Origin of the sequence: Arcicella aurantiaca (assembly GCF_003148625.1) — a bacterium.
In the GTDB taxonomy this organism is placed as follows: domain Bacteria; phylum Bacteroidota; class Bacteroidia; order Cytophagales; family Spirosomataceae; genus Arcicella; species Arcicella aurantiaca.
Window position 1 is genome coordinate 156,042 of record NZ_QGGO01000007.1, and the last position, 80,867, is coordinate 236,908.

The following is an 80,867-nucleotide window of genomic DNA, read 5'->3' on the forward strand; positions in this document are numbered from 1 at the left end:
ACTGTTTACTGTTTACTGTTTACTGTTTACTGTTTACTGTTTACTGTTTACTGTTTACTGTTTACTGTTTACTGTTTACTGTTTACTGTTTACTGATAAGTTGTTTTGACAGAGTTTCAGCCATCATTTTGTGAGCCATAACGTTGGGGTGGTTATCATAAATCGAAGAATCTGTTTTACTGATTTTACCCCAATGAACGTATTTTGAATAATTCTCTTTAGGAAGAATATTAGCTCTTAATACAGAATCACCGTCAATAAAAGTGATATTTCTAACTAAACCGCTATCAACTGTTTCTTTGAATCGCTTTCGGTCATAATGGTTCGACATTCTCTGTTCGTCAGAATAACCAAAACCGCCTACATTAAAAACCACCATTTTTACGCCATATTGTTCACAAAGTTTATAAAGCCGTTCGTAAACATACTTTTCTATTTTTTGATTATCATTTTCAGAAACAGGTACTAAGCCCAGCATCATTTTCCATTGAACGATTTGCTGTTTCCATTTGTCAACAATAGCAACAGGAATCCCAACATTATAGATAAAAGAAAGTTTGTCTAAAAATGAAGTATGAGAGGTTTTATAAACTCGATAAGCAGGATTATATAAAGCAGAGCGAAAATAAGGTTCATGAACATATAAATCTCCACGTTCATTTTTTGTGATAAAAGGAAATGGCATCACACCATGAGCAGAAGGGAAAAACATAAATCTTGCTCTATCCGCTAACCAAGGAGAATATTGTACAGATAAAACTTTTGGGCGGTATTTAGGAATATTTCGTTCTGCCAAAATGAGCATTTGTGCCAAACCATACGCATCTACTCCGCAATTGAGGACTTCGTAATTTAGAGATTGACTTGCAATTGTTGGATAATTTTGTTCAGCTAATACATAATCCCCCCAAGTAAATGAACAACCCAAAAACATCATCAAACTATCAGATTTCGAGGAGATACTTTTCTCTGTAATTCTAAATCCATCCGAATTGAGTTTGATTGGAACACTTATTCCTGAATGTCCTAATGAATAAATAGTATTGCCAGAGCCATTGGGTACTCCACAATGTCCGAGCGTATCATCTACCATAAAAACGTTGCCAGCAATACCAATGTTTTTCTTGTAGTAAGCATACAATTTATCTACTGCACGGAAGTTATTATACATTCCTTTAATGATGAGAAATGCAAACACAAAGACAATTCCAAAACCAATAAGAGAAAGTTTTTTTTTGAAGGTATTAGCTTCCCATATTTTGTTGTAAGTAATAGCTAACAAGAATATTAAGGTTGTCAGAATACCAAGAGCATCAAAGAAAACTTCAACTAAATTAAGATTGATGTGGATATGTCTGAAACGAGAATGTCCAAGAACCCAATCAATAAAATTAGGAGTTTGGTAAAATAAGAAGATAAGTGCAAGAAAGGTAAAGGTAAACTTTAGGCTTTTCATAGGTTGGCGGTTTAAGTAGATTTTTCTTTCAAAAATTTCTGAAACTTGACAAGGGTTTTCAATTTTTTCTTTTAATTTTGAATAGCTGTTTAAAAATTAAGTATTGGTTATCAGTTATTTGCTATTATAAAGAATATATTATTGCTTGATATAGATAACCGTTTTATTGGTTAAAATTATAGAAAATCCTTTAATGATTATAATCTATTCCCCCCCGAATTAATTATAATTTAATATCCTTATTCAAAGTATCCTTTCCTGAATATATACACTATGGCTTTTTACGATCACAATATCGAAATCCCCTCTGAAAAGAAAGATAATATTATTAAAGTTATTGGCGTTGGTGGCGGCGGTAGTAATGCCGTTGAACACATGTACGAGATGGAAATCAAAGATGTGGACTTTGTTGTCTGTAATACTGATTTACAAGCTCTTAACGACAATAAAGTTCCTACCAAGTTACAATTAGGAGCAATCCTAACTGAAGGACTCGGAGCAGGAACAGAACCCGAACAAGGGCGTTTGGCTGCTCTTGAAAGTGAAGCTCAAATAAAAGCACTCTTGCAAGGTGATACCAAGATGGTATTTATTACCGCTGGTATGGGTGGTGGTACAGGTACTGGTGCTGCCCCAGAGATTGCTCGTATCGCCAAAGAATTAGAAATCCTAACAGTTGCTATTGTTACTGCTCCATATTCATGGGAAGGGACGGATAAAATTGATGCTGCCAATGCGGGTATCAGAATGTTGCAACAAACTTGTGACACCGTTTTAGTTGTCTTGAATGATAAATTACTTGAAATCTTCGAAGACCTTAATATCTTAGAAGCTTTTGAACATGCAGATGATGTATTGGCAAATGCTGCCAAATCAGTGGCAGAGGTAATTACAAAATCAGGTAAGGTAAATGCCGACTTTAGAGATGTTAAAAAAGTTTTGAGTAACGCTGGACAGGCAGTAATGAGTAAAGCAACCGCACAAGGACCAAACCGTGCAAAAGAAGTTATTGAAAAAGCACTTGATTCTCCGCTTTTAAATAACCGTGATATTAAAGGTGCTGAGCGTATCCTTGTTACCGTAGCTACCAGTATGCAAAAAGTGATGGGTGTAAAAGAACAACAAGCCATTACCTCACACATTATGGAGGCAATTGGCGGACAAGCACCCAAAGGTTTCAAGTTAGGTTTTATCATAGATGAAACACTTGGCGAACAAATGAGTATCACGGTAATTGCAGCAGGATTTGATAAAAAAGAAATCGTTGTTGATACTAATGGAAAACCCAATGATGATGAACCTGTGGACGAAGTTGACGTCGATTTAGAAAATGAAGATGAAACAGAAGAGCCAGAGACAGTAGAGGAGGAGGAAATCAAGATTGAAGAACCTGTGCCAGTAGAACCAATTGTGTTTACTTATCGTGAAGATGATACAATCAGGTTGAGAAAAATGATTGATAGTTTCTGTCAAACAATGCCAACAGAAATGGAACTTGAAGCACCAGCATTTCAACGTTATGGAATTAAATTATTAGACGTTTCGGAAATAAAAGGAGTTGAATTCCAGAGACATACATTATAAAAGTATTTCCACGTATTGTACATGTTGAATCCCGCAAGAAACACAAATTTTGCGGGATTTTACTTTAAATATTCCCTAACTATGAAAAACACACTAATCATTCTGCTCTTTCTCATTTCTTCAAATATTGTCTTAGCTCAAGAAGAAATTAATAAACTAACCCTTGAAAGAGAAACCCTTTATCGAAAATATAAAGAAACAGAAAGCCTTTCAACAGGATTATTTGGCAATCGCTCAAAAGACGATTTACAAACAACTATCGATGCCCTAAATGAAATTATTAAAAAAGATAATGAGATTTTAGACGAACTCAAACATATCCAAGAAGACTCAAAAATAGAATTTACCAATAAATACAATGACTTGATTCGTCAAAATAATGAATTGAGTGATAAAAATCGGGAGTTGATAGAATTAACAGAAAGACACAAAGGCTATTCAAAAGAAAACCACCAAATGCTTGAGCAAACCGAAGAAAAACAAATTTTGCACATTTCCTTATTAGCAATATTCGTCTTAATATCAGTTGTTTACATAATTAAATACTTTTCTCTAAAGAGTGACTTTAAGAAAATTAAAGCCACCAACCAAATGAAGTAAATCTTGTTGAATTAAATAAAAATAACATCATCAATGATGTCTTCACCAACTTGTTTGTTCAACAATGTAACAATTTTAGTTTTAGCTAATAACAACTCATTACGCAAAGGAGCAGAATCCAATTGAACAAAAAGCTTACGCTCTTTAATATAAAGTTCGGTTGTTCGAGAAGAAATAGGTAATCCCATAATTTGTTCCCAATAAGCCACAATGTAAGTTTCATTAAACTTAGAACGAAGCTTATATAATTCCAACATATCCTCAATAGCTTCCTTTAAAGGTAAAGCTTTCGTTTTACGACGTGCATTCTCACGATTATATTGATATACTTGTGCCAAAGTCTTGATGTTAAGTTTTAAAGAATCAAAGATAACAAAATTAACATCAAGCCCATTAGCATTATAGTCCATTCTTAATGAGTCCCAATCATTTTATTTCATTGTCAAAGCCATGAACCTTTTTCTTTATCTTCAAATTACTGATTCTCCAGAAGAAATCAAGTTTTCAAATCCAATTATCGCTTCTTTAAAAGAACATCAAAAAGAATTAATGATACATGATTTCGATAACCATTCAGATATACTAAACCTGAGCTATATAAATAAACTTCTCAACGATTCGGACAGTACCTTAATATTCATCGACACCAACTTCAACTCGAATTTTTCAAAACTGATGCCTTTTTTTACCAATCTCCTCGATAATCCAGAAAACATTAAAATTATTCTGCGAGGAAATAACCCAAGTTTAGAAAAAATGATAAGTATTTTACCCCACTCAAAAATTCCAGAAAATACTTATGGGTTAGAGCAAATTGTCCAATTTTTTGCCAAAATATTCTAAAAAAACATCATATATGAAAAATTATATGTTTTATATGAAAAATTATATTCTTGAAATAGTACATCAAAAAAGTTTCAAAACCGATGAATTTATTGAGATAGTACAATGCGAAGGAATAGTTGAATATTTTTTTACTAAAACTTGATACAAAGCATATTCAAATTAAAATTTTTTTATGTTAGATTTGTCAGACTGTGGAAGCAAGATAATTCAGTAGAATCTTTTGTGAACAGGTCATTTTTCATTTTTTTATTTTAAAATTCACCTAAAACTGTTTTTTAACTTAAACCCAAAATTACCAAACTAATGAGTACACAAGCAAAAACTCCAGCTGCAAAACCAGCAGCACCAGCTCAAAAAAAATCAGGCGGCATTCCAGCAGGCGTGGTTATGATTATTCTTTTTGTTATTGCACAATTGTTTTTCCATTTTGTGATGGGAGACGGTTCACGTTTTGAAGGCGGTACTAACGAAGGACACGCACATTCAGGAGACTTTTTAGCACTTGCTTACAAAGGTGGTGTTATTGTACCTGTACTTTTAACGTGTTTTTTAACAGCTCTAACTTTCTCAATTGAGCGTCTTATCACAATCAGTAAAGCTAAAGGTAGTGGCGATGTTAACGCATTCGTTCGTAAAATCCAGTCTTTATTAGACAAAGATGATACAGAAGGAGCATTGAAAGAATGTGACAAACAAAAAGGTTCAGTAGGAAACGTTACATTAGCTGCAGTAAAAAAATACAAGCAGTTAACAACAGACGGTTCATTGGACAAAGAACAAAAATTAGCTGCTCTTAGCAAAGAAGTTGAAGAAGCTACTTCATTGGAATTACCAATGTTGGAGAAAAACTTAACTATCATCGCTACGTTAGCATCAGTTTCTACGCTAATCGGTCTTTTAGGAACGGTAGTAGGTATGATTAAAGCGTTCTCGGCACTTGGTAACTCAGGAGGTTCGACAGACTCAACTGCATTAGCAAACGGTATCTCTGAAGCCCTAATCAACACGGCATTAGGTATTGGTACTTCAGCGGTTTGTATCATTGCGTATAACTTCTTTACGTCTAAAATTGACGAATTGACTTATAGCGTTGACGAAATTGGCTTGAGCATCAACCAAAACTATGCAACACACCATAATTAATAGTTATTCGTTTCTGTTAAACAGTTATTCGTTATTCTGATTTTTTAAAGTAACGTAACTCATAACTAAATAACTAAAAACTCATAACTAAACAATATTATGCCAAAAGTTAAAGCAAAACGACAAAGCGTTTCCCTCGATATGACAGCGATGTGTGACGTGGCGTTCTTGCTACTGACTTTCTTCATGTTAACAGCAAAGTTTAAACCAGAAGAAGCGGTAACAATCACACCACCATCATCAATTTCAGAGAAAGCGTTGCCTGCAAATGCTGGTTTTCTTACAGTATCAGTAGGCCCAGAAGGCGGTATTTTCTTAGGAACTGACGATAAATTAGCTAAAGATGCAATGTTGGAAAGAATGGCAAACCGTATGGGTATTGCAATCACTCCAGAAATGCAAAAAAACTATAACGCTTCTGAATTAGTGGGTTATCCAGCAGGTGCGATGCGTCAAGTATTAGGAATGAAACCTTCAGATGTAAAAGCACAAGGTTTGATGAAAGGTATTCCTTGTGACTCTGCAAATAATGAACTTTTCCTTTGGGTTAGCTACGCAAAAATTGCGAATCCAGCCCTACAAGTTGCTATCAAAGGTGATGCAAATTCAAACTACAAAGTATTTAACCAAATTGTTGGTACTTTGCAAGAACAGAATATCAACAAATTTCAGTTGGTTACATCACCAGAAGGTAAGCCTCAATAATTTTATTTTAGTTGTACTCAGTAGTTTTAACCCTGCCTCTCTCTTGAAAGGCAGGGTCTTATAGAACTTAATTAATAGTTGATAGAGAATAGTCAATACATTTTATCATCTGTAGAATATATTAAGGTTTAACTATTAGAAATACAACTAAGTAGTTTGAAGGTTAGTAAAATTAGTATTTGTTAATTTCAACTATTAATTATTAATCATCAACTATTAACTACTTAACAAACCCCAGAAAAAATGGCAGAAATAAGTCAAGACGGTGGGGGCAAAAAAGGTGGTAAAAAACGTAGTAAGAAAGCGTCAACCAAAATTGACATGACACCAATGGTGGACTTAGGTTTCTTACTAATTACCTTTTTCATGTTAACCACGACGTTAGCAAAGCCCGTAGTAATGGAGTTGAATATGCCTGACAAAACGGAAACGGAAGAAAAATCACCAGTGAAAATGTCTGAAACATTGACAGTTATTCCTGACGCTGAGAAAGTATATTACTATCAAGGTCTTCCTACCGACGCTACAACTCAAATACAAAAAACTGATTATTCAAACAAAGGTATCCGTACTATTTTGTTTGATTTAAAGAAAAGAATTGGTGATAACTTTACCATTGTAATTAAAGCCACAAAAGGTGCTAAGTACAAAAATATGGTTGATTTATTGGATGAATGTGTTATCACAGGAAACAAGCGTTACGCCATCTTAGAAATTGACCCAGATTCAGAAGCCTTGATTAAAAAATCAGGACTTTAATTCAAAAAGGGTCTGAGGTTTGAAATGAACCAATTCAAGAAAACCTCTATGCTATAATCATTCAATGTTTTAAAACTAAAACTAAAAAAATAGTTGAAAATGTTTTGAAAACTAATTAAATAGTTTTAATTTTAATTCAAGAAAGATTAGCGAAGAAATTAGTATAATTACAATGTAACAATTGATAATGGTTTGTCCACTCAATTGCAATTTGTTAATTGTTCAACAGTATTAACATCAAGAATTATGTCAAACGTAATAAGTCCAAATGCAACATTGGATGATATTATTTTCAGAGACAAAAACAAAAGTTATGGTGCTTTTGTCTTGAGAAAAGAATATCCTAAAGTGGTTACAAGGTCTTTACTGGTAGGCATAGCTTCTGTAACAACACTTTTTGCTTTATCTTTTGCTTACAATAAATTAGCAGAGACAATCGAAAAGAATAAAACAGAGGTAACAGCTGAGGTAATGAAAATTGACCAGCCACCACCAGAGAATAAAGTACCACCACCACCACCACCACCACCGCCACCACCACCACCGAAAGAAATTCCGAAGGTGACGACAACAAAATTCTTACCTCCTGAAATCAAAAAAGATGAAGAGGTAACAAAACCAGAACCACCACCAGAAGTTGTAGTAGGTAACACTGCTGCGGAAACTGTAAAAGGTGAAACTGAAGTAGAAGCACCACCAACTGACCCAGATGCTAAACCAGCGAAGGAAGAAGCACCAGTTGAACCACCAAAACCAAAAGAAGAAGAAATCTTTACGGCGGTAGAACAACAAGCTGAATTCCCAGGTGGTATGGGAGCTTTTGCAAAATTCTTGCAGAAAAACCTTAAATACCCAGCGGCAGCACAACGTGCAAACGTTTCAGGTAAAGTTTATATCCAATTCGTAGTAAATACGGATGGTTCTATTCAAAACGTTGAAACATTGAAATCAGTAGGGTTTGGTTGTGATGAGGAAGCAACAAGAGTAATTAAATCTGTACCGAAATGGACTCCAGGTAAACAATCTGGACGTGCAGTACGTTCAAGATTTACTATTCCGATTAACTTCCAATTATCAGAATAGTATTTGTTCGAGTAATCGAAAATCATAGCTTAAAAAATGAAAACCTGTCAGGAAACTGGCAGGTTTCATTTTTCTTAACAGTTTATAATACGAATTGGGAGATTCGTGTTACGGAAAATATGCCAAATAGAATTTTTGCAATAGTCAATGCCTTAATGGCGTTATCATATTCCATTATCGGAGTAATGTTGGTTTTATATCCAGAATCCGCTTTTGCTCAAATGATGTTGCCTTCTTATAAGTGGGCGTATGCTTTAGGAGCAGTGTTGATTGTATATGGGTTATTTAGAGCGTGGAGGGTTTATCAAAAAAATAGAGATGAGGATGAAGAAGACGATGAGGAGTATTCGTATTATGATGGGAGCAACGGGAGTAAGTAAAACATTAGATGACAGCATTACAATCTTAATTACCAATCATTCGGTACAACAATTAAAATTATGAAAAAGTTATTGAATTTGACACTAATAGGACTTGGAATGAGTGCTTTAGTTTCTTGTGGGGGAGGTAAAGACAAAGAAGGAAAAGAATTGGATACACCTGCAAAAGGAACTATTACAGTCGCTGTTGACGAATCTTTTCGACAAATAATTGAAGCTGAAAAGTCAGCATTTGAAAAGACATTTCCATATACAAAGATAAATTTGGTTTTCAAACCAGAAGGAGAAGCCGTTGCGATGATGTTGAATGACAAAGCTCGCATGGCAGTGGTGGCAAGAGAATTGGATGAGAAAGAAAAAGCGATTTTTAAGCAAGACGATATTAGATATAAGAGTTTTAAATTTGCGGGTGATGGTATTGCTCTAATTACCAATAAAGCAAATCATGATACATTAATTACTACTCAGGAGTTGGAAGGAGTAATGAAGGGTACAAAAAAGAGATGGTCGGAAGTAGGTAAAGGTGGTTCTGGGCAAGATATTGTTTTAGTTTTTGATGGAACAAGTTCAAGTAATCTGACATTTTTATTAGACACATTCAAAATTGATAGAAAACAAAAAGTGTCTTTTTTTGCGGCAAAATCTAATAAAGATGTAATTGAATATGTAAAAACTCATGCCAATGCAATGGGAGTTATTGGAGTAAATTGGATAAGTGATGGCGATGACCCTACATCATTGAAGTTTATCAGAAGTGTAAATGTACTTTCGGTAGCGAATAAACCCAATGCTAAAACTGAAGATTATTATCAACCATTTGGATATAATTTAGCTTTGAAAAAGTATCCATTGACTCGTAAAATTAGATTAATTCTGAAGGAAGCTCACATGGGTCTTGGAACAGGTTTTGTTAATTATATGACACTTGAACAAGGACAGTTAATTGTTTACAAAAACGGATTGATTCCGTTAACGCAACCTTTACAGATTAGACAAGTCAAATCTCAATAGTTGTTAATGTTTTGTTAAGCAATGTTATAAGTTGTTACTTCAGAATTTTGATGGCGTCAGATAAATATCTTTCGGAATTTGCAAATTATTATAAAAATAATCCATTTATGTAAAATCTGAAAAAAGAATAGATAAAGAATAAATGTTGGGTTTTTATTACAATTTTTTTATTTTAATTTTGTAAATAGTCTTAAAAAAGAAATAACATAAAAGTTTTGTCATTTAAGCTTTTGATTCAGAATTTAAGAAAATAGAACTAAACAGAAAAACGATTTAAATTAATGTGCGTAAGCACTTAACAACTACTTACAACTAAAAAACTCAAGACGACGATGAACGTAAAAATGAAATCTCTATTGGTGGCTGCAGGTTTGTTATTTACTACTATGGTAAACGGACAAACAGTTCAGCAAGGATTAGCGCAGTTGGATGGAGACCAGCCAACGAAAGCAAAGGCAACTATGACAGCAGTAGTGACTGCTTCGCCAACTGCTGAAAATATGTATTACTTAGGGTATGCTCAAGTTCGTACTGGTGATTTGGCAGGTGCAAAAGCAACTTTTGAAAAAGGATTAGCCGCTGAACCAAAACAACCTTTAAACTCAGTAGGTTTGGCAACATTGATGTTGGCTGACAAAAACGCTCAGGGTGCAAAAGCTGCATTTGATAAAATTTTGTTAGATACAAAAATGAAAAATGCGGAAGTAATGTTTCGTATTGCAGAAGCGTACACTTTGTATGAGCATACAAATGACCCAGGTGAAGCTGTTCGTTTAATTGATTTAATTACTGAAAAAACGAAAAAGCCTTTAACTGCAGACATGAATATTGTTAAAGGAGATGCTTATTTATTGAAAAATGATGGTGGACCTGCTGCAACAGCTTATGAACAGTCTATTTTAGTAAATAAAACTGCTAAAGCTTATATCAGATTAGGCGTTGTTTATTTGAGAGGTAAAAACTACCAATTTACAGTAAATAACTACCAAAGTGCTTACGAAACGGATTCTTCTTTTGCTCCTTATTACAAACGTATGGGTGAATATTATATCATCTTTAACCGTTATAAGCAAGCATCTGCATTATTCAGAAAGTATGTTGATAGAGCAGAAGCAACACCTCCTGTATTATTAGAAACTGCAAAATTGATTTTCTTAGCTAAAGATTATGAATCAGCTTTAGAATTTACTCAAAAAGCAGAAGCAGGTGGAGCAACTGATAATGACGTATTTAGAATGAAAGGTTATTCAAATATTGAATTAGGAAAATGTCAAGACGGTATTGATAACTTAGAGAAAATGGTAAAAGCAGGTGTTAAGCCTTATTTCTTAGATAACGTGTACTTTGCAAAAGGTTATCAGTGCTTAAAACAAGATTCTTTAGCGATTACATATTACGAGAAAGCAGCTCCATTAGATACTAACAATAACCATAATGCTACAATGTACAATATTGCTTATGGACAGAAAAAGTATGCTAAAGCTGTTGATTATGCAACAAAATCAATGGATTGGAAAGGCAAAAAGAAACAAGCTTTGACAAGTACAGACTGGTATAACGCTGCAATGGCTCAATATTTTGTAACAGCTTATACGCCACGTGAAGATACTTTAGGAAGATACAATCAAGGTTTGAAAGCAGATTCTATGTATGCAAAAGCAATTGGAATCAACGAAAAATTCGCTCCTTTCCACTTGTATCGTGCAAGAACAAATAGTTACGTTGATTATACTGGAACGAAATGGTTGGCTGTACCTCACTATGAGAAATTCTTGACAGTTGTTGACATGGCAAAAGCTAATAAAGACCAACTGTATGAGTCTTACAAATATTTAGCAGGTTACCATATCAACGTTACTAAAGATTTAGTAAAAGCTCAAGAATATGTTGATAAAGCAGTAGCAATCAAAACTGATGACCCAGATGGATTAAAAGTGATGTTGAATCCAGCTTCGGCTACTCCAGCAACACCTGCTCCAGCGGTGAAAACGCCAGCTCCGAAAACTCCGAAAAAATAATTTTTAGATTTTTCAATACACAAAGCCCTGCCTTATGGTGGGGCTTTTTTCGTGATTGGTGATTGGTGATTGGTAATTGGTGATTAGATTTGTAGCAAGAAATTATAAATTTAAAAGATATGTACGCATTAATCACAGGAGCAAGTAAGGGGATAGGGAAAGAAATAACTATTGAATTAGCCAAGAAGAAATTTAATCTTATACTAATTGCACGTTCGGCGAGCCAATTAGAAGATGTAGCTAAGGAAATACAAGAAAAATATGCTGTGAAAGTTCAATTCTTGGCAGCAGATTTGTCAGCACCAGACGCCGCTAGAACGGTTTATAAGTGGGTTGAACAAAATGGATATAAAGTTTCTGTTTTAGTAAATAATGCAGGATATGGAGCTGCGGGTAATTTTGATAGATTCACGATTGAACAAAATCGTGATATGATGAACCTAAACATGATTACTTTAACAGAAATGTGTCAGGTGTTTTTACCGATGTTAAAGAATCATTCTCAGTCATATATTCTAAATATTGCCAGCTCAACAGCGTATCAGGCGTTACCACAAATGGCAGTTTATGCGGCAACGAAGATTTTTGTGCTTAATTTTTCAAGAGCATTGAAATATGAATTGAAAGATTCCCCCGTTTCTGTAACGTGTATTTGCCCGGGAGCAACGGATACAAACTTTAACGACCGTGCGGATATTCCACCAAAAGCCAGAGAAGCCGCAGAAAAAGTAGTAATGACTCCGCAAGAAGTAGCTAAAATTTCAGTAGATGCTATGTTTGCGAGTAAAACAGAAGTGATTCCGGGATTTATTAATAAGTTAGGAGCATTCTTGGCTTGGCTTGCTCCAAAAGCTATTACCGAGAAAGTTGCGGCTGGCATTTATCAGTAAACTTTATTGTCGTAACCAATTAGGACACAGATAACACTGATGCTTGCATTCGTATTATCTGTGTACCATTTTTTGTTTGGATACTATTTATATCAAATTCCCTTCTTCGTCGTATTTGATTTCTTCATTAGCAATCATTTCACGAATAATCGTTTGGAATTTAGATTGATTATTTGGTTGCATTATTTGGGTAATCAATTGCAAACTCATAGCTCCGTTTTGTAATAATTGCTTTATTTTTTGACGGATAAATTCTTCAACCTCTTGGTCTTGATTTTCGACTTTACTTTCCCTTTTTTTCTTTAAGCAATTATCGCAAATACCACATTCTTCGTCTGTGATTTCGTTGAAATATTCTAATAATAATTGCGTTCTGCAACGATTATGATGCTCCATGTAATGCTTAACGGCTTTTGCTTTTTGTAAGTCTCTTTCTTTTCGATTTTTGATTTCCATTTCTTGCAAAGGCAATTCTCGAAGGTCGAATCTGGGAGTGAGAAAAGTCAGTTGTGGTTTATCTTTTTGTTTGTCGTAAATCAAAATATCAAACTTTTCCAAGATTTGTAGCCAAGCAGTTACTTCATTGACAGGAATTGAAAATGCTTTGGCAATATTAGCTTCTGAAATACTCAAATATGTTCCAAAAAGCTCTCCTCCGTACATTCTGAGCAATAATTTAATGAAAGAATCGTACTTCGGATTTCTCAATTGAAAATCATACAATTGCCGATTATCAACAATTAGCATAATTTTAGAACTACTTTTAAGGGCTTCTGATAATTGTAAAAAACCTTGAATTTCAAGAATTTTTAGAGCAAAATAAGTATTGGTAGGAGGGAGGTCGAAACGACGTTGAAATTCTATCAAATCAAAATCATAACTGGCAAATTCTCCTGCTCCAACTGCCAACTGAAAAAGATTTCCCAAACACTGATAAACTCGTCGGATGAGTTCAATGGGTGGATAAGCTTGTTGCACATTTTTCTCTAATCCATCAATGTCAGATTGATTAAACAATGCGACTCCATAAGCCTTTTCGCCGTCCCGTCCAGCACGTCCTGCTTCTTGATAATAGGCTTCTAAAGTATCTGGTAAATCCAAATGTATAACCGTTCTGACATCGGGTTTATCAATTCCCATTCCGAAAGCATTGGTGGCAACAATCACACGCACTTGATTTTTTATCCAAGATTCTTGTCTTTTCGTGCGTTCGGTAGCGTTCAATCCTGCATGATAAAAAGTAGATTGAACATTATATTTATTCAATAAATCCGAAACCTCTTGTGTACGTCTGCGATTACGCACATATACCACCGCTGAGCCTTGTACATTTTGTAAAATTTTCATCAAACGTCTTTCTTTATCGTCTTCTTTAAAGGCTGAATACGATAAATTGGCTCTTGCAAAACTCTGTTGAAAGGTTTGCGGATTATTCATTTCCAAACGCCCGATGATGTCAGATTTGACTTCTTCGGTTGCGGTAGCCGTTAAAGCAATCATGGGAACAGGAGCAATGAGTTTACGAAACTCCGCAATTTTCATATATGGCGGACGGAAGTCGTAACCCCATTGCGAAATACAGTGAGCTTCATCAATTGCCAACAAATTGATTTTCATTTGCTTGGCTCGTTCAATAAAAATCTTGGTTTGTAGTCTTTCAGGAGAAACATACAGAAATTTTATATCGCCATAAATACAATTGTCGAGGGCAATATCAATTTGGTTTTTGTGCATTCCCGAAAAAATACCCACGGCTGAAATACCACGATTTTTGAGTTGTAAAACTTGGTCTTGCATCAAAGCAATTAAAGGAGATACCACAATGCAAATACCTTCTGACATGAGAGCAGGCACTTGAAAACACAAGGATTTGCCACCGCCCGTAGGCATAAGAGCAAGCGTATCACACCCATCAATGACCGACTGAATAATGTCAGCTTGCAACGGACGAAAAGTATCATAACCCCAATATTGTTTTAGTATTTCTTGTGCTTGCATAAAATTGATAAGTGTGTCTTATTTTGTTAATCGGATACTATTCTGGTTTATTTTCAACAATTCAGCGTAAATTTGTTACAAAGAATTGCCCATAATGTGTTTCGCAAAATAAAATAAATATGAGTGTAATCCCCAATAATCGTAACCAAGCCATAGATTTTTTAAGAGCCATTGCTGTATCGTTAACCCTTTTTAGACATTATGGTATTAATTTATTTATGTACAAAATTGGCTGGGTTGGGGTAGATTTATTCTTTGTATTGAGTGGTTTTTTGGTTTCGGGTTTGTTGTTTGGAGAATTTAAAAAAACAGGGAAAATTGATTTTCTACGCTTTTTTGTTCGTCGTGGCTTAAAAATCTACCCTTTATTTTACCTGTTAATTATTATTTATGTTATTCAAACGAAAATTGACCCCATTGCTAAAATAGATTATCATGCCATTCAAGTAGAAGCTCTTTTCTACAAAAACTATGTAGGTGGCAATGCTTTTTGGATTCATACTTGGTCGATTGACGTAGAAGAACATTTTTATTTATTACTTCCGCTTTTATTCTTAACCTTGATATTTTTCAATAAATCAAGTCAAAAGCCTTTCAAGGTTATTCCTTATTTGTTTGCTGTAATTGCCCTAATATGTTTGGCTCTCAGAACTTACGTAACCCTTACTCAGCCATTTTCGCATACTACTAATGTTTCTCCTACACATTTAAGAATAGACTCGTTACTTTTCGGAACATTATTGTCCTATTTTTATCATTTTCACCGTGACCAATTAACAGATTTTGTGATAAACAATAGACAAAAACTTAGGATAGGAAGCCTAATTTTACTGTTGCCATGTGCCATTTTTTGGGATGAAAACCCACAAATGACCACTTGGGGTTTTACGTCTTTATATTTAGGTTTTGGCGGAATATTATTGTTGAGTATTTATTCTGAAATAAAACTATCTCCATTTCTTGAAAAAATATACAATGGCATGGCAAAAATGGGTTTGTATTCATACTCAATGTATATCATTCATTGGCCTTTGATTTGGTGGTTTATTCTACCCAATGGAGGATATTTAGATGCTCACTATCCTGTTAAACTTTTGGTGTTTTTTGTGTATTTCGGAGTTGTTTATTTATTGGGATGGTTACTGTCTAAAACAATTGAAATTCCATTTTTGGCATTACGGGATAAACTTTTTCCTGCCAACTCCAAATCAATTTAAGAAGTAATAAAAGTACCTTCTGCTAACTCCTTTTTAATGGTTTTGATACGGTCATTTAAAGTAATATGCTCAAAATCAATGCCCTCAACGCATATAGCATTTAAGAAATTTTCCACTTCTGGTTGATGATTGGTTTTCTTTCCTGTGCGTACATCAATGTATTTTGAGGTCGTCCAAAGTACCGCACGAACGGTTTTACAGTCGTGGTCAGTCATGACAAATTCTGTCACTAAAGTATTTTCGTTATGATAAATGGCCGATGAAATTATCTTGACCCATTCACTCACTTTTGCAGAAGAAACATACGCAATTTGATGGTTATAAACGACCCAAGATGTTTGATTATGAATAAAATAATCATTGTAGTCAAATTGATAAACCTCTGCTACTTGGTCTTCACGAGCATTGAAAAAATAGTCGAAATATTTGGCATTATTCAAATGTTGAAGTGGGTCACAATCTTGAAAACGAATAACTGCTTTTGAATATAATTTCTTGGGATAAGTTTTATTGGAATCTAATTGGAACATGTCTTTATCTTGATGAATGATTAGTTTTAAAATATCAACACAAAGTTAGTTTATAAGCGTGGTTGAAGGAGGGCAAAATAGAATGAATTGTAAATATTCTTCAAAACCCCTAAATTAGCAAGTAAATGTAGTTCGATTCACTGAAATCGAAAACATATTCAAATAAAAACCGAATGACAAAGATATTATTAGTTGAAGACGACGATAGTTTAGGTTTTGTGGTAAAAGACAATCTCGAACAAGAAGGCTACGAAATAGACCTACAAACAACAGGAAAAGCAGGACAAAGAGCCTTTCAACAGAATCAATACGACATTTATATTCTTGATGTGATGCTTCCAGAAATGGACGGTTTTACGCTTGCAGAGTACATTCGGAGTACAGGAAGTGATGTGCCAATTATTTTCCTGACGGCAAAATCGTTGAAAGAAGACCGCATCAAAGGCTTAAAATTGGGTGCGGATGATTATTTGACAAAACCGTTCAGTATTGAAGAATTGGTTTTGAGAATCGAAGCCATTTTAAAACGTACAGGAAAAAAGACCAATCAACAACCTGTGACGGTACATACACTTGGTAAATATACTTTTGATACCAAGAATCTTAAACTAATCTTTGAGGATAAAATTCAAGACCTAACTCACCGAGAATCAGACCTTTTGGAGTTTTTGGTTCAACATAAAAACGAAACTTTGTCGAGAGATAAAATCCTGATAGCCATTTGGGGCGACGACGACTATTTCAAAGGTAGAAGTTTAGACGTTTTCATTACTCGACTTCGTAAATATATTAGCCAAGACCCAAGCGTTAAATTAACCAATGTTCACGGCGTTGGGTTTAGATTAGAGGTGTAAAATGTAGCATGGGAATCCTTCCCATGTGAATTATAAGTATTCGTTCAAAACACGCCTCACGGGAAAAAATCCCGTGATACCATAATATTTTTCAAATTTCCCACTACCTTTGCATCAGTTTATGGTGCTTTCTATTCGTTATCGAACGAATTTAACGCTTAATAGGGAAATCGGTAAAAGCCGATACTGTCCCCGCAACTGTAAGTTTTACAAAGTCATTACCATTCTTCAATAACCACTGGGAACAGTTGGCAGTAAGCAGTAAACAGTAAACAGAGTTAATTTCTGATAGCTGATAACTGATAACTGATAACTGAAATCGGGAAGGTTCAGTAATGATAAAACGAGTCAGGAGACCTGCCATTAAATCATTCTTGATTTTTGTTTACGGAGGATGAACAAAATTGAGCGTTAGAATTTCTCTTTTTTTAATCAAACATTACATCATTTTAGCGTCAGAAGAGCAAAATCTTCTCTGATTGGTTTTGTTATTTTCGTATTTCTATGCAAAAATAATCAAGTCAATTACTAATTTCTATGTATTGTTAACCCTTCAAATGTTGAAAACTTTACAAAAAATCTTTTTATTCGTGGGCTTATGTTTTGCCCAATTTACTTTCGCTCAAAACAACGTATCAACCGTTGCTAATAAGAACTTAGATGAAGTAATTATTACTGGAAACAAAACAGAACAAAAACAATCACAAACAGGAAAAGTGGTTACGATTCTTTCTGATTCTATTCTACAAAAGTATCAATCTCAGACGATTACAGAATTATTGACTCGTCAAGCAGGATTTATGATTGTGGGTTCACAAAATACATCTGGTACTAATCAAGACGTGTATTTGCGTGGAGCAAGTACAGGAAATACTCTTATTTTAATTGACGGAATGCCCGTTTATGACCCTTCTGGAATCTCATCAAATTTTGACCTCAATATGATTACCGTTGCAGAATGTGAGCGTATTGAAATCTTGAAAGGGGCTCAATCAACGCTTTATGGTTCTGATGCTGTGGCTGGTGTGATTAATATTTTCACGAAAAAAGGAAAATCAAATCAACCAATCAGTGGTAGTGCTTCGGTAAATGCAGGTTCTTATGGAACTTACAGAGCAACCGTTGGGATTAATGGAGCTTTTAATAAAGGTTATTACAATGTTCAATACACTCGTTTGCAATCAGATGGTTTTTCGGCAGCCTTCGATAAAGATGGTAATAAAGGATTCGATAATGACGGAATTCGTCAAAATAATATCTTAGCCAATGTTGGATATAATCTTACTAAAAACCTTCAAGTAAAATTTCGTACTTTAATCAATGGCTACAAAAACGATATTGATGCAGGTGCTTTTGCTGATGAAAAAGACTATACCATCGACCAAAAATTCAAGATGTTTGCTTTGGGTTTAGTTCATAGTTATGCAAAAGGTAAATTGACGTTTAATTACGGATATAGCAAAAGCGAGAGAAACTTTGTGGATGATTCTACCTCAGTAGAAAAAGGAGCTTTCAATAAGTATGTTAAACAGTTTTACGGAGGCGATACTCACTACGCAGAAATTTATAACTCTTTGAAAATCAATGATGATTTTGAATTGGTAGCAGGTGCAGATTATCGTTTTGCTAATACAGACCAAACTTACGTGTCATACAGTCAATATGGGAAATATGCTTCGCCAGCTCTTGGTGCAGATACTGCTAAAACCAATATTTTCAGTGTGTATGCTTCGGGATTATTGAAAACAAATGCTGGGTTTTTCTTAGAATTGGGTGGACGTTATAACAATCATTCTTTGTATGGTAGCAATTTTACCTATTCATTTAATCCATCTTATTTGATTGACGACCAATTGAAAGTTTTTGTCAATCTATCTTCTGGTTTCAAAGCTCCTTCGTTATACCAATTATATTCTCCTTACGGAAATAAAGGATTGAAGCCAGAAAAATCAGTTTCTACTGAAGCAGGTATTCAAGCCTTCTCGAAAGATAAAAATTCAAATATCAGAGTGTTGTATTTTGATAGAAACATAAAAGATGTTATTTATTTTGAGTCTCTTTCAAAAGCCCCTTATGGACGTTATATCAATTTTGATAAACAACATGATTATGGTTGGGAAGTTGAAGGGAAAACGCAAATCGGGAAGTTTAATTTATGGGCAAATGTAACGCTATTGCAAGGAGCAATTACTACGCAAATTGCCAAAAAAGATACTACTTACAACAACCTTTTCCGTCGTCCAGAAAGCATTATTAACTTCGGTATTGGTTATTCTGTTTCTCCTAAATTGTATGTTAGCACCAATTTAAGAAGCATCGGAAAACGTACTGACCGTTTTTATAATAGTGCAACTTTCAAGACAGAAAGCGTAACGCTAAATGCCTACACAACGCTTGATTTTTATGCAGAATATAAATTTACAAAAAACATTAAGGCTTATGTGGATTTGAAAAATATTACTGACGAACAATATTTTGATGTTTACGGCTATAATAGTCGAAGATTTAACTTTATGACAGGTCTTAGTATAACGTTTTAATAATCCAGATTTAAACGCAAGCTGGGTTTGAACCCAGCTTGCGTTAGTCCAAATAATCAATACCCCCAACTACCATGAAACAGACATTAAAACCTCGTTTTTTAACGCTTTTATTTTTTATTTTGGTAATGGCTATTATCAGAATTCTGAATGTCGAAAAATTGACTTCTTTCAATGAATACACACCTTTGGGTGCTATGTGTATGTTTGGAGGAGCGTATTTTTCCAATAAATGGAAAGCCATTTTGTTTCCGTTGGGGATGCTTTTGGTGAGTGATTTGGTGATAAATAAAGTAGTTTATCAAGGCAAATATGGCGTAATGTATAGCGGTTGGTATTGGATTTATGCCATATTTGGGCTGATTACACTTTACAGCAAACAAATTTTGCAAAAGATAAATGTAAAAAATATTTTCATAGCCGCTATTTGTGCGGCAGTTGGACATTGGGTTTTGGCAGATACTATTGTGTTTATCGGTGGCGGAACAGATTTAAGAACGATGCTTCCATTGAGCCGTGATTGGGCTGGTTTACAACAATGTCTCATTCAAGGATTTCCATTTATGAAAAACTTTTTGGTGGGTACGTTAGCATATAGTGGATTAATGTTCGGGGCATTTGAATTATTGCAAGTACGTTTTCCAAAATTAGCGATAGCGTAGCTTCATGGTTCTATTTTTTGGAAAATCAGAAACAATCACTGCATGATTAATGTAAAAGTTGTGATATGATTTACACACAAAACGCTAATTGAACTAACGCAGGCGGGGTTCAAACCCCGCCTGCGTTCTATAAATCATAAAAAATGAAAGCCGTTTCCTTCCTTCCTGCCGCAACCCAGATGATTTACGACATGGGTTTGCAAGACCTTTTGTATGGCGTAACGTTTGAATGCCCCCAAAAATCTCGAACAGAAAAAGAGATTTTAGTTCGTTGTGTTTTGGAAGGTAAAGACTATTCGAGTGAAGAAATTGACCGTATTTTTTCTGCTTCAAAAGCACAAGGAAAAAGTCTTTATTATGTAGAAGAAGATAAACTACAAGCCATTGCACCCGACATTGTTATTACGCAAGACGTTTGTGAAGTTTGCCAAATTGATACCAAATGCACCCAAGCGGTCATTGATAATCTTGAAAAAACACCTCTCATCATCACATTAACCCCCCAAAGCTTGACTGATGTATTTCAGTCTGCCATCACAATTGCTTCGGCATTGGGTCGAGAAGAAGCTGCTTTTCATTATTTGGCGAATCTTCAGAACCGAATAGATACCGCCATTGACATTCTCCGAGAACATCGGGCTTTGCCGAAGCGAGTGATGGTCATGGAATGGATTGAACCAATTTATAACTGTGGACACTGGATTCCGCATCAAATTGCGTATGCAGGTGGTGTGGATATGTTAAGTAATCCTTCGGGAGATAGCATTGTGACTTCTTGGGAAAAAGTATTGAAATACGACCCCGAAGTTTTAGTCATAGCTCCTTGCGGTTTTGAAACCAAGCGGAGTTTAGAAGAATTACACCTGTTAAGTTCCCAAAAAGGTTGGGAAAATCTGCAAGCAGTACAAAATAAATCGGTTTATATCCTTGATTATGATTTATTTACCCAACCAAGTGCCTCGACCTTAGTAAATGGTATCGAAATTTTGGCAGCATTATTTCACCCTACACTTTTTAATATTCCTGAATCATTGAAACACAAAGTTTATGCAGTTTTCAATGAAATTTTAGTTTAACAATAACACATTAAATAGCCTCTAACTTGTTCATTGGTCTGGTGCGAAAGTGTCAGACCAAATTTATATTAAAATGAATTGTGCTGATAATGATTCAAAAGTTAGTATTCTTGGAAAATAGTAAAGCCTGTCTCTGTCACCTAAAAACTCAACCCCAATTACTATTCAAATGCAAAAAAGAGCCTTAATGAATTGGTCTGGAGGGAAAGACTCAGCCCTTTCTCTTTATCATATTCTTCAAAATAAAGAATACGAAGTTGAATATCTTTTAACGTCCTTGAATGATTCTTTCAAAAGAGTTTCGATGCACGGCGTTCGGGAAGAGTTGCTCGACCAACAAGCTGAAAATATTGGTATTGATTTGGTAAAATTGCGTTTGGCAGAAACTGTTTCGATGGAAGAATATCAAGCAAAAATGGCTGAAACTATGCAACCATTAATTGAATCGGGGATTGAATATTCTATTTTTGGCGATATTTTCTTGGAAGATTTACGCCTACATCGAGAACAACGTTTGGCAGAAGTAGGCATGAAAGGTGTTTTCCCAATCTGGAAACGCCCTTCTTTGGAATTATTAGATGAATTTTGGGATTTAGGTTTTAAAACAATTGTCGTTGCCATCAATGGAAATCAATTAGATAAATCATTTTGTGGTAGAATTCTCGACCGTGATTTTGTCAAAGATTTACCACCAACGGTTGACCCTTGTGGTGAAAATGGCGAATTCCATACCTTCGTTTTTGAAACGCCTTATTTTAAAAAGCCCATTAAATTTGATATTGGAGAAACCGTTGATAAAACCTATCATTTCAAAAATTCAGACGGCGATGATTTAACTTCGACTTACTTTTTTACAGATTTGATTCCTAAATAAATGAACTTAATTTGCTCATGGTCAGGTGGTAAAGATTCTTGTTTTGCTTTGATGCAAATGAATCAGCAACCAGCAGTTTTATTAAATGCTTTGAATGAAAACGGAGAAATTAGTCGCTCGCACGGCTTGCATACGAGCATTTTGCAAGCTCAAGCCAAGGCAATGAATGTTCCGATTGATTTTATTTCAGCAACTTGGAGTGATTATACAGGAAATTTTATCCAAAAACTCCAAGAACTTAGCCAGCAATATGAATTAACTGATGCTGTTTTTGGTGATATAGATATTGACGTTCACCGAGAATGGGAAGAGAGCGTTTGTCAATCTGCCAATCTAAATTGTCATTTGCCTTTATGGCAAAAAGACCGTAAGGGTCTGGTTTTCAGTATGATTGAATCAGGAGTAGTAGCCATGATAGTTTCTTGCAATGACCATTTAGGGCAAGGGTTTTTAGGTAAAATAATAAACCCAGAAACCATTGTGGCGTTGGAAAGGAAAGGAGTAGATGTATGTGGCGAAAATGGCGAATTTCACACAGTAGTATTAGATTGTCCACTTTTTGCCAGTCCAATAGACGTTATTTTAGGTGAAAAAAAGAGTAATGGAACGGGTTATAATTTCTTGGAGTTAAGGATAAAGTAGAAGTTGAATTATCATATTAGACTTTCCCAAAGTTCTTTTTTACTTTCGGGAAGTTCAGAACATACGATAAGTTATAAATATGGAAAAACACGTAGCAGATAGTTGTCCAAGATGCGGAGAAATTTTCACTTGTAAAGTAAATAATGTCTTGCAATGTGACTGTATGAAATTGGTTTTGACCAAAGCCGAAACCGAATACATTGCCGATATTACCGAATGGGAATATGATGGTAATTGTCTGTGTAATAAGTGTTTAATAGAATTGAAAGGCGAAGTGAAATCATAATTTGATGTTCAATGTTTGTTAATTTTTAATACAAACATCGAACATCGAATAACAAAAATTATACTCTTACCTGTACAGGTTGCGTTTTTGCTTTATTGGCATTTCTAATGGCTACTTGCTGAGCCAATAAATTAGCTGATTCACGGAAAGCCGTAGCGATAACGCCTTCGTCCATCACCGCAGGGCGACCAGCATCTCCAGCCTCACGAATGCCTTGAACAATTGGAATTTCGCCTAAAAGTTCAGTCTCAAATTTAGTAGCTAAATTCTTTCCCCCATCTTTCCCGAAAATGTAATATTTATTATCAGGCAATTCTTCTGGTGTAAAATACGCCATGTTTTCAATTACACCCAAAACAGGAACATTAATTTGTGATTGACGGAAGAACATCAATCCTTTGGTAGCATCTGCCAAAGCCACTTTTTGAGGTGTTGTGACGATAACTGCACCCGTTACAGGAACTAATTGTACCAAAGAAAGGTGAATATCTGAAGTTCCCGGAGGAAGGTCAATCAATAAATAATCTAATTCTCCCCAATGTGTATCGCTAAAAAATTGACGTAAAGCCTGCGTTGCCATTGGTCCTCTCCAAGGCACAGGATTATCTTGTGGTGCAAGAAAACCCATTGAAATCATTTTGATTCCGTACTGCATGATAGGCTGAATCATGTTTTTGCCATCAACTTGGTGAACCATTGGTTGCATATCTTCAGCCCCAAACATGACAGGAATAGAAGGACCTGAAATATCGGCATCAATAATACCAACCTTTGCTCCAGATTGTTTAAGAGCCATTGCTAAATTGGCAGTCACCGTAGATTTTCCAACCCCCCCTTTACCAGAAGAAATAGCAATGATATTTTTTACATCAGGCAAAAGCGTTCCGCCCATACGAGAAGAAGTAACATCAGCCGTCATGTTTACCACCACGCTCAAATCAGGTTCAACGTGTGTATGAATTGCATCAACACAATCTTTACGGATTTTTTCCTTCAAAGGACACGCAGGAGTAGTTAGAACAACCGTAAAACGGACTTCACCCACACCCAATTCAATGTCTTTAATCATATTGAGCGTTATTAAATCCTTTTTCAAGTCAGGTTCTTGAACGGTTGATAACGCTCGAATAATATCTTCTTTTTTTATTTTTAAATCACCCATGATTTTAATGAAATAATTAGTGAATTAGGGATTGATGTTTGACATCATATCAATCTCCAATTTTAATGTACAAAGATACGGCTGAAAATTGGAAGGAGAGTTAGAAAAAGAAAAAAGGCTTCGTAACTACTAAGGGCTTCTTTAAGTGTTGATACAGGATATAAGGCTGTTCACCCCGATTAAAGGCTATTTAACGTAATAAAATGATTTTTGAAGTATTGAAAGTTTGATAATTGATAATTTTGTTTAAAAGTTGTAATAGGTAAAATGGATAAAAGGAGAAATCATATCATTTTTTGGGTAGGGTATTTTTTATTGATTAATGGGATAAGTATTTGTGCAAGAATTGGGACTGGCTCTTTAACGATTCCATTTTTTTTAAGAATTTTTGTTGGAGATGTCACAACTCTATCTCTCACATATTTATATTTGAATATTTTATTTCCACGTTTTTTAACTACTAAAAAATATTTATGGTTGCTTTTGGTGAGTTTGGGTTCTTATTTTTTAATAGTTTCAGGTATTTATGGATTGTTTCGGAGTTTACAGCAATTATATCCTCAGATATTTTCTTCGGTTGAATTTTTACAAGAATTTATAAATGTAATATATTCTTTTTTTAGAGTCCTTAATATAACATTTTCATTTTGGATTTTTAAAAAATTATTAGCTGAACTTGAGCAGAAGAAAGAAAAAGAAAAGAAATATTTTACCTTGAATAAACATATATCGAATGCTGAACTGATGAGCCTTAAAAACCAAATAAATCCTCACTTTTTTTATAATAGCCTTAATTTTTTATACGCACAGTCGATTCCTTATTCAGTCAAACTTTCAAAGAGTATTCTTTCCCTTGCTGATATGATGAGATATTCTATCAGAGATAATGATGAAACTAATACTATACCCTTAGAACAAGAAATAGCTTATCTTGAGAGATACATCTATTTAGAAAATATTGAAAGTCAGAGTAGCTATCAAAGTCAATTGATTGTTATGGGTAACGTCAAATATAGACGGATTGTACCATTGGTATTACAGCCTATTTTGAGTAGTAGTTATCATTTTGGGAAAGAGGTGAACATTGGAATATCAATAGAAGAAAATCAAATACAATTTGTATGTACCTATACCAAAAAACAAGAAATAGAGATAAGTGATATTGATGAGTTTCATAATGTTTTAAGACGTAAAATGGTCAATAAATATTATCAGAGTTTAAGTGTAAACTATACCCATAATACAGAGTTATATAGCATTTTTATTGTCATTTTATCATGAAAAACTTAAAATATCATATAATTTATTGGGCTATATTTTATGTGTTGTATTGTATATTACATTTTGGTATATATGAAACAGAAGTTTATTGGTATCCCTTTTTTATAATACTATTGAATTTATGTATGTATATAATACCCTATTATATTTCTCTTTTATTTATAATTCCAAGGTATTGGGAAAAAGGGAAATATAGTTTGACAACCATTCTCTTTTTTATGTCAATATGTTTTACACATTTTTTTATCCATTTTTTTTACACTTTTTTTAAGATACCTATTCCAAGGGGAGATAACTCTAATGAGTTATCAATGTTGCAAGATTTTTTATTTATGATGAATATATTTATTCTTACACTCCCCTTTGCTTTTACGTTATTTTACATAGGGAAAATAGAAAAAGAAATAAAAGCTCAACAAATAATAGAACTGGAAAATTTTCGACTCGAACAATCCATTACACAAACAGAATTAAACAATCTCAAAAATCAAATTAATCCAGATTTCTTATTTCGTAAACTAAACCATTTTTATCAAGAATCTATCATTTATTCTCCAAACCTCTCAAAAGGAATTGCCTTGTTAACAGATATGATGCACTATGCAATTGATGAAGAAGATGCTAATGGAAAAGTGTTACTAATAAAAGAAATTAAACATATTCATAATTTTATTGAAATAAATCAACTAAGATTTGATGGACGCTTATACGTTGATTTTGAAGTAACTGAGATTGATAATAAGCATCAAATTATGCCTTTAGTTTTGATAACATTTGTTGAAAATGCCTTTAAATATGGAGAATTATTTGATAGTGAAAACCCGCTTAAAATACAAATAAGGGTTGTGGATAACGAGTTGCTGTTTTCTACTTTTAACCTTAAACGTAGAGGACCAACTGAATTATCGGAAGGGATAGGGATTGTAAATACACAAAGACGATTAGCTCTGGGGTATCCATTTAAATATCAGTTAAATATTGTAGAAGACTCGAAATTGTATAAAGTAGATTTAAGTTTGATTCTTTAATAAATTAAAAAGGCTTGTAACGAATTACAAGCCTTCTCTTTTATAAAATGTGCAGAGACTGATTTATATATTGAGGACAATGCTGCCTGTGTAGAATACCCTTGTAGAACCCTTAATTTTCCTAAAGTTGGTTTTATGTTTTCAAAAAAAAAAATATATTACACGAACCCCTCAATAAAAATGACTAATTGGGCAAAAACAAGGGTAAACCGATTTTAGGAGATTTTTGGTTTGAAAAGGTATTGGTACATTATGGAAAGGAGTTAATCAATGATTTTGACTGTTTCATGTAAAAAACACTATTTATTCTCAATGACTATTTTAGAATTGGTAATTTTGAGTTAATCACATGAACATACTAAATGGATAAAAAGAGAAATCATATAATTTTTTGGGTTGGGTATTTTATGTACTATTATTTTATGTACTATTATCTTGTAAAAGATTTGATTGATGAAGGTACTTTTACAATAAAGGGTATTTTCGTAAGTGTATTTAAAATAAGTTTTGGCACTGTGGTATCATTTTATATTCTAAACTTAAATATTTTTCCATCCACTTTACCCTTAAAAAAATATTTTAAATTATGTTTTTTTGTAGCAATACTTGTTTTTTTAATTTTTGAGATTAATTATCAAGTTGGACAATTGTTTCATTACCTCTCTCCTCAAGATATTCCTTCTCCTAATATTGGAAAAAGTATTAACCTTACAATTCTTTCGATACAACATTCTTTTGCTTTTGCTCTTATTTTTTGGTTTAGTAAAATTTTTATTGCGAATGCAAAATATCAACGTTTTCTTCAAGATAAACAAAATGTATTGCGTAATAATATTTTAAGTGCAGAACTATTGGCACTAAAGAATCAGATAAATCCTCATTTTTTTTATAATATGTTAAACTTTTTCTATGCCCAATTTTTGCCTTATTCTAAAAGTACATCAACTGCCATTCTTAAACTATCAGATATGATGAGATATACAATTAGGGATAATCATTATGAAGGCAAAGCATTATTGGAAAATGAAATAAATTATTTGAAAAACTATATTGATTTGGAAAATGTAAATAGATATTCTGATGTAATTGTTGTTTCTATCAATGGCAATCCTACCTTCAAAAAGGTTAGACCATTAATATTTCTACCTATTTTGGAACATTGTTGCTTGTTTGGTATGCAGATAAAACTAAAAATGGATATTGACGATAATTACGTAATGTTTTCAGGTTATTATATTAAAAAAAATAATGTAACCATCCCACATATTCTTGAAAGTGTAGAAAGTATTAAGCAAAAAATATCCTATTTTAAAGAATGTAATATCATGTTTAGTCATACAGAAATGGAGAATAACTTTCAAATGTCGATAGTGCCATGAAAAGTTTGAAATTTCATATTATTTTATGGACAATAAATTATTTGTTTCATTGTGTAGGGCATTTTACTGGTTCTCCTACAAAAATTTATATAGTATCTCTTCTTATTATTTTATATAATGTACTTGTAAAAACGATAGTTTTTTACATAACTCTATATTGTATTATACCCTTATATTTGGAAAAAAAGCAAATCTCGAAATTTATTCTATTAATGATTTTTAATATTGGAGGAGTTGCTTTTGTGAGTGTTTTAATGAATAATTTTCTTCCTGTTGCTGAAGGGGATAAATCAGTTGACCTTACATTTATTGAAAATTATGTGGCTAATTTAATTGATATATTGGGTGTCTTCCCTTTTGTTTTTGTATTCTGGTATGTTAATAGAATTGTAACACAAGAACGCATTAAAATACAAATTGAGCAAGAAAATCACTATCTCGAACAATCTATTATAGAGACTCAGTTATATAACTTGAAAAATCAAATTAACCCTGATTTTCTCTTCCGAAAATTGAATTATTTTTACCATGAATCGTTGCCATATTCTCCCAATCTATCAAAGGGAATTTCTTTACTAACGGACATGATGCACTATGCAATTGACGATGATGACGATAACTTGAAAGTCTCTTTACAAAAAGAAATAAAACATATACAGAACTTTGTTGAAATCAATCAATTGCGTTTTAATGGACGTTTACAAGTAGAATTCGATATAGTAGGAGTCGAAAAGAGGCATGAAATTATGCCCTTGATTTTGATAACTTTTGTTGAAAATGCCCTTAAATATGGAGAATTATTTGATAAGAATAATCCGCTGAAAATAAGATTAAAAGTTGAAGATAATAATTTATTCTTTACTACTTTTAATCTTACCCGACGAGGCCCCAAGGAGGATTCTGAAGGTATTGGAATTGATAACACACAAAAGCGACTTTCTCTGGGATATGTTGATAATTATAGCTTAGATATCAAGCATGAACCAGAATTTTATGAAGTGGCTTTGTATATTAAATTAGAATAACACTATGATAAATTGTTTAGTAATTGATGATGAACAGGCAGCGATTGATGTCATAAAATTTCATGTCAAGAGTATCCCTTTTTTAAATATAGTAGCTGTAAGTCTTGGACCTGTGGAGGCTTTGGAGATAATTTATACTCAAAAAATAGATTTGATTTTTATTGATATTCAAATGCCTGAACTTTCGGGATTGGATTTCATAAAACTAACTAAAGGTAGATGTAAATTTATCCTCACAACCGCTTATAAACAATATGCACTTGATGGATATGAACATAATGTGATTGATTATCTATTAAAACCAATTTCTTTTGAACGACTTTTACAGGCTGTACAGAAGGCTCAGGATATTTTATTTCCACCTACAATTCCTATTGAAGTTCCTTCAAACAGTGGCATAAAAACGAAGGATTTTATCTTTGTGAAAACCGATAACCGAATGCAAAAAATATTCTTTTCGGAAATCCTTTTTATTGAAGGGTTAGGAAATTATGTAACTTTTAATACAACCAAAGGTAAATTTGTGTCACTTTTGAATATGAAAGATTTGGAAGGAAATGAAACGTTGCCACACGATAATTTTTTACGTGTTCATCGTTCATTTATTATTTCTTTGGATAAAATTGAATATGTAGAAGGCGGAAATATTTACTTGGACAAAGATACTCCAATACCGCTTGGGGATACCTATAAAAACTTGCTTTGGACGGCTCTGGATAGTAGAATCGTTCCTGCTAAAAAGAGTTATTGACATTTTTATTTACCTGTACCGCTATGCAATAGAAAGCCCCAATCTGAAAAGAAAGGGGCTTTATCATTTTCTAACTATATGTGAAATCAGTACGTGTTTGATTATGTTGTAATAGCTTGATTAATAGCGAGTTTCAATGCAAATGCCCAACAACTAAATCCCAATGCCTATTTAATACAATAATCTAAACTTAATTGTATTATCAATTCCTTTCAATTCTGCTACAATTTCGTCGGCATATTCTTTTGAAATATCAGTGATAACATAACCGATTTCGTTGGTAGTTTTCAAATATTGACCTTTGATATTTACATTATATTTGGCAAAAATATTGTTGATTTTTGCTAAAATACCTGGTACATTTTGGTGAATATGCAACAAACGGTGAGCATCTTCCAACGGAGGTAACTGCAATTCAGGGAAGTTCACAGAACCATACGTGCTACCATTGTTCATGAATTGTAACAATTTACTTGGTACAAATTCGCCAATATTCGCTTGGGCTTCTTCAGTTGAACCTCCTACGTGTGGTGTTAAAATTACTCTTGGCAAACCACGCAATTCATTGATAAATTCTTCGTCGTTTGTTTTTGGTTCGTAAGGGAAAACGTCAACTGCCGCACCCCAAACTTTTCCTGATTTCAAGGCATTTACCAAAGCAGGAATTTCAACTACGTGTCCACGAGAAAGATTTATGAAAATTACATTGTCTTTCATTTGAGCAAATTCACGTTCACCAATGATGTTTGCATTTGATTTGCGTCCATCTACGTGCAGCGAAATAAAATCAGAAATGTTTAATAATTCTTCTAAAGTTTTACATTTCTTGGCATTTCCTAAAGCTAATTTATCAACGGCATCGTAGAAATAAACTTGCATACCCATAGCTTCTGCAATGACAGAAATTTGTGTTCCGATGCTTCCGTAACCAACCAAACCTAATTTCTTCCCTCTGATTTCGTAAGAATTTTTGGCAGATTTATCCCAAACACCTTCGTGCATTTTGTTCGATTTCGTCATGATGTCACGGGTCAAAATAATCATTTCACCGATTGCCATTTCTACTACCGAACGAGTATTTGAGTAGGGAGCATTGAAAACTGCAATACCTCTACGCTCGCATTCGTCCAAATTGATTTGGTTTGTTCCGATACAAAATGCACCAACAGCCATCAAACGACTTGCGTTTGGATGTTCCAAAACTCGTTTCGTCAGGTTTGTTTTTGAACGTAAACCTAAGATTGATACGCCTTTAATTTTCTCAATTAATTCGTCCTCATCCAAAGCTCCTTTCAATAATTCTACTTGAAAACCTTCAATTTTAAATGCTTCAACAGCTTTTGGGTGAACGTTTTCTAATAATAAAACCTTAATTTTTGATTTCGGATACGACTGTGAACGACTTAACCCATTGATATACAAAAACTCATCAAATGAATGTACGATTTCGTCTGCTTTGTCGGTAACTTTCTGGCGTTCAACGTTTTCTGTAAAAGCAAAAAACTTGTTTGCCAAACCCGCTTCACGCATTTCGTAATCTGTGTAGCCGTCACCAATTGCGTAAATATCTCCCTCAAAATCAAGCGATTGCAATAATTTCACCTTGCCTTTATCTTGTGATAACAGATTGCTTTCGTCGTAACCTGTAATGTTTCCTTCTTCGTCGTAAGTGAAAGTATTAGCGAAAACATTTTTCTCTAAAACACCCATTGAAGCAGCCACAGGCACAATAAAATCCTTGAATCCAGACGATACAATATAGATATTTTTAGTATTTTCACGAATGAAGGCTTCGTTGCGAGCAAATGAATCAGAGATTTTTCCCATCAAAAACTCAATCAACTCCGTTACGTGCGAGCTATTAGCAGGCAAAAGAGCTACTCTTTCTTTCAAGGATTCCGCAAATCCGATTTCGCCAGCCATACCTCTATCAGTAATAGCTTTAATCTGACCTACAATTTTGTCTTGGTCTTTATGACCTTTCAAGGCAATGGCTGCCAATTCGTCAAGTCCTTCAACTTTAGTAAAAGTTGAGTCAAAATCAATGACGAAGTTAATTTCTTGTGCTGTGTTGGTTAACATTTATTTTTTAATCTTTTATATTTCAATACTCCTCAACAATGGTCTGTAAAACTCCCAATAATTCGGGTAAATTTCTGATGGAATAATATTCTGTATCCTGATAAGCAATCATATTTTCTAATTTCAAAAACTGCCATTCTGTCCCGATAGAAACTGCTCCATAAACTGATTTTTGCTCCTTCCCTTTTCTTTCATTAAAGATTTGAGCGGCATACATAGTGGCAATACATTGCGGAATTCCCAACTCGAAATTATCATTTTTTGCTTCAATAATGCTGATAATTGGGGCTTCAATCATGGGTGAATCATAGATGGCTGAAATCAAATAATCACAAAAACCTTTTAAGCCGTTTTTTTCATCTACATCAAAGTTATAGCCTGAAAAGTAGGTTAATTTCTTTAAATTTTTCCTTACAACTTCATTTAATATTGGCGAAATAATCAGTTCACATTTAGCTTTTTCGGTTGCCATTGGGAGCTGAGAATTAAACGATAAAGTTTCTAATAAGTAATCACTGGGCTTTGAATCAACTATTTTTCCAAATATTTCAGTTCTCTTTACCTGAATACCAAGATTGATTAAATCTTCATATTTGTATTTTGAATATGATTTTGGATTCATACTTTTATTATTTAATTAGTTTTAAATTTAACCCATCACCCACTCCAAAGCTCGCTTCTCCGACCATAAAATGCCTTGATAATCAGCTTGATAAAAGCCACAATGTCCGCCCATTTCGGGGGCTTGAAAGTGAACTTTGTCTAAATGCTTTACTTTTTCAAAAGGAAAACAGTCTTTTGAGAGAAAAGGGTCATTTTGGGCATTAACGATTAGCGTCTGGACAGTAATTTTATCCAAAAAGTACAGCGAACTATTACGCTCGTAGTAATCTTCGGCGTCTTTAAATCCATGTAGTTGTGAAGTGTAACAATCATCGAAATCTTTTAATGTTTTGATTTTCGGGATGTTTGAAGTATTTATTTGAAACTCAGGATAGCGTTGAGATTTCTCCTGTATTTTCTTTATCAAGGATTTGTTGAATCGTTTGGTATAAAGCCAACCGATTGTCTGACTGCTACTTGACAGGTGCAAAGGTACTGAAAAAACGACCGCTTTTTGGACTTCTGGGTAAAGATTTTGCCCTTTTTCGCCCAAAAATTTGAGGGTCAAATTACCTCCAAGACTGAATCCGACTAAATATATTTTTTGATAACCCTTTGAAATAGCGTGTTTTATCACCGTGTCTAAGTCGTCGGTTGCTCCGCTGTGATAAAAGCGTTTGGTTTGATTGAGTTCGCCAGAACAACTTCTGAAATTCCAAGCCAGACAATCAAAACCATTGGTATTGAATTGTTTAACCATGCCCGTGATGTACTGCCGATTTGAATCGCCCTCAAGACCATGTGAGAGAATTACGATTTCGGATTTACGATTTACGATTTCGGATTTTATGGAATAGCCCTCTTTATCTTCAATCAATGTTTTCTCGTTGAATAATCCGTAATCCGCAATTGAAACTCCGTAATCCGAAAAATCTAAATCCAAAAAATCACCATCGTGTGTACTAATTCTTTCACGCAAGTAGTTCACCCCCTCAACTTTACGAAATACAGATGGGTAAATCGTTTGTAAGTGACCTTCGGGCAACCAAAAAGGTGCTTGATAATCAGCGTGTTGGATAACTGGCATTTGTTTCAGAATTAGACAATGAAGTTACAGCCAATCTATTAAATGTTCAATATTTATTGAGAAAATCAATGTTTTTTCATGGAATAGTTAAAATAAAAAGAGCAAAGACTATCTCCTTTACACTCTTTATGAATCTTTATATTTTATTCAATTGTTTATTCTGAAACTGTTTAGCCACAAATGTGCTTCAATTATTATGCACATTTGTTCTTCAACTAAAGTTTTAGTATTTTCACCTAAGAAATTAGTTTATACTTAAAGTCTATTCAATTATGAAAAATCTTCACATTATTCTGCTAATTATTTGTTGTTTATTTTCTGTTAGATTATTCGCTCAAAATGAAAATAATTCTATCAATGATTTAATACAGAAAGGTCAATATGCACAGGCACTTTCGTACTTAGAAAAACTCAATATTGGGGATAGTACACAAAGTGAAATTTTACAAAAACAAGCTCTTTGTAACTTCAAATTAGGTCGTTTGTCGCAAGCTAAAAAATTGTATTATTCTGCTTTGAGTAAATCGCCATTTTCTGCTGAAATTTTACTGCAAATTGCGGTTGTAGCTGAGAAAGACTATAGTTTGGTAGAAACACTTAAAACGTTCCAACGTTTAAACCAACTTGACTCAACAAATACCTATTATTTAAAAGAATTGGCTCGGATTAATGCTCGAATGGAGCGGGCAAAATTGGGTATTTCTTACCTTCAAAAAGCCATCGAAATTGATAATAAAGATATTGAAAGTGTGGTTAGTTTAGCCAATTTGTACTTAAATGATTCTAAAGATGATTTAGCCGAACCTCTTATCATTAAAGGATTCGAACTGGATAGTTCTTCTATTAAAGTGAGACACCTAAGAAGTAGGTTATTTTACAGAAAATCAGACTTTTATGGAGTGAAAAATGATTTGCTGTTTACTATGTCTTTAGGTGACTCTACCAGTTTTTATCAGAGATTGTTAGGTACTGCATTTTACCAAATGGATAGTATTCCACAGGCAATAGCTGTTTTTAATCGACTTTTAAAGATTGGAGAAGATACCGAAAATGTAAGGGCTGGTTTAGCATTTGCTCAGTTGAAGTCCACTGAAAATAATGTGGATATTTTACGAGAATCTACTGATAATTTCTATTTAGCAATCGACTTAGGGAAGTCTGACCGATTGACCGATTACGAATTGGGTCTTGCAGATATTTCCGATAAATTAGGGCAGACAGAAACTGCTATTCATCGTTTTCATAATTTGGTCAACTCACGTCCAAAAGCTACTTTTAGATTAGCTGAAATATATGAAAAAAAGAAGAATGATAAAGAAATGTCTTTAATCTTTTATCAGGAGTATCTTAGAGTTTGTAGAACAATGAAAAAACCTAACGCCGATTGTAATTTTGTGGATTTGGCAAACCGTAGAATTGCAAATTTGAAAACCAATAAACCGACGGAAATCCCTAAAGTTATAGTTGCAAAAGATTCAGTTGAAATGGTTGTTGATACAGTCCGTAATGATGAATGAAATTAAAACGGAATTATCAACTATTCGTCGTACAACCGCTGACAGTGGCTTTTTTGCCCATTTTCTTGATTTTGCCAAATAGTAGATAGTTCCAAATAAAAAAATGCTTGGCAATTTCATATCGCCAAGCATTTTTTTATTATCACGGGAAGGATTCCCGTGTTACATTCCAACTTTTGGTAAAACGGGTAAACTTTCGTTCCCGTCTTCGCTAACTGCTTGAACTGCAAAGAAATAATGGTCTTTTGAGTAGGGGAGGACGATTCCGTTTTTGGTCGTGAAAATCTTTTTTTGCCAAAATGGTTGATAAGTTTCACGCATTAAAACGTAATAACCTTTTACTTTTCCTGTTTTGGGTGCTTGCCAAAATAATGTTGTTGAATTTGTTAAATTTTTGGTATCAATTGTTAAGTTCTGAACCGTTGCGGGTGCTTTTGCCAAGTTTGAAAGCGTTGCTAAGTTCATGGCTGTATTTTTACGGAGATATTCAAAGTCCATTGCCTCTGGAACATCACCGAATTTGATACCTTTTTCAGTACGTAAATCTTGGTGTTGATGTTCGTAATTTTCGTTCATTTCCGTGATTCTAACCGCTGGGAAGCCTTTTTGCACAAACGGCGTATGGTCGCCACCACGCAAGAAGCGGTCATTTCTGTAAACCATCACTACTTCTAAATTATCCACATAACGCTCACCAACTTCTTTCGCATAACGTGCTAATGTACGAGCTTTTCCATCATTTTCTTGTCCAAAATTACGAATACTGATTGCTTTTTTATCTAATTCAAAAAATGGCAAACCTTCACTAAAAATACGAATTCTGGTATTGTCGATGATATTTGTTTCGTTAGAATTATTTGAACCCATGATGTCATTATTCAAAATGCCTTCAATGTTCCATTTTTCTTCAAATGCTTGATTGGCAAGGTGTTCTGCTCCTAAAAGTCCTTGTTCTTCGCCACTCACAACCAAGAAAATTACTGTTGCAGGAAATTTTGCTTTAGCCATAACTCTTGCCAATTCAATCACGGCTGCCGTTCCCGAACCATCATCATTTGCTCCTGGGGCATCAGCGGTGCGGTTCATTACGTTTGAAACTCGACTATCAATATGTCCCGAAACCAAGAAAATGCGGTCGTCATTGGGGTCTGTTCCCTTCAAAGTTGCCATCACGTTACCCATTTCTATCTCGGCATCTACTCTTTTTCCGTCGGGTTTGAGTGTCCACGAGTCAATTTTTGCCGTCATTCTGCCTTCCGACTGTTTGGCAAATTCTTGAAAGCGACTTAAAACCCAATTACGGGCTGCTCCGATTCCTCTTTTTGGGTCAGTTGTGGTGCTTAATGTGCTACGAGTGCCGAAACTGACTAATTTCAAAATATGAGATTTCAGACTATCGCTATTCACTTCTGCAACCATATTTTCGATGATTGGGTCACGTTGGATAACCTTTTGGGAAAATGCCGAAGTAAAAATTGTGGTTGAAAGTAGGAGTGTTGTAAGCTGTTTTTTCATGGAATTATTGGTTGTTTTTTGGTTTGATGATGAATTGATAAAAATACGATTTGTTTCTAATAAATGCGTGATTAGTACAAATAATCGACTGTTTTAATTTTGAAATTGAGTCCTAAAAAACTTATAAACAAAAAAGTCAGACAATGCCTGACTTTTTGTAAACTTTCTTCTGTTAACCAAAAAACTAATCAATTAAATTATATTAAAATGCCTGATTTTAGTACCATCAGTAAAATTGATAACAGTTTTATGGAGTTTGTTGATGAAATATAACTCCTTGTTAATCAACTAATTTGAGTAAGCATACATATATAATCTATCCTTTAATTCTTTTCTTGCAATGTGAATTCTATTTTTTACTGTCCCAATTGGAATATCTAATTTTTCAGCAATTTCATGGTATTTGAATCCTCTGAAATACATCATAAAAGGTGTTTTATAGGCATCATCAAGTAGTCCAACTGCTTTGTTAATATCATTCATGGCAAAAGTGCTAATTGCCATATTATCTGTGCTACTTTCTACGGAATTGATAAAATGTAAGTTATCAGAAGTATCAATGAAAGTATTTTTTCTCACCATTCTTTGATAATTGGTGATGAAAGTATTTTTCATGATTGTATATAACCATGCTTTCAAATTAGTTCCTTCTGTGTATTTATCTCGGTTAGTAAAGGCTTTGAGTAAGGTATCTTGCAACAAATCATTTGCTTCTTCATAATCTCTTGTGAGCTTCATGGCAAACGGTTTTAATGATTTAGAAACCTTACCTATGTGATATGTGAATTCTAAGGCTGTCATTGTATTAGCTTTGTTGGTGATTTGTTTAACAAATATATGATATTGTTAAACGAAAATGCAACTTTTAATTGTCATTTTTTTTAATTTATTTTTCCTTGATAATTTAAATTTATTGTTTTTGATAAATTTATTGCTTTTTTGACCTCTGTGGATACTTTTTTTGCTTGTTGTTACTTTGTTTATATTTTTATAACTTTTGTTAAACATTATTGAAATTGCTTTTTGTTTAACTAATTCTTCTTTTGAGGTAAACATTGTGTTGGTTGATTATTATCTGCAATAATGTTGCATAAATTAAGATTTCTTGTGAAAATCTGCGTAAATTGCGGTCTAAAACTTCGTCGGAATTCGTGAAAAAAATTAGTATCATAATTACGTTATTTTTGGGTGCTTGGTTGCCAATATTGGCACAAAAGACTTCTTGTATTTGTTCGTTGAAAGGCGTTGTGCATGAAAAAGATATTCATCAAGCCGTTGCGGGAGCGGTTATCTATATTAAAGGGACAAATATTTCCACTTTTGCCGATGGCAATGGAAGATATAATTTCAAAAACTTATGTCAAGGACAATACACTTTGATTTGCCAAGCAGTTGGTTTTCAGAAAGTTGAGATTGTTGTTAATTTAACACAAGAACATAACGAAGATTTTTCTTTGGAAGACAAAGACGAACACTTGCAAGAAGTGGTTGTGGCAGGGAAAAAGATTGAAACGCTAACCCAAACCAGAACTACGCTCGACGGACAAGCTCTTGAACAAACTCGTGGACAAAGTTTAGGGGAATCTCTCAAAGCCATTACAGGTGTAACTTCCTTGCAAACAGGAAGCTCTATTTCAAAACCAATTATTCATGGAATGCACTCCAATCGAGTTTTGATTTTGAATAATGGAATCAGACAGGAAGGACAACAATGGGGGAGTGAACACGCTCCCGAAATAGACCCATTTGTTGCCAAAAAACTAACCGTTGTGAAAGGTGCGGCAGGTGTTAGATACGGCTCAGATGCTATTGCAGGCGTTATTATGGTTGAGCCAGACCCATTGCCAGATTCTGCGAAAATTCATGGAGAAATAAATGCAGTAGGTTTGAGTAATGGAAAAATGAGCGTTTTTTCGGGAATTCTTGAAGGTGGATTTCCTAAAATTCAAGGTTTGTCTTGGCGTTTGCAGGGTACGTACAAGCGTGGGGGAGACATCAAAACGGCTGATTATTATATGCTGAATACAGGCGTGCAAGAACGGAATATTTCGGCAGCGGTAGGGTATAAAAAACAACATTTCGGAACGGAATTATTCTTTAGTTATTTCGATACGCAATTGGGAATTTTCACGGGTTCGCACATTGGGAATTTGACTGATTTGCAAAATGCCATTCAGAATACAAGACCTAATGAAATTTATACGCCTGTTGAATCGAGTTATGACATTAACCGCCCGAATCAAGATTTAGCTCATAATTTATTCAAAATCAAAAGTTTTATCATTGCTGAAAATCTTGGAAAATGGTCGCTAACGCTGAGTCGGCAGTACGATTGGCGTTTAGAATATGATGCTCCACGTGGTAATAAAGCCCTCAATACACTCAATTTTAAACTCACGACTTACACAGGAGAATTATTGTTAGACCATAAACCGATTTTCAAAAATATCAGCGGTTCGGTGGGAGTGAGTGGTTTGTATCAAGAAAATCTTTCTTCTGCTTATGAACTACGTAAACCTCTGATAAATACCGTTTTGATTCCTAATTATCAGGTAATTAGCGGTGGTGTTTTCGTGATAGAACGTTATCTTAAACAGAAATGGGAATTTGAAACGGGACTACGTTATGATTTCAGAAATGCACAGGCTTTTGGCTTGAGTCCTTCGGGTGTGTATTTTGATAATACTTTCAATTTTGGCAATTTTTCTGCAACCTTGGGGGCAAATTATTCTCTTAATGATGCTCTGAGTTTTAAACTTAATGTAGCCAATGCGTGGCGTTCTCCGAATATGAATGAATTGTTTTCAGATGGTGTGCATCACGGAGCAGCGGCTTATGAAAAAGGAAATATTAACCTAAAGCCAGAAGTTGCTCATAATTTTTCGTTAACTACTAATTTTGAAAAAGAGAAAATTGCCATTGAATTAACGGCTTATTTGAACTATATCAATGATTTTATTTATCTAAGACCACGCATTGAAAACGGTATTCCACAAACAGTTTTGACGGTACGTGGGGCTTTCCCAGCCTTTGATTATACCCAAGTTGATGCCCGTTTTGCAGGAGTAGATTTGTCGATTAATTATCTGATAACGAATCGTTTATCTATCAATGAAAAATATTCAATTATTCGAGCAAAAGATATTTTAAATGATGTTTTTATGGTTAATATTCCTGCTGACCGTTTAGAAAGTACTTTGAAATATTCGTTCAAGAAATATGATTCCTTTGTAAGTATTGGCAATCAATTAGTTGCTCAACAAACCCGTGTGGAAGACAAAAGCGATTTTGCACCGCCACCGCCCGCATATAGTATTTGGAGAATAGATGCGGGCATGAAAATTCAGAAAATCAGTTTAGGTTTAACAGTTAGTAATGCTTTTAATTTATCATATCGAGAATATTTGAATCGCTTTAGATATTTTACCGATGAAATGGGTAGAAACGTGACGCTGAGATTGAAATATGTATTTTAAAAAGTCTTTCAGTAAAATTTACTAATTTAGCTTTTCGTTAAACAGGTTCATAAATCAATATCCAAAAATATGTCTTTGAGATTCTATACAGTTTTAATATCAATCATTTTATTAAACGTTTCACGAGTGTTTTCTCAACAGACAACCGTCGGTCATTTTACTTTAGGACTCCAAACTGGGGTTTTGATGCCTTTGGGAGCTAATAAAGGAATTGCTTCAGAGCAAATGGGAATTAGCAATGCGTTGACCTTTAAGTATTTTCCGAGCGACTATTTTGCGATGGGAATGACCATTGGTATGATGAATAATCATTTTATGGCACAGACAAAAGCCAATAATGTATCAATAACGCAAGTTCCGTTAACTTTTGATTTTGAATGGTACCCGACGGATTGGGTTGTGAAGCCTTATGTGGGAATGGGAGCTGGATTGACTTTTTTTTCGGTAAAACCTGTTGGCGGACTCATCAATACTTTAAAAGAAATACCTGATACTTACACAACACCGGGATATTTATTAACAGGAAAAGCAGGATTGTCGTATCAATTAAGCGACCGTTTTAGTCTTACTGGTGAAGGAAAATATTTTATGATTGCCGAACCTGGCGAAGCATTTCTTTGGCAACAAAATGACGGAACGGTATATCGTCAATTCTCCAATAAAGCCACTTTCACTTTAGGAATCCATTATCATTTTGATGAATAGGGTTTTTATTTTTAGGTATGAATTATGAGTTATGAGTTATGAGGTCGTAGGTATGAATTATGAATTATGAATTATGAATTATGAGTTATGAATTATGAGTTATGAATTATGAGTTATGAATTATGAATTATGAGTTATGAATTATGAATTATGAGTTATGAGTTATGAATTATGAGTTATGAATTATGAGTTATAAGGCAGACATTACTACATACCCCATAACTACTTACGACCCCATACCTCATACCTCATAATTCATACCTACGACCTCATACCTAAAAAATACCCCATACCTACGACCTCATACCTCATAATTCATACCTCATAATTCATACCTACTACCTCATACCTAAAAAAAACTCCAAACTCCTCTTCTTAACATTACGGTAACATAAGCATAATCTAAGCATAATGAACCCGTAACATTGGGGTTAAATAGCCACTCTAATTTTGTAGCATCAAAAAACCAATATGATGATGCAAAAGTTACTGAGTACAATTTTAGTTTTAATCGCTTCTATTTCATTCGCTTTCGCCCAAGAGGGTACAATCAGAGGAACAATCAAAGACGCTAAATCAAAAGAAGATTTAGTAGGAGCAACAGTCTTTCTTGAAGGACATAATAAAGGCGGTGCTGCCGATATTAACGGATTCTTCTCTTTAAGTCGCTTACCAGTAGGTACTTACAAATTAAAAATCTCATTCGTAGGATATAAATCTAAATTTATTGAAAATGTAAAGGTTCTTGCAGACCAAGTTACAGAAATCAATACATCACTTGACGAAGAAGGTTCGACACTTAATGAAGTTAAAGTTGTTGGTCAGAAATTAACAAATACAGAGGTTTCGGTAATTTCAGAAATTAAAGCAGCTCAACAAATTGTAAGTGGTATTTCTGCGGCTCAAATCGGTAAAACACTTGACCGTAACGCTGCTGAGGTAGTAAAACGTGTTCCGGGAGTTACTATTTTTGGAGAACGTTTTATTAACATTCGTGGTCTTAATGAGCGTTATAATACCGTTTTATTAAACAACGCTTTTGCTCCAAGTATGGAAGCAGACGTTCGTTCATTCTCATTTGACGTTATTCCGTCAGCACAAATCGACCGTATTTTAGTATTCAAATCTCCTGCAGCCGAATTGCCAGGTGAATTTGCAGGTGGTGTTGTAAAAATCTTCACAAAAAGTATTCCTGACAATAATTATTTCACCATTGACATTAGCGGAGGTTCTCGTGAAGGAACAACAGGTAAAGAAATGTTGCAACCACAAAGAGGTAAAAACTACTTATTAGGTTTTAACAACGGATTTGCAGACTTACCTAAATATTTCCCTACAACGGCGGGTTTAAAACAAATTGCTACGTCAAATCCAGTTGCCTTGACTCAGGCAGGACAATTATTACGTAATACTTGGACGCCAACATCAACTACTGCACTTCCAGATTTACGTATGACGCTTACAGGTGCATACAAATTCATTGATAACGACGGGATTAAATTAGCCAACGTAACGGCGGTAAATTATAGCAACACGAACTCAATCTTTGAAATGTTGAGAAGTGATTTCGGATATACAGCGGGTTCAAGTAGTGAAATTTCAATTAATGAAGATACAAAGTTTAGAGACTTGCAATATAACAATGCCATTCGTTTGGGTATTCTTCATAACTGGGCATTGAAAATCAACGATAAACATACATTTGAGTTCAAAAACCTTTTCAACCAAATGAGCAATGCTCAGTATGTAAACAGAAATGGATTTGAAAACGGTGGAACTTGGAATATTCGTTCTTTAGACCAAATTTTTAGAGGAATTTATACAGGTCAGGTTTTGGGTCGTCATAAATTAAACGATGATAAAACTTTAGTTGACTGGGTGGTAGCTTATAACAAAACTTACCGTGACCAACCTGATTACAAACGTTTCAGATATTCAACCGATAATGGTTCAGAGCCAAGTTTGTTAGTACCATTTGGGGCAGCACAAACAGTAAACTTAGGTAGAACAAATATCTTACTTGATGAAAAAGCATTGATGGGAGGTTTCAATGTGGTTCAGAAATTGACCCTTGTGAAAGGTGCAACGAAAGAAAATAATAAAGAATTAGAATTGAAATTTGGGGGCTTCTACGAAAACAAAGACCGTTCTTTCAATGCTCGTAACTTAGGTTTTGTTCGTGCAAACGGTTCATTATTTGATGTTGGAAATTTGCCAATCGACCAAATTTTTGCTCAACAAAATATCAATTTAACTAACGGTGTCAAAATTGATGAGCAAACAAACGCTTCAGATTCATACTCGGCAAGTAATAACCAAATTGCTTTTTACGCATCAGGAAACTATTCTTTCACGAAAAAATTGAATTTGATTGCAGGATTACGTATAGAGAAAAACGTTCAGAAATTGAATAGTTATGACATCAGTAAAAATGCTCCTGTAAACTATAATCGTGACATTACGAATATTTTACCTTCAGCAAACTTGACCTACAATTTCTCTGAAAAATCATTGTTACGTTTTGCTTATGGAAAAACAGTAAACCGTCCTGAATTCCGTGAAATTGCTCCATTCTCTTTCTATGATTTTGTGAATAACCGTGTAATTACAGGTAATTCAAATCTTGAAAATGCTCAGATTGATAATGCTGATTTCCGTTATGAGTTCTATCCAACACCTTCTGAAATTATATCGGTTGCGGCTTTCTATAAGTACTTTAAAACACCAATTGAAGTTGTTTTTGACGGTGTGAATAACAACAACATCAGTTTTAGTAATGCAGAAAGTGCTTTCAGTACAGGTATCGAATTAGAGGTTAGAAAATCATTGGATAAATTGACCGATTCTAAATTCTTGAATAAAATCAATTTGGTATTCAACGGTGCATTTATTTATAGCCGTGTGAAATTTAATGCAAGCACGATTAACCAATCTGATAATCGCCCATTACAAGGACAATCTCCATACATTATCAATGCAGGGATTAACTACAACGATACGAAGAAAAACACACAAGTTAGTTTATTATTCAACGTAATCGGAAAACGTATTTATGCAGTAGGTAACTCATTTGCAGCAGGTTATCCAGACTGGTACGAAATGCCACGTAATGTATTAGACTTAACTTTCTCGAAAGAAGTTTATAAAAACTTAATCGTGAAAGGTGGTATCACAGATATTCTGAATAACAGAAACTTGATTCTTCAAGACGGAAATAGAGACGGTAATTTCAGTAGCGACTCAGACCAAACAATCCAGTCTTATTCTCCGGGTAGAGTTTATTCTTTGGGTGTAGTTTATACAATCCGTTAATAGAAAGACTTAAAATTTGATAAGAATTTAGAGAGAATCAAGAAAGAATACGCTGTTCAGTAAATCGGTTAAAACATTTGTACAAATAAAATAAACATTATTTCACTTTAATATATTATAAACTATTCATTTCGAAACTCATGAAATCTATCAAAATTATTGCTCTGTTACTTTCGGTAATAACAATGTTTCAGGCTTGTAAAGACGATACTCCAGCAATTGTGCCAATTCCAACAATCACAACAAGCGGAACTTTATCGGGAATTCCAGGAGCAACCGTTCAAATCAAAGCATCAATTAATGCTCCAGGTGGCGTAAAAGCAATTACAGTTTTGAAAAATGGTTCTGCTTTTGATTCTCAAACTGGAACTGGACAAACAACACTTGACTATACTAAAGATTACGTTATTGAGTCACTTGCAGCTAACTCGGTAGTTAATTTTACCATTCAAGTAACTGATAACAATAACCAAGTTTCTTCTTTAACTACTATTCCAGTAACAGTTTCTGCAATTCCTGCTCCAACAGTAGTTACAGTTTCGGGTAATTTAGAAGGAAACATTACTTGGACGGCTGACAAAATCTATAAATTGAGTGGTTTTGTTCGTTTAGGTACAGAAGCAGTATTTGGAACGGTTACCAAAACAGCTACTTTGACAATCCAACCGGGTACAGTTATTATCGGTGAACGTGCTACAAAAGGTACTTTAGTGGTTCAAAGAGGAAGTAAATTAATTGCAGAAGGTACAGCAGCGAAACCAATCGTGTTTACCTCTGAGCGTGCAGCAGGTGAGCGTGAACCGGGTGACTGGGGTGGCATTGTAATCTGTGGTAAAGCAATCAACAACTTACCAGATGCTCAAGCAAACCGTGAATTAGAAGGTGCTTATGGTGCATTCCACGGAGGTACAGATAACGCTGATAACTCTGGTTCTTTAAAGTATGTTCGTGTTGAATTTGCAGGTATTCCAATCAACCCTAACCAAGAAGTAAACTCATTCACTTTTGGTTCAGTAGGAGCAGGTACAACGTTAGAATATTTACAAGCTACTTTTGGATTAGATGATTCATTTGAATGGTTTGGTGGAAATGTAAACGCTAAATATTTGGTAGCTTACAAAGGTTTAGATGATGATTTTGATGTTGATAATGGTTTCTCTGGAAATATTCAATACGGAATTGGTATTCGTGGAGCTACTCAAGCAGATATTTCTGGTTCAAACGGATTTGAGGTTGATAATGATGCTGCTGGTTCTTCAAACACACCATTTACTTCGGCTACATTTGCCAATATGTCTATCATCGGACCAAAAGGAAGTTTGATTACAATTAGTTCTCAATTCCAAAATGGAGCTCAATTACGTCGTAACAGTAAATTGAAAATCTATAACACGGTAATTACGGGTTATCCAAACGGTGTTTATATTGATAGCCAAAGAGGTGATGCAAAAGGTAATGCTGCCAAAGGAGATATTACGCTTCAAAACGTTATCGTAGCTGGTTTAGACAAATGGGGTACAAATGGTTTCGGACAAGGAGATGCTAACTTACCACGTGGTTTCGGTATCGTTGATAACGAACAATCTACGGCTGCTCCAGCCATCTTGATTGGTACTCAAAAGCCTTCAGAATGGTTCGTTGCTCAAACTGGAAACAAATTATTGGATAATACTTCAACGCTTGGTTTAAGTTCTTCTTTATGGTCAACGGGTCGTCCTACATTTATTTTAGGTGCAACTTCTACACTAAAAGGAGTGAACTTACCAACAACTTTACCTGCCTTCTTTACAAAAACAACTTTCGCAGGTGCATTTAATGATACAGACTGGACACTTGGTTGGACGGAATTTAATCCACAAACAACTGTTTACGTGAAATAGATTAGGGTTTAGGAGTTAGGTTTTAGGTAATCGAATTGGATAATTTCAACTGAAGCCTAAAACCCAACTCCTGCCACCTCAAATAACTACCAATATGAAAACGATACTTTTAGGCTTACTCATTACATTAACGCTCATTTCCTGTCAATCTAATAATAACGACTTTGACAATTATTTTTCTAAAAGTCAACAAGATAGCCTCTTAACCAATATTGTTACTTACCTCTATTTACCTGCTCCAGAAGCAACCAATACAACAAAATTTCAACCTCAGTTTAGAGGTTTTTACGCCAAAAATACTCCCAATTTTAAACTACAAAAGTATTACCAAGCAGAAAATGGCTGGAATTACTTTTTCCTGATTCGCCCAGTTGGTTCAAGCTCAGCTTTTAAAAGAGGGGTTTTAGGAAAATTCAAATTAGCCCCCAATTCATTCATGCCAACAGCATTTGAGGAGGTTGCCAATACACCACATTTAGCAGAGGAAGTTGTGAAAGAACGTGGTAATTATTTATTTCAAGAATTGATAAAAAACGGGAATTTAGACAAACAAACTCCTATGAAACAATATATAGAATGGCCAGATGAACATTTGGCTTATGATAGAAAAACAAATCAGTGGATTACTATAAAACCGTACTAAAGATTTCCTCCTTGCCTCGGCAGGGAGAAAGTCCAAACGGATTTTCATATTGGTGTAATAAAGCAAAAGCCGAGATTTATAGTCTCGGCTTTTCTGTTTCTTTAACTTTTCAGAGCAATAAATAATATTTTGAGTGTGTAGTCTTGTTAGAAACTAAACTTTTAAGTTTTCGGAATACTTTGATAGCATACTCCATAAATGCCACTTAAATTTGTAATAGGTAAACAGCACTTTATATGACTATCAAAAAAGAAAATATAACCCGTTGCCAATGGGCTGGGAATGATGAACTTTATATAAAATATCATGATGAAGAATGGGGCGTTCCACTTTATGATGATGATAAATTATTTGAGTTTTTGATTCTCGAAGGCTTTCAAGCAGGATTGAGTTGGATAACCATTTTGAGAAAAAGAGAGAGCTTTAGGAAAGCATTTGACAATTTCGAAGCCTTAAAAATTGTTAAATATGACGCCCAAAAGGTAGAAGAACTCATGCAAGACGCAGGCATCATCAGAAATCGTTTGAAGATAGAAGGAACAATTACCAACGCTCGGATATTTCTCGAAATTCAACAAGAATATGGAAGCTTTAGAGAATATATTTGGCAATTTGTGGGAGGGCAACCCATTGTAAATCAAAGGAGTAGTTTAGGAAGTGTACCTGCAAGAACTGATATTTCAGATGCTATGAGTAAAACCCTTAAAAAAAGAGGATTCAAGTTTATAGGTACTACAATTTGCTACGCATTTATGCAGGCAACAGGTATGGTAAATGACCACATAGTAAATTGTATCTGTTATAACCGATAAGCAATCCTATAAAATTGGCTTTGCTTTTGTAACTTTGTATAAAAGAAAGATGGTAAGTATTCATCTTCTCAAAAAAACTAAAATTAAATGAATTCACGTATCGTCATCATTCCTACTTATAACGAAATAGAAAATATAGAAGCCATTATACGTAAAGTGATGAGCCTTGAACCTTCTTTTGATTTATTGATTGTGGATGATGGTTCTCCTGATGGAACAGGAAAAAAAGTTAAAGAATTACAAACAGAATTTGGTACAAATCGTTTACACCTACAAGAACGTAAAGGCAAATTAGGCTTAGGAACTGCCTATATTCATGGATTTAAATATGCTTTAGGATTAAACTACGAGTATATTTTTGAAATGGATGCAGATTTTTCACATAATCCAGATGATTTAGTGAAACTTTATAATGCCTGTGCAAACGACGGTGCTGATATGGCAATTGGCTCAAGATATATTCACGGTGTTAATGTAGTGAACTGGCCAATGAGTCGTGTTTTAATGTCATATTTTGCAGGATATTATGTGCGTTTCATTACGGGTATTCCTGTAAAAGATGTAACGGCAGGTTTTAAATGCTACACGGCAAAAGTATTGAGAACTATCAATTTAGATACCATTAAGTTTGTTGGTTATGCCTTCCAAGTAGAGATGAAATTTACCACTTGGAAATACGGCTTCAAGATTGTAGAAGTGCCAATTATCTTTACAGACCGTACCAAAGGACAATCAAAAATGTCTGCCAATATCTTCCGTGAAGCTATTTTAGGTGTCATTCAGATGAAATTGAATAGCTTTTTCAAAAAATATAAGTGAAGTTTATGAGTTTAGCGTTTATGAGTAAAAAAGGAATATTCTTTATTCAGTTATAGAGTACGACATAACGTATCAGAATATATTTTGGAATTATGTTGTTTAGATTAGACAACTATCAAAAAGTTGTCTAATCTAATTCCAATACGTCATGTCGTTGTCTATAACACTCATAAACTCATCAACACATAAACTTATAAACTCAAAATGACTTACGAACACATCAAAGCCATTCATATTATCTTCGTAACCAGTTGGTTTGCAGGACTTTTCTATTTGCCACGCCTATTTGTATATCATACAGAAGCCAACGAGAAGCCCGATTTAGAGCGTACTATCATTCAAGAGCAATTCAAGAAAATGGAGAAAATCCTTTTCAATGCGATTATGGTTCCTGCTATGTGGCTGACGATAATTTCGGGAGTGACAATGGTTTATTGGACTTGGTGGGATTCTTTCGCAGCTCACGGTTGGCTACACATCAAATTGAGTTTTGTGGTTGGACTAATTATCTATCATTTTTATTGTAGAAAATTAATCTTAGAATTACGTCAAGATAAATTTAGATTTACAGGTTTTCAGCTAAGACTATTCAACGAAATTGCTACGGTTTTCCTTTTTGCTATCGTGTTTTTAGTAGTGTTAAAAAATGCAGTAGATTGGATTTGGGGTATTTTAGGACTAATTCTTTTTGCTGTAATCATTATGTCAGCGGTGAGAATTGTGAAGAAAATTCGGGAGAAGAAGTAAGCTGAAATCGTAAACTAAAATTAGACCACAGATTGTACTGATTCAACGGATTTACACGGAAAATTAAAGAAAAATGATAACTCCGTTATGGGGAAAAATGTAGTAGTTTCGAAATCATTAACCGAACAATAAAGGGTTTGTCTCAACACAAACGAAAGACCACTGATTGAACGGATTATACTGATTTTCGCTGATTTTTCTTTATCTGCTGTGTAAATCAGTATAATCCGTTTCATCAGTGGTCTAAATTTGTCTGTGACAAATAGTTTATAGTTCTGATTATTAATTCAACACCAACTTCACATCTTCTGTTTTTTGCTGAATTTTCTTTGTTCCTAAAATCGCTCTAACAGCTTCTGCAATTCCTTCTGGGTCGAAACCACATTCACGATGAAGTTCAATTTGTTCGCCATGTTCAACAATTCTATCAGGAATGCCCAAACGTTTTATTTGTGCCGAATAATTATGGTCTAACATAAATTCTGCAACTGCCGAACCAAATCCGCCTTGAATACAACCATCTTCAACGGTAATTACTTTATCATAATTTTGGAAGATTTCATGTAACATCACTTCGTCCAAAGGCTTCACAAAACGCATATCATAATGAGCTGGATTGATGCCTTCTTTTTCGAGGATTTTACAAGTTTCAACGGCATAATTTCCAATGTGTCCGAGTGTTAAAATAGCTACATTTTCACCGTCTTTTATCTTTCTACCTTTTCCAATTTCCATTTTCTCAAATGGAGTTCTCCACTCAGGCATAACGCCTTCTCCACGTGGGTATCTGATAGAAATACACTGTTTTAAATCTTTAAAATCATCTTGCGAAACTGTAAACATAATATCACGCAACTCCTTTTCATTCATCGGAGAAAATACAATCATATTCGGAATACAACGCATATACGCAAGGTCATAAGCCCCATGATGCGTTGGTCCATCCGCACCTGCAAAACCCGCACGGTCGAGACAGAAAATTACGGGTAATTCTTGAATCGCTACGTCGTGTACTACTTGGTCGTAAGCACGTTGCATAAAAGAAGAATAAATATTACAGAAAACTGTCAAGCCTTGCGTTGCCATTCCTGCCGAAAAAGTCACGGCGTGTTGTTCAGCAATACCTACGTCAAAAGCACGGTCAGGCATGGTTTTCATCATGATATTCAAGGAACTTCCCGAAGGCATAGCAGGAGTAACACCCATAATTTTGGAGTTTTTTTCTGCTAATTCTACAATAGTATTTCCAAAAACATCTTGGTACTTTGGAGGCTGTGGAGTGGTGAAAACCTTTTTCTTGATTTCCCCTGTGATTTTGTCAAATTTTCCGGGAGCGTGCCAAAGTGTTTGGTCTTTTTCGGCAAGTGCGTAACCTTTCCCTTTGGTGGTAATACAATGAAGAATTTTTGGACCGGGAATGTCTTTCAAATCATTCAAAACCGTTACCATATATTCTACGTCATGCCCGTCGATAGGACCAAAATAACGAAGATTTAATGACTCAAATAAGTTACTTTGATTTAATAAAGTTGCTTTCAGTCCATTTTCAATTTTGGAAACAATATCTTGGGCTGATTTTCCGAATTTAGACATCTTCCCCAACAAATTCCAAACTTCGTCTTTCACACGATTGTACGTATGAGAAGTGGTAATATCGGTCAAATATTCTTTTAAAGCCCCTACATTAGGGTCAATTGCCATGCAGTTATCATTCAAGATAATAATCATGTTGTTGGGAATATCTCCCGCATGATTCATGGCTTCAAATGCCATACCTGCTGTCATTGAACCATCGCCAATTACGGCAACGTGTTGACGATTTTTTTCACCTTTATATTGAGATGCTACTGACATACCCAAAGCTGCCGAAATCGAAGTCGATGAGTGTCCAACGCCAAAAGCATCGTATTTACTTTCTTTGCGTTTTGGGAAACCCGAAATACCTCCGTAAAGACGATTTGTATGGAATACATCACGTCGTCCTGTTAATATTTTATGTCCATAAGCCTGATGTCCAACGTCCCAAACCAAATTATCGGTAGGCGTATTGAAAACATAATGTAGAGCCACTGATAACTCAACCACACCCAAAGAAGCCCCAAAATGTCCTCCAAAAACAGAAACATCATCAATAATATATTGACGAAGTTCATCACAAATTTGGATTAATTCCGAGCGGTCTCTGTTTCTTAAATCCTCAGGGGAGTTAATTTGAGCCAATATTTTGCCAGGAGTGATTTTCATGAGTTTCAATTGTCGAAAAGTGTAAAGATATAACTACAAAGTTTTCAAAATGTTTGTAATGAACCTGTTTAAACTTTCTGTTTTGAGAAGAAATTTGAATCATTTTGAACCTGTTATTTCAATATTTGAAGCCCCAGTGGAACTGCATAGCAGAGCTACGTTGAGAAAATATTGGATTAGCAGATTAAAAATGAACAGGTTTATACCGAAACAGAAAGTTTAAACAGGTTCAATAAATATCTATCGGTAAAGATGCTAAGAATCTTTCGACAAATTTACATAAATTTTTTGAGGTTCTTACAAAGCAAAACGGTCAAGCGTTTTGAGCTTAACCGTTTTGCTTTTGTAAGTATCAATTTTACCGTTATTTCTGTGACGCTTTAAATAATTTCTGTTTTTCTTCTTTGGTTAAACTTTCGTAACCTGAGCGAGATATTTTATCTAAAATCTCATCTACTTCATCATCGTCTGGATAGCCTCCACCAACGCCCGCAGGAGAACTACTATAAGTTGATTCTTTCTGACGATAAGCAACTTTGATGGTTGGTTTTTCGGTACGTTTAAAAATATTTTGGAAGAAATCAAAAATGGCATCAAGTGGTGTTCCCCAGTCTCTACCTGCTTGCAATTGTTTTACGTATAAATATCCTAAAAAAGCACCGCCTAAGTGAACAATTCCTCCGCCTGCATTTGTACCAATAGCTCCTGCCAATGAAATCAAGAAGAAGAAAAAGGCGATGTATTTAATCCGAACTGGTCCAATCAAAAACAAAAAGAAAGTGTAATCAGGCATTAAGGTAGCGGCTGCAAAAACAATAGCCATGACACTTCCAGATGCACCAATAATAGTTGTATTGATTGCTCCTTGATAATACGGAATGAAATTAAAAGAAAGTAATGCTAAAATTCCACCAAATAACGCACCAAGAATGTATAAATTTATTAATCTACGACTACCTAAAAACTCTTGAATAATTGCCCCAAACCAATATAACATTAACATATTGGGCAGAAGGTGAGCAATTGGATTTACCGAATGAAAGAATGCGTAAGTAAGTATTGTCCAAGGGCGAAAAAGAAACGTTCCCATCGCTGGTGTGAGGCTGAAATATGAAAGTGCATTTTCAAAAACATCGGGTTTTTTGAAAAACACCGTTAATGTTATCAAACACAATAACATGACCACATACACCGCCACATTCAGCCAAATTAACTGAATTAAACCGTTGTTACGCTTGGCGAAAGCGTCTTTGAAGTCATCTAAAATCCCACTCATATTTTTAGTTGTGATTTGTGAATTACGATTGGTGATTTTTAAACCAATTTATAAATATAAATTATCATCAGTTATTCTGATAACGTTTTGATTAATAAAAAGTTACCATATTTGTAAATATAATTTTAATAAAAATTATTCCTTTGATTTCCCCAGAATTTTATTAAAATGAAAGCAAAAATCATGCCTCCAATATGGGCAAAATGTGCTACATTATCACCGGGCATTTTGTGTATGCCCGCATAAATTTCATAAAGTGCATAGAAAGTTACAAAATATTTGGCTTTAATCGGAACAGGTATTGGGAAAAGCATTAATTCTGTGTTTGGAAATAAAATAGCAAAGCCTGCCATGACGCCAAAAACAGCTCCTGATGCACCAATCATCGGTGTATTTAAAACACTTTTCAAACTTTCTTCAATCACAAATACTGATTCTTTCAATGAAACGTTGCCTGTATTTTCTAATAAACCATACACATTTGATGGAATTCCTTCAGAATAAAACTTTTGAATAAGGCTTTCAAATTGCTTAAAATCTGGATTTTGAATGTATGCTTCTGACGCCGCCTGCAAAGCACTGATGTCGTAATATTTTAACCCCATATACAACAAGCCAGCTCCAATACCCGTACCAAGATAAAAAGCTAAAAAGCGTTTTTCTCCCCAAAACATTTCTAAAATTGGTCCTAAGAAAAACAGACCTAACATATTTCCAAAAATATGCCCAATCCCTGAATGCACAAACATATACGTTACTAACTGAATGGGATTGAATTGTTCCGAAGAAAAATAGTGCAAACCAAACAGCGAGACAATCATTCTATCATATTGTGGATTAATAGATTGAACGATGAATACAATAACGTTTATAGCAATTATTGCCCGAATAATGGGCGTGATACTGGGTGTTCTCATTTTTTAGGGGTTGGGGGTTGGGGTTTAGGATTTAGGGAGGTACATTGTAACTAACCCCTAAAACCCAAAACCTAACACCTTTTATCTATTCTTCATAAGCCCAATCAATACGGGTTTTCATGTCTTTGATTACTAAACCATTGGCTTTGAAATATCCTCTGATTTCATCGACTTTATCGTATTGCTTAGCTTCTTTATATTCTTTGTATAATGATAACATTCCTTTGGCAAAAGCCTCAACGGAAGTGCTTTGCTCTTCAACGATTCCTAAAACGCCTTCGATAATTAAGACAAATTTCTCTTTTAAAAGGTTGAAAGTAGCTTCACCAATTTGAGCTGTTTGTACTTGCCCCATATACAATTGATTGATTTTTTTCACGAGATTGAACAAACCTGCAATGGTTACTGCGGTGTTCATATCATCGTTTAAGCCATCATAACATCCTTGAATACCTTTCTCAATTTCGGCAACTTGTTTCTCATCAATAACGATAGAATCATCAGCAACGTATTCCAAATTTTTAATAATTCTCAATCCGTTGATTAAACGTTTGTAGCCTTTTTGAGCTGCTTTCAAGGCATCATTTGAGAAATCAAGCGTACTTCTGTATTGCGACTGCAACATGAAGAAACGAACTGTCATTGGGCTATATGGTTGCTCTAATAGCGGATGAGAACCAGCAAAAAGCTCGGCAGGTAAGAACGAATTACCTAAGGATTTTGACATTTTTTGTCCGTTCACTGTAAGCATATTTGAGTGCATCCAATAACGTACAGGTTCACGGTCGTTTGCTCCTTTTGCTTGGGCAATTTCACATTCATGGTGAGGGAATTTTAAGTCCATCCCTCCTCCGTGAATATCAAAGCTATCTCCTAAGTATTTGGTACTCATGCAAGTACATTCTAAATGCCAGCCTGGGAAACCTTCGCCCCAAGGAGAATTCCAACGCATGATGTGTTCGGGAGCGGCTTTTTTCCAAAGAGCAAAATCAAGTGGACTGCGTTTTTCGCCAACACCGTCTAAATCACGAGTTTCGGTTAATAAATCGTCCAAAATTCTACCCGAAAGTTTACCATATTCACCGCCTTGTTCGTTGTATTTGGCAATGTCAAAATAAACAGAACCGTTTGATTCATAAGCTAAACCTTTATTGATAAGGGTTTGAGTCGTTTCGATTTGCTCAACGATGTGTCCCGTTGCAGAAGGTTCAATGCTTGGAGGCAAGAAATTAAATTGCTCTAAAACTTTATGAAAATCGTTGGTATAACGTTGTACAATTTCCATTGGTTCGAGTTGCTCTAACTTCGCCATTTTCCCGATTTTGTCTTCGCCTTCATCGCCATCACCCACCAAGTGACCCACGTCGGTAATATTTCGTACATAACGCACTTTATAGCCGAGGTGCATCAAATAACGATACAACACATCGAAAGTCATGAAAGTACGGACGTTTCCTAAATGAACATAATTATAAACAGTTGGCCCACAAACGTAAATACCCACGTGAGGGGCGTTTAGAGGGGTAAACAATTCTTTTTCTCGGCTGAGGGTATTGTATATTTTTAAAGGTTGCATTTATTCGTTTATTTGATATTTTTCTTTTATATAATTGATAAATTCTTCTACCATTAGTAAGGCTTTTATGTTTGACTGCTGTCATTGCGAGGCACGAAGCAATCCGTATGATTGATGAAATGGTATTGGAAAATCTTATCTCGTGAGTGGGCAGATTGCTTCGTGCCTCGCAATGACAGTAATCATAACATTTTAAGACATTCATCAAAGGTATCTAATGCTAAGTTTAAAGTATCTTTAATATTCTCATTCATGGTTTCCGTAAAATCTTTAATGACAAGTGCTTTATCAACCATCGTGATAAGATTTGGTTTCTTCTACAAAACTAATAAAAGTATAACGGAATGAGATATTTTTCGTTCCAAAATACGTGTTTATGAAAAAAGGCTTAACGACAACCACATTAATTGTACTTAGTTACTTTTTCCTCAATTCTCTCAAAATCCCCTATCTTTACTAAAAAATTAAACAAGAAACCACAATGACCATTTTAGAAGTCGCTGACGATAAAAAATTACAACAAGAATTCCTTTTATTACCCGTAAAACTGTACGAACAAGACACTAATTGGATTCGTCCGCTTGACCAAGATGTTGAGAATACGTTTAATCCGAATAAGAATAAATACTTCAAACATGGTGAAGCTATCCGTTGGATTTTACAAAACGAATCTGGCGAAACTATCGGTCGTGTAGCGGCTTTTATCAATCATGAAACTGCCACAAAAGAGGAACAACCAACAGGCGGAATGGGCTTTTTTGAATGTATTGAAGATGAAAAAGCCGCTTTTTTATTATTTGATACTTGTAAAAATTGGTTGACATCTAAAGGCATGGAAGCAATGGATGGGCCAATTAACTTTGGCGAACGTGATGCTTTTTGGGGCTTAATGACCAAAGGTTGGCAATACGAGCCAACTTATAAAATGGCTTGGACGAAACAATATTACATTCCATTTTTCGAGAATTATGGTTTCAAAGATTATTTCCAACAATACGTTTATGTTTCGCCAATCAGAGCGGCAACCGTAGCAGACACCGTTGAAGAAAAGGCAAAAAAGGTTTATGCCAATCCAGATTATGATTTCAGACATATTGAAAAGCGTAAGTTAGAAAAATACGGAGAAGATTTCAGAACGGTTTTTAATGAAGGTTGGGCGAAATTTCCGGGGGTAAAAGCCATGAGTTCGGAGCAGGCACAAAGTTTAGTAAAAACCATGAAGCCAATCATTGACGAACAACTCACATGGTTTGCCTACGCAGGCGAGCGTCCGATTGCTTTCTTTATTGTTATTCCAGACATCAACCAAATTGTAAAACATCTTGATGGAAAATTTGGACTTTGGCAAAAACTAAAATTTTGGCTTTTGTTACAACGTGGCGTAGTTACTCGTACTTGCGGAATGATTTTCGGGGTTGTGCCAGATTTTCAAGGAAAAGGGATTGAATCTGCCATTGCTTTGCGTTTCCGTCAGGCTGGACGAGACAATCCACATTATCAATACGAAACAATTGACATGAATTGGGTGGGCGATTTTAACCCCAAAATGAACCGTTTTGTGTCGCAATTAGGAACAACACGTGACAAAGAATATATCACTTACCGTTTCCTTTTTGATAGAACCAAAGAATTTAAACGTTGTCCAAGAGTGGGATAGTATTTCTTAAAAATCCTTAATAATATAAAATCTACCCAAATTCGCCGTAAATTTGAATTATGAGATTTAGAATACTTTTACTTTTATTAGGGCTAACCGCTTGTGAATCTGACGATAAACCCAATGATTTAATAGCAGAAGATAAAATGGCAGTCATTTTATCGGATATTCACGTACTGGAGTCGCAGGTGAATGATATGCACATTAGCAATACTGATTCAGCCCTTTTTATTTATCAAAAATTAAAAGTGAAAGCGTTGAAAAAATACAATATTGATACGGCAAATTTTAATATGAGTTTGAGGTATTATATTACCAATCCAGCATCGTTGAAGAATGTGTATGTTGATGTAAAAAGACTTTTAGAAGAAAAAAAGAAGAAAATACCAACAATTAAAGCAAAGCAGTATAGTAAAAAACAGCCTGTTGATAGTATAAAAAGGATTTCTGCAAGATATAAATTGCCGTAACACAGACTTTAGTCTGTATGTTAATCATCGACATACAGACTAAAGTCTGTGTTACGCTCTCACTTTTTCAATAATCTTGATTTGCTCTAAAACCTCTTCAGGCTTAATAATCAATTCTTTACCATCGACAATTACATCGTGTAAATTTTGGAATAATAATGACCAATTCCCCGTCAAAGTTTCAACAGTTCCTCTAATTCCCAAGCCATTCATATCAGCATTCAAAATGCCAACTTGAGAACTTGGTTCAACGCCAAAACCTGCGTCATTTGGCTGTAAACCTGCTTTTAGGTGGTCTTCTTGCACATCAATTCCGTATTTTACGAACGAGCCTTTTGTACCATGAATAATATATCTTGGAGAATCTTCACGAACCAATAAACTCGACCTCAACGTAACTTTCAATTTGCCATAGTCCAAACGAATATCAAAAGCATCTTCAATTTCAGAACCTTCTCTTTGCGTGAAAGATTGTCCCCAAACGCTTTGCGGAGAACCAAAAAGGACAATAGCTTGGTCGATAATGTGAGCTCCTAAATCGTATAAAATTCCGTTGGCAGGACTAACCGTTTCTTTCCATTTTTTAGGATTCAAAACGGGTTTGAAGCGATTGAAATGTGCTTCAAAGTTTAAAATTTCGCCCAATAAACCATCATCAATAATTTTTTTGACCGTCATAAAATCACTATCAAAACGGCGATTTTGGAAGATTGTTAATAATTTCCCTGTTTCTTTTCCTAACGCAATGAGTTCTTCGGCTTCTTCGATAGTTGCGGTAAATGGTTTTTCTACCAAAACATTTTTACCTGCCAATAACGTTTTTTTTGCATACTCAAAATGCGTTGAATTGGGCGAACAAATACTTACCAAGTCGATAGAATCATCTGCCAAAACTTCGTCTAAACTTTTGGCAACATTGACATTCGGAAAATATTCCTTTGGATTTTGACTATTAGAAACAATAGTTTTAAGATTGAAATTTGGATTAGTTTCAAAAAAGGGAGCTTGTAAATATCTTCCCGATAAACCAAAACCAATAAGAGCGACGTTGAGCATGATTTTTTTATTTTGTAATCCGATGTTGGACGGCACTCCGTCTCTGCATCGGAATGTTATTAACTATATAAGTAGGCTGGCTGCCTGTTAATGTAGTAACTCGCAAGATGCGAGCTACTGAGCGGGAATAAGACTAAAATTGAAAATTTCTACTCTTACTATTTTTGTAACTCGATGCTTCTGCATCGGAATATATTTACGTTCGATGCGGAAGCATCGGGTTACATTTCTTGCCCTTGTGTTAGCAGTTCATAGTTATTTCTGATTGTTCAATTCTTCTTTTATTTTTTGTACACTAACACCTCCAACAGCAATATCTTCGTCTGGTTTTTCATTTATCGTTATAAAAAACAAATGTTTGGGTATTCCTGTAATTTCTACTGAAATGTCTGTCAGTTGTGTTATGAGTTTTTCTTTTACTTCTTTTGTTAATTTTCCTGCTGTAAATTCAATTATTGGCATATTTCAGAAAGTTGTTTTGCGTAAGCATACACACCAAACGGCTTTATAATAATCATGCTCAGTGCGTTGCTTTCGTTAATGTTGTTAATTTTTTGTAGCCTGATGCTTCCGCATCGGAATATAATTGCGTCCGATGCGGAAGCATCGGCTTACACCAATACCGAAAACAAATCGGGTTGTTCGTTAAGTTCTTGGTAAACAATGTTTTCTGCTTTCATTCTGTCAATGAGGGCAGCGTAATCTTCTCTGGTCTTTAGTTCTATTCCTAATAAAACGGGTCCTGATTCTCGACTGGTTTTCTTCTGATATTCAAAGAAAGTAATGTCGTCGTCTGGTCCTAAAACGTTATTCAAAAAGTTGCGTAATGCTCCTGCACGTTGTGGAAAACGCACCATAAAATAGTGTTTTAACCCTTCGTAAAGCAAAGAACGTTCTTTGATTTCTTCGGTGCGAGTGATGTCGTTATTCCCCCCAGAAACTAAACAAACTACATTTTTACCTTTAATTTGGTCTTTCATAAAATCCAAAGCCGCAATGGTCAAAGCTCCTGCGGGTTCGGCTACGATGGCAGATTCGTTGTATAGTTCCAAAATGGTAGTACAAACTTTCCCTTCGGGAACAATGATGATGTCGTCCAAATTTTTCTGACAAATGGCAAACGGAATTTCGCCTACTTTTCCCACAGCCGCACCATCTACAAATTTGTCGATTTTCTCTAAACCCACTACATGACCCGCATCAATACTCGCCTTCATAGACGCCGCACCAGCAGGCTCAACGCCAATAATTTTGGTATGTGGCGATAACTGTTTGAAAACCGTAGAAATCCCCGCAGAAACGCCTCCGCCACCAATGGCAAGGAATAAATAATCAATTTTTATATCAGCATCTCTAAAAATCTCCAGTCCGACGGTAGCCTGTCCCGTAATAACATCAATATCATCAAATGCCGACACAAAAGTAGCGTGATGTTCTTCACAATATTGTTTGGCAGCTTTGGCGGCATCATCGTAAGTATCACCCACCATCATAATTTCGATGTCGTCTTTACCAAACATTTTTACCTGCTTTATTTTCTGATTTGGCGTGGTTGTAGGCATAAAAATCGCTCCTTTTACGCCCATTTTATGGCAAGCATACGCCAATCCTTGTGCATGGTTTCCCGCAGAAGCACACACAACCCCTTTGTCGAGTTCAGCTTTTGAAAGCCTAACCATTTTATTATACGCACCTCTTATTTTGTAAGAACGGACAATTTGTAGGTCTTCTCTTTTCAAGAAAATATTTGCCTCATAACGCTCCGAAAGGATTAAATTTTCCATCAAAGGCGTGTGTACGGCTATGCCTCTCAACTTTTCGGCAGCTTCGTAGATGCTTTCTAAAGTTGGGGCAACGATTGTTTTTGTTTTATTGCTCATGAAGTGTTTGTGTTTTGAAGTTCGAGGTTTCAAGGTCGATGTTTGATATTTTGTAGGGGCGTATCGCATACGCCCATTTCCTGACAATGTGGACATATCGCATACGCCCATTTCCTGACAATGTGAACGTATCGCATACATCCCTACATATCTTTTAATACATAATACTGAATCGAAAAATTATTCCAAAATTATCTTCCCGTCACGGTCGATGTTTGTTCTTTTATCGAAATGGAAATCATAAAAACCTGCATCTCCCGACCGTGCATCAATTTTTACGGTACTTCTGCCCATTTCTAAACCTTGATTGTCGTAAGCTTTTGCTAATACTTTACCTTTAAATTTTTTAGAGAAAATCAAATAAACGCTTAGAAGATTGTCTGTGCCACCGTCTTTGTCGCTTTTGAGAGAGACTTTTCCGTTGGTAATTCCTTTATTGATAAGGGCATCGGTATAAGTTAAATTGATGGCACGTGCTTTTTTTACACCTGTTTCAATCCCTTTTACCATCGAACCTGCGGTTTCGCCAATTTTTTCGGTAGAGTTACTTAATTTGTCACAAGATGAAACAATAATTGATAAAGCTAAAGAGCTGATAGTTAATGCCTTTTTCATTGATATTGATTTATGAATTGTTAGTTCAAATTTAGTGAAAATTACTCGAACAATTCATCTACTCATGATGTTTCAACCTTTTGTGTTTGATGGCACACCATCTTTTTTTGAGATGATAAAATCAGCTTAAATATTATCTAAACAACCATTTAATCAATTGTCACCGATATTGTTTGAATTTCCCAATAATGTTTATACTTTTATTAAATTCTTCTAAGTAGCACTTCGATAATATCCTCAGTCTGAGGGAGCATTTTGCTTACCACACTTTGTATTTGAAATATATGATTTTGTTAAACATTGGGCTATTCTCTTCCTGATTTGTATGGGAGTTAGCATTTATATTTTCACAACTTTAAACAATTTCAATCATGAAAAAATCAAACTTCTTACGTTTGCTAATAGGAGCAAGCGTTGCCGCCATGACAGTTTGGGCTTGCCAGACCAATGATTTAACTACTCCAAGTACTCCCAATTCCGACTCAAAAGTATCAAGTGCCAAAGTGTTAGTTTGTCCTTCTGTATATGCTTTAGTTTTGTTAGGAAGTGCAGGTTCACCTGTTCCTGCGGGTTTTCCATCATACATTTATAAAGTTGACCCTTGTGCATCTCCTGTTGGTTTTGCTCCTGTTTCGCAAATTAAAATTGCAGGTACTCCTGTATATTCTGTAACAGGTATTTGTGATATGCCAGGCGTGGCAGATATGGCTTGGGCGGTTACTGGGGTGAACTCTAATTTTCCTCAAAAACTGCTTAAAGTTCAAATTTCAACGGGTATTGCTTCAGTGGTAAATACCACTACTGCCCCATTGCAAGATATTGAAAATTATGGAACAACGGGACTTTTCGTTGCCATCAAAGAAGGAACTTCTCAATTATTGAAAGTGGCAGTTCCGAGTGGTGCAACAACGGTTTTTGCTCCTGCTGGTCCAACGGCACAATACAATGGTTTAACGGTAGTTGGTACAAAATTTCAAGCAATTTCGGGTTTGACAAATCTCATTTGTAGTCCTAATTCTGGAGATATTTTTGAATATCCAAATACAGGAGGAGCATATACAGGGAAATATTCGTATAAAAATTTGCCTGCTAATAGTATCTGGACGATGAAAGAATTGGGTTTCTATTTTGATAATTGTTGTGGTAAACGATGGATGGTGGGTAGCTCTTCGAATATCCTTTCTCATAATTTGAATATTACGGCTTGTCTTCCGTCAAGTCCTGTAATGTTGCTACAAACTCGTCCTATTTACGATTTCATGGCAAAACCGTAAGGATAGAACTTAATGTTTTAGATTGGGGTTTAGTTTATATATGCTTTAGGTGATAAGTCGTATGTAATAAATTATTTTAGTTTATTATATACGGCTTAATGCTTATGACATAAACGAACCATTTACGAATAAAATCCCCGATGAAAATACTATTACGTTATTTGAAAAAACACCAAGCAACCGTGCTTGGAGCATTATTTTTAGCTGCAATCAATCAAATTTTCTCTCTTCTTGACCCTTATATTTTTCGTAAAATTATTGACGATGTAGCCAATGTCTATCGTGCTGATACGCATACAGTTGAAGACTTTTTACGTGCCATTATTCCATTGACTTTAGCGTCAATTGGTGTGGCTTTTGTGAGTCGGGTAGCCAAAAATTTTCAAGATTATTTTATCAATACCGTTACCCAAAAAGTAGGAGCTCAAATCTACGCAGACGGTATCAGTCATTCTTTGGAATTACCTTACGAATCTTTTGAAGACCAACGTTCTGGCGAGACTTTAGGAAAATTACAAAAAGTACGTACCGACGTTGAGAAAATTATCACCGTAGGAATTAACATTCTTTTCCAATCAGTAATTGCTTTGATTTTCATTTCGGTGTATGCGTATTCTGTTCACTGGATGATTGTGCCTTTGTTTTTGATAACGGGACCACTCATTGCGTGGATTAGTTCGGTTTTGAGTAAGAAAATCAAAACCATTCAGATTCAAATTGTGAAGGAATCAACAGGTTTGGCGGGTTCTACTACGGAATCTTTACGCAATATTGAATTGGTAAAATCGTTGGGTTTGGCAAAACAAGAAATCGCTCAGTTGAACGCCACGACTCAGAAAATCTTGAAATTAGAATTGAAAAAAGTGCGTTACGTGCGTTCCATGTCGTTTGTACAAGGAACAGTCGTAAACTTCTTACGTGCCATGATGGTCTTGGTTTTGATTTATTTGATTTACGAAAACAAAATTACACTCGGACAATTCTATTCACTTAATATTTATTCGTTCTTCTTGTTTGGCCCACTTCAAGAAATTGGTAATGTGGTAAATACTTACCGTGAAGCGGAGGTTTCATTACAAAATTTTGAGGATATTTTCAAGATTCCTGTGGAAGTAAAACCCGCTAATCCATATCCTGTCATTAGTATTGATTCGCTTGAATTTCAAGACGTTAAATTCAAACATCAATCGGCGAATAAAGATGCTTTGCGTAAAATTACCTTCAAGGCAACGCAGGGAGAAACGATTGCTTTTGTTGGGCCATCGGGTTCTGGGAAATCTACTTTGGTGAAATTATTGGTCGGATTGTATCGCCCGAAAGAAGGAAAAATTTTGTACAATGGTCATAATTATGATGAAATTGATTTCGACCAACTTCGTGAACGCATCGGTTTTGTAACGCAAGACACGCAGTTATTTTCGGGAACAATTCGTGAAAATTTATTATTCGTAAATCCTTTGGCGACTGACGAACAGTGTTTGGACGTATTAAGAAAAGCCGCTTGTCATACCCTTTTAGACCGTGCCGAAAACGGTTTAGATACCATTATCGGAGAAGGTGGCGTGAAGGTTTCGGGAGGAGAAAAACAACGTTTGAGTATCGCCAGAGCATTATTACGTAATCCAAACTTATTAGTTTTTGACGAAGCAACCTCTTCTTTAGATTCACTAACAGAAGAAGAAATCTCTGAAACCATCCGTGAAGTTTCGGAAGGCACAACGCATTTAACCATCGTAATTGCCCACCGTCTCAGTACCATCATGCACGCCACCAATATTTTCGTGTTAGAAAAAGGAAAAATTGTAGAAAACGGCTCGCATGATGAATTATTGGAAAATAAAGGTTTGTATTATGCCATGTGGAGACAGCAGGTTGGCGAGAAGGATTTAATCGAAGAATAAATAATGGTAGAGACGTTGCCTGCAACGTCTTGCCTGTCTTACCTGCAATGTCTTGCCTGTCTTACCTGCAACGTCTTGCCTGTCTTACCTGCAACGTCTTGCCTGTCTTGCCTGCAACGTCTTTTTATCAACGTAAATGTACCACCAGATAAATATTGCCTTCAACGTTTAATCAGATTATTTAATAACTTATTATGAAAATTGTTGCCTGTAATGTCTTAAACCTAAGAGGTTATCTTAAACTTAAGAGGTTATCTTAAACTTAAGAGGTTATCTTAAACCTAAGACGTTATCTTAAACCTAAGAGGTTATCTTAAACTTAAGAGGTTATCTTAAACCTAAGACGTTGCAGGCAACGTCTCTACTTATGAAAAAAATACTTTTTATTTTGGGAATACTGTGCGTTTCCCTTTCTTTCAATTATGGACAAACGTCTTCAACGAACGTTTTTACAAACCCACTTTTACCTTCTGGAGCTGACCCTTACAGTTTTTACAAAGATGGGTATTATTATTATACGCACACCTTACAGAATAGTTTGACCATTTGGAAAACCAAAAACTTGTCTGACCTCAAAATGGCTCAATCTAAAGTAATTTGGACACCACCAAAAGGAACTTCGTATTCCAAAGAACTATGGGCTCCCGAAGTACATTTTATTCAAGGAAAATGGTATATGTATTTTGCGGGAGATGATGGAGATAATAATCACCACAGAATGTATGTGTTGGAATGTACCACCAACGACCCAATGACTGGCGAGTGGGTTTTTAAAGGAAAAGTAGCCGATGCTAAAAACGACAAATGGGCAATTGACGGCGATGTTTTTGAACACGGAGGAAAATTGTATATGATTTGGTCGGGTTGGGAAGGTGATAAAAACGGTCAGCAAAATATTTACATTGCTCGTATGAAAAACCCTTGGACTATTGAAAGCGAGCGTTCAAAAATATCAGGTTCAGACTTTGATTGGGAGAAACACGGAGATATTAAAGGCGACCCAAATTTGCCTCATGTAAACGTAAATGAAGGTCCTCAGATATTAAAAAACGGCAAAAAAGTATTTGTTATTTATTCCGCAAGTGGTTGTTGGACAGATTTTTATGCTTTGGGTTTATTAACTGCCGACGCTAATGCAGATTTGTTAAACCCTGCAAGTTGGAAGAAATCTCCAGAGCCTGTATTTAAGCAATCTATTGAAAATGGTGTTTTTGCCCCCGGGCATAATTCATTCTTCAAATCACCAAACGGAAAAGAAGATTGGATTTTATATCATGCCAATTCAAAAGCTGGACAAGGTTGCGGAGGTTTCCGTTCGCCAAGAATGCAAAAGTTTACATGGAATGCCGACGGAACACCCAATTTTGGGATTCCTGTCAAAGAAAATGTAGAAATGGCAGTGCCTTCTTCAAGTAAAAAGTAAAATTTAATGCCGTCAGAACTCAAATCCTGACGGCGTTATAACATCAATCTGTTTTCAGTACAAAATCCCGATAAATTCTTCCAAAATTTAGGTTTATGCCAAAGGTATAATACAAACCGCTATACTGATTTTGAAACATGGATTGCCCCATGATAAACCTTTCTCCACCTTGCAAGTGAACTCCAAACCAACGAGTAACATTTATAATGGTAGAAATTCCTGCTTGCATTGGATAAACATTATCTGTGGTAAGCTTTAAGAGTTGTCCGTCGGCATCATAAATGCCATTAGAACCTTCTCCAACGCCAATTTCAATGGGAATATCTATCTTAAAAATCTTTCCATTATAAATTGTTCGAGTATATCCCAAACTCAAAAACCAAAGAGAAACTTCACCGTTGACTTGTTTAGGTGGCACTAATGGGGCTGCTTGCCGTTGATTCTGAGCCTTGAATTTCTGTTTGGAGGAATCCGTAAGTGTATAATATCCAAGCGAATACAAATGTTTGTCTTTGAATTTTAGTCCTGCATAAGCACCATAAATGGTAATGGGAGAGTTTTTTACTAATGTTTGCCTAAAATCTGCATTGATGACAAAATTTAGTTTTTGCCTAAAAATCTTTTTTTCGGGTTCTTGCAAAGAATCCGCTTGCCCAAAAATAGTATTGGTAATTAGTACAAAAAAGATGAAAGTGAGTTTTTGTAAATATAGATTCATGCTGTGAGTTTTTAGAAAATACAATAAAAGTCAAATCTATATTGTTTGGGAAACCTAAAATAGAGCATTTTGTCTTTTTATAAGCCTATAAATATACAAAATGACTTATTTTTCCAACTAAGTGATAACTTCGTAACAAAGACTTCTGAAACAAAACACGCCACGATGAAACGAATATTGCCCGTTATTGTCCTTTCTCAGTTTTGCTGCACGTCGCTTTGGTTTGCAGGAAATGCTATTTTGCCAGATTTGACCAAACATTTTAATATTGATGCCAATAATCTCGCTCATTTAGTAAGTGCGGTTCAGTTTGGTTTTATTTCGGGAACTTTCCTTTTTGCTTTGTCTGGACTTGTGGATAGATTTGTGGCTACTCGTATATTTTTTGTTTGCTCTATTTTGGCGGCTTTCTGTAATATTAGCGTAGTGATGGTGCATACAACTGAAAGCATTTTGCTGATTTCTCGATTTTTAACAGGTTTTTTCTTAGCAGGAATTTATCCCGTAGGTATGAAAATCGCTTCAGACCATTATCAAAAAGGTTTAGGAAAATCTTTGGGATTATTGGTTGGTGCTTTGGTTTTGGGGACTGCTTTCCCTCATTTTCTGAAAGGATTTAATACTAATTATTCGTGGGAATTTGTGCTTTGGGCAACTGCTGGGCTTTCGGTTTTGGGTGGTTCTATGATGGTACTTTTAGTGCCACAGGGGCAGTATTCAACGGTTGCGAAGAAAATAGATTTTCGAGCCATTACCACAGGTTTCAAAATTCATAATTTCCGAAGTCCAGCCTTAGGATATTTTGGACACATGTGGGAATTATACACTTTTTGGGCGTTTTTGCCCGCATTGATTTTATCCTACAAAACCCAACATCATCTCACAGATATTAATGTATCTCAGTGGGCTTTTGTCATTATTGCTTCTGGGTCAATTGCTTGCGTTGTTGGTGGTTATCTTTCCGAATATTTTGGCACTAAAAAAGTAGCGGTTTTTGCTCTTAGTCTTTCTTGTTTTTGTTGCCTGATTTCCCCAATTATGCTGATGTATGCTTCTGTGCCTGTGCTGTTTGGTTTCTTGTTATTTTGGGGAATGGTCGTGATTGCCGATTCTCCGCTATTTTCAACTTTGGTGGCTCAAAATGCCCCCATTGAATCAAAAGGTACATTATTGACCATTACCAATAGCATTGGTTTTTCCTTGACGATTCTCAGTATCCAAATAATAGGGATTTTATCTAATGTCATAAACCCCCATTATTTGTACATATTTTTGGCAATTGGACCCATTTTAGGAATAGCGATGCTTCTGAAAAAAGCGTCCTAAAACTTGAATTTATAGCCCAAGCCAATAATCGCTCCCGACGATTCCGTTCCTACTAAATCTATGTTAGAAAACACAGAAACATCAATAGCGTGGTGTTTGGCAAATTTATATGAAATACCTGCTTTGGGACGTATTTGGTCAACTTTTGCCCCAATTTCATAAAATAAATCGGCAGAAACGTAAGGCGTAAATTTTGATTTATTCGGATACGATATTTCTAATTTGTTTCGCAAATAACTGGCATCAAAATCGGTTTCTCCATCATTATCTTTAAACTGACTTTGATAACGCAATCGGTTTTCAAATTTCAAGAATTTTACTTTTCGTTCGTAAGATAAATCTGCATAAAAGCGGTCACGGTGTTTAAATTCCTTTGTTTCATTTTTTCGACGTTCTATGTAGCGATAATATCCCGAAATTTCCCAATTTTTATGAATTTTGTAGGATAGCCCAACTTCTCCCAAATACGTTTGTGTATAAGAAATATTATCAACCATTCGGGCTTGACCGTACAATGAAACGGCAAACTTTTTGCCTATTTTTTTTTCTATACTGATACTATTCCAAAGCCCTAAACCTTCATTTTGAGCATGAGTTTGATTGAAAATGAGTGCCAAGAATAGGAGAATTATTAAAGAGCGATATTGTGATATTTTCATTTTTTTATTCGTAATAATACATGATGATTTGTACGGAGTCTTTCAAAAAATCATAGTCTTGAATTTCCACTCGATGAATATTCAATCCTGTTCTTGCACTCAAATCCTCTATTAAAAGTGGTCTATTGACAGGACTAATCAGCCCAATTTTGTCATAAACAGCCACTTTGGTATGCTCTTTTTTAATGAGCCAACTTCCTTCCAATAAAGCAGTTATCAATAATAAAATGGTAGTGATAAATACTAATTCTTGCCAAGAATCTTTACTGATGGCAGAAATCAAACCGATAGCAATAACCATAAAAAGATAGGTCATGTCTTTGGTAGAAATTCCTTCGGTGCGGTAACGTAGCATCGAAAAAACGGCAAATAATCCAAAAGCCGCACCCATGCTCATTTCCACTTTATTGAGTAGATATGTGAGCAAAAATATGATTACGTTGAAGCCAAAAAATGTAAGAAAATGGTCTGTTCTACGATAGTGTCTGTAATAAATAATTCTGATTAAGATAAAAACAGCAATAAAATCAAATGAAAACTGGGTCAGAAATTGCGTTAACGAAGCACTAAACCATTGAATATTTAGAAGAATTGGATGTTGAAGCATTATTGATTGCAAATAAGTCATATTGGTTAATTGTCTTTTGTAAATGTAAGTATTTGGTTTTGAATCGATTATATTTGATAGTAGGTTGAGTGCTGATAACTCCTAAGCAGTATTTGCTTATTGAGCCTTCTCTGAGATGATATTTTCTGAAAATATCAATGATGGGTGATGCTCCCAATTGTTCTTGTTTTACCTCTGCAATGGCAATTTTTGGAAAATTAACTTCTTGATTATTCCCCTGAAATTGTAAATTAATGTCTATCGTCAAACGTTCTGGACTGGTTCTGTTCACTAAGGTCATTCGGCGATAATTTACGCCTAAATTTTCTTGAATATCAAAAGGACGATAAGGACTTGTTTTTTCTAAAAACTGAGACATTTGCGGACTAAAAACGTCATTTGGAGTGCCTTCAATGCGTTTTTTGATGGTTCTGCCTTTGTTATTTTTATGCTTAATTTCCAAAAATGATAAGGACGAATTGAGATAGGTTCTAAACCTAATTTTATATCGACTGCCTCTTCCAGACTGATGATGATGGTATAAATCTAAATCCTGAGTATCAAAATATTTACTTTCATAGGCAGATAAACGTTCTCCTTTTACTTCTAATATTCGATAGAGCGGAAGGGCTTCTTCCAAAATCAAAGGGAGCAAATGAATTGGAATAATATATTTTACATCAACCCGATTCATCAAACTGACACCATCCATTTGCATGAGGTCAATTTTTTCAAATTGAGTGGTAATATCTTTTATTTGGTTTATATAAAATGTTGGATTCATATAAAACTATAATTGCTTGATTTTGAGTTAATAATAAATAGGAATTAGGGTTTAGTCGTTAGGTATTAGTGCTGGAATTTGCTACTAATATAAGCTATTGTTTTCTGATTAATTTACTCATTCGTTTTCTGGCAAATCGCTTCTCGCTTGATGTAGGTGCTGATTAGAAATACACAACTTGACGCATAACTATTGCCCCAACGTTTAAAAGCTATCTATTTTTTATTACAACTATCTATTATTGGTCGCAAATAGGTAAATAACCGATGACTCAATTGCTGTAAAACATCTTTTGAAAAATCTTAAAAAAGTTAGATATTTACCAAAAATCTAATTAGAATTTTCCTTCCAAAATCATTACTGTCATGAAAAAAGCTATTTACTGCTTTATTATTTGTACGTTTTTATTGATACAACAATCGGTTGCACAGTCGCCTGTTTCATTTCCTGATGGAATCATCGTAGGAAATTCAACAGTGGCTATTCCTTCGGGAAGTACCTATAAATTGGCAGTAAGCGGTGGCATTATTACTGAAAAAGTACGTGTAGCAACCAATGGAACAGCTTTTTGGGCTGATTATGTTTTTGAACCAGCCTATAAACTTCGTCCATTAAAAGAAGTGGAAACTTTCATCAAAGAAAACAAACATTTACCAGAAATTCCTTCAACGGCGGAGGTTTCGCAAAATGGCATCGACCTTGCTCAAACTCAGGCATTGTTACTTCAAAAAGTAGAAGAATTGACCCTTTATGTAATTGACCAAAATAAGAAAATTGAGAAATTAGAAAGAAAAGTTCGTGTGCTTAGTCGCAAGAAATAAGTTGATATAACTTTCTAAAATAGCCTAAATACAAAAGCCAAGTTTGCCATAAAAGGTAATCTTGGCTTTTATTTTTTTCAATAGACTTCTTGCGAAAGTGTTTTATGATTGAAAAATGATATATTTTCGAGTGAAAATAGCGAGAATTTTGAAAGCATAGCAGAGCTACGGTTGAAAAATTTTCGCTATTTGTAGCCGAAAAGATATTGTTTTACGACTTAAAACACTTTCGCAAGAAGTCTAATATCCAATTTATAACTTATTGAAAACCATAAACATAAATGAAGTGTTATCTCTATTCCTGTGGTGAAAGACAATTGAAAGTGATAGAATTAAAATCAATTTATTACGGAATTATCTACCATTTGGCGGACTCTTTTAAGGTTACACTTCTCCGAAGTGGGTACGAGAATTTTCACTATATTCTACAAAGGTTGAACCTCTCCGAGGTATAAATCGACACAATTTCGGAGAAATTCAACCTTTGTAGCACAAGAATAGCCTCGAATTACGGGCTTCGGAGAAGCCTAACCTTAATTCCGCCAAATAGTAGATAATTCCGATTTATTAAAAATCAACAGGTTATATCGCTTAATTTTGTATTATGATTACGATAAGAGAAAGACCAATCAGCCATTGGTTGCCAATTACGAAGAAAGAAGTTGAACAGCGGGGCTGGGAACAATTAGATGTAATATTGATTTCGGGAGATGCCTACGTGGACCACCCTGCTTTTGGTGCGGCCGTTATTGGGCGTATCATCGAGAGCGAGGGTTTTAGAATTGGTATTATTCCGCAACCAAATTGGCGTGATGACCTCCGTGATTTTAAAAAAATGGGTACTCCCAAATATTTCTTCGGAGTAACGGCGGGTTGTATGGATTCTATGGTGAATCATTATACTGCCAATAAAAGATTGCGTTCAAATGATAGTTATACACCGGGAGGCGAAGCGGGTTTCAGACCTGACTATGCCACAACGGTTTATACTCAAATTCTCAAAAAGATTTACCCAGACGTTCCTGTTTTGATTGGTGGAATCGAGGCTTCATTGCGTCGAGTAACTCATTATGATTATTGGAAAGATAAATTATTTCCTACCATTTTGGAAGATGCAGGGGCGGATATGCTCGTGTACGGCATGGGCGAACAACCTTTGAGAGATATTTTGAGGTTAGTAAAAAGTGGCGTGCCTTTAAATGAAATTCGTGATGTAAAACAAATTGCTTATTTGGAAGATAAACCCGTTCTGCCTCATGATACTTGGGAAACGATTGAATTGGCAAGTCACGAAGTTTGTTTGGAAGATAAAATTAAATACGCTTCCAACTTCAAAATTGTAGAAGTAGAATCTAACAAATGGCAAGCAAACCGTATTGTTCAGAAAGTCGGGAAAAAGACTTTGGTCATAAATCCGCCTTTCAAAACGATGGACGAAGAGGAAATGGATAAATCATTTGATTTACCTTATACTCGTTTGCCGCACCCCAAATACAAAAATCGTGGAGCAATTCCTGCTTACGAAATGATTAAATTCTCTGTCAATATGCACAGAGGTTGTTTTGGAGGTTGTAGTTTCTGTACGATTTCGGCTCATCAAGGAAAATTTGTGGCTTCTCGTTCCGAAGAATCCATCATGAAAGAAGTAAAACAAATTGCTGAACACCCAGAATTTAAAGGCTATCTTTCAGATTTGGGAGGCCCTTCTGCCAATATGTACCGCATGAAAGGCAAGGACGAATCTATTTGTGCAAGATGCCAAGCTCCAAGTTGTATCAATCCTGTTATTTGCTCAAATTTAGATACTTCGCATAAACCTCTGACCGAGATTTACCGCAAAGTAGATGCTTTACCAGAAATCAAAAAAGCCTTTGTAGGTTCTGGAGTAAGATATGACCTTTTGGTTGATGATTTCAATAAGAACAATACCGACGGAAATCATGATGAATATATGGAACAATTAATTACTCGCCACGTGTCGGGTAGATTGAAAGTAGCTCCAGAACATACTTCTGATGCTACGCTAAAAGTGATGCGTAAACCGGGATTTAAGTATTTCAGAAAATTCAAGGAGAAATATGATAAAATTCAAGATAAGCACGGTTTAAATCAGCCTTTGATTCCGTATTTTATAAGTTCTCACCCAGGTTGTGAAGAACAAGATATGGCAAATTTAGCAGCCGAAACCAAAGATTTAGGTTTTAGATTAGAACAAGTACAGGATTTTACGCCAACTCCCATGACCGTTGCGGAGGTGATTTATTACACAGGTGTACATCCATATACTTTGCAACCTGTTTATACTGCCAAAACAAAAGAAGAAAAGCAAAATCAAAATAACTATTTCTTCTGGTACAAAAATGAATTTAAAAGTTGGATTAGACAGCGTTTACAAAAACTAAAACGCCCTGATTTAGCCCAACAGTTATTAGGAGACGTAAATCCAAATCCGAAAAAGAAAGAAGGACCAAGAAAGGATTATACAACCTATAAACGCAAATGGTAATTTTTAGTAGAGACGTTGCCTGCAACGTCTTTTTTTATATACCTGCAACGTCTTTTTTATATACCTGCAAGGTCTTTTTTATATACCTGCAAGGTCTTTTTATGGTGTATAAACAATTGTTATCCTTTTAACAAAGACGTTGCAGGCAACGTCTCTACATTAAAATCACAAAATTCCTTGTAATTTTGTGTCCTCAAAATTTATCATCAACAAAATTGCTTTAAACCGCATCTTCAATAGTCATGAGAAAAGCATTCGATTTTTTCCTCAGTAGTATATATTTAGTGTATTTCCTTCTGATTCTGTTCATATTTCACCCAATACAAATTATTTGCTTTGAGCTTTTTGGTCAGCGTGTTCACCAAAAATCGGTTCATTGGCTAAACTTCTTTTTACTCAACGGAGCAAGAATTGTAGGGACTCGGCTTTCATTTATCCAAAAAGCACCATTACCAACCGACAAACCAATCATTTTCATTGCCAATCACCAAAGTATGTTTGATATTATTGGCATGATTTGGTATTTACGTAAACATTTTCCTGTTTTTGTTTCCAAGATAGAATTGGCAAAAGGTATTCCTTCTATTTCGTATAATTTACAAAAAAGCGGAGCGGCTTTAATCGACCGAGAAGACGGAAAACAAGCCGTAGTAGAAATTGCCAAATTGGCTAAAATGATTGAGCAAACAAACTTCTCCGCTTGTATTTTTCCAGAAGGCACACGCTCACGCACAGGAGTATTAAAACCCTTTTCAGTTGGCGGTGTGGCAGTTTTGATGAAAAAAGCTCCCAACGCTTTAGTTGTTCCTGTTGCCATTGAAAATGTAAACAAAATGAATCCAAAAGGTTTTTTTCCCCTCAAAAGTTTTCAACATTTAAAATGGACAGCCCTTACACCAATTGACAGAAATAATAAAACCGCAGAAGAAGTTGTAGAAGAAGCAAGAATGAGTATTTCAAAAGTTGTAGAGAATAATTAAATTGATTAGACTTCCTGCGAAAGTGTTTTATGATTGAAAAATGGTATATTTTCGAGTGAAAATAGCGGGAATTTTGAAAGCATAGCTACGGTTGAAAAATTTTCGCTATTTGTAGCCGAAAAGATGTTGTTTTACGACTTAAAACACTTTCGCAGGAAGTCTATTATTTATCTCTAAGCTTTTTACAATCTAATACCTTCTTTCAATTTATTGATTTTTACAAACCATAAGAATAGATATAATTTTACCAAAATAGTTTGAATATTTTTTTAAATTAGGTAATTCTACGCTAAAACCGAAAAAAAATACTTCATAACTTTGTGTTTTACAAAACCTATAAATTAAACACCTTTATGCAAAATTTTGGAATCAAGTACAATAACGAAATAATTAGAGTTTTTCGTTACGAAAAGACAGCACTTAGATATAAAAATAATATGGACATACCTGTAAAAATTGTCTCTACTGATATGGAACTTACTGAGTTCCCAAAAGATAGTCCATATTATGAGAAAGAAATAGACCCTTCTCAGGGGATTCTTTAAAATATATCTTATCATTATTTACTGCTTCAATACCAATCGGTGACTTTTGTTCCCCACTGCTTTTTCATTCCCTTTATTTTCGGTTATATCGTCCCTTAAAAAGGGCGATAAATCGAATTAATATTCCTAATTGTCGAAAGTTTGATAGTTTTCTAAGTTTTTTTTGCACTTTTACTTTCTTATAAAATCAATCCCAATTATTACCAACCTTTCAAATGATGAAAAATTTACTATTACTTTCTGAAAACTTCCGAAAGTCTAAACAGACGCTTGCTAAGTTTTCAGCTTTTCTTTTCTGTCTAACAATCACCAATCTTTCTTTTGCTCAAAATACCCCCGAAGAAAACCGCTTTACAAAAGTAGTTTTAGGCGATAAATTGGACGAACCAATGGAAATGACCTTGCTAAAAGATGGTCGTGTTCTATTTGTAGAACGCAAAGGAGCGTTAAAGCAGTTTGACCCAAACACAGGAATTATCAAAACAATTGCGACGATTCCCGTAAATACAAAATATACCAATGCTAAAGGACAAAAGCGTGAAGCAGAAGAAGGTTTGATGGGTTTAATTCATGACCCAAATTTTGAAAAAAATCACTGGATTTATATGTATTATGCCGATACTGCTAAAACGCAACACGTTTTGGCTCGTTGGGAACTAAAAGGCGAAGAGTTAGTGACAAGTTCTAAAAAAATAGTTTTGGAAGTGCCAACTCAACGTGAAGAATGTTGCCACACAGGCGGAGGAATGGTTTTTGACAAATCTGGAAACTTGTACCTCACCGTTGGAAACAATACCTCAAATAGTGGTTCAGACGGTTATGCTAACCTTGATGAACGCAAAGGCTGGGAATATTGGGACGACCAACGTGGTGCAGGAAACACCAACAGCTTGACAGGTAAAATCTTGAGAATAACGCCCCAAACGGATGTTTCCCAAACGGATGCTTCATACACGATTCCCAAAGGAAATTTATACGAAACCTTACCAAATAATGGAGACGGTTTAGTGAAAAAAGAAATTTACACAATGGGACACCGTAACCCTTGGAGACCAACTATCGACAGTAAAACGGGTTATTTGTATTGGGGTGAAGTAGGGCCAGATGCCTCAGTTGATGGCGAGCAAGGACCAAGAGGTTATGATGAATTTAACCAAGCAAGAGGGGCTTCAAATTTCGGTTGGCCTTATTTTATCGGTAATAATAAAGTTTATACCGATTGGGATTTTGAAGCAAAAAAAGCTCGCCCAGATTCAAAATATGACCCATTGAATCCAATCAACGATTCTCCAAACAATACAGGTTTAAAGAATTTGCCTCCTGCTCAAAAAGCATTTATTTGGTATCCTTACGGTATTTCAGAGGATTTTCCATTGGTTGGAAGTTCAGGAAGAAGTGCTACGGGCGGGCCTGTTTTTCATAAATCAGATTTCCCGAATGGACAACGAGTTTTCCCTGATTATTACGAAGGAAAATGGTTAATCACAGATTTCATGCGTGGTTGGATTATGTCGGTTACGATGGACGAAAGCGGTAACTATAAATCAATGGAGCGTTTTATGCCAAGTACAGATTTTGGTAGTGCTATTGATATGGATTTTGCCCCCGATGGAGATTTGTACGTTTTGGAATATGGGTCGGCATGGTTCAAAGGAAATGACAACGCCAGACTCGTAAAAGTGGAATACAATGGCGGAAATCGTATGCCCAAAGTGGTGGCTTCTGCTGATAATTTAACAGGTGCTGCTCCCTTAAAAGTAAATTTTTCTTCAAAAGGAACAATGGATTATGATGGCGATAAATTAACGTATGTATGGGAAATAAAAAGTAAGGCAGGAAAACGTGTCCTTAAAACTGAAAACCCAAGTGTAACTTTCGACAAAGCAGGAACTTACGACGTTACTTTGACCGTAAAAGATAGCAAAGGAGAAACAAATAGTGAATCTCTGGAAGTAAAAGTGGGTAACGAATCGCCTGCGGTTGCTTTTAATATTAAGAAAGGAAACAAAACATTTTACTTCCCAAATAAACCAATTGAATACGAAGTAAGTGTTGCCGATAAAGAAGACGGAGATTTGAACAGCGGAAAAATCAAACCCGACCAAGTATCAGTAAGTATTGATTACTTGCCAGTTGGTTATGATAAAATTGAAGCATCTCAAAATCATCGTGGCGTTGACGCTTCTGCATTTGCTTCAATGGGCGAAAGAATGTTGAATAAAAACGACTGTAAATCTTGTCATATTATCGACACAAAATCGGTTGGACCAAGTTATCGTGATATTGCCACAAGATATAAAGGCGATGCAAAAGCAATTGAAAACCTTTCAAATAAAGTAATTGCTGGTGGCGGAGGCGTTTGGGGCGACCACAGAATGGCGGCTCACCCACAAATTTCACAAGCAGAAGCCAATATCATTGTTGAATATATTTTGAATATCAACGAACCCAAAACAGCGAAATCGTTACCAACGAAAGGAAATTATGATACCAAAATTCCAACAGGACAGAAAGAAAACGGGTCATATATTTTGCGTGCAGCTTATAAAGATAAAGGCACAAAGGTGATGAAATCCTTAGCAACAGAAGATTTAATCGTATTGAGAAATGCCAAATTGAATCCAGAAATTTCAGATAAATCAAAAGGAACACAATTGACCATTACACCAATGCGTTCATTCTCAATGGTTGGCAACAATGCTTACCTTGCTTATAATAATGTTGATTTAACAGATATTAGCGAAATTGAAATTGCGGGACAAGCACAAACCAGAGTTGGGGCATCGGGCGGAATTGTGGAAGTAAGATTGGATTCTCCAACGGGAACAATTATTGGAACAAGTGAAAAAATTGAACCACAAGAAGTAAGATTTGGACCTGCACCTGCTGCTCCTGCGGGTAGTGCCGCTCCAGCAGCACCACAACGCAGACCGCCAAGCAAATTCAAAATTGCCGTTCCTGCTAATGCTGGGCAGCACGATGTTTATTTTGTATTCAAGAACGAAAATGCTAAAGATTCGCAGATAATTATGTCAGTTTCTGCCATCGAATTTAAACCTATGGGGACAAATTAAATTTGACAAATTTAGTATTTTTATCCTAAAAGGATTTAGGTTTGCAAAATCATGTAGAATCGCTTGTTGATAACTTGTAAGTTAATTTATTCGCTTTTCGCTTGGTATAATATTACTTTAAGGTCATAACTATAAAACTTATCAATCAAGATTTTACAATGAAAAATGAAATTTCACGTCGTGGGTTTATGTCAATCATTCCTGCGGCTGCCGTTGGTGTATTATTGAGCAAGAACTCTATTTTTGCCAAAAATGCAAATGGACCAGAATTGGGAAAACCTAATTCAAAATTTGGTGGTGTACAAGTGGGCGTAATTACGTATTCATTTAGAAGTATGCCACATGATATTGACCAATTATTACAATTTTGTGTAGCTTCAAACATAAGTGCCATCGAAATGATGGGAGACCCTGCCGAAACTTTTGCAGGAAAACCAATCAATCCTATTAAAATGCCACCAATTCCACCAAAAGGCGGACAACCACAAAGACCTCCTTTGACGGATGAGCAAAAAAAGGAAATGGCTGATTATAATAGAAGAGTTGCTGAATGGAGAGCAACAGCTTCAATGGATAAATTTGTTGAGATTGGTAAAAAATTCAAAGAAGCTGGAATTACGATTTATGCTTTCAAACCAAATGCTTTTGGGGCAAATAATACGGATGCTGAAATCGAATATGGAATGAAAGCGGCTAAAGCATTAGGTGCAACTTCAGTAACCGTTGAAATTCCAACAGACACAAACCAAACCAAAAGATTAGGTGATTTTGGTTCAAAACACAAAGTTTATGTAGGTTATCATGCACATTTACAAGCAAATGATACACTTTGGGATACAGCCCTTGCTCAATCTCCATACAATTCATTAAATCTTGACTGTGGTCACTACATTGCGGTTGGTGGAAAAAATACAAAGGAATCTCTATTAGCTTTGATTGAAGCAAAACACGATAGAATTACGAGTATGCACATGAAAGACCGTACTGCTGATGGGAAAAATAATTTATCATGGGGACAAGGTGATACGCCAATCAAAGATATTTTGTTGTTGGTGAAAAACAAAAAATACCCAATTCCTGTAACTGTTGAATTAGAATATGACATTCCAGAAGGTTCAGACGCAGTAAAAGAAGTAGCCAAATGCGTTGAATATGCCAAGAAAATTTTAGTATAAAGTAATCATAAGCCTTATTAAAAGCCCTCAACTTTTAATAAGGCTTTTTTAATGACAAATATTCAGTCAATTCCCTTCAAAACACAAAAGCTTTCATTTGTATCTCAATGTTATTTTTAGAGAAAAATAATAACAAATCCTTAATAATCCCAATAATTAAAATTACGTTTATTGACAGATATTTGCATAAATATCCATAAATTCATCACTCATAAACGTTTTTGTAATTTTATTTCATCAAAACCAACCTAAATCATGTTTCACTTCTCTAAAATTAAACCTTCTTTTATTGCTCTTTTTACAATAGGAGCAATGTTAACGAGTTGCCACTCAGTTGACGAATTAGTACCAACAAATTCAAATCAAAATAAATCTGCCAAAATCCAAGCTATTTCTCTTACTGAAGGCTTTGAAGTAGGAGGGACAAGTCCAAAAACTGCTTACGATGTAGCTCCAACTGGCTCAAGTAGTGGAGATAATGTAACGCTTCAAGCAAAATCATGGAATTTATATGATGCTATAATAGGTAATTTAACGGCAGATGTAAAAGCAGGTTCATGGTCAGCACGTGTACGCAACACAGGAAAAATCTCAATGTTGTTCGACCAAACAACAGGTATCAGCACTGTAACAGTTAAGCACGCTACCTACGGAACAGACGGTGCCTCAACTTGGGGATTATGGTATTCTACAAATAGTGGTAGCACATGGACTCAGTCTGGCACAAATATCACCACAACTACCACCCTTCAAACAAAAACATTTACTTTAAATGTAACAGGAACAGTCCGTGTTGAAATTCGTAAAGCCTCAGGAGGTACAAACAGAATCAATATTGATGACATCACCATTAATGATAACGCTGGAGGTGGTGGCGGAATTACAGGTAAAAAATTCCTGTTTGATGCCACAAAATATGAAAATGCAGGTAGTGCAGATTGGTTGATAGATGCCGATGGAACAGTAAGCGTACCTTTATATACAGGAGGCACAACCGTAGAAAGCTCAGCACAAAGAATCCCAACACCTTCTTATACAGGCATTACGGCTTCAACACCTGAAACATATTGGAAAGGAGGAATGTCTGCTTGGGCAGTAGAATTAGTAAAAAAAGGTCATTTGGTAGAAACACTTCCAGCAGGTACAGCAATCACTTATGGAAATACATCAAATCCACAAGATTTAAGTAATTATGATGTTTATATGTTAATTGAACCAAACAGATTATTTACTGCTGCTGAGAAAACCGCAATAATGAATTTTGTAGCCAATGGAGGTGGCTTAATGATTGTTACAGACCATACCGCCGCCACCACAGCAGGAACTGATGCAAATGGATATAACCCATCAGATAGAGATGGAGACGGCTATGATTCTCCAAGAGTAATCAACGATTTAATGACAAACAATGGAATCAACAATAATAATCCTTTTGGTTTCACTGTGGACTTTGTTGACATTAGTGAAAAACCAACAACTAAAGTTTATACAGGAACAAATGCAAATGCTCAAAAAGTATTGAACGGTTTAGCAGGAACTGCATCAAAATTGGCATTTTATAATGGAGCAACCGCAACGCTAACACCTACGACTAATACAAATGTTCAAGGTTTATTTTGGAGAATGAGCGGAACAGTTGGAAATAATACACAAGTAATGGCATTACTATCAACTTATGGAACAGGGCGTATTGTATTTGTCGGAGATAGTTCTCCTTCAGACGATGGCACAGGTGATACCAACGATAACTTGTTTAACGGTTGGTCTGGAGATGTTCCATCAGGATATACCTCGCATCCAGCCCTACACTTGAATGCAGCTCTTTGGTTAGGAAAAGCACAATAAATATTTTCATACTTTCATTCAGTCACGGATATAGAGATATTCGTGACTTTTGTGTTATAATTATTTTGATATATTTTTTAATTATTTTTTCATAGGGGGAAATGATTGATTTTATGGGTTAATTTTTTATTATTTTTTATTTGGTGTAAATATTTGGTTTTCAGGTTTTTGTGTATTTTTTACAAATAATTTTCGGATATTTTTTCAAATATAATTTGTTGTTTTAAAATAAAAGGTGCAACTTTGCACTCCGAAACGACGGGGCGAGTATATAAAAAGGTTTATTTAGCCACATAGATTTTGACTGCTAGAGGTTAAAATTGTAAGAGTTCTTTGAGATATTGATAGGAAGAGAGAATATTAACTTTATTCAAAAACAGGAGTTGTAGTTATGTTTCTTTATTAAAAAGAGAGCATGAAAGAGCAACTTCATTTTATAGATATTTACAATGGAGAGTTTGATCCTGGCTCAGGATGAACGCTAGCGGCAGGCCTAATACATGCAAGTCGAACGGTGTAGCAATACATAGTGGCGCACGGGTGCGTAACACGTATGCAAC

At 35.1% G+C, this 80,867-nt stretch carries 67 protein-coding genes, 1 rRNA gene and 1 riboswitch; of the genes, 46 read left to right on the plus strand and 22 right to left on the minus strand.

The window, feature by feature from the left end; genetic code table 11:
* Positions 1-82: 82 nt before the first annotated feature.
* On the minus strand, positions 83-1,456 hold the full coding sequence (locus LV89_RS08660) for an SGNH/GDSL hydrolase family protein (protein WP_109742486.1): 1,374 nt from the start codon (positions 1,454-1,456) through the stop codon (positions 83-85).
* 273 nt (positions 1,457-1,729) lie between these two features.
* Between LV89_RS08660 and ftsZ the strand changes: the two genes are divergently transcribed.
* The gene (gene ftsZ / locus LV89_RS08665) at positions 1,730-3,040 is read left to right on the plus strand and encodes a cell division protein FtsZ (RefSeq protein WP_109742487.1); all 1,311 of its coding nucleotides are present in this window, start codon (positions 1,730-1,732) and stop codon (positions 3,038-3,040) included.
* 81 nt (positions 3,041-3,121) lie between these two features.
* The gene (locus tag LV89_RS08670) at positions 3,122-3,640 is read left to right on the plus strand and encodes a coiled-coil domain-containing protein (RefSeq protein ID WP_109742488.1); all 519 of its coding nucleotides are present in this window, start codon (positions 3,122-3,124) and stop codon (positions 3,638-3,640) included.
* A gap of 11 nt (positions 3,641-3,651) precedes the next feature.
* Here the strand turns inward: LV89_RS08670 and LV89_RS08675 are convergent, their stop codons facing one another.
* Positions 3,652-4,050 (minus strand): DciA family protein, encoded by a 399-nt coding sequence (locus tag LV89_RS08675; RefSeq protein WP_310588773.1) that lies wholly within the window; start codon positions 4,048-4,050, stop codon positions 3,652-3,654.
* A gap of 40 nt (positions 4,051-4,090) precedes the next feature.
* Here LV89_RS08675 and LV89_RS08680 point away from each other — a divergent pair, with 40 nt between their 5' ends.
* The 9 genes from LV89_RS08680 to LV89_RS08720 all read left to right on the plus strand — a co-directional run bounded on the left by LV89_RS08680 (position 4,091) and on the right by LV89_RS08720 (position 12,475).
* On the plus strand, positions 4,091-4,483 hold the full coding sequence (locus LV89_RS08680; protein WP_109742489.1) for a hypothetical protein: 393 nt from the start codon (positions 4,091-4,093) through the stop codon (positions 4,481-4,483).
* Between the two features lie 306 nt (positions 4,484-4,789).
* Positions 4,790-5,629, plus strand: a complete 840-nt coding sequence (locus tag LV89_RS08685; RefSeq protein ID WP_109742490.1) for a MotA/TolQ/ExbB proton channel family protein — start codon at positions 4,790-4,792, stop codon at positions 5,627-5,629.
* A gap of 99 nt (positions 5,630-5,728) precedes the next feature.
* A complete protein-coding gene (locus LV89_RS08690; RefSeq protein WP_109742491.1) occupies positions 5,729-6,334 on the plus strand; it encodes an ExbD/TolR family protein in 606 nt (201 codons plus the stop codon).
* Positions 6,335-6,577: 243 nt separating this feature from the next.
* A complete protein-coding gene (locus LV89_RS08695) occupies positions 6,578-7,093 on the plus strand; it encodes an ExbD/TolR family protein (RefSeq protein WP_109742492.1) in 516 nt (171 codons plus the stop codon).
* Positions 7,094-7,339: 246 nt separating this feature from the next.
* On the plus strand, positions 7,340-8,176 hold the full coding sequence (locus tag LV89_RS08700; protein WP_109742493.1) for an energy transducer TonB: 837 nt from the start codon (positions 7,340-7,342) through the stop codon (positions 8,174-8,176).
* Positions 8,177-8,295: 119 nt separating this feature from the next.
* A complete protein-coding gene (locus LV89_RS08705; protein WP_109742494.1) occupies positions 8,296-8,556 on the plus strand; it encodes a hypothetical protein in 261 nt (86 codons plus the stop codon).
* A gap of 60 nt (positions 8,557-8,616) precedes the next feature.
* Positions 8,617-9,567 carry a PstS family phosphate ABC transporter substrate-binding protein gene (locus LV89_RS08710; RefSeq protein ID WP_109742495.1) on the plus strand — a complete coding sequence of 317 codons (951 nt, stop codon included), beginning with the start codon at positions 8,617-8,619 and terminating at the stop codon, positions 9,565-9,567.
* Between the two features lie 344 nt (positions 9,568-9,911).
* Positions 9,912-11,585 (plus strand): tetratricopeptide repeat protein, encoded by a 1,674-nt coding sequence (locus tag LV89_RS08715; RefSeq protein WP_146199108.1) that lies wholly within the window; start codon positions 9,912-9,914, stop codon positions 11,583-11,585.
* Positions 11,586-11,704: 119 nt separating this feature from the next.
* Complete coding sequence (locus tag LV89_RS08720) at positions 11,705-12,475, plus strand: SDR family NAD(P)-dependent oxidoreductase (protein ID WP_109742497.1); 771 nt, start codon at positions 11,705-11,707, stop codon at positions 12,473-12,475.
* A gap of 87 nt (positions 12,476-12,562) precedes the next feature.
* Here LV89_RS08720 and LV89_RS08725 read toward each other — a convergent pair whose 3' ends face one another.
* Entirely contained in the window at positions 12,563-14,473 is a 1,911-nt protein-coding gene (locus tag LV89_RS08725) for a RecQ family ATP-dependent DNA helicase (RefSeq protein WP_109742498.1), read from the minus strand.
* Positions 14,474-14,592: 119 nt separating this feature from the next.
* Between LV89_RS08725 and LV89_RS08730 the strand changes: the two genes are divergently transcribed.
* Positions 14,593-15,690: an acyltransferase family protein gene (locus LV89_RS08730; RefSeq protein WP_109742499.1), complete on the plus strand. Its 1,098-nt coding sequence runs from the start codon at positions 14,593-14,595 to the stop codon at positions 15,688-15,690.
* On the opposite strand, the gene LV89_RS08735 is transcribed toward LV89_RS08730, so the two are convergent.
* Entirely contained in the window at positions 15,687-16,220 is a 534-nt protein-coding gene (locus tag LV89_RS08735; protein WP_109742500.1) for an acyl-CoA thioesterase, read from the minus strand. The two genes, LV89_RS08730 and LV89_RS08735, sit on opposite strands and share 4 nt — an antisense overlap.
* Positions 16,221-16,393: 173 nt before the next feature.
* On the opposite strand from LV89_RS08735, the gene LV89_RS08740 reads away from it, so the two are divergent.
* From LV89_RS08740 to LV89_RS08775, 7 genes are all read left to right on the plus strand, one after another.
* Positions 16,394-17,074, plus strand: a complete 681-nt coding sequence (locus LV89_RS08740) for a response regulator transcription factor (protein WP_109742501.1) — start codon at positions 16,394-16,396, stop codon at positions 17,072-17,074.
* 105 nt (positions 17,075-17,179) lie between these two features.
* Positions 17,180-17,453: riboswitch (cobalamin riboswitch) on the plus strand.
* Between the two features lie 181 nt (positions 17,454-17,634).
* Positions 17,635-19,614 carry a TonB-dependent receptor plug domain-containing protein gene (locus LV89_RS08745; protein ID WP_158279544.1) on the plus strand — a complete coding sequence of 660 codons (1,980 nt, stop codon included), beginning with the start codon at positions 17,635-17,637 and terminating at the stop codon, positions 19,612-19,614.
* A gap of 74 nt (positions 19,615-19,688) precedes the next feature.
* Positions 19,689-20,276, plus strand: a complete 588-nt coding sequence (locus LV89_RS25695; RefSeq protein WP_229201493.1) for a DUF6580 family putative transport protein — start codon at positions 19,689-19,691, stop codon at positions 20,274-20,276.
* 143 nt (positions 20,277-20,419) lie between these two features.
* A complete protein-coding gene (locus tag LV89_RS08760) occupies positions 20,420-21,352 on the plus strand; it encodes an ABC transporter substrate-binding protein (protein WP_109742505.1) in 933 nt (310 codons plus the stop codon).
* 169 nt (positions 21,353-21,521) lie between these two features.
* Complete coding sequence (locus tag LV89_RS08765) at positions 21,522-22,226, plus strand: Dph6-related ATP pyrophosphatase (RefSeq protein ID WP_229201494.1); 705 nt, start codon at positions 21,522-21,524, stop codon at positions 22,224-22,226.
* A complete protein-coding gene (locus LV89_RS08770; protein ID WP_109742506.1) occupies positions 22,227-22,868 on the plus strand; it encodes a Dph6-related ATP pyrophosphatase in 642 nt (213 codons plus the stop codon). It abuts the gene before it with no gap.
* A gap of 79 nt (positions 22,869-22,947) precedes the next feature.
* Positions 22,948-23,154: a cysteine-rich CWC family protein gene (locus LV89_RS08775; RefSeq protein ID WP_109742507.1), complete on the plus strand. Its 207-nt coding sequence runs from the start codon at positions 22,948-22,950 to the stop codon at positions 23,152-23,154.
* A 58-nt stretch (positions 23,155-23,212) separates the two neighbouring features.
* Here LV89_RS08775 and LV89_RS08780 read toward each other — a convergent pair whose 3' ends face one another.
* Positions 23,213-24,316: an Mrp/NBP35 family ATP-binding protein gene (locus LV89_RS08780; RefSeq protein ID WP_109742508.1), complete on the minus strand. Its 1,104-nt coding sequence runs from the start codon at positions 24,314-24,316 to the stop codon at positions 23,213-23,215.
* Between the two features lie 267 nt (positions 24,317-24,583).
* On the opposite strand from LV89_RS08780, the gene LV89_RS08785 reads away from it, so the two are divergent.
* The 5 genes from LV89_RS08785 to LV89_RS08805 all read left to right on the plus strand — a co-directional run bounded on the left by LV89_RS08785 (position 24,584) and on the right by LV89_RS08805 (position 29,780).
* A complete protein-coding gene (locus LV89_RS08785; protein WP_109742509.1) occupies positions 24,584-25,597 on the plus strand; it encodes a histidine kinase in 1,014 nt (337 codons plus the stop codon).
* A complete protein-coding gene (locus LV89_RS08790; RefSeq protein ID WP_109742510.1) occupies positions 25,594-26,625 on the plus strand; it encodes a sensor histidine kinase in 1,032 nt (343 codons plus the stop codon). Before LV89_RS08785 ends, LV89_RS08790 begins: the two co-directional genes overlap by 4 nt.
* Before the next feature lie 362 nt (positions 26,626-26,987).
* Entirely contained in the window at positions 26,988-28,004 is a 1,017-nt protein-coding gene (locus tag LV89_RS08795; protein WP_109742511.1) for a histidine kinase, read from the plus strand.
* A gap of 212 nt (positions 28,005-28,216) precedes the next feature.
* Positions 28,217-29,029 carry a sensor histidine kinase gene (locus tag LV89_RS08800; protein ID WP_158279546.1) on the plus strand — a complete coding sequence of 271 codons (813 nt, stop codon included), beginning with the start codon at positions 28,217-28,219 and terminating at the stop codon, positions 29,027-29,029.
* A 4-nt stretch (positions 29,030-29,033) separates the two neighbouring features.
* Positions 29,034-29,780: a LytR/AlgR family response regulator transcription factor gene (locus LV89_RS08805; protein ID WP_109742513.1), complete on the plus strand. Its 747-nt coding sequence runs from the start codon at positions 29,034-29,036 to the stop codon at positions 29,778-29,780.
* A 171-nt stretch (positions 29,781-29,951) separates the two neighbouring features.
* Here the strand turns inward: LV89_RS08805 and serA are convergent, their stop codons facing one another.
* Genes serA through LV89_RS08820 form a run of 3 tightly spaced genes read right to left on the minus strand, consistent with a single transcriptional unit; the run spans position 29,952 to position 33,552 of the window.
* Positions 29,952-31,862, minus strand: a complete 1,911-nt coding sequence (gene serA / locus LV89_RS08810; protein ID WP_109742514.1) for a phosphoglycerate dehydrogenase — start codon at positions 31,860-31,862, stop codon at positions 29,952-29,954.
* Positions 31,863-31,884: 22 nt separating this feature from the next.
* Positions 31,885-32,484, minus strand: a complete 600-nt coding sequence (locus tag LV89_RS08815; RefSeq protein WP_109742515.1) for a hypothetical protein — start codon at positions 32,482-32,484, stop codon at positions 31,885-31,887.
* A 27-nt stretch (positions 32,485-32,511) separates the two neighbouring features.
* The gene (locus tag LV89_RS08820) at positions 32,512-33,552 is read right to left on the minus strand and encodes a YheT family hydrolase (RefSeq protein ID WP_109742516.1); all 1,041 of its coding nucleotides are present in this window, start codon (positions 33,550-33,552) and stop codon (positions 32,512-32,514) included.
* Between the two features lie 272 nt (positions 33,553-33,824).
* On the opposite strand from LV89_RS08820, the gene LV89_RS08825 reads away from it, so the two are divergent.
* Positions 33,825-35,069, plus strand: a complete 1,245-nt coding sequence (locus LV89_RS08825; protein WP_109742517.1) for a tetratricopeptide repeat protein — start codon at positions 33,825-33,827, stop codon at positions 35,067-35,069.
* Between the two features lie 162 nt (positions 35,070-35,231).
* On the opposite strand, the gene LV89_RS08830 is transcribed toward LV89_RS08825, so the two are convergent.
* Together LV89_RS08830 and LV89_RS08835 are read right to left on the minus strand one after the other, a co-directional pair.
* On the minus strand, positions 35,232-36,584 hold the full coding sequence (locus tag LV89_RS08830) for a M20/M25/M40 family metallo-hydrolase (RefSeq protein WP_109742518.1): 1,353 nt from the start codon (positions 36,582-36,584) through the stop codon (positions 35,232-35,234).
* 288 nt (positions 36,585-36,872) lie between these two features.
* Entirely contained in the window at positions 36,873-37,385 is a 513-nt protein-coding gene (locus LV89_RS08835; RefSeq protein ID WP_109742519.1) for an RNA polymerase sigma factor, read from the minus strand.
* Between the two features lie 350 nt (positions 37,386-37,735).
* Between LV89_RS08835 and LV89_RS08845 the strand changes: the two genes are divergently transcribed.
* The 8 genes from LV89_RS08845 (at position 37,736) to LV89_RS08880 (ending at position 48,978) form a co-directional block, all read left to right on the plus strand.
* Positions 37,736-40,060 carry a TonB-dependent receptor gene (locus LV89_RS08845; protein ID WP_109742521.1) on the plus strand — a complete coding sequence of 775 codons (2,325 nt, stop codon included), beginning with the start codon at positions 37,736-37,738 and terminating at the stop codon, positions 40,058-40,060.
* Positions 40,061-40,129: 69 nt separating this feature from the next.
* Positions 40,130-40,765: an OmpW family outer membrane protein gene (locus tag LV89_RS08850; RefSeq protein ID WP_109742522.1), complete on the plus strand. Its 636-nt coding sequence runs from the start codon at positions 40,130-40,132 to the stop codon at positions 40,763-40,765.
* A 477-nt stretch (positions 40,766-41,242) separates the two neighbouring features.
* Entirely contained in the window at positions 41,243-44,077 is a 2,835-nt protein-coding gene (locus LV89_RS08855; RefSeq protein WP_109742559.1) for a TonB-dependent receptor, read from the plus strand.
* 140 nt (positions 44,078-44,217) lie between these two features.
* Positions 44,218-45,957, plus strand: a complete 1,740-nt coding sequence (locus LV89_RS08860) for a beta-helix domain-containing protein (protein ID WP_109742523.1) — start codon at positions 44,218-44,220, stop codon at positions 45,955-45,957.
* A 94-nt stretch (positions 45,958-46,051) separates the two neighbouring features.
* Entirely contained in the window at positions 46,052-46,600 is a 549-nt protein-coding gene (locus LV89_RS08865) for a hypothetical protein (RefSeq protein ID WP_109742524.1), read from the plus strand.
* Positions 46,601-46,836: 236 nt separating this feature from the next.
* The gene (locus LV89_RS08870) at positions 46,837-47,412 is read left to right on the plus strand and encodes a DNA-3-methyladenine glycosylase I (protein WP_109742525.1); all 576 of its coding nucleotides are present in this window, start codon (positions 46,837-46,839) and stop codon (positions 47,410-47,412) included.
* Positions 47,413-47,499: 87 nt separating this feature from the next.
* Positions 47,500-48,231, plus strand: coding sequence for a polyprenol monophosphomannose synthase (locus tag LV89_RS08875; RefSeq protein WP_109742526.1), 732 nt, complete (start codon positions 47,500-47,502; stop codon positions 48,229-48,231).
* 204 nt (positions 48,232-48,435) lie between these two features.
* Positions 48,436-48,978 (plus strand): CopD family protein, encoded by a 543-nt coding sequence (locus tag LV89_RS08880; RefSeq protein WP_109742527.1) that lies wholly within the window; start codon positions 48,436-48,438, stop codon positions 48,976-48,978.
* A gap of 282 nt (positions 48,979-49,260) precedes the next feature.
* On the opposite strand, the gene dxs is transcribed toward LV89_RS08880, so the two are convergent.
* From dxs to cysS, 4 genes are all read right to left on the minus strand, one after another.
* On the minus strand, positions 49,261-51,222 hold the full coding sequence (gene dxs / locus LV89_RS08885; RefSeq protein ID WP_109742528.1) for a 1-deoxy-D-xylulose-5-phosphate synthase: 1,962 nt from the start codon (positions 51,220-51,222) through the stop codon (positions 49,261-49,263).
* A 364-nt stretch (positions 51,223-51,586) separates the two neighbouring features.
* A complete protein-coding gene (locus LV89_RS08890; RefSeq protein ID WP_109742529.1) occupies positions 51,587-52,498 on the minus strand; it encodes a rhomboid family intramembrane serine protease in 912 nt (303 codons plus the stop codon).
* Between the two features lie 125 nt (positions 52,499-52,623).
* Positions 52,624-53,415: a rhomboid family intramembrane serine protease gene (locus tag LV89_RS08895; RefSeq protein WP_109742530.1), complete on the minus strand. Its 792-nt coding sequence runs from the start codon at positions 53,413-53,415 to the stop codon at positions 52,624-52,626.
* An 85-nt stretch (positions 53,416-53,500) separates the two neighbouring features.
* A complete protein-coding gene (gene cysS / locus LV89_RS08900; protein ID WP_109742531.1) occupies positions 53,501-54,991 on the minus strand; it encodes a cysteine--tRNA ligase in 1,491 nt (496 codons plus the stop codon).
* Positions 54,992-55,472: 481 nt separating this feature from the next.
* Between cysS and LV89_RS08905 the strand changes: the two genes are divergently transcribed.
* Positions 55,473-56,648, plus strand: a complete 1,176-nt coding sequence (locus tag LV89_RS08905; protein ID WP_109742532.1) for a GNAT family N-acetyltransferase — start codon at positions 55,473-55,475, stop codon at positions 56,646-56,648.
* A gap of 59 nt (positions 56,649-56,707) precedes the next feature.
* Positions 56,708-57,118, plus strand: coding sequence for a DUF4296 domain-containing protein (locus LV89_RS08910; RefSeq protein ID WP_109742533.1), 411 nt, complete (start codon positions 56,708-56,710; stop codon positions 57,116-57,118).
* Between the two features lie 51 nt (positions 57,119-57,169).
* Here LV89_RS08910 and LV89_RS08915 read toward each other — a convergent pair whose 3' ends face one another.
* From LV89_RS08915 to LV89_RS08930, 4 genes are all read right to left on the minus strand, one after another.
* Positions 57,170-58,174 carry a Gfo/Idh/MocA family oxidoreductase gene (locus tag LV89_RS08915; protein WP_109742534.1) on the minus strand — a complete coding sequence of 335 codons (1,005 nt, stop codon included), beginning with the start codon at positions 58,172-58,174 and terminating at the stop codon, positions 57,170-57,172.
* A gap of 255 nt (positions 58,175-58,429) precedes the next feature.
* Positions 58,430-58,636 (minus strand): tautomerase family protein, encoded by a 207-nt coding sequence (locus tag LV89_RS08920; protein ID WP_109742535.1) that lies wholly within the window; start codon positions 58,634-58,636, stop codon positions 58,430-58,432.
* A 149-nt stretch (positions 58,637-58,785) separates the two neighbouring features.
* Complete coding sequence (gene ilvA / locus LV89_RS08925) at positions 58,786-60,054, minus strand: threonine ammonia-lyase (RefSeq protein ID WP_109742560.1); 1,269 nt, start codon at positions 60,052-60,054, stop codon at positions 58,786-58,788.
* Positions 60,055-60,234: 180 nt separating this feature from the next.
* Positions 60,235-60,669, minus strand: coding sequence for a hypothetical protein (locus LV89_RS08930; RefSeq protein ID WP_109742536.1), 435 nt, complete (start codon positions 60,667-60,669; stop codon positions 60,235-60,237).
* A 371-nt stretch (positions 60,670-61,040) separates the two neighbouring features.
* Here LV89_RS08930 and LV89_RS08935 point away from each other — a divergent pair, with 371 nt between their 5' ends.
* The 3 genes from LV89_RS08935 to LV89_RS08945 all read left to right on the plus strand — a co-directional run bounded on the left by LV89_RS08935 (position 61,041) and on the right by LV89_RS08945 (position 65,267).
* Positions 61,041-61,943, plus strand: coding sequence for a hypothetical protein (locus tag LV89_RS08935; RefSeq protein WP_109742537.1), 903 nt, complete (start codon positions 61,041-61,043; stop codon positions 61,941-61,943).
* Positions 61,944-62,083: 140 nt separating this feature from the next.
* On the plus strand, positions 62,084-63,844 hold the full coding sequence (locus tag LV89_RS08940; RefSeq protein WP_109742538.1) for an ABC transporter ATP-binding protein: 1,761 nt from the start codon (positions 62,084-62,086) through the stop codon (positions 63,842-63,844).
* A gap of 367 nt (positions 63,845-64,211) precedes the next feature.
* Positions 64,212-65,267, plus strand: a complete 1,056-nt coding sequence (locus tag LV89_RS08945) for a glycoside hydrolase family 43 protein (protein WP_109742539.1) — start codon at positions 64,212-64,214, stop codon at positions 65,265-65,267.
* 43 nt (positions 65,268-65,310) lie between these two features.
* Here LV89_RS08945 and LV89_RS08950 read toward each other — a convergent pair whose 3' ends face one another.
* A complete protein-coding gene (locus tag LV89_RS08950; RefSeq protein ID WP_109742540.1) occupies positions 65,311-65,985 on the minus strand; it encodes a hypothetical protein in 675 nt (224 codons plus the stop codon).
* Between the two features lie 165 nt (positions 65,986-66,150).
* Between LV89_RS08950 and LV89_RS08955 the strand changes: the two genes are divergently transcribed.
* Positions 66,151-67,311, plus strand: a complete 1,161-nt coding sequence (locus tag LV89_RS08955; RefSeq protein WP_109742541.1) for an MFS transporter — start codon at positions 66,151-66,153, stop codon at positions 67,309-67,311.
* Here LV89_RS08955 and LV89_RS08960 read toward each other — a convergent pair.
* Genes LV89_RS08960 through LV89_RS08970 form a run of 3 tightly spaced genes read right to left on the minus strand, consistent with a single transcriptional unit; the run spans position 67,308 to position 69,361 of the window.
* Positions 67,308-67,970, minus strand: coding sequence for a DUF2490 domain-containing protein (locus tag LV89_RS08960; RefSeq protein WP_109742542.1), 663 nt, complete (start codon positions 67,968-67,970; stop codon positions 67,308-67,310). The two genes, LV89_RS08955 and LV89_RS08960, sit on opposite strands and share 4 nt — an antisense overlap.
* 4 nt (positions 67,971-67,974) lie before the next feature.
* A complete protein-coding gene (locus LV89_RS08965; protein ID WP_109742543.1) occupies positions 67,975-68,577 on the minus strand; it encodes a DUF4956 domain-containing protein in 603 nt (200 codons plus the stop codon).
* Positions 68,537-69,361 carry a polyphosphate polymerase domain-containing protein gene (locus LV89_RS08970; RefSeq protein WP_109742544.1) on the minus strand — a complete coding sequence of 275 codons (825 nt, stop codon included), beginning with the start codon at positions 69,359-69,361 and terminating at the stop codon, positions 68,537-68,539. The genes LV89_RS08965 and LV89_RS08970 overlap by 41 nt, the downstream gene beginning before the upstream one ends.
* 365 nt (positions 69,362-69,726) lie before the next feature.
* Here LV89_RS08970 and LV89_RS08975 point away from each other — a divergent pair, with 365 nt between their 5' ends.
* The 7 genes from LV89_RS08975 to LV89_RS09010 form a co-directional block, all read left to right on the plus strand.
* Positions 69,727-70,182 (plus strand): hypothetical protein, encoded by a 456-nt coding sequence (locus LV89_RS08975; protein WP_109742545.1) that lies wholly within the window; start codon positions 69,727-69,729, stop codon positions 70,180-70,182.
* A gap of 613 nt (positions 70,183-70,795) precedes the next feature.
* On the plus strand, positions 70,796-72,688 hold the full coding sequence (locus LV89_RS08980; protein WP_109742561.1) for a YgiQ family radical SAM protein: 1,893 nt from the start codon (positions 70,796-70,798) through the stop codon (positions 72,686-72,688).
* Positions 72,689-72,930: 242 nt separating this feature from the next.
* Positions 72,931-73,668 (plus strand): lysophospholipid acyltransferase family protein, encoded by a 738-nt coding sequence (locus tag LV89_RS08985; protein WP_109742546.1) that lies wholly within the window; start codon positions 72,931-72,933, stop codon positions 73,666-73,668.
* Between the two features lie 763 nt (positions 73,669-74,431).
* Positions 74,432-77,287, plus strand: coding sequence for a PQQ-dependent sugar dehydrogenase (locus LV89_RS08995; RefSeq protein WP_109742548.1), 2,856 nt, complete (start codon positions 74,432-74,434; stop codon positions 77,285-77,287).
* A gap of 158 nt (positions 77,288-77,445) precedes the next feature.
* Complete coding sequence (locus tag LV89_RS09000) at positions 77,446-78,462, plus strand: sugar phosphate isomerase/epimerase family protein (protein ID WP_109742549.1); 1,017 nt, start codon at positions 77,446-77,448, stop codon at positions 78,460-78,462.
* 255 nt (positions 78,463-78,717) lie between these two features.
* The gene (locus tag LV89_RS09005; RefSeq protein WP_109742550.1) at positions 78,718-80,307 is read left to right on the plus strand and encodes a hydrolase; all 1,590 of its coding nucleotides are present in this window, start codon (positions 78,718-78,720) and stop codon (positions 80,305-80,307) included.
* A gap of 446 nt (positions 80,308-80,753) precedes the next feature.
* A 16S ribosomal RNA gene (locus LV89_RS09010) occupies positions 80,754-80,867 on the plus strand; the annotation flags it as partial.

What these genes read in the sequence shown, in the direction of transcription:
- LV89_RS08815 (WP_109742515.1), bottom strand. Translation starts at nt 32,484, where the DNA reads ATGAATCCAAAATCATATTCAAAATACAAATATGAAGATTTAATCAAT.
- LV89_RS08695 (WP_109742492.1), top strand. Translation starts at nt 6,578, where the DNA reads ATGGCAGAAATAAGTCAAGACGGTGGGGGCAAAAAAGGTGGTAAAAAA.
- LV89_RS08945 (WP_109742539.1), top strand. Translation starts at nt 64,212, where the DNA reads ATGAAAAAAATACTTTTTATTTTGGGAATACTGTGCGTTTCCCTTTCT.
- LV89_RS08875 (WP_109742526.1), top strand. Translation starts at nt 47,500, where the DNA reads ATGAATTCACGTATCGTCATCATTCCTACTTATAACGAAATAGAAAAT.
- LV89_RS08705 (WP_109742494.1), top strand. Translation starts at nt 8,296, where the DNA reads ATGCCAAATAGAATTTTTGCAATAGTCAATGCCTTAATGGCGTTATCA.
- serA (WP_109742514.1), bottom strand. Translation starts at nt 31,862, where the DNA reads ATGTTAACCAACACAGCACAAGAAATTAACTTCGTCATTGATTTTGAC.
- LV89_RS09005 (WP_109742550.1), top strand. Translation starts at nt 78,718, where the DNA reads ATGTTTCACTTCTCTAAAATTAAACCTTCTTTTATTGCTCTTTTTACA.
- LV89_RS08730 (WP_109742499.1), top strand. Translation starts at nt 14,593, where the DNA reads ATGAGTGTAATCCCCAATAATCGTAACCAAGCCATAGATTTTTTAAGA.
- dxs (WP_109742528.1), bottom strand. Translation starts at nt 51,222, where the DNA reads ATGAAAATCACTCCTGGCAAAATATTGGCTCAAATTAACTCCCCTGAG.
- LV89_RS08715 (WP_146199108.1), top strand. Translation starts at nt 9,912, where the DNA reads ATGAAATCTCTATTGGTGGCTGCAGGTTTGTTATTTACTACTATGGTA.
- LV89_RS25695 (WP_229201493.1), top strand. Translation starts at nt 19,689, where the DNA reads ATGAAACAGACATTAAAACCTCGTTTTTTAACGCTTTTATTTTTTATT.
- LV89_RS08995 (WP_109742548.1), top strand. Translation starts at nt 74,432, where the DNA reads ATGAAAAATTTACTATTACTTTCTGAAAACTTCCGAAAGTCTAAACAG.
- LV89_RS08670 (WP_109742488.1), top strand. Translation starts at nt 3,122, where the DNA reads ATGAAAAACACACTAATCATTCTGCTCTTTCTCATTTCTTCAAATATT.
- LV89_RS08860 (WP_109742523.1), top strand. Translation starts at nt 44,218, where the DNA reads ATGAAATCTATCAAAATTATTGCTCTGTTACTTTCGGTAATAACAATG.
- LV89_RS08740 (WP_109742501.1), top strand. Translation starts at nt 16,394, where the DNA reads ATGACAAAGATATTATTAGTTGAAGACGACGATAGTTTAGGTTTTGTG.
- LV89_RS08915 (WP_109742534.1), bottom strand. Translation starts at nt 58,174, where the DNA reads ATGCTCAACGTCGCTCTTATTGGTTTTGGTTTATCGGGAAGATATTTA.
- LV89_RS08675 (WP_310588773.1), bottom strand. Translation starts at nt 4,050, where the DNA reads ATGGACTATAATGCTAATGGGCTTGATGTTAATTTTGTTATCTTTGAT.
- LV89_RS08685 (WP_109742490.1), top strand. Translation starts at nt 4,790, where the DNA reads ATGAGTACACAAGCAAAAACTCCAGCTGCAAAACCAGCAGCACCAGCT.
- LV89_RS08780 (WP_109742508.1), bottom strand. Translation starts at nt 24,316, where the DNA reads ATGGGTGATTTAAAAATAAAAAAAGAAGATATTATTCGAGCGTTATCA.
- LV89_RS08660 (WP_109742486.1), bottom strand. Translation starts at nt 1,456, where the DNA reads ATGAAAAGCCTAAAGTTTACCTTTACCTTTCTTGCACTTATCTTCTTA.
- LV89_RS08790 (WP_109742510.1), top strand. Translation starts at nt 25,594, where the DNA reads ATGAAAAACTTAAAATATCATATAATTTATTGGGCTATATTTTATGTG.
- LV89_RS08935 (WP_109742537.1), top strand. Translation starts at nt 61,041, where the DNA reads ATGAAAAAATCAAACTTCTTACGTTTGCTAATAGGAGCAAGCGTTGCC.
- LV89_RS08975 (WP_109742545.1), top strand. Translation starts at nt 69,727, where the DNA reads ATGAAAAAAGCTATTTACTGCTTTATTATTTGTACGTTTTTATTGATA.
- LV89_RS08820 (WP_109742516.1), bottom strand. Translation starts at nt 33,552, where the DNA reads ATGCCAGTTATCCAACACGCTGATTATCAAGCACCTTTTTGGTTGCCC.
- LV89_RS08735 (WP_109742500.1), bottom strand. Translation starts at nt 16,220, where the DNA reads ATGTTCCAATTAGATTCCAATAAAACTTATCCCAAGAAATTATATTCA.
- LV89_RS08940 (WP_109742538.1), top strand. Translation starts at nt 62,084, where the DNA reads ATGAAAATACTATTACGTTATTTGAAAAAACACCAAGCAACCGTGCTT.
- LV89_RS08870 (WP_109742525.1), top strand. Translation starts at nt 46,837, where the DNA reads ATGACTATCAAAAAAGAAAATATAACCCGTTGCCAATGGGCTGGGAAT.
- LV89_RS08760 (WP_109742505.1), top strand. Translation starts at nt 20,420, where the DNA reads ATGAAAGCCGTTTCCTTCCTTCCTGCCGCAACCCAGATGATTTACGAC.
- LV89_RS08855 (WP_109742559.1), top strand. Translation starts at nt 41,243, where the DNA reads ATGCAAAAGTTACTGAGTACAATTTTAGTTTTAATCGCTTCTATTTCA.
- LV89_RS08830 (WP_109742518.1), bottom strand. Translation starts at nt 36,584, where the DNA reads ATGAAAAAACAGCTTACAACACTCCTACTTTCAACCACAATTTTTACT.
- LV89_RS08910 (WP_109742533.1), top strand. Translation starts at nt 56,708, where the DNA reads ATGAGATTTAGAATACTTTTACTTTTATTAGGGCTAACCGCTTGTGAA.
- LV89_RS08985 (WP_109742546.1), top strand. Translation starts at nt 72,931, where the DNA reads ATGAGAAAAGCATTCGATTTTTTCCTCAGTAGTATATATTTAGTGTAT.
- ftsZ (WP_109742487.1), top strand. Translation starts at nt 1,730, where the DNA reads ATGGCTTTTTACGATCACAATATCGAAATCCCCTCTGAAAAGAAAGAT.
- LV89_RS08710 (WP_109742495.1), top strand. Translation starts at nt 8,617, where the DNA reads ATGAAAAAGTTATTGAATTTGACACTAATAGGACTTGGAATGAGTGCT.
- LV89_RS08770 (WP_109742506.1), top strand. Translation starts at nt 22,227, where the DNA reads ATGAACTTAATTTGCTCATGGTCAGGTGGTAAAGATTCTTGTTTTGCT.
- LV89_RS08700 (WP_109742493.1), top strand. Translation starts at nt 7,340, where the DNA reads ATGTCAAACGTAATAAGTCCAAATGCAACATTGGATGATATTATTTTC.
- LV89_RS08680 (WP_109742489.1), top strand. Translation starts at nt 4,091, where the DNA reads ATGAACCTTTTTCTTTATCTTCAAATTACTGATTCTCCAGAAGAAATC.
- cysS (WP_109742531.1), bottom strand. Translation starts at nt 54,991, where the DNA reads ATGCAACCTTTAAAAATATACAATACCCTCAGCCGAGAAAAAGAATTG.
- LV89_RS08920 (WP_109742535.1), bottom strand. Translation starts at nt 58,636, where the DNA reads ATGCCAATAATTGAATTTACAGCAGGAAAATTAACAAAAGAAGTAAAA.
- LV89_RS09000 (WP_109742549.1), top strand. Translation starts at nt 77,446, where the DNA reads ATGAAAAATGAAATTTCACGTCGTGGGTTTATGTCAATCATTCCTGCG.
- LV89_RS08825 (WP_109742517.1), top strand. Translation starts at nt 33,825, where the DNA reads ATGAAAAATCTTCACATTATTCTGCTAATTATTTGTTGTTTATTTTCT.
- LV89_RS08850 (WP_109742522.1), top strand. Translation starts at nt 40,130, where the DNA reads ATGTCTTTGAGATTCTATACAGTTTTAATATCAATCATTTTATTAAAC.
- LV89_RS08950 (WP_109742540.1), bottom strand. Translation starts at nt 65,985, where the DNA reads ATGAATCTATATTTACAAAAACTCACTTTCATCTTTTTTGTACTAATT.
- LV89_RS08890 (WP_109742529.1), bottom strand. Translation starts at nt 52,498, where the DNA reads ATGAGTGGGATTTTAGATGACTTCAAAGACGCTTTCGCCAAGCGTAAC.
- ilvA (WP_109742560.1), bottom strand. Translation starts at nt 60,054, where the DNA reads ATGAGCAATAAAACAAAAACAATCGTTGCCCCAACTTTAGAAAGCATC.
- LV89_RS08895 (WP_109742530.1), bottom strand. Translation starts at nt 53,415, where the DNA reads ATGAGAACACCCAGTATCACGCCCATTATTCGGGCAATAATTGCTATA.
- LV89_RS08795 (WP_109742511.1), top strand. Translation starts at nt 26,988, where the DNA reads ATGGATAAAAAGAGAAATCATATAATTTTTTGGGTTGGGTATTTTATG.
- LV89_RS08725 (WP_109742498.1), bottom strand. Translation starts at nt 14,473, where the DNA reads ATGCAAGCACAAGAAATACTAAAACAATATTGGGGTTATGATACTTTT.
- LV89_RS08765 (WP_229201494.1), top strand. Translation starts at nt 21,522, where the DNA reads ATGCAAAAAAGAGCCTTAATGAATTGGTCTGGAGGGAAAGACTCAGCC.
- LV89_RS08805 (WP_109742513.1), top strand. Translation starts at nt 29,034, where the DNA reads ATGATAAATTGTTTAGTAATTGATGATGAACAGGCAGCGATTGATGTC.
- LV89_RS08775 (WP_109742507.1), top strand. Translation starts at nt 22,948, where the DNA reads ATGGAAAAACACGTAGCAGATAGTTGTCCAAGATGCGGAGAAATTTTC.
- LV89_RS08785 (WP_109742509.1), top strand. Translation starts at nt 24,584, where the DNA reads ATGGATAAAAGGAGAAATCATATCATTTTTTGGGTAGGGTATTTTTTA.
- LV89_RS08960 (WP_109742542.1), bottom strand. Translation starts at nt 67,970, where the DNA reads ATGAAAATATCACAATATCGCTCTTTAATAATTCTCCTATTCTTGGCA.
- LV89_RS08690 (WP_109742491.1), top strand. Translation starts at nt 5,729, where the DNA reads ATGCCAAAAGTTAAAGCAAAACGACAAAGCGTTTCCCTCGATATGACA.
- LV89_RS08930 (WP_109742536.1), bottom strand. Translation starts at nt 60,669, where the DNA reads ATGAAAAAGGCATTAACTATCAGCTCTTTAGCTTTATCAATTATTGTT.
- LV89_RS08905 (WP_109742532.1), top strand. Translation starts at nt 55,473, where the DNA reads ATGACCATTTTAGAAGTCGCTGACGATAAAAAATTACAACAAGAATTC.
- LV89_RS08970 (WP_109742544.1), bottom strand. Translation starts at nt 69,361, where the DNA reads ATGAATCCAACATTTTATATAAACCAAATAAAAGATATTACCACTCAA.
- LV89_RS08880 (WP_109742527.1), top strand. Translation starts at nt 48,436, where the DNA reads ATGACTTACGAACACATCAAAGCCATTCATATTATCTTCGTAACCAGT.
- LV89_RS08720 (WP_109742497.1), top strand. Translation starts at nt 11,705, where the DNA reads ATGTACGCATTAATCACAGGAGCAAGTAAGGGGATAGGGAAAGAAATA.
- LV89_RS08955 (WP_109742541.1), top strand. Translation starts at nt 66,151, where the DNA reads ATGAAACGAATATTGCCCGTTATTGTCCTTTCTCAGTTTTGCTGCACG.
- LV89_RS08800 (WP_158279546.1), top strand. Translation starts at nt 28,217, where the DNA reads ATGATTTTTAATATTGGAGGAGTTGCTTTTGTGAGTGTTTTAATGAAT.
- LV89_RS08835 (WP_109742519.1), bottom strand. Translation starts at nt 37,385, where the DNA reads ATGACAGCCTTAGAATTCACATATCACATAGGTAAGGTTTCTAAATCA.
- LV89_RS08965 (WP_109742543.1), bottom strand. Translation starts at nt 68,577, where the DNA reads ATGCTTCAACATCCAATTCTTCTAAATATTCAATGGTTTAGTGCTTCG.
- LV89_RS08865 (WP_109742524.1), top strand. Translation starts at nt 46,052, where the DNA reads ATGAAAACGATACTTTTAGGCTTACTCATTACATTAACGCTCATTTCC.